Raw genomic sequence first — 110,126 nt, 5'->3', positions numbered from 1 at the left:
CGCCCCTTCCACCCCGACGCGAAAGCCTATCGCACGCGGCGATGATGCGTCTGGCATTTCCAGCGCGAGCGTGATCCGCTTGCGCGCCTTTTTGGAAAGTTTCAGCCGGGCACCAACATTTTCCGCTTTCCGGGGATCGGGGGGTAGAAGCGCGGCGAGCCTGCGGAGAGGGGATACCGCGACCCCCGCTGCCTGTTCGCGCGGGATCAACGCCTTCAACCGCTCCAGCCCGCTTTGGTCGATTTCGGGCAGGACCGCCGCCAATATGCCGCCGTCGATCATCAGTTTGACGGAAGCGAGCGGTTGTTCGACGGCCAGCAGCTTCAGCAGTTCGTCCGCGATCCGCTCCCGCGACAAAGCCATCAGGCTGTTGGCGGCGGCGCGGCATGCGGCATAGGCGTCGGCATCCGGCTCATCCCGTCCGAACCGCGCGAGGAAACGGAAATAACGCAGGATCCGCAGATGATCTTCCGCGATCCGCTCGTCAGGCGCCCCTATGAAGCGGACGCGGTGCGCCTGCAAATCGGCAACCCCATCGAAAAAGTCCGTGACTTCGCGGCTGACCGGGTCGGCGTAGAGCGCGTTGATGGTGAAATCCCGGCGAGAAGCGTCCTCGCGCCAGTCGTCCGTATAGGCAATGGTGGCGCGACGGCCATCGGTGCTGACATCGCGGCGCAATGTCGTGATCTCGACCGGCCAACCGGCTATCACGGCAGTGACGGTGCCATGATCTATGCCGGTGGGAACGGCCTTGATCCCCGCTGCCTTCAATCTGTCGACGACCGCGGTCGGCTCCAGCGTCGTTGCGATGTCCAGGTCGCTGACGGGCAGGCCCAGCAGCCCGTCGCGCACCGCCCCGCCGACAAAGCGCGCATGTCCCGCTTGCGCTTCCAGCGCGGTGAGCAGGCCGTCCAGCCCCGGACGATGACGCCACTCAGCGTCAGGCAACAAGGCGGGCATGGCTCAGCCTCCGCGAAAGATTGACAAGGATGGCTGCGGTGATGCCCCAGATGCGACGTCCTTCCCACATAATCTCGTAATAATGACGTTCATCCCCTTGAGGACCAATTTGTTTCCTGATGCGATTGATGGGGTCGAGCGCGAAGGACAGTGGTATTTCGAACCAGTCGGCAACCTCATCGGCCTGGGGCGTCAGGATCAGGTCGGGCGGCACGACGCCCAGCACCGGGACGATGTCGAACCCGGTAAAGGTGTGGTAGCGATCGGATGTGCCGATGATGTCGACTAGATGCGGAGGCAGGCCAATTTCTTCCTGCGCTTCCCGCAGCGCCGCGGCCGTTTCATCCATATCGCCTTCATCCACCCGACCGCCGGGGAATGCGACCTGACCGGCATGTTTGCGCAGGGATGCGGATCGTTCGGTCAGGATCAGCCCGGGTTGGGCGCGATTGGTGATGGCGACCAGCACGGCTGCGGGTGCCAGCAATATGTCTTCGCGGATGCGCGGGTCGCGCGTGTCCGACAGCTTGATTCCGATGTCACGCGCATGTCCTTCGGCAAGGGCGGCGCGCAGCCGATCCGCCAGCATCATTGCGAGCCGTCCAGCGCGAAAAATGCGCCCCCGCTCCAAAGACCGACTGGATCAGCGCCTTCATCCAGCGCAAGGTTCATCAATTCATAATAGACGCTGCGGGAAACCAGCGCCTCCAACCCGCCGCGAACATGCAGATAGGGGTGGGGGCCGTCCGCCGTTTCGCGGATGTGGATCGCATTGTCGGGACCGGCGGTGACCAGGTCGCCGATATTCAGGCGAAAGGCCAGCGCACGGTCGCGTCCTTCGCCCTCGCTTTTGAGCTCGACGGCGAGGAAAGGGGCATCCTCCACCTCGATCGACAGCTTTTCGACGGGCGTCACCAGCACGAAGGAGCCGTCCGCTTCCCGCCGCAGGATGGTGGAAAACAGCCGCACCATCGCCTCACGTCCTATCGGCGACCCCTGATGAAACCATGTGCCGTCGCGAGCGATGCGCATTTCGCTGTCGCCGCAATGGTCGGGATTCCATTTCTCGACCGGCGGCAGACGCTTTTCTGCGAGCAGGCGGGCGATGTCGGTCAGCGAAAGGCTGGAAAGGTCAGGTGGCGGATCCATCGGCATGGCGTCGAGATAGGATCGTGCGCGCCCGAAGGCAAAAGGGAAATCAGGCGAGGGGTGCGCGCCGCGGTCCCAACATGCCTTCGCCCGTGACGGGATCGCCATTGACCGTCAGCGCCAGCAGGCGGCGCGGCTCATAGGGACCGGGGCAGTTCCAGCCAGCGGTGCCTTCAGCACGAAAGCCCCAGAAGCGGCCATAATATTCCGGGTCGCCGATCATCATCAGCGGCTCTGTCATGCGTTCGCGGGCAGCAGCGACCACCGCGTCCATCATGGCGCGGCCAATCCCTGTGCCCTGGAAATCGGGTGCAACGGCCACCGGACCGACCATGATCAGCGGCGTCTGCGTTCCGTCATCATGGGTCAGCGCGACAGGCCAGCATTGCAGCGACCCGGCAAGCTGGCCCTCATCCGTCAAGGTGGCGACGGAAAGGTCGGTCAGCCAGGGCATGTCGCCCCGGATCAGATAGGCGGTGCGTTGACGCCGGTCGGGGCCGAAAGCCGCGTCCAGCAGATGTTCGACATCCTGCGGCGGCACGTTGTTCAAGGGCACAATGCGAGACACGTCTTGCCGATCCGCCGTCAATGGCGCATGGACCGCGCCGGGAGCGGCGGCCTTAACGCCTGCTTCGGAAATTTAAAGTGCAAACTGGCGATCGCCCGCCGCAGGAAGACTATGAACAGCGCATTTGACGATTTTCTGACGCTGGAAGTCAATCATCTGGATGTGAATGTCCTGACGGGCATCTATTCGGAAGAAACCCATCTGCCGCAACCGCTGCGCATCTCCATTCGCGCGCGGCTGAAGATGGCGGATCATTATGCGCCCGATACGCCGCTGTCCCGGTCGAAAAACTATATGGACCTGAAACATGCGGCGACGGCTGCCTTGCCCGAAGGCCAGCATTTCACCCTGATTGAAGCGGTCGCCGACCATATCATCGACACGATATTCATGCAGGACGACAAGGTGCTGCATGTAGAGGTGAAGATCATCAAGCTGGCGCTGAGTGAGAAGGGTGAGGAAATCGGCATCACCCTGGGCCGTCCCCGGCGCTGATCTAGGCCTTGACCAGGCCGATGTCGCGCAGCCGCTCCATCAGATAATCATGCGCGGTGATTGGCGGGTCCCGCCGGGGATGCGCTTCGTCGGTGCATTGCGGCAGCGGTTCGATCAGGAAATCAGGCCGCAGGTGCAGGAAAAACGGCATGGAATAGCGGGAAACGCCCCGCCGTTCGGGCGGCGGGTTGACGACCCGATGGCTGGTTGAGGGAAGCCGATGGTTGGTCAGCCGTTGAAGCATGTCGCCCACATTGATCGCCAGCGCGCCCGGCGGCGGCACCACGGGTAGCCAGTTTCCGTCGCGGTCCTTAAGCTCCAGTCCGCCTTCCTCCGCACCCAGTAGCAGGGTGATGAGGTTGATATCCTCATGCGCGGCGGCACGAACGCCGGATGCGGCGGGGGAAACGGGCGGATAATGCAGCAGCCTCAGGATCGAATTGCCCTTGTCCGTCGCCTGATCGAACCAATGTTCGTCCAGCCCCAGATACAGCGCGATGGCCGACAATAAAGCGGCCCCGGCGCGCTCGAACTCGGCATAGAGGCGGATGAAGGCGGGGCGGAACTCCGCGATCTCAAGGGGCCAGACATTGGGAGGCATGGCGGCGGCGAGCGGATCCCCCGTGGGAAGGTCACGCCCTATATGCCAGAATTCCTTGAGGTCATTTTCGTCCGCATCCTTGGCTATTTCCCTGCCAAACGCCGTATAACCGCGCTGCCCGCCATTGGCGGCGGCGTCGTGACGCTGTTTTGCATCCAGCGGCAGGTCGAAAAAGCGACGGGACAACGCCCAGCACTGGTCGATCAACGCTTCATCCATGCCATGATCCCTGACCATCGCGAAGCCGAACCGCTGAAAAGAACGTCCCAGCGCCTGGGCGAAATCCGCCTTCGCCATATCCGCCATCGACAGGATGGGGACCTGTGCCGGTTCCGGCTGGGGCATGTTGTTCACTCCGATTGCCTGCGGTCATCCTTGATCGGCTCCGCAGGCTGATGCAATGAGGCGCGATGAACTACTGGCTGATGAAATCGGAACCCGATGTCTTTTCCTATGACGACCTGGTCGAAAAGGGGAAAGCGGAATGGGACGGCGTGCGCAATCATGCCGCCCAGCTCAACATGAAGGCCATGCGCAAGGGCGATCTTTCGATCTTTTACCATAGTAACATCGGCGTCGAAGCCGTTGGCGTCATGGAAATTGTGGAAGAAGCTGCGCCGGACAGCACGGACGACAGCGGCAAGTGGATCGCCGTGCATGTCGCGCCGAAGGAAAAATTGCCCAAGCCCGTGACATTGAAAACGATGAAGGCCGACCCTGCGCTTTCCGGCATGGTCATATTGCGTCAGTCGCGCCTGTCCGTGTCGCCCCTTACCGAAGCTGAATTCCGGCACATAGTGGCCCTGTCAAAAGCATAAGCATCAAAAGCATAAGCGCTGGCGGGCAATGCTGGTGCGGTGCAGCGAAACGGACGAGCCATCAAAAAAACGGGCGGCTTCCAACGGGAAGCCGCCCTTGTTGCATCAGCGGCAACGGCGCTTGCTGTCGATTTCCTTGCCCAGCAACGCGCCGCCAGCAGCGCCCAGAATCGTTCCAGTCGCCCGATCGCCCTCAGTATCGATCGTCCGGCCCAGCAGCGCGCCGCCCACGCCGCCGATGATCAGGCCGGTCGTGCCATCCGATTTCCGGCAATAGGTCCGTCCGTCCCGGCCGCGCCATTCCTTGTAGCGATGATGTTTGCGCGCATGTGCGCCATCGGTAGGCAGGGCCATGGAAACGGGGATCGCCATCGAAACGGCGGCAAGGGCAAGAACGGCTTTACGCATATATTCCTCCTGAGGATGCTTTGTTGATTTGAACCCCTTGATATTGGTTGAGGTTGCATGAACCTGCGGCAACAGCCTGAATCCATGGGAATGCCCGTCGTTATGCCGGGCTGATTTTCGGCTGCGACGAGATATCGCGAAATGCTAAAGTCAATCGACGCCGCGCCTTCCCGCCGCTAAGGGAGTCGCGATGATAAGAGGACGGTCGCTTTTCGCTCATGCAACATAAGCCTAAGCGCAGCCGGGCCATCGCTCTGCCCAACAGTGAATTTCGCGCGCGCGCCACGGAATATCTCGATTTCCTGGCGGCCTGGGTGAAAAAGCCCCGGCAGACGGCGTCTGTCGTGCCCAGCAGCCGGTTTCTTGCCCGGCTGATGGTTGCCCATATCGACCCGGACGATGGCCGGGTGATGGAGTTGGGCGGAGGAACGGGCGTGTTTACCCGCGCCATCCTGAAAACCGGGTTGCCGCCCGAAAAGCTGGAGGTGGTGGAAATCAACCCTGCCTTTGCGCGCGGGCTGCGGCGGCATTTCCCCGCCGTGTCCGTGCTGGAAACCCCGGCGCAGATCGTGTCCACGGTCGCCGCGGGGGAGGCGGGGCAGTATCAAACCATCGTCAGTGGCCTTCCGCTGCTGGCCATGGACCGCCATATGCATCGCGACATCCTGTCCGAAGCGTTCCGCATGTTGCGACCGGGCGGCGGGTTCATCCAGTTTACCTATTCGCCCCGCCCGCCAGTCAGCCGGGACGTGCTGGACCTGCTGGGCCTGGACGTCGCGCGGGTCGGGCAGACTGTGCGAAATTTCCCGCCCGCAACCGTTTTTCGTTTTTTCCGCACGACTGAATAGCCTTTCGGTTGTGTCACGGCTTTGGGTCCCTATCTTCGCCAGCAAGTAAAGGGGCTTATTCACGCATGGCGTCCATCATCACGGTATCGGGCCTGACGAAAACTTACGCGTCAGGCTTTCAGGCGCTCAAAGGCGTCGATCTGGAGATTGAGGAAGGGGAAATCTTCGCATTGCTGGGGCCGAATGGCGCGGGCAAGACGACGATGATTTCCATCATCTGCGGCAATATGCGGGCCAGTGGCGGGTCGGTGACCGTTGCCGGGCATGACATCGTCAAAAGCTATCGCGCGTCGCGATCAGCGATCGGCCTGGTGCCCCAGGAACTGCATACCGACGCGTTTGAGCGGGTGATCGATACGGTTCGCTTTTCCCGTGGCCTGTTCGGCAAGCCGCGCAACGACGCCTATGTCGAAAAAGTGCTGCGCGATCTGTCCTTGTGGGACAAGCGGAACAACAAGATGCTGGAACTGTCCGGCGGCATGAAGCGGCGCGTCATGATCGCCAAGGCGTTGAGCCACGAGCCAAGGGTGCTGTTCCTGGACGAACCCACGGCGGGCGTCGATGTTGAGCTTCGTCGCGACATGTGGAAGCTGATCGGCGAGTTGCGGGCGACCGGGGTCACCATCATCCTGACCACTCATTATATCGAAGAAGCCGAGGAAATGGCCGATCGGGTCGGGGTAATCGACAAGGGAGAACTGATCCTGGTCGAGGAAAAAGCCACCCTCATGAAAAAGCTGGGCCGCAAGACGCTGACCGTGTCGCTGGGCGAGCCGCTGCACGCCTTGCCAGCGGAACTGGGCGAATGGAACCTGTCCCTGAACGGCGATGGTTGCGAGATTGAATATGTGTTCGATACGCAGGCCAGCCGGACGGGTGTGTCATCGCTGCTGCGGCGGCTGGGCGACCTGGGCATCGGCTACAAGGATCTGAATACGCAGCAGAGCAGCCTGGAGGATATTTTCGTCAGCCTGGTCCATCAGGAGAAGGCGGCATGAGCCAGTTCAATCATCGCGCCATATGGGCGATCTACCGGTTCGAACTGCACCGGTTCAGCCGCACGCTGTTGACCGGCCTGTTGGTCCCGGTCATCACCACCTCGCTCTACTTCGTCGTATTCGGCGGCGCGATCGGGTCACGCATGACGCAGATTGACGGCGTCCCCTATGCGGCCTTCATCGTGCCCGGCCTCATCATGATGTCGATGTTCACGGAAAGCATCTTCAACGCCAGCTTCGGCATCTACATGCCCAAATTCAGCGGCACCATTTACGAACTTCTGTCCGCGCCCGTTTCTGCCGTCGAAACGGTGATCGCCTATGTGGGCGCGGCGGCGACGAAATCACTGGCCGTCGGCGTCATCATCCTGATCACGGCCCATTTGTTCGTCGATGTCCAGGTCGATAACCCCGTCGCCATGGCGGGCTTCATGATCCTGATCGCCATCAGTTTCAGCCTATTCGGCTTCATAATGGGCGTCTGGGCGCAGAGTTTCGAACAGTTGCAGGTCATTCCCATGCTGCTGATCATGCCCATGACCTTTTTGGGCGGGGCCTTTTATTCGATTCATATGCTGGCCGAACCGTGGCGGACGATCACGCTGTTCAATCCGATCGTCTACCTGATTTCCGGCTTTCGCTGGACCTTCTTTGGCCATGGCGACGTGGGAATCGAATATAGCCTGCTGTTCATCGGCGTGATGCTGATGGTGTGCTTGGTGGTGATCGGATGGATTTTCAGGACCGGATATCGGCTGAAGAAATGAGGGGGCAGGGGCGATATCGCTACCCTGTCCCAAATCTCAGGCGGCGGCGCTTTCCGGTGCGACCGCGAACAGGGTGACGTCCTTATATTTGGCGTCGGTCTCATCATACAGGCCGTGCATCGCCTCGAACGTTTCGTCGAGGACGCTGACATCGTTCAGCCCGGCCAGCTTGAAAGTGCCAAGCTTCAATTCACGGGGGGGGCGGCCTTCCCGCTCGATCGTCACGGCGTCGATGAACATCTCATCATGGCGCGTGTAAAGGATGTGCGGGGCCAGCTTGACGACCAACTTATTGTAGGTCGCCATCAGGCATTTTTGCAGCGCGATCGCTTCGAAAATGGTCGTCGGGGCGGTCATAAAGTCATGTCATTACTGATTCGCATGGACTGATCAATTGCTTTGTGCGTCGCAGCATGTGCACCGAATGGTTTTCGGGACGAGTAGCTGCGGGTTTCAGTGCTTCTTGAACAGGTGAAGGATGGCGACGATCACGCCGCCGATGATCAGGCCGACAATGCCCGATCCGACGGCGTTGACCACCCAGTCCACGGCTGGTCCGACGGCGGGCAGGGCATGGGCCGTGCCTTCCGCAACGGCGTGGATCGCACCGGGGATCAGGTCCCAATGAAATTCATGCAGCCCATGGACGATCAGCCCGCCACCGACCCACAGCATCGCTGCGGTGCCTACGACGGACAGAATCTTCATCAGCACTGGCATGGCATGGACCAGGCCGCGCCCCACGGCGCGCGCCATGGCAGACGCCCGCTGGGCCAAATGCAGGCCGATATCGTCCATCTTCACGATCAGGCCAACGACGCCATACACGCCCGCCGTTATCAGGATAGCGACGACGACCAGGATCACCGCCTGTTCCCACAATGGTTCGGTGGCGACGGTCCCCAGCGCGATCGCCATGATCTCGCCCGACAGGATGAAGTCGGTGCGAATCGCGCCCGAAACCTTCTGCTGTTCCAGCTCCGCCGAACTGTGGGTGATCAGCGCTTCTTCAGCCACGTCATGCCCGCCCCGCAGCGCTTCCAACAGCTTTTCTGCGGCTTCGAAACAGAGAAAGGCTCCCCCGGCCATGAGCAGGGGCGGCAGAAGCCATGGCGCAAATGCGCTGAGCAAAAGGGCCGCGGGCAAAAGGAATAGCAGCTTGTTACGCAACGATCCGCGCGCAATCTGCCAGATGATGGGCAGTTCGCGGTCAGGGGTCAGGCCGATGACATAGCGCGGCGTCACCGCCGCATCGTCAATGACGACGCCTGCCGCCTTCGACCCTGCCTTGCCCGCTGCGGCAGCGACATCGTCAATCGATGTAGCCGCCAGCTTGGCTATCCCCGCCACGTCGTCGAGCAGCGCGATCAGACCCGAAGCCATTGATGATTTTCCCCTGTTCAAAAACGGACGATCGCCCGCTACGCAGCGGCCTCATAAGATGGCGGCGGGTGAGGGGCAATAAGAGCGCGCGATGGCGTCAGGCGACGCCGCGATAATTGCCCGGGGGATCGCTGGCGGGGAAGGATTCGTCCCCCTGTTCATCCACCATGTCCCAATCGCGGGCGGCGATATGCTGCTCCGCCGGTCCCGCATCCCGCATGATGCCCGAAGACCCGACCGGCGCGCGGTCATCTGGTTCTTGGGGCATCCGGCGCGTCTGCCAGCTTTTCCATGCGACGGTGCCAAGCCCGGTAAGAAATGCTAGCTTTAACAGCCCCTTCATGATGATTTCTCCTGCGGATGATGAATATGGACCCATTCGGCCCGGTTGCCGGTGACGCCATCGGGCGGCAGGTCGAATTCGCCTTCTTCATCGGTGCCGGGGCGGGCTTCGTCGCTGTTTCCTGCGCCCGCGATATCCCAGCGCTGGCGTAAAGCGGCATCGATCATGGCGCGCCAGACGGCGTCGTCTCCGACCGCGCGCATGGCGGCGTCAGGGTCTTTCAGGATTGCCAGAAGGCTCGCCGCATCCGCCACTCGTTCATGCCAATCGCCCGAAGCACCAGTGGCGAGATGCCGGGCGAGCCGTTCGATGAGAGAGCGCTGTTCCATGACCTTTGGAACGCCCGCCTGTTTGCTTCCGTTCCGTGCCTGCTCGTAACGGCGGCGTAGCGGATTGAACGCGAATCGACGCCGTTCGTTTCGTGGCGGGGGACGCATGCCTATGGGAGAATATCCATGCCTCAAGGCGACAAGAGCAGCTACACCGACAAGCAAAAGCGCAAGGCCGAACATATTGAGGAAGGCTATGAAAAGCGCGGCGTTTCCAAAAGCGAGGCAGAAAGTCGCGCCTGGGCGACGGTGAACAAGGAATCGGGTGGCGGCAATAAATCCGGTTCCGGGCGCGGCAAGCCCGATAGCCATACGTCGTCGCGCAAAGGCGGGCGAAAAGGCGGCGCTGCCTCTGCTGGGCGCACGGCAGCCGATCGGTCAGCTGCTGCGAAGAAGGGATGGGAAACGCGACGGAAAAAGGCGGGCTGACGGGGGAGTGGATGGGTTCTAGCCAGTCAGTGCTTCACTCTGATTTCGAACAATTTGGCCCAATTTTTACCGGTCACGAACAGCCGATCCGCCTTGGCGTCATAGGCGATGCCGTTGGCGACCGACTCGCCGTCGGTCGCGCCGCTGGCCGATAGCAGGGGTGCAATGTCGATCCAGTCGATGACGTCCCCGGTCGCAGGATCAATGCGCGCGATCCGGCTATCATACCAGATATTGGCCCAAATTTCGCCCTTCACATATTCCAGTTCATTGAGCCGCTCGACCGGCTGACCGTTGAAAGACACGGTGATGCGGCGCTGTTCGGAAAGATTGTCCGGGTCCAGAAAGCGCAGCTGGGCGCTGCCATCGCTCATGATGATGCTGTGGCCGTCCTGCGTCAGGCCCCAACCTTCCCCCTCATAACGAAATTGCGATATGGGAGAAAAGTCTTTGATATCCCATATAAAGCCCGTCCGGTGCCGCCAGGTCAGGCTGATCAGCCGGTCCTTCCAGTTGACGATGCCCTCGCCGAAATAAGGTGGCGGAATGACGCGGCGATCCAGCACCTTCCCGTTTTTCAGCGCGACCTTGCGGATTTCCGAGCGTCCCTCCAGCCCCGTGCTTTCATACAGGGCACCCTCGTGGAAAAAGAGGCCCTCTGTGAATGCGCCCGGATCATGTGGGTAGCTTTGAACCAGTTCCCACGCTGTCTCGGCCCGGAGCGGCGGTGACAGCGTGAATGCCAGCGACGCCAACGCTATCCGGCCAAACCTGTGCCAAAAGCGGTTGGGAAACGGGCGCGCCCTACTGGTCCGCCACACCGATGTCATTCATCCTCGCCATTATCCGCTTCCTTTGGCGGATGCAGGCGCAGGCGCGTGACCCTGCGTCCGTCGCTGCTGATGACTTCAAGTCGCCACCCGCTTTGTTCATGCTCCAATATTTCGCCAGCCTCTGGCACGCGTCCGGCTATGACGAAGGCGAGGCCACCCAGCGTGTCGACATCTTCCTCAATATCGGCAAGTCGGCTGTCGATCTCCTTGGCGACATCCTCCAGTTCCGCGCGGGCATCGGCGTCCCACAGCCCGTCTTCCAGCGGCACGAGCAGTGCTTCGGGAGCGTCGTCATGCTCATCCTCGACATCGCCGACGATTTCCTCGACCAGATCTTCGAAGGTCAGCAGCCCTTCGGTGCCCGAATATTCATCCAGCACGATGGCCAGATGCGTGCGTTTCGCGCGCATTTCCGCCAGCAGGTCGAGCGCACCCATGCTTTCGGGAACGTAAAGGGGTTGCCGGATTAGCGGAGTGATGCTGTCGGGAACAGGCGTCTTTCCGGCCAGGATCGCGAAAGCGTCGCGGATGTGGATCATGCCGACGATGGTGTCCAGCGTGTCGCGATATACCGGGATACGGCTATGTCCGGCTTCCGCGAACAGGGCGGCCAGATCGGCAAAGCTGGCCTTTTCTTCGATCGCGACGATGTCCGCGCGGGGAACCGCCACGTCATCCACCGTATGTTCGGAAAAATGCAGGAGGTTGCGGACCATCTGGCGTTCTATCGCCGACAGGTCGCCCTTTGCCGGGGGAGATGATTTCTCATCCTCCCCATCCTCATCATATTCGTCGAGCGCTTCTTCCAGTTCGCGGCGAAGGCTATGATTTCCATCCTCACCGAAAAGCAGTGATTTAAGGCCGCTCCATAAGCCACCTTCCTGGCTGCTACTGTCCGATTCCTTGGAACCGTTGCCGTCCTTGGGGCTGCCCTCAGCCATCTGACTTCCTATTCCCCTGTCCAATACATGTGTAACCGGCTGCTAAAGCGATAAGCGTTAAAAATCTAGCGGTCCCCGTAAGGATCGCTGACGCCCAGGCTGAGGAGCGACTGGGTTTCCAGCGCTTCCATCGCTTCGGCCTCCGCGTCTTCCATATGGTCATAGCCCAGCAAATGGAAAGTGCCATGGACGATGAGGTGTCTGGCATGGTCCGCGACGGATATGCCCTTTTCCGCCGCTTCGCTGGCGCACACGCCTTCGGCAAGGACGATGTCGCCCAGCAGCACCTCGCCATCATCGGTGTTTCCGGTGCCTTCCAGCAGGTCCGATTGCACCATGGGGAAGGACAGTACGTTGGTCGGCCGGTCCTTGTCCCGATAGGCGCGGTTCAGTTCATGGACCTCTTCGTCGCTGGTCAGCTTGACGGCGACCTCATACAGGGCTTCGTCGGTCGCGAAGGCGGCGTAGGGGCTGTGGACGATCGCCGCGACCACGGCGCGCTGGGCCAGCATTTCCCAGTCTTCATCCGGCCAGCCCTGATCGTGAAGCACGGCGACTTCAATCATTTGGACCGGCTCCGATGGTGGTGGTCAACATTGCGACGGGGGAGGCAGGTCGGTGCCTTGCTTTACGCATCCGGTCCCTCATAGGCTTGAACAATACGACCGACGACCGGGTGCCGCACGACGTCGCCAATGCCAAAGGGCACGATGGAGATGCCGTCCACCCCCTCCAGCCGGGCCACCGCATCGGCAAGGCCCGATATGCCGGGCTGCGGTAAATCGACCTGTCGTGGATCGCCGCATATGACCATGCGGCTGCCTTCGCCAAAGCGGGTGAGGAACATCTTCATCTGCGCGATCGTCGTATTTTGCGCCTCATCCAGCACGATGAAGGCGTTGGCCAGGGTGCGTCCCCGCATGAAGGCCAAAGGCGCGATCTCAATCTCACCCGATGCGATGCGCCGTTCGACCTGCTCTGCGGGCAGGGTGTCGTACAGCGCGTCGTAAATGGGGCGCAGATAGGGATCGACCTTTTCCTTCATATCGCCCGGCAGGAAGCCCAGCCGTTCACCGGCCTCCACCGCAGGCCGTGACAGGATCAGGCGGTCGACGCTGCCGGTGATCAACTGGCTGACCGCCTGCGCGACGGCAAGGTAGGTCTTGCCGGTGCCTGCCGGTCCCAGGGCAAAGATGATGTCGTTCCGGGACAGTGCCTCCATATAGGTGACCTGGGTCGATGAGCGGGGGACGATCGTTTTCTTGCGCGTCCTGATCATCACCGTGGGCGGTTCGGCGACGTCATGGCGGATGATGCCGTCCAGCGTCGGTTCGGCTGACATGGCGATGACAGCCTCCACCGCGCCGCTGTCGATTTCCTGGCCCGCGACGATGCGGTTGTAGAGGCCGGTCAGGACATCACGTGCGCGCGCGGCGGCTTCGGCATGGCCTTCAATCTGCAGCTTGTTGCCGCGCGCCGCGATATAGACGCCCAGCCGGTTTTCGATGGCCACCAGATTCTGGTCATATTGCCCGAACAGCGCCCCCAGTAGGTGGGGCTTTTCAAACATCACCTCCAGGCGGGCGCGCTCTGCGGTGTCGACGCGATGGTTTTGATTAGGTTTTTTGGACATGGGGTCAGCCTCTTCCTACTTCGGTCACAGCCGCGAGAGCAGCTATCCATCTCTCTCCCTTCCAGCCTGGCGGACAGGGTCGGAGATGGGCTCCCGTGATGCCGGGAACGACTGTGAGTAGGTTCAAGCGGCCTTCCTCCTACTAGGTTGACCGGCCAGACTATTCGGGCCGGCGCTGATGATATCTACTTCGACCATGTCGCCGATGAAAAGTTCCGGCGCGGTGACATGCACTGACTGAAGCCAAGGGGTCTTGCCGATCAACTGCCCTGGATGGCGGCCCTTGCGTTCCAGCAGAATCTGGGTGCGACGCCCAACAGTACTCGCGTTAAAATCCGCCTGATGCCGGTTGATCGCCGCCTGCAGCCGCGCTAGCCGCTCATCCATCACTTCGGCTGGTACCTGCCCGTCCATTCCCGCCGCCGGAGTGCCGGGGCGCGGGCTGTATTTGAACGAATAGCATTGGGCATAGCGCACCTGTTCGACGATCCTGATCGTATCTTCGAACTCGGCATCGGTTTCGCCGGGGAAGCCGACGATGAAATCTCCCGACAATGCAATGTCCGGGCGGACCGCGCGCACGCGATCGATGATGTGCAGATAGCTGTCGACGCTATGGCTGCGGTTCATCGCCTTCAGGATGCGGTCATTGCCCGATTGCACCGGCAGGTGGAGAAAAGGCATCAGCTTGTCCACATCGCCATGGGCGGCGATCAGGCCGTCGCTCATGTCATTGGGGTGGCTGGTGGTATAGCGGATGCGCTTGAGGTCATTCAGCCTGGCCAGTTCGCGCACCAGCCCATCCATGCCTTGGGCGCGGCCCTTGTCATCCTCTCCGGTCCAGGCGTTCACATTCTGGCCCAGCAGGGTGATTTCGCGCACCCCGCCATCGACCAGCGCCTTTGCTTCGTCGATGATGGCGGACCAGCTACGGCTGATTTCCGCGCCGCGCGTGTAGGGCACGACGCAATAGGTGCAGAATTTGTCGCAACCTTCCATGATGGTCAGGAAAGCGGTGGGGCGGGCCTGCTTCGTCCGCGCGGGCAGCGCGCCGAATTTGGAGGCGAGCGGCATGTCGGTGTCCACCGCTTCCTCGCCGCGACCGGCTTTTTCGATCAATTCCGGCAGGTGATGATAGGCTTGCGGGCCGACGACGATGTCCACGCTTTTGGCGCGGCGGCTGATTTCGCTGCCCTCTGCCTGGGCCACGCAACCGGCTACTGCGATCATCGGACGGGTCCCGTCCTCGCGCGTCAGGCGACCGATGTCGGAATAGACCTTGTCCACGGCCTTTTCGCGGATGTGACAGGTGTTCAGGATCACCAGATCCGCCTGCGCGCCTTCGCTGGCCGCCGTCATGCCGCGCTCGCCCAGCATCTCGGCCATGCGCTCGCCATCATAGACGTTCATCTGGCAGCCGAAGGATTTGACGTGGAAGGTAGCCGGAGTCTTGGGAGCGTCGTTACGATTCATGCGATCCAGCTATACAGGGCGCGTTGCACAAGTGAAAGGCGGCAGGTGGTGTCCGATGCTGACGGCGATCCTTTCGCTCACCACCGCCGCCAATTGCTTGCGATCGGGATGTTCCATGGGGTCGAAAGGCTCCAGAAAACGCAGCGTCACAATGAGCGGTCCCTTGCGTTCCAGGATTTTTTTGACATTCGCGCCCGCCGGCTCTTGGCTGTGCCAGGCGACAGCGTCGGTGGCGTCACCATAATCGATGTGGACGGGTTGAATCATGACGGCGCGGGGCGGCGGTATCAGCACGGCGAGCAGCGAAGGCTTGAAGGGAAGCAGCGCGCGTCCGTCGCTGGTCGTTCCTTCCGGGAACAACGCGACCGGCTGGTGACCCGCCAGGGCAGCGCGCAGTCCGTCGATCTGGCCTGCGATCGCGCCGCGCCGGTTGCGCGCCACGAACAGCGTGTTGTTCTGCGCTGCCAACCATCCGATCAGGGGCCAGCGGGCGATGCCGTCATGAGCGACAAAGGCTGCGCCGGTCGCCCCGCCCAGCGCCAATATATCGACCCAGCTGACATGGTTGGCGATGATGAAATTGTCGCCGTGAAACGCATGTCCATCAACGCGCACCCGCGCGCCGACCGCGCGCGCCGCCATCGCCAGGAAACGGCGCGGCCAGGGCGACCGCCTGCCAAAGGCGCGCCAGATCAGATGCGGGACAAGGCAGAGGACCAGGCTGCCTACCAGCGCCCCTATTCGCAGCAGACGGCGCAGCCTGCGCAAGCGGGTCAGTTCTTCCGGTCGAGCGAGACGCCGTAAAGCTCCATGCGGTGATCGACCAGGCGGAAGCCCAGCCTTTCCGCGATCAGCTTTTGCAGCTGCTCCAGTTCGGGGTCGACAAATTCGATGACATTGCCGGTTTCGACATCGATCAGATGGTCATGGTGCGATTCCGGCGCGGCTTCATAGCGGGCGCGGCCATCGCCAAAATCGTGGCGCTCCAGAATCCCGGCTTCCTCGAACAGGCGCACCGTGCGGTAGACTGTGGCGATCGATATGCCCGGATCGATGGTGGACGAGCGCTTGTGCAACTCCTCCACGTCCGGGTGATCGGACGCGTCGCTCAAGACCTGAGCGATGACGCGGCGCTGCTCGGTTATTCGCAGGCCCTTTTCATGGCAAAGCGCTTCCACGTCGATCTTGCGGTTCATGAAGATTGGCTCATTTCGTTAATTCGGCACTTGGGGAAAGCTAGCCGCTTTTCCCACGGCATGAAAGGGGCGCATGGTCGATGCGCCCCTTCGTCATGATAGATAAGGGCTGCAGCGCGCTTATTTCGCGCGGGTGCGGCGACGCTTGGTGCCCAGGCCGATCTTTTTTGCCAGCGTGCGACGCTGTTCTGCATAATTTGGTGCCACCATCGGATAATCGGCGGCCAAGCCCCATTTCGCCCGGTAATCGTCTGGCGTCATCTGGTAATGAGTCATCAGATGACGCTTGAGCATCTTCAGCTTCTTTCCGTCTTCAAGGCAGACGATGAAATCGGGCTTGATCGATGACCGGACGGAGACTGCAGGTTCCAGCTTTACTTCCGGCGCGGCGCTGGGCGTCGCGAGTCCTGAAAGAGCGGCGTGAACATTCTGAATGAGAGTGGCGACATCAGAGACCGCAACGCTGTTGTTGGAGACATGTGCTGCCACAATGTCGGACGTCAAAGTAATGAGCAGCTCGCTCTGCGCTGATTCGGTTTCCATTTTCTTTATCCTGAGAAGTCTGATTTTATGTGCGACCCGCCCAAGATAATCATTTCAGGAGCGGTATCATTGGATTATACCTTGGCCATTCCTTTAGCAAGGAATGATGCAGGCTATTCGATTATTTCTATACGAAAGCTCAACGCATCGTGAAGTTGCCCATCCTGGCCACGGTAATAACCGGGCCGACGATGTACATATTCAAACCCCATATTTTCATATAATTTTATCGCATTATTGGACGAACGCACTTCCAGGTTCATCGACCTGATCCCGCGTCGTCGCGCTGTCTTCAGGCTGTCGGCCAGCAGCGTGCGGCCTACGCCGCGCCCGCGCCAAAGCGGGTGAACGGCCAGCAGCAACAATTCGCATTCGTCCAGCACCGATCGGACCAGGGCAAAACCCAGCACCGCCGCGTCAACCCGCGCGATGGTCAGCCATGTTCCCGGCATCACCATGACGCCCGCCAGTTGGGACAATGTCCATGCTTCGCCATAGGCCGGATCGAACGCGTGGGACATCACGTCCATGGCGTCGGCCATGGCGTTACGCTCTGCATCCTCATGGATGTCGAGGGTGAGGCCGGGGATCATGAAGGCGCTTGGGCCGCCATGGGCCGGGCGTCGGCATCGCGACAGTAAATGGGAGAGGGGGACAGAGCGGCAAGGCCCGCGATCAAGGGATAGTCGACCGAGTCAGGGTAACGGTTGACCGCCAGGCCATGGCCGCGGGCCGTCACCAATGCCTCTGCCCCCGTGCCATAGATGATGGGTTGGTCCATCTGGGCTGCTAGCGTGGCGATGGGCGTGGAGGCGGGCGCGGTGAGTGCAGTCAGGCCGTCTTCTTCAAAACATTGCCAGAACAGTTCGCCATGCCCGCCGGTTATCGTGACGGCAATGGGACCGCCTTCATGGTCCAGCGCCGCTTTCGCCGCAATCAGCGACAATGCGCCATAGCCGCGCAAGGGCAGCGACCAGGCCAATGCCAGCGCGCGTGCCGCCGCGATGCCGATGCGAACGCCGGTGAAGCTGCCGGGGCCGACGTCCACGGCGATTGCATCCGCCCGCCCGCCATCGGGCAGCGCGGCAATGGCCGGTATCAATGCTTCGGCATGACCCCGTCCTACAATTTCATGGAAGCAACCCGCTGGCTGGTCATTTTCGAGCAGCGCCACGGACAGCGCCTGCGTAGCGGTGTCGATGACCAGAGTGCGCAAGAAAATCCCCTGTGAGAAGCCGGATGGTTAGGATTGGTCCAGCGGTTAGTCCATCCGCCTCTATTTGCCAATGCGGTCTGGCAGGACCTTTAAACAGCGCGCACTTCGGTGACTTCCGGCACATAATGTTTCAGCAACTGTTCAATGCCGTTTTTCAGGGTTGCGGATGAGGATGGGCATCCCGAACAGGCACCCTGCATCCGCAGGAAAACCGTGCCGCGATCAAAACCGCGATAGATGATGTCGCCGCCGTCATTGGCGACCGCTGGCCGCACGCGTGTGTCGATCAATTCCCTGATCTGGGCGACGATCTCCGCATCGGCGGGGTCGTCGGAAAATTCCTCTTCGGCTGGCACGACGATCGCGTCGGCGGATCCCGGCGTGAACAGGGGCATGTTCGCGGAAAAATGTTCCAGCAGGATCGAAAGCACGTCCGGCTTTACGTCGGCCCATTCCGCGCCGGGCGCGATGGTCACTGACAGGAAATCGCCGCCAAAGAACACACCCGTAACGTCACCCAGCCCGAACAGCGCCGACGCAAGGGGGGATGCCTCCGCTTCCTCCGGCGTCACGAAGTCGCGCGTTCCCATGCCCATGACGACGCGGCCGGGGATGAATTTGACGGTGGCCGGATTAGGCGTAAGTTCGGTTTCGATCAGCATGGCTGCTATGTGGAGACAAGACTGCGCCAGATCAAGCTTTCTGGTAAGCTGGAAGGGAACTTCGCGCCCCGTTCGTCGATTAAATCCCTTGTTCACCTACAGGAGAAAGAAAGATGAGCAACGAGGTCGACATCCGTCATCGTTTTTGGACGGAACTCGCGCAAAGCCCCTTTCTGATGGTCGGCCTTCAAGGCTCGCACGAACATAGCTTGCCGATGACCGCGCAACTGGACCCGGGCGCCAACCACTGTTTCTGGTTCTATACGACAAAGGACAATCGGCTGGCGGCGGGCGGCCCCGCCATGGCGCAATTTTCCGGCAAGGGGCATCATTTGTTCGCCTGCATCGACGGAACGCTGACGACGGAAAATGATCCTGCCGTCATCGACCGTTATTGGACCCATGATGTCGCCAGCTGGTATCCGGGCGGACGTCAGGACCCCAATTTGCAGATGCTGCGGTTTGACCTTGGCCATGCCGAAATCTGGCGCGCGGATATGTCGCTGGGCGGCATGTTCAAACAGATGTTCGGCGGCGACGTTCGCGCCGAAATGCGCGACAAGCATGTAGAAATCCCGCTGTAATAAGAGGCGGCGAACATCTGCAAATATATGAGCGGTTCCGGCTAAAATCCGGGACCGCTTGCTATTTATATGGATCAGGGGCATATGCCCGGCAGCGCAGCGGGGGCGTTTTCCGCCCGACAGCGATTGGCAGCGTGATCGTTCCGGCCCTTAGGGGTGACGGGGCCGGCCAATGAAAGTCTGCGCCAAGCTTGAGGCTTCCCTTTTCACGCGGGTCGTTTCGTAACCCGCCTTGCGCGCCGGTTGCATGTGCAGCCGCGTCGACGCATCGCTCGACTTGTGAGTTTACCCTATGCAATTTACTGACCTTGGCCTCGCCGAGCCGATCCTCCGGGCGCTCGCCGCCAAGAAATATGCGTCTCCCACGCCCATCCAGGCGCAGGCCATTCCTGTCCTGCTGGATGGCAAGGATCTGTGCGGCATCGCCCAGACCGGCACCGGCAAGACCGCAGCCTTCGCGCTGCCTAGCCTCGACCATTTCGCGCGCAATCCCAAGCCGACGCCGCTTCAGGGCTGCCGCATGCTGGTGCTGTCGCCGACCCGCGAACTGGCCGCGCAGATCGCGCAGAGCTTTCGCGACTATGGCCGCTTCCTCAAATTGTCGGTCGAAGTCGTGTTTGGCGGCGTCCCCATCAACCGTCAGATCCGGGCGCTGGGCCGGGGCGTCGATGTCGTCGTCGCAACCCCAGGGCGTCTGCTTGACCTGATCGATCAGCGCGCCTTCACCCTGAAGGACACGGAAATCTTCGTCCTGGATGAAGCCGACCAGATGATGGACATGGGCTTCATCCATCCGCTCAAGCGCATTGCCAAGCTGCTGCCCAAGGAACGGCAGAACCTGTTCTTTTCGGCCACCATGCCCGGAGAGATTGAGGCGCTGGCCGCGCAGTTCCTGAACAATCCGGTAAAGGTGAGCGTTGCGCCGCAATCCACCACCGCCGAACGGGTCCGCCAGCAGGCGACCTTCGTCAACCAGGTGGAAAAGCAGGCGTTGCTGACCCTCACCGTCAAGGATGAGGATATCGACCGGGCGTTGATCTTTACCCGTACCAAGCATGGCGCGGACCGGGTCGTGCGCTTTCTGGAAGGTGCGGGCATCCAGGCCGTGGCCATCCATGGCAACAAGAGCCAGGCCCAGCGCACCACCGCGCTCCAGGCATTTCGTCATGGCAATGTGAAGCTGCTGGTCGCCACCGACATTGCGGCGCGCGGCATCGACGTGTCGGGCGTCAGCCATGTCATCAATTTCGAACTGCCCAACGTTCCCGAACAATATGTCCACCGCATCGGCCGCACCGCGCGGGCAGGGGCGGACGGCGTGGCGATCAGCTTTGTGGCGGAGGATGAACGTCCCTATCTCAAGGCGATTGAACGGACGACCCGCGTAAAGCTGGACATCGTCCCGCTGCCGGAGAATTTCGTCGAGGTCGTGCGCAACCTGCCCAAGGCCGCGCCGCCCAAGAAGGGCCGGGAGCAGACGCCCGATCAGAAGGCAAGGCGTGCCGATGGTCAGCGCCGCTACCAGGATCAGCAGCAGAGGCAACCGCGCGGAACAGCCGAACGGGCGCATCGCCCCGATGGCGAAGCGCTGGCGAAAAAGCCGTCGCGTCGTCGCCGCACCGGCGTTGGCGCGCACAAGGGTGCGGTGCAGCGCACCGTTCGCTGATCGGTTTCGGGGCGGTGAAGCGCCGCGCTGGCAAGCTGTAGATCAGTTTCGTCAGTAGCTATTCAGAAATTTGGCTCTAGGCTGCACGCCATGAGCCATAATTTCCGGCGCTCCGCCGTTTCGCTAGTCGTCCTTGGTCTGCTGATTTCAGGATCGCCCGTCCCGCTCTCTGCGCGGACGGGGCCGGTCGCTGCATCTTCTCCTGCCGGTCCCAAGACGACCGCGCCGCAGTTGCGCCCGTGGCTGTATGAAAATAGCGATGTCCCCATCGACGCCGCATGGCGCTTTGGTCAACTGCCCAACGGCCTGCGCTACGCCATCCGCCGCAACGGCGTCCCGCCCGGCCAGGTGTCGGTCCGCCTGCGGATCGATGCCGGATCGCTGATGGAGCGGGCTGATGAGCTTGGCTACGCCCATTTCATGGAGCATCTGACCTTCCGGGGCTCGCGCCATGTGCCGGACGGCGAATCCAAGCGCATATGGCAGCGGCTGGGCGTGACGTTCGGCAGCGACAGCAACGCCCAGACGACGCCCACCGGCACCACCTATGCGCTCGACCTGCCGCAGGCGACCCAGGACACTCTGGGCGAAAGCCTGAAAATCCTGGCGGGGATGATGGCCGATCCGAACATCGTCGATCCCGCCGTCGATGCCGAACGCGCGGTCGTGCTGGCGGAACGGCGTGAGGGCGTAGGCCCGCAAATGCGCATTTCCGACGCCAGCCGCGAACATTTTTTCGCGGGCCAACCGCTCGCCAGCCGCAGCCCGATCGGATCGGTCGAAACTCTGAACGCCGTCACCGCCGCCCGGATGGAAGCGTTTCATGACCGCTGGTATCGCCCGGAAAATGCCGTGATCGCCATTGCAGGCGACATGGACCCGGCAGTCGCGGAACAGTTGATCAAGGATCAGTTTTCCGGCTGGTCGGTGCCGGGGCAGGGCGCGCCGCTGCCTGACTTCGGCGAACCCGACCCCAAGGCGCCAGCGACCAAAGTCACGGTGGAACCCGGCGCGCCCACTGGGCTGACCATGGCCTGGCTGCGTCCCTGGAAGCCGCGCGCCGACACGATCGTCTATAATCAGGACAAGCTGACCGACATGCTGGCGCTGCAGATCATCAGTCGGCGGCTGGAACAGGCTGCGCGCGCTGGCGGCAGCTTCCTGCAGGCAAGCGTCGATCAACAGGACGTCAGCCGGTCCGCCGACGGCACCTTCGTCACTATACTGCCCACCGGAGAAAATTGGGAAAAGTCGCTGCACGACGTGCGCGCGATCATCGAAGATGCAAAGGCCAGCCCGCCCAGCCAGCAGGAAATCGACCGCGAATATGCGCAGTTGGACACCGCGCTAGCCATCCAGGTCGAAAATGCCGACACGGAGGCCGGGGCGAAGCAGGCGACCGATCTTGTAAGCGCCGTCGACATTCGGGAAACGACGGTCAGCCCGCAGGCCGCGCTCGACATCTTCCGGTCGGGCAAGCCTGCGATGACGCCGCAAAAGATATTGGATTCGACCCGGCGGCTGTTTTCGGCTGGCGTATTCCGCGCCATGCTGGTCACCGGCAAGGTTCAACCTGGCGTGGACGCCCAGTTGGCGGCGGCTGTGGCTGCACCCGTGAAGGCCGCGACCAATGTGCGCCTGTCAGCGAAGCCGGTCACCATGGCTGACCTGCCCAAAATGGGGCCGCCCGGAAAGGTCGTGTCCCGCACGTCCGTAGGACTGCCGGGCATGGACAGCATCACCTTTGCCAATGGGGTCAAGCTGACCCTGTTCGCCAATGATGCCGAAACTGAAAAGGTGCGCATCAACGTCCGGTTCGGCCACGGCCAGCAGGCATTCTCTCCCACAAAGCCCGCGCCCGGCTGGGCAGCCAACTATGCGCTTGTGGCTGGCGGCATTGGCAAGCTGGGCCAGCGCGAGCTGGATGAACTGACCAATGGTCGCCGGATGGGCATGGACTTTTCCATCGACGACGACGCCTTTGAACTTCAGGCCGTCACCCGGCCCGCCGATTACAAGGATCAGTTGGCGCTGTTCGCTGCCAAATTATTCGCGCCCGGCTGGGACCCAGCGCCGATTGCCCGTGTGAAGACAGGGGCGGCGGTCGCCTATGATGCGATGGCCCGCGCGCCCGATTCGGTCCTGGCGCGTGACCTCAACTGGCTATTGCATGACAAGGATGTGCGGTTCCGCACGCCGTCACGCGCGGAAATAGAGGCGCTCACGCCGCAGGCATTCCGCCAGACCTGGGAACCGCTGCTCGCGTCTGGCCCTATCGAGGTGCAGATTTTCGGGCAGGTAAATCCCGACGATGCGATCCAGGCGGTGGCCGCGACCTTTGGCGCTCTTCCCGCCCGTCCCAACGCGCCGGTCCCGGCTGCGAACAAGGTGATGCGCTTCCCCGCTCCAGTGGCAACGCCGGTCGTCCTGCGTCATAAGGGCAGCAAGGATCAGGCGGCAGCCGTCATGGCCTGGCCGACCGCAGGCGGCTTTTCCCTTCAAACGGAGGCGCGCCAGCTGGAGATTTTGACGCAGATCTTCAACGATCGGCTTTTCGACAAGCTGCGCTCGACCGAAGGCGCGGCTTATTCGCCCAGCGTGCAGAATAACTGGCCTTTTTCCTATGAAAATGGCGGTTACATTCTCGTCACAAGCCAGGTGCGGCCAGATCGCGTCAAATATTTCTACGGCGTCGTGAAGGACACGGCCGCCGATCTGGCCCAGAACCCTGTCAGCGATGATGAATTGCAGCGCGCAGTCGCGCCGATGCGGCAATTGCTGATGCGGGCGGGGACGGGCAATGCCTTCTGGATGAACCAGATGGAGGGCGCAGCGCATGACGCTCGCTATGTCCAGGCGATGCAGACCATGGCGCGCGACATGCTGACCGTCACCCCGGCGCAGATTCAGGCGTTGGCCGCCCGCTATCTAAAGCCTGGGAAAAGCTGGTCCGCCGTCGTCCTGCCGGAAGGAGTCGAAGCGCGCTGAAGACGGCGCGATCCCGCCGGGGCGTGTCGGTCAGTCTATCCCGCGCAGCGCCGCGACGATCATGCGGGCCGCCCCCTTGGCGGTCGCCTCCGCGCTCAATTTCGGGCGCGCCAGGCTGCGATGGCCAAAGCCGAACATACAGGCCAGGATCAGCTCTTCGGCGTCCCCCAGACTGTCTTCACCCAGATCGGGATTGGCGGCGCAGGCAAAATCGCGCAGCCATGGCCGCAAATTGCCGCACAGTGCCGCTATGGTTTCGCCCACGGGTTCGCTACGAAATCCTTCGGCCAATATGTCGAACGACAAAGCTTCTTCATGATCGGCGAGAGCGCCCTGGAAAAGGTGCTCGAACGCCTCCTCGACCCCTATTTCGCCCGTGCATAATCTATTGCGCAGTGCGGCAATCTCGTTTCGCCGCTCGCCAGAGTCCACCTCGACGATGGCGCTGATAATGTCTTCCTTGCTTTTGAACAGCCGGTAGATTTGGCCCACGGAAACCTGAGCGCTGCTGGCCAGTTCGGCCATCGACGTCTGATGGAAGCCACGAAGGTTGAACAGGCCGCGTGCCGTCGCCAGGATGCGCTCCTTGCCTCCCTGCTCATGCTGCGCTGCAACCAAAATTCCGCTCCTTCGTCTCTTTTTGTCCTTGAACTCCCCTTGCCATCTTCCTACCTGATGGGCAAGCGGAATGAACGTTCACTCCGCAATCAGAAAAAGCGGAGCATCGGCTGGTGCCAAAGGGATTGATTGTCGGACTGTTCGCCTGTGCTTCCAGCCTTGCTCTTGGCGGGTGTGGCAAGGACGCGCCTGCCGCGCCACCGCCGCCATCGGTGGGCGTCGTGTCGCTCAAGGTGGAATCGGCCCCGCTGATCAGCGAGCTTCCGGGCCGCATCGCCGCAGCCGAAATCGCTGAAGTGCGCCCGCAGATCAGTGGCATCATCCGCAAGCGCCTGTTTGCGGAGGGTGCCTACGTCAAGGCCGGACAGATGTTGTACGAAATTGAGGACGCGCCCTATCAGGCTGCCTTGGCGCAGGCGCGCGGCAATCTGGCGCGCGCTCAGGCGTCGATCAACGCTACGTCCTTGCAGGCCAGGCGCTATCAGGATCTGGTCGGCATCAACGCGGTCAGCCGTCAGGAAGCGGACAATGCCCTTGCCACTGCCCAGCAGGCTCGTGCCGATGTCGCGGCCCAGCGTGCTGCCGTACAGGCGGCACAGGTCAACCAGAACTTCACCCGCATCCGCGCGCCCATTTCGGGCAGGATCGGCAGGTCGCTGTTCACCCCCGGCGCGCTGGTTCAGGCGGGGCAGGCGGACGCGCTCGCCACGATCCAGCGGATCGACAGCGTCTATGTCGATGTGACTCAGTCGGCGGCCGACATCATCAATTTCAGGCAGGCTCTGCGCGACGGCGGCGTCAGCGAAGCGGATGGCGCACGCGTCCAGCTGTTGCTGCCCAACGGCAGCACCTATGCGCTGGAAGGGCGGCTGCAATTTTCCGAGGTGACGGTCGATCCCAGTTCGGGTGCGGTCACGCTGCGCGCGACCTTCCCCAATCCTGACGGGCTGTTGATGCCGGGCATGTATGTTCGCGCGCGGGTCGTTGCGGGACAGCAGACCAACGCCATCCTCGCGCCGCAGCAGGGCATCAGCCGCGATGCGCGCGGGCGCGCCACAGCGATGGTCGTCAATGCCCAGAACAAGGCTGAAATCCGTCAGGTTGAAGCCAAACAGACGATGGGCGACAGGTGGATCGTGACCCAGGGGTTGAAGGCGGGTGATCGCCTGATCGTGGAAGGGCCGACCAACCTGAAACCGGGCACTGCCGTCACGCCGCGTGCGCCCGAACAGGTAAAGCCGGTATCGGGCGGGGCACAGTAAGATCATGGCGCGCTATTTCATCGACAGGCCCATCTTTGCATGGGTTCTGGCCGTCGTCCTCATGCTCGCCGGGCTTCTGGCGATCCGGCAGCTTCCGGTCGCGCAATTCCCTGAAATCGCGCCGCCTACGGTTACGATCAGCACGGCCTATCCCGGTGCGAATGCGCGAACGCTGGAAAGCACGACGACCCAGATCATTGAGCAGCAGCTCAAGGGCATCGACAATCTTCGCTATTTTTCGTCGAGCAGCGATTCAGCGGGCGTTCTGACCATCACCCTGACATTCGAACAGGGAACGGACGCCGACATCGCCCAGGTGCAGGTGCAGAACAAGCTGGCGCAGGCGACGCCGTTGCTGCCTCAGGAAGTGCAGCAGCAGGGGCTGCGGGTCACGAAATCGACATCGGCCTTCCTGATGGTCATGGCGGTCTACGCCGATGATGGCATCCATGATCAATATGACGCGGGTGACTTTGTCGCTTCCACGCTGCAGGACCCGATCAGTCGGTTGAACGGCGTTGGCGATACCCAGCTGCTGGGCGCGTCCTACGCGATGCGCATCTGGCTCGACCCCTATAAGATGGCGAACCTGCAGGTCACGACCGGCGACGTAAAGGCGGCAATCCGCGCGCAGAATGCCCAGGTTTCGGCCGGACAGATCGGCGGCACGCCGTCACCCGAAGGGCAGGCGCTCAACGCCACCGTCACGGCGCAGTCCCGCCTCAGCACCCCGGAACAGTTCCGCAAGATCATCCTGCGCAGCAATCAGGATGGCTCGACCGTGATGCTGGAAGATGTCGCCCGCGTCGAACTGGGCGCTGACAGCTACGGTTTCCGCGCGCGTTTCAACGGCCATCCTGCCGCCGGTTTCGGCATAAAGCTGGCACCGGGAGCCAACGCGCTCGACACCGTCGAAGGCGTGAAGAAGCGGGTCGATGAACTGTCCGGCAGCTTCCCGTCCTGGGTGAAATATGACTTTCCCGTCGATAATTCGACCTATGTCAAATTGTCGGTCGAACAGGTTTTTCACACCCTGATCGAAGCGGTGCTGCTGGTCTTCGTCGTGATGTTCCTGTTCCTCCAGAACTGGCGCGCCACCCTTATCCCCACAATCGCGGTTCCCGTCGTCCTGCTAGGGTCGCTGGCGATCCTGCATGCTGCGGGATTTACCATCAACACATTGACGCTGTTCGGCATGGTGCTGGCCATCGGGCTGCTGGTCGATGACGCGATCGTCGTCGTGGAAAATGTCGAACGCATCATTCAGGAGGAAGGACTGTCGCCCAAGGAAGCGGCCAAGAAATCGATGGATGAAATCAGCGGTGCGCTGATCGGCATCGGCCTTGTCCTGTCGGCGGTGTTCCTGCCCATGGCTTTCTTCGGCGGGTCAACGGGCGTCATCTTCCGCCAATTTTCCATCACCATCGTGTCCGCGATGATCCTGTCGGTGCTGGTGGCGTTGATCCTGACCCCGGCGCTGTGCGCAACCATCCTGAAACCGCAACGCGACGGTCATGGCCATCAAAAAGGCTTTTTCGGCTGGTTCAACCGCACGTTCGACCGAAATGTGGTGCGCTATGGCGTCGCCGTTAAAAAGCTGGAGAAAAGCCGGACCCGGACCATGCTGGTCTATGGGCTGATCGCGATCGGCATGGCGGTCATCTTCATGCGGCTGCCGGGCGGATTCCTGCCCAATGAGGATCAGGGCCGCTTGATCAACCAGGTGGCGCTGCCTTCTGGATCGGGCATCGATGAAACCGAACGGACGCTCGACCGGGTGCGTGACCATTATCTGAAGGATGAAAAGAAAAACGCCGCAGCCGTCTTCACCATCGCGGGCTTCGGTCTGGTGGGGCAGGGGCAGAATGTCGGCCTCGCTTTCGTCCGCATGAAGGATTGGGAAGAACGCAAGGGTGCGGACAACGGTGTGCAAGCCATTGCCCAGCGCGCCAATGCGGCCTTCAGCAAATTCCCCATGGGGCAGGCTATCGCCATCGTTCCGCCCGCAGTCTCTGAACTCGGCAATGCGTCCGGTTTCGACTTCCAGCTCGTCGACCGCGCCAATCTGGGCCATGATCAATTGCTGGCCGCGCGCAACCAGTTGCTGGGGATGGCGGGCGCGGATCAGCGGCTGGCGCAGGTGCGTCCCAATGGCCTGGAAGATACCGCCCAGCTGAAACTGAATGTGGATCATGCCGCGGCCGGCGCGTTCGGCGTGGCGCAGGCCGACGTCAACGATACGATCGCGACGGCCATGGGCGGCGCTTACGTCAACGACTTTATCGACCGTGACCGGGTGAAGCGGGTCTATGTTCAGGCGGACGCGCCGTTCCGGTCGACGCCTGACTCCATTGGTGCGCTGCATGTGCGTGGCGCGACCGGGGTCATGACGCCAATATCCTCCTTCGCCGGGACGGAATGGATAAAGGGCCCGGCCAAGTTGGAACGGTTCAATGGCGTCCCGTCCATGCAGATCATGGGTGCCCCCGCGCCCGGCGTGAGCACGGGCGAAGCGATGAAGGCGATGGAGGAGCATGCCGCAAAGCTGCCGCCGGGCCTTGGCTATGAATGGAACGGCATTTCCTATGAGGAAAGGACCTCAGGCGGTCAGGCACCTGCGCTTTACGCGCTGTCGATGCTGATCGTGTTCCTCTGCCTTGCCGCGCTCTACGAAAGCTGGTCGGTCCCTATCGCGGTGATGCTGGTGGTGCCATTGGGCGTGCTGGGCGCGGTTATCGCCGCTGCGCTGGTGGGCCTTAACAACGACATCTACCTCCAGGTCGGCCTGATCACGACAATCGGCGTGTCGGCCAAGAATGCGATCCTGATCGTCGAGTTCGCGGAAGAAAAAATGCGCGAAGGATTATCGCCAGCGCGCGCCGCTCTGGAAGCGGGCAAGCTGCGCCTGCGGCCCATCCTGATGACCAGCTTTGCCTTCATCTTCGGCGTTCTGCCGCTCGCGCTCGCCAAGGGCGCAGGGGCGGGGGGACAGCGCGCCATCGGCTCTGCGGTGGTGGGCGGCATGCTGTCGGCGACCGTGCTCGCCATCTTCTTCGTCCCGATATTCTTCACCGTCGTCAAACGTCTGTTCCGCCAGCATCATGGCGAAGAGCAGGCGTCCGACCGGCGCGCCCCTGCCGCCGCATTGCAGGAGGCATGAGGCAGATGCACAGGATCAGGATCTTCTCGGCAACCGCGCTGGCCCTCGCTCTGGGCGCTTGCGACATGGCACCCAAATATGTGCGGCCCGCGCTGCCCGTGCCGGTCGAAAGCCCGTCGGGGCCAGCCTACCCTGCCGGTGCGACCGGGCAGGCCGCCATTCAGCCAGCCGACACGGGCTGGAGAGACTTTTTCACCGACCAGCGGCTGGTGCGCGTGATTGAAAAGGCGCTCGTCCATAACCGGGACCTGCGCATCGCCGTCGCCAATGTGGAACAGGCGCGGGCGCAATATCGCGTTCAGCGATCCGATCTGTTTCCGACAATCGCGGCCAATGGCAGCGCGACCTATCAGGATTTCCCCTTCGCTCAGCAGGGTGCGGGCGGGGCAGCTGGTGCTGGCGCGGGCGCGACGGGCCGCACCGACATCTATTCCGCCTCGGTCGGCATTTCCGCGTGGGAGATCGACCTGTTCGGCCGCGTCCGCAACCTGAGCAAGGCAGCGCAGGAGCAATATTTCGCGCGCGTCGAAAGCCGCAACGCCGCGCAGGCCGCCTTGATCGCGGAAACGGCATCCGCATGGCTTTCCATGGCCGCGAACCAGGAACGGCTGCGCATCGCCCGCGATCTGGAGGCCGCGTTCGGCAAGACGCTGGAATTGACCCGCGCCCGCTTTGCCAAGGGGATCGCGTCGGAACTGGAGGTGCGGCAGGCACAGACCAGCTATGATCAGGCGCGCGCCGACATTGCGGAGGCGACAACGCTGGTCGCGCAGGACCAGAATGCCCTCAACCTGCTCGCGGGATCGACCGTGGCACCGGGCGATCTCCCGTCCGCCATGCCGCAGGAAGACGTCACGCTGGCAAACCTTCCCACGGACCTGCCCTCATCCATCCTGCTGCAACGGCCAGACATTTTGGCGGCGGAACATCAATTGCGCGCGGCCAATGCCGACATCGGCGCGGCCAGGGCGGCCTTCTTCCCCAATATCTCCCTGACTGCGGCCCTTGGGACCTTGAGCGCCGGGCTGTCCAACCTGTTCGCGTCCGGCAGCGACTATTGGTCGGCGGCACCTTCTGTCAGGCTGCCAATCTTCGACTTTGGCAAAAATCAGGGCAATTTGCGTTACAGCCGGGCGACCTATGACGCCATGCTCGCCACTTATGAAAAGAGCGTCCAGACAGGCTTCCGCGAAGTCGCCGACGCTCTTGCCCGTCGCGGCACGATGACCGCGCAACTCGAAGCGCAAAGCTCGCTAAGAGACGCCGCGCGCGTCGGCTATCGCCTGTCGGAAGCCCGCTTCCGCGCTGGCGTTGATCCGTTCCTGACAACGCTGGATGCCCAGCGCACCTTGTATAGTGCCGAACGGAGCATGCTCGCCACCCGGTTGGCCCGTGCCGCCAACATGATCGAACTCTATCGCGCGATGGGCGGCGGCCTGAAATAGCGTCCCGGCGTCAATGAACCGGGCAGCGACGGTAGGGCCGACCGTCGCATCCGGTGCAGGGCGGCGGGACTTCGCCTTAGCCACGCTTTGGCTTCACTCTTCAAATTCGGATATGCGGCAGACCCTCGAAATAGTGTCGGTTTAGCCGACATGGCACTGACCGCTCAAACCCGATCACGCGTATTTCTATCTCCCCCAATATCAGGCGGGAGGGGCTTTCGGTGGGAAACCTTGTCAGGCGCATGGTTGCGAGGTGGGATTTTCCGCGCGAAATCGGGGAAGCGGTAGCCATCATCTGGCACGCGCTCGGCACAAAGCTCGCGCTAGCCATTTTCTTGGCCGACCTGTTTTTCATTCTGCTGCATGTCGCGGCAGTAAATGGCGTAATCGGTGGAAATGAGCGTCTGTTTCGGGTCGATAAGGACAGGAGCCTGTCCGAATGGTTCGAATATGCGAAGCTGTTCGTATCATTTCTTCTGATATTCTATCTGTCGGTAAGTCGAAAATTCTACCAGATCATGCCCATGGCTCTGGTAATATTTTATCTATGCCTGGATGATTCCCTGCGTTTGCACGAATATATGGGCGATGTCCTTGTGCCTGCTCACGACAATGTCGGGCAGGCCCTGTTCACGATGATGGTCGGGGCGGCCACCGTGGTCATGGCTGCCATAGGATGCATGCTGTCCCAACGCCCAGGGCGAATTCAGATCATTTCCGTGCTGCTGCCCATCCTGCTGCTGGGAGGGTTTGGCAGCATCGTAGATGCATTTCACGAGGTCATGATGAGGTTCGTGCCAAGGGCGGATAATCTCATCGGGTTTATTGAAGATGGTGGAGAGCTGGTCAGCATGTCGGTCCTGCTGCTGACATGCGTTCGCCTGGCTGATCTGGGTGTGGGTCATAAGTCCGAACACCCGACTATCACGCGGGGTATCTTCAGTTCGCCCGCCATGCGGAAATGGCGCGCCTGAAAGGAAGCGAATTCGAACCCGACGGCGGTTCGCAAGGCCTAAAGTGGCCGCCCAAGCTGATACGAAGAACGCCAATATGACGGATGTCGCCGCCCGGTGCGTGAGGGCAAGCAAAAAATGGTGCACCCAAGTGGATTCGAACCACTGGCCTTTGCCTTCGGAGGGCAACGCTCTATCCAGCTGAGCTATGGGTGCATGTCGCTGGTGCGAAGCGCCGCTTAGCAAAGCATATCCTTTGGCGCCAGCACCAAATCGCGACACGCATCTTCTATTTCGGGGCCTTCACCATCGGCTGGAACATGCCCAGGCCGCAACTGGCACCGGGGCTCAGATTGGGCGCGTTGTATAGCACCGTGATGATGTCCACCGAACATAGCTGCGACAGGCTGGTCTTGTACAGGAATCGCCGTTCCGAACCCAGGCCGGGGCAGCTATGCTCCATCCTGTTCCGATAGACCTTGTTGCCGTTCATGATGAAATCGATGGTCCGGTCGTCGCGAACCTCCGTACTGCGGATGGACTGCAAACTCACGCAGCTTACGGCTTTGCCGGACGGGATGAGATTGTCGGCCCTGGGTTTGGCTGCGGCGGGCGCGGCGGCGCAGGCGATAGCCAAGGCGAGCGCAATGCCTGCAATGGGCGCGGAGACGGGGGCGGTCATGCGTATCTCTCCTCACATTTTCCAAGGCGCGACGTCAGTCAACGCCGTCACGACATCAGCGGTTTAGCATAGCCTGGCTGAACCGCACGATAATGGGAAAGCCTTCACCCGGCGGAAGCAGCCGCCGTGGCGCTGGCTTTTTGGGCAGGAGCAGGCGTCTTGGGCTTGTAGCGGCAAAGGTCCGCCACGACGCAGCGCCAGCATTCGGGGCGGCGCGCCTTGCAGACATAGCGGCCATGCAGGATCAGCCAGTGATGCGCGTCACGCCGGAACGGCCCCGGCACGCGCTTTTCCAGCTTCTGTTCGACGGCGAGCGGCGTTTTCCCCGGTGCCAGGCCGGTACGGTTGCCGATGCGAAAGATATGCGTATCGACCGCAAAGGTTTCATGCCCGAACGCGGTGTTCATCACGACATTGGCCGTCTTGCGCCCGACGCCGGGCAGGGTGGTCAGCAGATCGCGGTCCTCCGGCACTTGCCCGTCGAAATCGCTCACCAATATTTCCGACAAAGCGATCACATTTTTCGCCTTGGCGTTGAACAGGCCGATCGTCTTGATATGCGCCTTCAGCCCGTCTTCGCCCAGCGCAACCATCTGGGCCGGGGTTTCCACCTCACGAAACAGCGCGCGGGTGGCCTTGTTGACGCCGATGTCGGTCGACTGGGCGGACAGCACGACCGCCACCAGCAACTGATAGTCGTTGCCATATTCCAACTCCGTCCGGGGAGCTGGATTGGCTTCGGCCAGGCGGCTGAAAAAATCGAAGATATGGTCCCGGTTCATCTGACGGCTTAAAGGCCCAGCACGCCCTTCATGTCGTAACGCCCCGCCGGCTGGCCCAACAGCCAGCTCGCTCCCCTGACAGCGCCGCGCGCAAAGATGACCCGGCTTTCGGCCCGGTGGCCCAGTTCGATCCGCTCGCCTTCGCTGGCCAGGATCACCTGATGATCGCCCGCCACCGATCCCCCGCGCAGCGCCGCGAAACCTATGCTTCCCTGGACACGCGCGCCGGTGATGCCGTCGCGACCGCGATCACTATGGTCGGCAAGGGAAATCTGACGCCCGCGCGCCGCCGCCTCGCCCAACAGCAGCGCCGTGCCGGAAGGGGCATCCACCTTGTGCCGATGATGCATCTCGACAATTTCTATGTCCCAATCGTCGCCCAGGCGGGCCGCCGCCTGTTCCACCAGAGCGGCCAGAATATTGACGCCCAACGAAGTATTCCCCGTCTGCAAAACGGCGATCGATCCTGCTGCCGTGTCGATCAGGCTATGATGGTCAGCTTCCAGCCCGGTGGTGCCGACCAGCACCGGCTTGCCAGCCGCGACGCAGGCGTCCAGATGCCGGGACAGCGCGGCAGGCACGGAAAAGTCGATCAGCACGTCACTGCGCTTTGCCAGCTCCAGCGGATCGGACGTGATGGCGATGCCCGGCAACAGATCGCCGCTGTCGGGACGGTCCGTCCCGCCGCTAATCTCCAGCCCGGCTTCCAACGCCACCTGCGCGATCGCCCGGCCCATGCGGCCCGCCGCACCGAAAATGCCAATCTTCGTCATATATTCGTCGCCGCCCGTGATTATCGTGACTGCCCGATGCCAGAGCGGCCCTGCTTTGTCATCTGCAAGCTGCATCGGGCTGGCCAGGATTTGCCAGCACCTTGTGGAATGGCTTGGCAGTCGCCATCAGGGCCATGGAACTGCCCCGTCCACCGGTCGTTCGATCATCATGACTCCGCAACAAAGGATAATGTGATGATTCGCCTGGCCATTATTTCGCTCGTGATAGCCGCCGTTCTCGCCATTCTGGGATTTGGCGGCGCAGCGGGCACGTTTGTCGGGATCGCAAAGATCCTGTTCTTCATCGCCATCGCGCTCTTCGCTCTCTTCCTGGTGCTCGGCCTGCTGGCTGGCAAGGGGATCAAGAACGCGATAGACTAAGGACCATATGACACAGATTGGCGCTGGAGTAGATGAAACGGGCAGGTTGATCCGCGATGGATCGGGCTTCCTGCTCCAGCGCGATCTGGGCGGCACGTTCCGCTTGGTGCTGCTGCGCGTGCCCGTAGATCATGTCGAAAAACGGGTGCGCGTGCAGGGCTATTATGCCGGCGACGACATTGTCGAAGTGGAAGGCGTAGCCGCCGCCTGATCTCTCCGGGCGGCAGCTGAGCCGTTCAGGCAGTGATAGGCCGCATCTGATCTATCAACGGAACCGATGTATGGCTCCGAACGACGCGCGCGCATGCGCCCACGCCTCGGTTGTTCTCCAGGGGCAGGGCGGTGGCGCAATAGGCGCATTCAGCCATCAACCGACCGACCATCCACTGGCTCCGCCCGCAACTGGGGCAATGGTTGGCTTCTCCGGGATGATAATGAATAATATAACCTCTGGAGGCCGGGTCGAATGACTTTCCGGCGGCGAAGGTTGATACTGGGCGCATCGTCTTCCTCCTCAGACATTTATTTTCGGCACCATTTTGACGAGGATATTCACGTCAGCATTGATGCAACGACAAAAGCCAGAGCGTGCGACCATTTGTTTTCACTCAGCGGCTCCATGAAACAGAACGCGGCCAACTGCCAATGTATCCCCTGTGCAATTGGCGCGTCCACAGGAAAGATTCGCCATCCGTACCATTTCGCGCCTCTGCATTGACTTGCCGACGACAGGCGCTATGGCGACGCCCATCAAGGGACATACCCGCTTCGGCCATCGGTTGGGGCGCATCCCGCCATCTTCCCGGCCGTCTTTGACACGCGGGGCAAGCTTTTGGCGGAATGTCGTTATCCTCCTAGCCCCTTGGCCGGGCACTGCGAGGAGACGCACGACTCATGACCGCCATCGGACAGGACACACTCGGCACGCGCGACACATTGAAGGTCGGCGGCAAGGACATTGCCTATTATTCGCTGAAAAAGGCCGCCGCGAAGCTTGGCGACGTCAGCCGTCTGCCCTTCTCGATGAAGGTGCTGCTGGAAAACCTGCTCCGTTTCGAAGACGGCGTGACCGTCACGACCGAAGACGTAAAGGCGATTGTCGATTGGCAGAATGACCGGGGCAAGGCCGAGCGGGAAATCCAGTATCGCCCCGCGCGCGTGCTGCTTCAGGACTTCACCGGCGTTCCCTGCGTGGTCGACCTCGCCGCGATGCGCGACGCGATGAACGCGCTGGGTGCCGACGCTGCGAAGATCAATCCGCAGGTTCCCGTTCACCTCGTCATCGACCATTCGGTCATGGTTGACGAATTCGGCACGCCCAAGGCGTTCGAACAGAATGTGGAAATCGAATATCAGCGTAACATGGAACGCTACGACTTCCTGAAATGGGGCAGCAAGTCGCTGGCCAACTTCTACGCCGTGCCCCCCGGCACCGGCATCTGCCATCAGGTGAACCTGGAGAACATCGCGCAGGCGGTCTGGTCCAGCGAAGGCCCTGACGGCGTCACCGTCGCCTATCCCGACACCTGCGTTGGCACCGACAGCCACACCACGATGATCAACGGCCTGGGCGTGCTCGGCTGGGGCGTCGGCGGTATCGAGGCGGAAGCCGCGATGCTGGGTCAGCCCGTTTCCATGCTCATCCCCGAAGTCGTCGGTTTCAAGCTGATCGGCACGATGAAGGAAGGCGTCACCGCCACCGATCTGGTGCTCACCTGCACCCAGATGCTGCGCGCCAAGGGCGTGGTGGGCCGCTTCGTCGAATATTTCGGCCCCGGCCTCGCTTCGCTGAGCCTCGCCGACCGTGCGACGCTCGCCAACATGGCGCCGGAATATGGCGCTACCTGCGGCTTCTTCGGCATCGACGACAAGACGCTGGACTATATGCGCCTGACCGGCCGTACCGAAGACAATATCGCGTTGGTCGAAGCCTATGCCAAGGAACAGGGCTTCTGGATCGACCCCGCGCTCGACCCGGTCTTCACCGACACGCTGGAACTGGACCTCGCCACCGTCGTCCCCAGCCTTGCAGGACCCAAGCGCCCGCAGGACCGCGTCTCGCTGCCCGAAGTCGATGACGTGTTCAACACCGACCTGGCGAACGTCTACAAGAAGGCGCAGCAGCGCGTTCCTGTCGAGGGCAAGGATTTCGACATTGGCGACGGCGACGTCACCATCGCCGCGATCACCAGCTGCACTAACACGTCGAACCCCGGCGTCATGGTCGCCGCTGGCCTGGTGGCGAAGAAGGCGAACGAACTGGGCCTCAAGCCCAAGCCTTGGGTCAAGACATCGCTTGCACCCGGTAGCCAGGTGGTGACCGATTATTTCGCCAAGGCTGGCCTTCAGGAGCATCTGGATGCGGTCGGCTTCAACCTGGTCGGCTATGGCTGCACCACCTGCATCGGCAACTCCGGCCCGCTGGCCGAACCGATCAGCAAGGCGATCAACGAAAACGGCCTCGTCGCCGCCGCCGTGATCTCCGGCAACCGCAACTTCGAAGGCCGCGTGTCGCCCGACGTGCGCGCCAACTTCCTTGCCTCGCCGCCGCTGGTCGTCGCCTATGCGCTCAAGGGCACGGTGATTGAGGACTTCATCACCACCCCGATCGGCGTCAGCACGGCGGGTAACGATGTGTATCTCAAGGACATCTGGCCGACCAATGACGAAGTCGCCACCACCATGGCCGGCTGCATGGACCGCGCGATGTTCCAGGCACGCTACGCCAATGTCTACAAGGGCGACGCCCACTGGCAGGCGATCGACGTCACCGGTTCGGACACCTACAGCTGGCGCGCCGGTTCGACCTATGTCGCCAACCCGCCCTATTTCGAAGGGCTGAGCATGACCCCGGCACCGGTCCACGACATTGTCGAGGCCAAGCCGCTGGCGATCTTTGGCGATTCGATCACCACCGACCACATCTCGCCCGCCGGTTCGATCAAGGCCAGCAGCCCCGCAGGCAAGTGGCTGAGCGATCATCAGGTCGCCCAGGCCGACTTCAACAGCTATGGCGCGCGCCGTGGCCATCATGAAGTCATGATGCGCGGCACCTTCGCCAACATCCGCATCAAGAACCTGATGCTGGACGGCGTCGAAGGCGGCATGACCCGCTATGAAGGCGAAGTCATGCCGATCTATGATGCGGCGATGAAGCACAAGGCGGACGGCACCTTGCTGGTCGTCATCGGCGGCAAGGAATATGGCACCGGATCGTCGCGCGACTGGGCGGCGAAGGGCACCAACCTGCTGGGCGTCCGCTCGGTCATCGTCGAAAGCTTCGAACGTATTCACCGTTCGAACCTGGTCGGCATGGGCGTGCTGCCGCTGCAGTTCAAAAATGGCGAGAGCAAGGACACGCACGGCTTCACGGGCGATGAAACCTTCACCATCCAGAATGTTGCGGGCCTCAAGCCCCGTCAGGACGTCGACGTGATCGTGAAGCGGGCCGATGGTTCGACCTTCACCTTCACCGCGCTCTGCCGGATCGACACGATCAACGAGCTCGAATATTTCATGAACGGTGGCATTCTTCAGTACGTCCTGCGCAAGCTGGCCGCCTGATCGCCTGCCTCACCGGCTGAATTAAAAGGAGGGCTTCCCCGGTGGGGAGGCCCTCTTTTCTTTTATGCAGCGATCGGGCCGATCTTGTTTCAGCCCCGATCCTGCCTCACAATATCCTGAACCAAAGTTCGGGACGACGAAGCGGGGCAGGGGCAATTTGACAGTCACACTCTTTGTCGAAATCGTCGGCTGGCTCGGCGCTTCGCTGGTGCTGGGCGCGTATCTCCTCGTCACGACTGGTCGGCTGTCGGGCGGTTCGGCGCTGTTCCAGTGGATGAACGCCCTGGGTGCGACCTTTTTCGTGCTGAACACCTGGTGGCATGGGGCAATCCCATCGATGGTGCTGAACATCGTCTGGGGCGCGATCGGCTTTACGGCGCTGTGGCGCATATGGCGGCGCAGGACGGTAAAAGGTTGATAGGAGGAGTATCGTTGGCCCAAGAAAGGCACCTCTGGCGGCAGGACCGTCCCCTGGCTACCCAGGCCCCGCAATGAAAAAAGCACTCATCGTCCGTCACGTACCGCGAGAAGGAGCGGCAGGCTATCTCCAGCCGATCGAGGCCGCCGGCTATGAGATTGAGCGGGTTGACGTCGCCAGCCCCGATTTTGCCCATGTCGATCTTTGCACCCCCGACCTGTTGATCATGATGGGCGGCCCGATGGGCGTTTACGAACATGACATCCATCCCTGGATCCCGGTGCAGATCGACAAGCTCGCTGCCCGGCTCGATCAGGATCTGCCAACCCTGGGCGTGTGCCTGGGCAGCCAGATGATCGCAGCGGCGCTCGGTGGGCGTGTCTATCCGGGGCCAAGCATGGAGCTGGGCTTTGCGCCCATCACGCTGAACGGCGCAGCTGCCGATTCGCCTTTGCGACATCTAAAGGATGTGCCGGTCCTGCATTGGCATAGCGATACGTTCGATCTGCCGGGCGGTGTCGAATTGCTCGCATCGACGGATGCTTATGCCCATCAGGCCTTCCGCCGGGGCCACAACCTGCTGGCGCTGCAATTTCACGCCGAAATGGGTGATGACCCGCGCTTTGAGGACTGGCTGACCCATTTCTGGGCCGATCTCGACATCGCCAGGCAATGCGGCGTAGCGCTGCGGCGTGACCATGACGAACATGGGCCGGGCGCAGTCGCTGCGGGCCGTGCGATGATCGGCGACTGGCTGGCGCAACTGCGCGACTGACACCCTCCCAAGGCTTCAAAATTCCCCAGGCCTTAGAACTCGACGTCCAGCTCCTCCATTTCATCCGCTTCCCGGCGCGCGTCTTCGATCCATTCGCGCATCAGGCCCCAGCTATTGATCGTGTCGCAATAGGCGGCCGATTTTGCGGACAGAGGCACCGCATAGGTCAGGAAACGCTGGGCCACGGGCGCGAACATGGCATCGGCCACATTCGGCTTTTCCCCGAACAGCCAGGGGCCATCATAAGCATCCAGGCATTCGTTCCAGATCGTGTCCACCCGCTCGATATCGGGTTTCGCCCCGGAAAAGATCGGGAACCTGTCATGCCGCACCTTCAGGTTCATGGGCAGCGCCGACCGCAGATTCGCGAATCCCGAATGGATTTCCCCCGACACCGACCGGCAATGCGCCCGCGCGATTCGGTTTTTGGGATACATGCCCGCATCAGGATAAAGCTCATGCAGATATTCCGCGATCGCCAGAGTGTCCCACACACTCGCCCCTTCATGGGTCAGGCGCGGCACCAGGACGGACGGCGTCAGCAACAGCAGCTCTGCCCGTGCCTCCAAATTTTCCAGCGCCACCATCTTTTCCGCTACGTCAAGCCCGGCAAGGCGGCACAACAGCCAGCCGCGCAGCGACCATGATGAGTAGGTCTTGCTGGAAATAGTCAGTTCAGCAACCGGCATGGCGATCTTCCCCTTTGCAATTTCCTTGCATGATGATGCACTGCAATGTGGAAAAATAACATAAGCTTTGTACAAGAACTATCTGTCGGGAACATTGCGGGGCGTAATCGTTATTATGGTGATGTTATATAGCGGCTACCAAGCGCTGGAAGATATGCTCGCACCCGCTCGGCTGGGTGCCCGACTTGCCCTTTCCATGCGCGACAGCATGGGCCCGGTGGGGGAATGGCCGCTGCAGCGCCGCATGTTCGCCCTGATGGATATATTTCAGGGCGCGCGGTTGACCCACAAGCGACCCGCCTACGGCATTGATCAGGTGCGCACCGGCAATGCGGTTGTTTCCGTCCGTGAAGAGGTGCTGCTGGACCTGCCCTTCGGCAATTTGCTGCATTTCGCCAAGGATGATGTCGATACTGCGCAGCCCAGGGTTCTGCTGGTCGCCCCCATGTCGGGGCATTTTTCCACCCTGCTGCGCGCGACCGTCAGGACGCTGCTGTCCGACCATGACGTCTATATCACCGACTGGAAAAATGCGCGGGATGTGCCGCTGTCGGCGGGGCCATTCGGCTTCGACGATTACATCGATTATGTGATCACCTTCTTGCAGGAAATGGGGCCGGGCGCGCATCTCTTCTCCGTGTGCCAGCCCTGCGTCCCCGCCTTTGCCGCCGTCGCGCTGATGGCCGAAGATGGCGACGCCGCCACGCCGCGCTCCATGACGTTGATGGGCGGTCCCATCGATCCGCGCGCTGCACCGACGGCGGTCAACGACCTTTCCAATGAAAAGCCGATCGAATGGTTTGAAAAAAACCTCATCACCACCGTGCCCATGCGCTACGCTGGCGGCGGGCGACGGGTCTATCCCGGCTTTCTCCAGCTTTCCGCCTTCATGTCGATGAACCTGGAACGCCACGGCGCGCAGCATCGTGAACTTTACCAGCTTCTGGCCGACGGAAAGGATGTGGAGGCTGACAAGATCAAAAGCTTCTACCAGGAATATTTCGCGGTCCTCGACATGACGTCGGAATTTTACCTGGAAACCGTGGACCGGGTGTTTCAGCGCACTTTGCTGGCAAAGGGCGAACTCACGCATCGCGGTCGTCCGGTCAATCCCGGCGCGATCCGTTCAACCGCGCTGCTGACGGTGGAAGGTGAAAAGGACGATGTCTGCGCCGTGGGCCAGACCGCCGCTGCGCACGCGCTCTGCACCGGGCTGCGCCCTCATCTCAAACGGCACCATCTTCAGATCGGCGCAGGCCATTATGGTGTGTTTTCGGGTCGCAAGTGGGAAAAGGAAGTATTCCCCCAGGTGCGCAACATGATCCTGGCGATGAACTGACGTCGGAGAGCCGTTCGCTTCAACGGTTGGCCTACGCCTCCGGTCGGGTCCAAATCCAGCTTCCCCCGATCAGCGCGACGGCCATCGGGATCAGCGACCAGGGCAGGGGAGCCAGGATCAGGCCGATTGCCGCACTTGCGGCAAAGGCGACCAGCGCCGCCTGCTTCCCCCGCCGACTGATCGCCCCGCGTTCGCGCCACCGGCGAATATGCACCCCGAAATGCCGATGCTCTAACAGCCGCGCCTCCAGGGCCGGGCTGGACCGCGCAAAGCAGAAGGCGGCCAGGATCACAAACGGTACGGTCGGCAACAGCGGTAGGAGAACGCCGACCGCGCCCAAACCAAGCGCCAGGAATCCGCAGGCGAGATAAAGCGTCCGACGCATCAGGCTGCGGGCAGCCGCAGCCGCACGAGCAGCCCGCCCAGATCCTCGCTTTCCTCCATCGTCACCGATCCGCCATAGATTTCCGCGACGTCACGCACGATGGCCAGGCCCAGTCCCGTGCCGGGCTTACCCGAATCCAGCCGCACGCCTCGGTCGAAAATGCGCGTCCGCTCCGCTTCGGGAATGCCCGCGCCATCATCCTCGACCAATATCTCGACCATCGGGCCATTGCGCGACACGGTGGCGAACACGCTGCCGCCGCCATATTTGGCCGCGTTTTCCACCAGATTGCCCAGCATTTCGTCCAGGTCCTGCCGTTCGGCCCGCGCCTCGACTGTCTTGTCGCCATCCATGTCGATGCGGGCGTCGGGATAGAGCCGCCGAACCGCTCGCTCCACCGCCTGCAGGCTGGACCACACTTCCGCCCGGCTTTGCGCCGCGCCGCGCCTGCCAACTGCGCGGGCGCGGGCAAGGTGATGGTCCACCTGGCGCCGCATCGTCGTCGCTTCCCTAATGACTGTGTCGCCCAGGTCCGGGGCCTGCGCCGTGGCCGCATTCATGATGACCGTCAGCGGCGTTTTCAGCGCATGGGCCAGATTGCCGGCATGGGTGCGCGCTTCTTCGGCCTGGGTCTCATTATGGGCAAGCAGGGCGTTCAGCTCCTCGACCATGGGCAGCACTTCACTGGGCATCGGCTCGGTGACGCGGCTCTTCTCTCCCGCGCGCATCCGCACGATCTCCTTGCGCACCCGGCGCAGGGGACGCAGCCCGTAAAGCGTCTGCAGCGTCGTAAGGGCGATCAGCCCCAGCGCCAGCAGCGCAAAGCTCTGGAACAGGGTGGACCGCAATGTCTTGATCTGGTCGTCCAATCCCGCGCGGGCGGCGGCGACCATGAACATCCAGCGGGTGTTGGACCCCGGCAGGATGATGGTCCGTTCCATGACGCGCAGATCCTCGCCCGGAAACTGTTTGCTGTCATAGACGTGGAAATTGCGGTCCTGATGGTCGGCGGGGGATTTCAGCGCACGGTCCCACAATGACCGCGACCGCCAATCCTTATGGCCCTTGGCGCTGATCTGATAATAAAGGCCGCTATTGGGTTCCAGGAACCGCTGGTCGGCGAGCGGGCGGTTGAACAGAACTTCGCCGTCCGGCCCGATTTCCGCCGATGCGATCATCGCCGTCAGCACATAGTTCAGGCCATCGTCGAAATTGCGCGTCACCGCATCCGACAGCACCCGGTCGAGCGCCAGCCCGCCGCCCAGCAGCAGCAGGCTGATCCACAGCGCCGCGATGCCGATCATGCGGCGGCTGAGCGATCCGGTCGAAAGGACGGGGGGCTGATCAGTCAACTTGAATAGCCCCGGCGACTTTTCGGGCTGAGCGAATCGAAGGTTCGACGCGCCTCGCTTCGTTCGCTGAACCCTTCGACAAGCGCAGGGCGAACGGCGTCACCCCGATCAGCGCCCCGGCTCGTCCAGGCTGTAGCCAAGCCCCCGGATGGTCGTGATGACATCCGCGCCCAGCTTCTTGCGGATGCGCGTCACGAACACTTCGATCGTGTTGGAATCACGGTCGAAATCCTGATCGTAAATATGTTCGATCAACTCCGTGCGGCTCACCACCTTGCCTTTGTGATGCAACAGGTAGGACAATAGCTTATATTCCTGCGCCGTCAGCTTCACTGGCTCACCGTTCAACGTCACCCTGCCGCTGCGCGTGTCCAACCGGACATCGCCGGCGGTCAGTTCGCTCGACGCATTGCCCGAAGCGCGGCGGATCAGCGCGCGCAGGCGGGCGATCAGTTCCTCGCTCTGGAACGGCTTGGCCAGATAATCGTCCGCGCCCGCGTCCAGGCCCGCCACCTTGTCGGACCAGCTGTCGCGCGCGGTCAGCACCAGCACCGGAAAGCCGCGGCCTTCCTTGCGCCATCGGTCCAGCACCGTCAGCCCGTCGATCGTGGGCAGACCCAGGTCCAGCACCACCGCATCATAGCTTTCGGTCGTGCCAAGGAAATGGCCGTCCTCGCCATCGGTCGCCAGGTCGACGGCATAGCCGGCACCTTCCAGCGTGTTGCGAAGCTGTTGTCCCAGGCTGGGTTCATCTTCGACGATCAGCAGACGCATATGGCCCCGTTTCTTTCTGTTCTTGCCTGTGGCGCTTTATCGCGCCCAGCCGGTTATATCGCCTGTGCGCCCGTCCGCATCAACCCATACCACCTTGCCGTCCTTCACATATTTCAGGCGGTAATGGTTGGACGATGGATTGAACTCAGCGCCCAGATAGGTGGCGCCACCCATGGCGGCGTCCACGCGGCGTTTGATGAGGGAAAAGGGCATGGTGTGCCCGTCCAGCATCGCCCGCCGCGCGGCGTCCTGTTCCCCACGCTGACCGGCATGGGCAACCGGGGTCACCACCAGCATCGCGGCAATGGCCCCCAGGCCCGCAATCAGGCTGCTACGCGTCATCTTCATGAGGCATGCCATAGCGCAAGACCATTGAACAGGTGGTGAATAGTGCGGTCAGCGCCGCTTCAGCCGCCTTTTACCGTTCCAGCGCATATTGCACGGTCAGCGTCACTGACGATCCCACCTGGCCCGGCTCCACCGGAGTCGCGGCGGCGGCATCCTCCTTGAAGCTCCTTACCATCATCGGCATCGGCGGCTGGCCACCGCTGTTGCTCTCCGCCAGCGTGATCAGCCGGGCGGACCGATAGCCCGCCGCCTGCGCATAATAATCCGCCTGCATCTTCGCGGTCTTCAACGCCGCGCCACGCGCCTGCGTCAGCATCGGCGTGGGATCGCTGATGGAAAAGGTCGGGCCGCTCACATTGGTCGCCCCGGCTGCCACCATGGCGTCGAGCAGCGTGCCGACCTTCTTCACATCCTGCAATTTGACGCTCAGCTGGTTGGACGCCTCATATCCGATGAAGCGGGGCGGGGTCGGCTGCCCACCTCTGTCGCTATAATCATATTGCGCGCTCAGGTTGATGCCGCTGGTCTGGATGTCCTTCTTGGGAATGCCCGCCTTCGCCAGCGCCGCGATCAGCTTTTCCATCTTCGCCGCATTTTCGCGCATGGCCTCCACGGCGGTGGGGGCGCGAGTCTGCACCCCGGTGCCGACGGTCGCGCGGTCGGGTGCGGCCTCAACCGTTTCGGTGACGTTCAACGTCACGATCGGCGCCTTTTCCGCGACGGTGACACTCGTCTGCGCAATCGCTGCGGGGGCAATCGACGACGCGGCGATGGTCATCAGGGCAAATGCGGATTTCATGGGGTTATCTCCTTGGAAAGGCGTTGCGACTCTATTGTAACGGGTGCGATGAATGGATGCTGACATGCGCTGAAAGCCGTCAGTCAGCTTCCGGTTCCCTGGCGGCTCTTGCCCCGACGCCCGCAAGGCCCTAGCTGCACCGGCATGGCGGCTCCCATATTATCTTTCGAAGACCTTGGCCTCAGCCAGGGCACGCACTGGCTTTTCCGGCACCTCGACATATTTGTGGGGGATCGCGACCGGCTGGCGCTGATCGGCCGCAACGGCGCGGGCAAGACGACGCTGCTCAAACTGATCGCCGCCAGCGTCGAAGCGGATGAAGGCACGCGGTCGGTCCGTCCGGGCGCGCGCGTCATCATGCTGGAACAGGACCCGGACGTCAGCAGCTTTGCCACCTTGCGCGATTTCGCGCTGGCGGGCGACTATGCCCCGCCCGCGCATGAGGTAGAGGCGATTGCCAGCCAGCTAGGCACCGACCTTGATCGCGAAGCCGCCACGGCATCGGGGGGCGAACGCCGCCGCGCCGCCATCGCCCGCGCCTTGGCCAGCCAACCTGACCTGCTGCTGCTGGACGAACCGACCAACCATCTGGACATTGACGCGATCGACTGGCTGGAAGGCTGGCTGGCGCGCTATAACGGCGCGTTCATCGTCATCAGCCACGACCGCGCCTTCCTCACCCGCCTCACGCGCCAGACATTGTGGCTCGACCGTGGATCGATTCGCCGCAACGAAATCGGCTTCGGCGGCTTTGAAGAGTGGATGGAAGCCATCTATGCCGAAGAAGCCCGCGCCGCCGAAAAGCTCGACGCAAAACTGAAGCTTGAGGCGCACTGGCTCCAGCGCGGCGTTACCGCCCGGCGCAAGCGTAACCAGGGACGGCTGGCAAAGCTCTACGACATGCGCGCCCAGCGCGCCGCCATGGTCGGACCGCAGGGCGTCGCCCGGATTGCTGTGACCGCCGACGACAGCAAGACCAAGAGCGTCATTTCCGCCGAACATGTCACTAAACAGTTCGGCGACCGCACCGTCATCAACGACTTCACCCTTCGCATCCAGCGGGGCGACCGCATCGGCATCGTCGGTGGCAATGGCGCTGGCAAGACGACGCTGCTCAAGCTGCTGACCGGCCAGATGCAGCCGGACAGCGGCACGATCCGCCAGGCCAAGTCCCTGGACATGATCTTCATCGACCAGCAGCGCAGCCTGATGCAGCCCGAAAAGCGCGTCCGCGACGTGCTGGCGGAAGGCGGCGACTGGATCGACGTGCGCGGGGTGCGCAAGCATGTCCACGGCTATCTGAAGGAGTTTCTGTTCGACCCCTCGCTTGCCGAGGCAAAGGTCGGGACCCTTTCGGGCGGTGAACGCTCGCGCCTGTTGTTCGCGCGGGAATTTGCGCGCGAATCCAACCTGCTTGTCCTGGACGAGCCGACCAACGACCTCGACCTTGAAACGCTCGACCTGCTTCAGGAAGTTATCGCCGACTATGACGGCACCGTCCTGATCGTCAGCCACGACCGCGATTTTCTGGACCGCACCGTCACCGTCACCCTGGGGCTGGACGGGTCCGGCCATGTCGACGTGATCGTGGGCGGCTATGCCGACTGGGTCGCCAAGCGCCAGCCGCGATCCGCCCCCAAGGCTGAGAAAAAGGCCGCCGCCCCGCCGCCGCCCAAGCCAGCCTCCTCCAAACTGACCTACAAGGACCAGCGCGATCTGGACCTTCTGCCCCGCAGGATCGAGGAACTGGAAGCCGCAATCGCCCGCGACGAAGCAGCATTGGCCGACCCCAATCTCTACGTCCGCGATCCCAGCCGCTTCGCCGCCCTGACCCAGGCGATCGAACAGGCGCGGGCGGACAAGGACAGTGCGGAAGAACGCTGGCTGGAACTGGCCGAAAAGGCCGAGGGTATGAATAGCTGACGAAAGGTGGCGCATATGGCCGGGATCAATGCAGAAACAGCCGCGCATGCGCCGCCCCGGCCGCACCACGCCGTTCATTATGTCAATCGCGTCGGCTGGCTGCGCGCGGCGATATTGGGCGCGAATGACGGCATTGTATCGACCGCCAGCCTGCTGACCGGCGTCGCGGCGTCTGGGGCGTCGCGGGAAACCATCCTGCTGACAGGCATCGCCGCCCTGCTGGCGGGCGCTATGTCCATGGCCGCTGGTGAATATGTGTCGGTCAGCGCGCAATCGGATACCGAACGGGCCGATCTGGCCAAGGAAAAGGCGGCTTTGATCCATCAGCCGGACGAGGAATGGCGCGAACTGCGCGACATCTATGTCGAACGCGGCCTGTCGTCGGATCTGGCGGGCCAGGTGGCGCGGGAACTGATGAATGCCGATGCGCTGGGCGCCCATGCGCGGGATGAACTGGGCATTTCGGACATCAGCACCGCGCGTCCGGTGCAGGCGGCGCTGACGTCCGCCGCAACCTTTGCAGCGGGTGCGATCACCCCCGTCATCGGCACCGCGCTCAGCCCGCAACCTCTCGCTCCTGCCATCGTTGTCCTGACGTCGTTGCTGTGCCTTGCTCTGCTGGGCTATATCGGCGCGCGGCTGGGCGGCGGGCGGCAGCTGCGTTCGGTCATGCGCGTCCTGTTCTGGGGCGCGCTGGCGATGGGCGTGACGGCGGCGGCAGGCAGGCTTTTCGGCGCGGCGATATAATGGCAAGGTCCGCGCCAGACAGATTCCCCCTAAGGAGACGATCATGACCGCAATTCAGCAAATTCCCCTGAAAACCATCAAGGGCGCTGACGCCAGCCTCAGCGACTATGCCGGGAAAGTCGTGCTGGCCGTCAATGTCGCATCGAAATGCGGCCTCACCCCGCAATATGAGGGGCTGGAAAAGCTGTATAGCAGCTACAAGGACAAGGGGCTGGTGGTCGCTGGCTTCCCCGCCAACGACTTCGGGGCGCAGGAACCGGGCAGCAATGACGAAATCCAGACCTTCTGCACCACCAATTTCGGCGTCGATTTCCCGATGTTCGAAAAGATCGCGGTGACCGGCCCGGACAAGCATCCGCTCTATGCCGCGCTCACCAGCGAACAGCCCAAGGCGCAGGGCGATGGCGACACTTTCCGCGAAAAGCTCAAAGGCTATGGCATGACCCCGACGCAAGAGCCTGAAGTGTTGTGGAACTTCGAAAAATTCCTGATCGCCAAGGACGGCACCGTCGCCGCACGCTTCGCCCCGGCGACCACGCCCGACGACCCGGCGCTGGTGTCGGCGATCGAGGCTGAACTGGCCAAGTAATAGACCAAGCACCGCCCGCGCCGTCGGACATGATGCCGCCCCAGATCGGACCCGTGCTCGAAGCACTGGGTATCCTGGGCATCTTCGTGTTCGCGGCGTCGGGCGCGCTGGCCGCCGCCCGCCTGCGCGCGACGATGGTCACCTTCGCCTTCTTCGCGCTGGTGACTGGGGTAGGGGGCGGCACCGTGCGCGACCTGCTGATCGGCGCGCCGGTATTCTGGGTGCATGACGCGCTGCCAGCCGCCACCTGCATGATTGCCGCGCTGCTGGTCTGGTTCACGCCCCGCAGGCTATGGAGCGACCATGCGCTCGACTGGCTGGACGCGGTCGGCCTGGTCGCCTTTGCCGTGTTCGGCGCGGCCAAGGCGCTGGACTATGGCATTCCGCCCTTCGTGGCCGGCATGATGGGCGTGGTGACTGGCTGCGTCGGCGGCATCATGCGCGACCTGCTGGCGAATGAACCATCCATCCTGCTGCGGCCCGAACTTTATGTAACCGCCGCTGCGGTCGCGTCCGGCCTGTTCGTGCTGCTGCGCTGGTGGGGCCTGGACGTCCCCGTCGCCGGACTGATCGCCGCGCTGCTCGGCTTCCTGCTACGCGCCATAGCCATCCGTCGCGGCCTCGGCCTGCCGGGCTACAAGGATTAGGGCGCGGCGTTTTCGCTTCGTCCGCCGTCCTCCAAGGAACCACCCTAATCCGTTCGGGCTGAGCTTGTCGAAGCCCTTTCCTTACGCCGTTCGGCCCGAAAGGAGAGGGTGAGGCTCCCTAAAACTCACCCCCGCCACAACGCCGCCAGTAACCCCATCAACCCCCGCTCATCCGCCGCCGTCACCGGGCGCGGCGCGCCATAGCTGCGGCACTCCAGGCAGTCCGCCCGCACACCCGCGCCGCCGATCATCGCGCGCACATCGGCAATCGCCTGCATTGCCCATTGGCGCTGGACCATGGCCTGCCGACTCAGCATGTCGCGCGGCGCGTCGGCATCCTCATCCTCACGCTCGGTCATGGATTGCAGGAACTCGATGAACTTGTCCGGTTCCTTCTCAATCCGATAGGCGCGCGCCGTCTTCGGGTCGATCTTTGCCAGCTTCGCCGCTTCGGCAACCGCCTCGTCCAGCCCGCCAAAACGGTCGATCAGCCCGATCTGGCGCGCCGTCCCGCCGTCCCAAACCCGGCCCTGCGCAATGGCGTCAATCTGTTGCGGCGACTTGCCCCGCGCCTTTGCGACCAGCCCGACGAAGCGGCTATAAATATCCTCGACCCCCATCTGCATGATCCGGTCGAACTCTGGCGTCGTTCCGCCCGCCAGGTCGGGCTGGCCGGACAGCGGCGTCGTGCGCACCCCGTCGGTCGTGATCCCCATCTTGGCCAGCGTGCCTTCAAAACTTGGCAATATGCCGAACACGCCGATGGACCCCGTGATCGTGTCAGGCTCGGCAAAGATCACATTGGCGGGCGTCGATACCCAATATCCGCCGCTGGCCGCCACATTGCCCATCGAAACGACGACGGGCAGGCCCTTCGCCTTGGCCTGCAGAATCGCGGTGCGGATCTTTTCCGACGCCATCACCGACCCGCCGGGCGAATCGACGCGCACCACCAGCGCTTTCAGCTCTTTTTCGGCCAGCGCCTTGTAGAGCAGGTCGGAAATCGTGTCGCCCGCCGCGCTCCCTGGGCCGGCTTCGCCATCGACGATGCTGCCCGCGACGGTCAGGATGCCGATCTGGCCCTCATTGGGTGGCCGGTGCGCCTTGATATAGCTTTGCAGGTCGATGGTAGCGAAATCGCCTGTCCGCTCGTCGGAAGGCTCACCGGCGATCTTCGCCACCCGTTCGCCAAACGCCGCTTCGTCGCCCAGCTTGTCGACCAGCCCGGCGGTCAGCGCCGCCTTGGCCAGATTGCCGCCCGCCGCCGTGGCCGCCTCCACCGGATTGCGGGCATAGGCGGCCAGCTTGGCGCTTGGCCGCGCCTTCATGACGTCATCCTGCCATTGCTGCCACAGCGCGTCGGCCAGCGCCTGGTTGGCCTGCCGCGCTTCGGGCGACTGTTCCGAACGGGTGAACGGCTCGACAAAGCTCTTATAGGTGCCGACGCGATAGACATGGGTGTTGATGCCCAACTTGTCGATCAACCCCTTATAGTACAGGCCCGATCCGCCGCGTCCCATGATGGCGACGCCGCCCAGTGGATCGACCCAGCTTTCACTGGCATGCGCCGCCAGCTGATAACCCTCGTCACTGTAGAGCGTGGCGTAGGCGAACACCGGCTTCTTCGCGGCCTTCACCGCATCCAGCGCCTCGCCCACCCGGCTTAGCGCAACCTGGCCGCCACCCATGAAGCCGTCCAGGTTCAGCACCACCGCCTTGACCTTCGCATCATCCTTCGCCGCATCCAGCGCGGCGACGATGTCGGACAAGCGATATTCGCGCATCTGCGGTCCTGAACCCGACAGCAGCGCAAAGGGGTCAACCTCGGCAGGCTGCTCGACGATCGTGCCCTCCAGCTTCAACAGCAATGCGCCGCTGCTGACGGCGCGCGCGGGCTTGGGCGACCAGGACAAGGCGGCATAGAGCAGGCCAAAGAACAGGAGCAGCAACAACAGGACCAGCCCGTCCTTCACCGCCACCAAAATGCGCCACGCGGCCTTCACAAATGCCAACTCGCCGTCTCCCTTGCCATCCAGCCGCCTGTCGGCACTCCGCGCTATCGTATCGGCGGGCCGACTGCAATGTGGGGGCAGGGCGCGCTCGCACAAGCTTGCGCCATCGATTTCACTCGCTATGGGAAGGGCCGAAATGTCCGCTCTTAGTGCAGGAGACGCGCCGCATGCCCACTCTCGTCCTCATCCGTCATGGCCAGTCGACCTGGAATCTGGAAAATCGCTTCACCGGTTGGTGGGACGTGGATGTCACTGAAAAGGGGGCGCAGGAAGCCCGCGCCGCCGGCCAACTGCTCGCGGATAAGGGGCTGGATTTCGACCAGTGCTTCACCTCGGTCCAGACCCGCGCGATCAAGACGCTGAACCTCGCGCTGGAGGAAATGGGCCGTCTGTGGCTGCCGGTTGAAAAGGACTGGCGGCTCAATGAACGTCATTATGGCGGGCTGACCGGCCTGAACAAGGCGGAAACGGCGGCCAAGCATGGCGACGCACAGGTCAAGATCTGGCGCCGCAGCTTCGACGTGCCGCCGCCGCCGCTGGACGCGGGCAGCGAATTCGACCTGTCGAAGGACCGCCGCTATGACGGCATCGCCATCCCCGACACGGAATCGCTGAAGGACACGATCGCGCGCGTCCTGCCCTATTGGGAAAGCCGCATCGCCCCCGATCTGAAGGCGGGCAAGCGCGTCCTCATCTCCGCCCACGGCAATTCGCTCCGCGCGTTGGTCAAGCATCTGTCCAACATCCCCGACGACGAAATTACCGAGCTGGAAATCCCGACCGGCCAGCCGATCGTCTACGAACTGGCCGACGACCTGACCGCCAAGGACCGCTATTATCTGTCGGAACGGTAAACCGTCTGGAAGAGGAGTCTCTCCTCCGTTCGCCCTGAGCTTGTCGAAGGGCTTTACTTCTCTTCAAGAAGTAGGCTTCGACAAGCTCAGCCCGAACGGATCCTAATTGACAGTTATCCCATTGCCCCCCGGCACCCACACCGCTAAGGGGCTTTGCTTTCCGCGCCATCAGGGGAAATAAGGGCGTATGACCGGGCAAAGCGCCGCCACAGTCGGCATCATCATGGGATCGCGATCTGATTGGGAAACGATGCGCCATGCGTCCGAAACCCTGGATGCGCTGGGCGTCGCCCATGAATGCAAGGTCGTGTCCGCCCACCGCACGCCCCAGCGCCTCTATGACTACGCAACCGGCGCGGTCGGGCGGGGGCTTAAGGTGATCATCGCCGGGGCAGGGGGCGCTGCCCATCTGCCCGGCATGGCCGCTTCCATGACCCGCCTGCCGGTGCTGGGTGTCCCGGTCGAATCCAAATCCTTGAAGGGCATGGATTCGCTCCTGTCCATCGTCCAGATGCCGGGCGGCATTCCCGTCGGCACGCTCGCCATTGGCAAGCCCGGCGCGGTCAACGCCGCGCTGCTCGCCGCATCCATCCTCGCCATCACCGACGCTGCCCTGGCCCAACGCCTCGACGCCTGGCGCGAAAAGCAGACCAGCGACGTCGCGGAGACACCCGAATAAGATGACGACCGTCCCGCCCGGTTCCACCATCGGCATTCTCGGCGGCGGCCAGCTTGGCCGGATGATCGCCATCGCCGCCGCGCAGCTGGGCTATTGCACCCACATCTACGCCCCGGAAGAAAGCGGCCCCGCCGCCGATGTGTCGCCCCGCTGGACCTGCGGCGCTTATGAAGACGCCACAGCGCTCGCCGCCTTTGCCGACAGCGTCGATGTCGTCACCTACGAATTTGAGAATATCGACCCCGCCGCCGTCGATGTGCTCGCCACCCATGGCCTGGTCCGCCCCGCCGCCCATGCACTCCGCATCGCGCAGGACCGCCTGGCCGAAAAGCGTTTCGTCCAGAATCTGGGCGGCCTCACCGCGCCTTTCGCCTCGGTTGAAAGCCTGGATGACCTGGAACGGGCAATCGCCACTGTTGGCACCCGCGCCATCCTGAAAACCAACCGAATGGGCTATGATGGCAAGGGGCAGGCCCGCATCAACGCGCCCGCCGACGCAGCCGAAGCCTGGAACGCCATCGGACGGCAAAGCGCCATCCTCGAAGGCTTCGTCACCTTTGCGGAGGAATTTTCCGTCATCCTCGTGCGCGGGGCCGATGGTGAAATCCGCTTCTGGGACTGCGCCGCCAACGTCCATGTCGACGGCATTCTCGCTACCTCCACCGTTCCCGCCGGCGCCCGGATCGAAGCGCAGGTGGACGCCGCCCGCGCGCTGGCTGCGCAGGTTGCCGACGCGCTCGACTATGTCGGCGTCCTCACCCTGGAATTTTTCGCCAGTGCCGACGGCCCGGTCTTCAACGAAATGGCCCCGCGCGTCCACAATAGCGGCCACTGGACCATCGAAGGCGCGGTGACCAGCCAGTTCGAAAATCACGTCCGCGCCATTTGCGGCATCCCGCTGGGCGATACCCGCCTTGCCGCGAAGGGGGTGGAAATGCGCAACCTGATCGGCGCGCAGGTGAATGAGTGGCAGGCGATCCTGTCCGACCCCGCCAGTCACCTGCATCTCTATGGCAAGCATGAAGCCCGCGCCGGGCGCAAGATGGGCCATGTGACCCGCCTGATCCTGTGAAGGCAGGGCCGGACATCGTCCTGGTCCTCGCCCGCGCCACCAATGGCGTGATCGGCAAGGATGGCGGCTTGCCCTGGCGTCTGCCCGCCGACCTCAAACATTTCAAGGCGCTGACGCTGGGCCATCCCATGATCATGGGGCGCCGGACGTTCGACAGCCTGCCCGGTCTGCTTCCCGGTCGTCGCCACATCGTCCTGACCCGCGATCCGCAATGGGCGGGCGAGGGGGCCGAAACCGCCCCCGACATCGCCACCGCTATCCAGATCGCGAACGCATCGCCGGTCATGGTCATCGGCGGCGCGGAAATCTACCGGCTGTTCCTGCCCATCGCGACCCGCATCGAATTGACCGAAGTGCATATCGAAGCGCAGGGCGACGTCGCCATTCCCTATCCCGACCCCGCACAGTGGCAGGAAACCGCCCGCGCCGATCATCCGGCGCAGGGCGATGCTCCCGCCTGCAGCTTCGTCACCTTTCACCGCCGGGCCGTCCAGTGAAGGCACATTGCCAGCCACTGGGCCGCTGCCTATAGGCTGGCACGATGGAGCGGCTGGAAAGCGGCGCCCCGATCCCCGCACACTTGCGCGGGTGCATCATGGCGCTGGGCAATTTTGACGGTTTTCACCTCGGCCATCAGGCGGTCGTGGCCCGCGCCGTCGCGCGCGCGCGGGCGGATGGGCGTCCGGTCATCGTCGCGACGTTCGACCCGCACCCCATGCGCCTGTTCCATCCCGATACGCCCTGGTTCCGCCTGACCAGCCTTGAACAGCGGGCCGCGCTGTTTGATCGGGCCGGGGCGGACGCCATGCTGACCTTCTCCTTCACGCATGAACTGGCCGCGATGGAACCCGACCGGTTTATCCGCATCCTGGCACAGGACATGGGCGTGGCGGGCGTGGTCACCGGGGAAGACTTCACCTTTGGCAAGGGGCGCAGCGGCACAATTGACCTGCTCGCGCGGTCCGGTGCCGCCATCGGCATCAGCGCGCAAGCCGTCCCCGCCGTGACCAGCGACGCGGGCGAGGTAGTCTCCTCCAGCCGCATCCGAGCCGCGCTCCGTTCGGGGGATTGCGCGACCGCGACCCGGCTCCTGACCCGCCCCTTCGCCATTCAGGGCATGGTGCAGCATGGTGACAAGCTGGGACGTACCATCGGCTTTCCGACCGCGAACATCGACCTTGGTCATTATCTTCGCCCGGCTTACGGCATCTACGCGGTGCGCGGGCTGCTACCCGATGGCCGGGTGCTGGACGGCGCGGCGAATCTGGGCATCCGTCCCAGCTTCGACCCGCCCAAGGAATTGCTGGAACCGCATTTCTTCGACTTCTCCGAAAGCCTCTACGATCAATGTATCGAAGTGCAGCTGATCGAGTTCATTCGGCCCGAAGCAAAATATGAAGGGCTGGATGCTCTCACCGCGCAAATCGCGAAGGACTGCGACGCCGCACGGCAAATCCTTGCGAGAACGCCGCACCTCGCCTAATGCACCGGCACATTTTCTCACCCGTTCGGGCTGAGCCTGTTGAGCCCTTTCCTTGTTCTGAACGGGGCGCAGTCTCAGGTCGAAAGGCAAGACAAGCAGATACCGGACCCAGATGACCGACCAGCCCGACTATAAAAGCACCGTGTTCCTGCCCGTAACAGACTTCCCCATGAAAGCGGGTCTGGCGCAGAAGGAACCGGCGATCCTCGCGCGCTGGCAGGAAATGGACCTCTACGGAAAACTGCGCGAACGGCGGAAGGGCCGCGAACGCTTCATCCTCCATGACGGCCCGCCCTACGCCAATGGCGACATCCATATGGGCCACGCAATGAACAAGGTGCTCAAGGACATCATCGTCCGCAGCCAGTCATTGCTTGGCAAGGATGCGCCCTACGTCCCCGGCTGGGACTGCCACGGCCTTCCGATCGAATGGAAGATCGAGGAGGAATATCGCAAGAAGAAACAGAATAAGGACGAGGTTCCGGCCCAGGAATTCCGCGCTCAGTGCCGCACCTATGCCGACAAATGGGTCGGCGTTCAAAAGGACCAGTTCAAACGCCTTGGCATCATGGGTGATTGGGAAGATCCCTATCTGACCATGAAGTTCGACGCCGAAGCTACCATCGTGTCTGAACTTCTGAAATTCGCCCAAAGCGGCCAGCTCTATCGCGGCGCAAAGCCCGTCATGTGGTCACCGGTCGAAAAAACCGCGCTGGCCGAAGCGGAAGTCGAGTATGAAGACATCGTCTCGACCCAGGTCGACGTGGCGTTCCAGATTGTTGAAGCGCCAAACGCGCCGGAACTGGTCGGCGCTTATGCCGTAATATGGACGACGACGCCGTGGACGATCCCGGTCAATCAGGCTTTGGCCTATGGGCCGGACGTTGAGTATGTGCTGCTGGAAGGTGACGGGCGGAAGTTCGTCATTGCCGAAGCCCTGATCGGTGCCTTCAAGGAACGGTCTGGCCTCGTCCATGCCCAGCCGCACAAGCATTTCAAAGGCTCCCAACTCGCCGGAGCCATCGCCCGTCACCCGATGCACGCCCTCGGCGGCTTCTTCGCAAAGCCGCGCCCGTTCCTCGCCGGCGACTTCGTCACCACCGAAGCAGGCACCGGCCTCGTTCATCTCGCCCCGGACCATGGCGAGGACGACTTCGCCCTCTGCAAAGCCCATGGCATCAACCCCGTCTTCGCCGTTGAAAATGATGGAAAATATCGCGAAGATTGGGCCTGGCTCGGCGGCCAAGGCTCCGTCATCAATCCGAAGTTCGTCAGCAAGGACGGCCCGATCTGCTCCGACCTGCGCGAAGCAGGGGGCCTGCTCGCCGCTTCCGACGACTTCAAGCACAGCTATCCCCACAGCTGGCGCTCGAAAGCGAAGATCATCTTCCGCTGCACCCCGCAATGGTTCATCCCCATGGATCGTGCTGTTGGCGACGGCGTCATCCCCCGCTGCGCTGAGGAAGAATCCATCCTCGCGCGTCAGGGCAATGGCGCGACCCTGCGTGGCACCGCGCTCGACGCCATCGAAAACACCCGCTGGGTGCCGGAACGCTCGATCAACCGCATCCGCTCGATGGTGGAGGGCCGTCCTGACTGGGTGATCAGCCGCCAGCGCGCCTGGGGCGTTCCCATCGCCCTCTATGTTCATCGCAAGACTGGCGATTATCTTGTTGATATATCAGTCAATCAGCGGATCGTTGACGCCTTCAAGGCGGGTGGAGCCGACGCCTGGTTCGGCGCGGATCATCAGGCGCTGCTCGGCCCTGATTACGACCTCAACGACTATGAGGTGGTGAACGACATCCTCGACGTCTGGTTCGACAGCGGGTCGACCCACAGCTTCGTGGTGGAAAGCCGCTACGGAGAGGGTGCCCGGGCCGACCTCTATCTGGAAGGCTCCGACCAGCATCGCGGCTGGTTCCAATCCTCCCTGCTCGAAAGCTGCGGCACGCGCGGTCGCGCGCCCTATGACGCCGTCCTCACCCACGGCTTTGCGCTGGACGGGCAGGGCCGCAAAATGTCGAAGAGCCTCGGCAACGTCGTCGATCCGCTCAAGATCATCGCCGAAAGCGGCTCCGACATCCTGCGCGTCTGGGTCGCCAGCACCGACTATTTCGACGACGTCCGCATCGGCAAGGAAGTGCTGGCCGGTTCATCCGACGCCTATCGCAAACTTCGCAACACTTTCCGCTACTTGCTTGGTGCTCTTTCCGATTTCTCCGAAGAGGAAAATCTCCCCGTCGCGCAAATGCCGGAACTGGAGCGCTACATGCTCCACCGGCTCGCAAAGCTGGACGCCGAACTTCGGGGCGTCGTGGACAAGGTTGCGGGCAGCGAGAATTGGCTGGAGTTCAGCCGCTACACCCGCGCCCTGTTCGACTTCGCCAACAGCGACCTCTCGGCCTTCTTCTTCGACATCCGCAAGGACTGCCTCTACTGCGACGCAAAGGCCGACCTCAAGCGTCGCGCCTATCGCACGGTCCTCGACACGCTCTTCCACGCCCTCGTCCGCTACGCCGCGCCCATCATCCCCTTCACCGCTGAAGAAGTATGGCAAAGTCGCTTTCCAAACACGCAAGAAAGCGTCCATTTCCTAGAATGGCCCGAAGTCGATGCCGCTTGGCTTGACCAGAAGCTGGATGACAAATGGACCGAAATCCGCAACCTGCGCGATCAGGTCAACGAAGCCATCGAACCCCTCCGCCGGGAAAAGATCGTTCGCTCCAGCCTGGAAGCAGACGTGACCATGGGCATGGCGGTCCCCAGTGACGGTGTGAACTTCGCCGAAATCGCCATCGTCGCCCGCATCGAAACAGGCGTCGGAGACGGCATCATCGTGAAACCCAGCGACTGGCACAAATGCGGCCGCTGCTGGCGTCTCCTCCCGGAAGTCAAGGAAGACGGTACCCTCTGCCACCGCTGCGACGAGGTGTTGAGCGCTTGACCAACCGACCCGTGCTCCTGCGAAGGCAGGAGCCCAGTCCAAACGCCTGAATTGAGGCATGAACGAACGAAAAACTTTCCTGTCCTACAGGCGCTTCCATCGGCTATAGCCAGCAACCTGCCGCCTGAACCAAAGATATTAGGAAGAACATGGCGCTTTTCTGGGGTTCTATCGTGTCACCTTCGTCACCCAAATCCTGTTCGGCCCGCCGCTGATGGCTGCCGTCAATCATCGCCCCTTGGGCCTCACCGTCGCCATCGTCACGCTCGCGCTTGACCAGCTCATCAAATATACCGTCACCTATCCGCTCGCTCTTAAAAGCCGGATGGATGAAGGCATTGAGATATTGCCGATCTTCCGCCTGCGCTGGCTGGAAAATCGCGGCGTATCCATGGGCTTCTTCCACGCCGACACGGACATGATGCGGTGGGTCCTGGTCGGCATGACCATGCTCATCTCGACGTTTGTGGGCGTGTGGATGTGGCGGGAAAAGGCGCGGCAGGACGTTGCGGCGCTGGGCCTGGTGCTGGGCGGCGCGATCGGCAACATCGTCGACCGGGTGCGCCTGGGCTATGTGATCGACTATGCCGACCTGCACTTTGGCGAATGGCGGCCATTCCTGATATTCAACCTGGCGGACGCCGCCATCACGATTGGCGTGCTGATCCTGCTTGCGCGGGCGCTGCTGCTGCGCGAGAAGGGCGCAAAGACGGAGTCACTGAACTGATGCGTAAACTGATCCTCGCCGCTGGCCTTGTTGCCACCCTGTCCGCCTGCGGCTCTTCCGGGCTTTTCAACCGCGATCGTCCCGACGAATTCGCGGTTTCGCGTCAGGCTCCGCTGGTAATTCCGCCCGATTACGCGCTGGTTCCGCCCGCGCCGGGCACGCCTTCGGCTGCCGCCGTCGATTCCGGCCGCGCAGCGATGGAGGCCATGTTCGGCGGCCCCGCACCCCGCAGCGCGACCGAAGCTGCTGCGCTCGAAAAAGCAGGCCGCGCCAATGCCACGGCGGGCATCCGCTCTTCGGTTGGCGATCCGGCGACTGAAGTGGTCGATAAGGGCGCAACCACCCGCGACATCATCGCCGCGCCCGAAGGCGACGGCCAGGACGCCCGCGCGACTACTCAGCCCTAAACTTGAATCGCGACCCCCGGCAGCAATGCCAGGGGATCAGCCGCTGCTGAAAACACCGACGGTGCGGGTCAGGCCCGCGCCTCGCTCCCGATGCCAGCGCTGTTATGACGCAGCGCCGTCAGCACCGTATCCACGATTGCGGCTGCATCCAGCCGGGCGTCGGCATATTGCTTTTCCGGCTTGTCCTGATCCTGGAAAATGTCGGGCAGGCGCATGGTGCGCAGCTTCAGCCCATTGTCGATCAGCCCCAGATCGCTCGCCAGCGTCAGCACATGCGCGCCCAGCCCGCCAATCGCCCCTTCCTCGATCGTGACCGCAACCTCATGCGTGGTCAGCAAACGGCGGATCATCGCTTCATCCAATGGCTTGGCAAAGCGCAGGTCGGCAACAGTGGTCGAAAGCCCCTTGGCCTCCAGCGTATCGGCAGCCTTCAACGCTTCCTCCAGGCGGGTGCCCAGCGACAGGATGGCGACCTGCCGTCCCTCACGCACTATTCGCCCCTTGCCGATCTCCAGCCGCTCCGGCGTTTCCGGCAGGGCAATGCCGACACCATTCCCGCGCGGATAGCGCAGCGCAATCGGGCCAGCATCATGCATCGCGCAGGTGTGCACCATATGCACCAGTTCGGCCTCATCCGCCGCCGCCATCACCACCATATTGGGCAAGGTGGCGAGATAGGTGACGTCAAAGCTGCCCGCATGGGTAGAACCATCCGCACCCACCAATCCCGCGCGATCGATCGCGAAACGCACCGGCAAGTTCTGGATCGCCACGTCATGCACGACCTGATCATAGGCGCGCTGCAGGAATGTCGAATAAATCGCGCAAAACGGCCGCATTCCCTGCGCCGCCAGCCCCGCCGCAAAGGTTACGGCATGCTGTTCCGCGATGCCGACGTCAAAAGACCGGTTGGGAAAGGCCGCCGCAAATTTGTCCAGGCCCGTTCCTGAAGGCATCGCCGCCGTGATGGCGCAGACGGTCGGGTCCCGTTCCGCCTCGGCGATCAGCGCGCCTGCAAAGACGTTGGTATAGCTGGGCGGCCCCGGAGGCGCTTTCGCCTGTGCGCCGGTGATGACGTCGAATTTCTGGACGCCATGATATTTGTCCGCCGCTGCCTCTGCCGGAGCATAGCCCTTGCCCTTCTGCGTCACGACATGGATCAGGCAGGGGCCTTCAGCAGCATCGCGGACATTTTCAAGCACGGGGATCAACTGGTCGAGATTATGGCCATCGATCGGCCCGACATAGTAAAAGCCCAGCTCCTCGAACAGCGTGCCACCCATCGCCATGCCGCGCGCATATTCGTCCGTCTTGCGGGCAGCATTGTGAAGCGGGCGGGGCAGTTTCCGCGCGATCCGCTTGGCAATCCCGCGCAGGCCTAGAAACTCCCTGCTGGAAACCAGCCGCGCCAGATAGGCAGACAGGCCCCCAACCGGCGGCGCGATCGACATGTCATTGTCGTTCAGTATCACGACCAGGCGATTGCCCGCCTCTCGCGCATTGTTCATCGCCTCATAGGCCATGCCCGCCGACATGGCGCCGTCGCCGATTACCGCAATGCCCTTGCCCGGCTTGCCCGCCAGCTTGCTCGCAATGGCAAAGCCCAGGGCGGCGCTGATCGATGTCGAACTGTGCGCCGCGCCAAACGGGTCATATTCGCTTTCCGCGCGCTTGGTAAAGCCGGACAGTCCGCCGCCCTGCCTGATGGTGCGGATGCGGTCGCGGCGACCGGTCAGCACCTTGTGCGGATAGCATTGGTGGCCCACGTCCCACACCAGCTTGTCGTCGGGCGTGTTGAACACATAGTGGATCGCGGTGGTCAACTCGACAACGCCCAGGCCCGAACCCAAATGGCCGCCCGTCACGCCTACCGCAGAAATCACTTCCTGCCGCAGTTCGTCGGCCAATTGACGCAACTGTCCGGGTTCCAATGTGCGCAGATCGGCGGGCCAATTTACCTGGTCAAGCAGCGGCGTGGCAGGACGGTCATTCATGAAAGGCATATACTCCAAGCACGCTGGGCCTTAACGGCGCAATCGCATCAGTCCGGTCAGGCGGCGCACTTAGCGCAGGTGCCCAAAATCTCTATCACCGGTCGCTCTGCGCGAAAACCTTCCTGCTCCGCCACTGACCGTACTTCCTTGGTCACCACATCGTCATCGATATGCGTGGCTTCCTTGCAACTGCGGCATACCAGAAAGATGCAATCATGGTGACATCCAGGATGCGCATTGGCGATATAGGCGTTCGCGCTTTCCACGCGCATCGCGATGTTATTGGCCACGAACAGGTCTAGGATGCGGTAGACGCTGTTGGGCGCGACCCGCTTTCCCCGCGCCTTGGACACATTGTCGGCGATGTCATAGGCCGAAGCCGGTTTTTCTTCCGCGGCCAGCGCATCGAATATGGCGGCGCGCATCGGTGTCCACTGTTCGTTGCGCGCTTCCAGCGTGACGCGCGCTGCGTCAGACAGCTTCGTCCTGGTTGGCTCATGATGGTGATGATGATGCTCGGCCATGGTCCTAATCTAGGCTGGGGGGCGTTCTGGGGCAAGCGCGGCCTGTCAGGCTCGCCAGTAACTCACTGCGGTCCATATCCAGCCCGCGATCATCAACGACCCGCCAATCGGAGTCACCGCGCCCAGCCATCTTGGCCCGCCAAAGGCCATGGCATAAAGCGTCAGGGCAAAAATGGCCGCGCCGATCAACAGCAATATGGCCGGACCACGCGCGATATTCATCAGGCTGATGGCCGCGACGGCGTGGATTAATTGATAAAGGCCGCCTGTGCGCAACCATTCCGCCGCCTGGGGGCTGGATGCGCCATGCGCGCCAAATGCGCCAGCGCCGATGGCGACCGCCGCCGACAGTGCCGCCAGAACTCCGATCATGCCGATTCTTCTCCCTCGCCCCGCGCCAGCAACCGCATCCGCCGTCCGGGGCGAAACATCAACTCCTTGGCCGCCATCAGACTACCTTGCTCGTTCTGCGCTGCCAGCCTTTGCTCGTCATTCTCGCGATATTGGCGCTCGACCTCTTCGATTTCGCTCTGTGGCACCCCCAGTGCGTCCATTGCCTGAACGCCCATGCAGATGGCCGATTCAAACACTTCGCGCACGACGCCCGTCAGATCCATGTCGCGCAATTCCAGCAACTGGCGCCGGTCGAATGCACGTACCAGCAACGCGGCCTGGGGGAATGCTTCCGCGATCGGCTCCAGCGTCTGCTTGTTCAGCGTGGGGTCGTCGATGCAAAAGGCGATCAGCCGCGCATCGTCAGCGCCCGCCCTTCGCAACAGGTCCATGCGCGTGCCATCGCCATAATAAACCTTCATGTCGAACCGGCTGGACGTTTCGATCTGCGCCGACTTCTTGTCGATCAGCACGACGCTGAAGCCATGACCCATCAGCATCTGGGCGACCGTCTGTCCAAAACGACCGAATCCGACGATGATCGCCGTGCCACGGGTGGCGTCCTCCGGGCCTGCCAACCCCGACACGTCCTTGGGCCGGGCGAATTCCAACCTGCGCGCGAACAGCATGAGGAACGGCGTGGTTGCCATGGAAAGGGTGACGATCGCACTGAACAGGCTCGCTCCTTCCGGCGCGATCAGCAGCGCATTCTGTGCCTGCGCGAACAGGACGAAGCCGAACTCGCCACCTTGGGAAAGTAAAAGGCCCGCGCCGACGGCGGGTGCCCATTCCATGCCGAACAATCGGGCCAGGCCGGTGATCAGTAACGCCTTGGTAGCAACCAGCACCATGGCCATGCCAATGACAAAGACGGGATTGGCGGCGACCGCCTGCAGGTCCAGCACCATGCCGACTGCCAGAAAGAAAAGGCCCAGAAGGATGGATCGGAATGGCTCGACATCCGATTCAATTTCATGCCGATAGGGGGAATCGGCCAGCATCACGCCCGCGACAAAAGCGCCCAGCGCCGTCGACAAATGCAGCATATGCATCAGCGATGCCGCCGCCAGAACGGTGAAAAGGCCCACGACCACGAACAGCTCGCGTTCGCCCAGCCTGCCGACCAGTTGCAGCAGAGGGCGCAGGACAAATCGCCCGATCAGCACCAGTCCGGCAATGGCGGCGACAGTGTAGCCCGCCAGCATCCATCCGGGCGGCCCCGCGGCATCGGCGGGGTTGCGCGACAGGGCGGCGACGATAGTGATCAGCGGGACAATCGACAGGTCCTGAAACAGCAGGATCGAAAACACCTTCTCGCCAAAGGGCGAATTGATGCGCCCGCTGCTTTTCAGGCCGGGCAGCACCTGCGCCGTGGAGGACAGCGCCAGCGGCAGCCCAAGGGCAATGGCCGCCCCCAGGGTAAATCCGGTCAGGTAGAATATGATCGCGGTGAGGGCCAGGCCGCATAAAACGACCTGCGCCAGACCCAGCGCGAAAATGTCGCGCTTCAACCGCCACAGCCTGGCGGGATGCAATTCAAGCCCGACCAGAAACAGCAGCAGAACGATGCCGATTTCGGCAATGGCGAGCTTCGATTCCGCGCCGCCGACAAGGCCCAGTCCCTGCGGCCCCACCAAGGCGCCCGCCACCAGATAGCCAAGTACGGCCCCCAGGCCAAAACGGCGAAACAGCATGACGAACAACACCGCCGCGCCCAGCAAAATGACGCCTTCGGACAGCAGCAGGTCCGTTGCGGAAACCGGCGAAGGGCCAGCAGCCATGCTTTGCCCGGCCATCAGGCGTCGGCCATCCGTGCCGCCTCGGCAATCGCCTCAAACCCCAGCCGGATCGACGCATGCCGCGCCGGATAGCCGCGCGCCGGGGCCAGAACCGCCAGGCCGGGCCAGAAATCCAGATTGTCGCTGCGTCCCGACAGATAATCGGTCAGCTTGTCGCGCGCCTCGGTCAGCTCTTCTGCGGACATGCCAATCGCCTGTGCCGCCATCAATGCGGCTGAAGCCTGTCCCAGGGCGCATGCCTTCACGTCCAGGCCGAGGTCAGCGACCCTGCCAGCCTCCATGCGCACGTCAGCCGTGACCCGCGACCCACAGGTCGGCGACCGCTTTTCGACGGTCGCCTGCGGGTCGGCCAGCCGCTGATGATGCGGGATGCTGGCGGCCAGCCGCAATATATCCTTGTTGTAAAGGGGGGCGTTCATCTCGCCCATGTAGGATAGCTTGGCGGTTGGCGGAAGGCTGCTTCTGCCTTCCCCCGCCGATAATCCTTCGGGTGTCTATGGCGTGCCATTTTCCTCGATGGGTGGCGGGGCCATTATGCGCGGCGGTGGCGTCCCCTGCGCGGGAGCCTGACCGGATGCAACCGGCGCTCCCGGTGGCGAACCGATCGGCAGTCGCAATTGATTGGGGCCCAGATTCACCGACACGCCATCCGGGTCGATATCCAGCGTCATGTTGCCCAGACCCGCTTCGACCGTCACATTGGCGATGGCGTTGACCAGGTCGCTGTCCTGCTCCTCTTCAGTTGCTTCGACAGGTTCGTTGATCGCGCGGCCCATGAAGTCGCGCCAGATGCGCGCCGGGATTCCGCCGCCAGCCGCGCCGCCGGGCAGGGGGCTGTTGTCATCATTCCCGATCCACACCGCCGTCACCAGCCCGCCAGCATAGCCCACGAAAATGGCATCGCGGCTGTCCTGGGTCGTCCCGGTCTTGCCGAACGTGCTGGTGCGCAACGCCGCTGCGCTGCCGGTGCCCCGGTTCGCTGCGGAGGACAGAAGGTCGCGGATCATTTCCAGATGATCGTCGCTGAAATGGCGCTGGCGGGCCATCAGCCGGTCGAACCAGCCCCGTTCCTCCGGCGGCAGGCCATGGGCCAGCACCGGATAGGCCCCAGCCGCGACCGCCGCATAGGCTTCGGCCAGTTCAACCAGCGGAATTTCCGATGTCCCCAGCGCCAGGCTCAGATCCTCGGTCAGCGGCGCGGTGATGCCCAGATCCCGCGCCACCTGTATGACATTGTCCACGCCGACCTTCTGGGTCAGCCGCACCGCCGCGACATTGCTGGACGCGGCGAAAGCTTGCCGCAATGTTATCTTGCCACGATATTTGCCGCCGTGATTGGCGGGGCGATAGCTGCCGGTGGTGATCGGCGTGTCGTCGATCATGTCCTCCGGCGTCATGCCCGCGCGGAAGGCGGCGAGATAGACGAACAGCTTGAAGGTCGATCCGGGTTGTCGCTTCGCCTGCACCGCGCGGTTGAAGCTGCTCTTGCCGTAATTTTTCCCGCCGACCATCGCGACCACGCTGCCATCGGGCTTCATCGCGACCAGCGCCGCTTCCGCCTTGCCCAGCGGAGCGCGGCGGATGGCGGCTTCGGCCAGCCTTTGTATGCGCCAGTCCAGCGTCGTCCTGATCGTCTGCGCGCCATATACCGCCCCCGCACGATCCCGCGCGTCGGGCAGGACCCAGTCGGCGAAGTAGGTGCCGGTGGTCGGGTCAGCCGTTTCCCGCACGTCCAGCCGCGCCGGGCGCAGGCCGTTGCGTTGCGCCCTGGTGATATATCCCGCTTCCACCATCGCCTGCGTCACCAGCGCCGCCCGCGCGCGGGCACCGGCCAGATTGCTGGTCGGGGCGAGCCGCGAGGGTGCCTTCAACAACCCCGCCAACATCGCCGCCTGGGGGATCGTCAATCGTTCGGGCTGGCGGCTGAAATAATGCAGCGACGCCGCCCGCAGCCCATAGACATTATCCCCGAAATAGACGTTCGACAGATAGCGCTCAAATATCTGGTCCTTCGTCAGCCACGCCTCCAGCCAAAAGGCGATCAGGGCCTCGCGCGCCTTGCGGCCGAAGGTGCGGTCGCTGGAAAGAAACACCCCCTTCGCCAGCTGCTGCGTGATCGTGCTGCCCCCTTGCGAAGATCCGTCCGACCAGAGGTTATGCCAGGCCGCCCTGGCGATGCCGCGCGGATCGATGCCCCAATGGCTGTAGAATCGGCGATCCTCTATGGCCATGAACGCTTGCGGCACATGCTTGGGCAGGTCGGCCATCGCAACCGGCCTGTCGATCACCGCGCCTCGGCGAGCGATCAAATGGCCATCCGCCGACATCAAACTGATGCTGGGCGGCGCGATCGGCTTGAGCGACCGGGACAGCGGTGCCGTGACCGCCAGCCATGCCATCATGATCATCAACAGCGCCAGCAGGCCCGCGACGATCCACCCCGCGATATGCAGCCGCCTGCGCCACGGCGTGGCCGGCGCAAAGGCGCTGGGCGGTCCTGCGCCGAATTCGGGCGCTGGATCGGAGTCGGGCGGGGGAGCGGGCAGGGGATTTTTCATCGGTCCGGTCATGCTGTATTGTCAGATTGATACGGTCAAGAGTGTCCTGACGCGGCACGAAATTTGATTAACCACGATTGTGGATGGTCCAAAAGGTAAAGAAAGCGTTAACTGGGCTTATGAGAAACCGATCTCTGGCCCTGACGACGGAAACCGCGCGGCATCCTTTCCGCCAGCAACTGCCTGCCCATGTGCTGGAACCGGCGGATGCGAAGGGCAAGGACAGCGCGCCCGCGTCCGACGATGGGGACTGGAAGCTGTTCCTGCTCAGCTTCAGCGCGTTTTTCACGGCTTTCTACAGCTTCATTTACTGAAGGGGGCGATCAGTCGCACGCCTTGTGCAGCCGCCACGCCAGCCACGCGCAGGGCAGGCACAGCAGCGCCACCAGCAGCAACTGGTTCACCACCGAAATCCCCGCGATGCTCAGCCCGATCGCGATCAGCGATCCGGTCACCATCGCGCCGGAATTCACGATATTATTCGCTGCCACGGTGCGCGCCGCCTCGCATTTTTCCACCGTCGTGGTGAGGAAGGCGTAAAGCGGCACCACGAACATGCCGCCAAAAGTCGCCACGCCCAGCAGGCAAGCCGACAGAGCGAGCGCCAGCGGATGCGCCAGAAATCCGCCCAACGACAGCATCTCGCCACCCGATCCTGGCTCCCACATGGCGCACACGATGTGAAAGGCGACGATGCACAGGCCCATGCCGATGACGGACGCAGGCGCATAGCGGGCCGACACCTGGCCTTTCAGCAGCCGGTTTATGGCGATGGAGCCGATCGCGATGCCGATGGAAAAAATCGCCAGGAACAGGCTTGCGACCGGCTTGTCGGCGAACAGCACATTCTTGACCAGCGGAGGAAACTGGATGAACAGCACCGATCCCACCGACCAGAAAAAGCTGATGGCCATGATCGCCAGGAACAGGCGCGGGATGTGCATGGTGCCGCGGACCAGAGTCACTGCCGACCGGATGACATGAAAATCGATCGGCTGTTCTTCCAGCAGGGACGGGGCGGGCGGGACTTCGCGCCCGGCGACATAGCCGACCACCGCCGTGACGACGATGGCGATGGCCGCGACCTCGACCGGGATGATCCCCGCCAATATGGTGCCCGCAAGGATGGCTATATAGGTCCCCGCTTCCACCAGGCCGGTCCCACCCAGCACTTCGTCGTCGCGCAAATGCTGCGGCAGGATCGCATATTTGATCGGGCCGAAAAATGTGGAATGGACCCCCATCGCGAACAGCGCCACCAGCAACAGCGGAATCGCGACAATATGGACGGCGATGCCGCTCCAGATCAGGGCCAGCCCCACCGCACCGACCAGCATGATCGCGATTTCCGCCGCCTTGACGTAACGGATGATCTTCGCCTTGTCGCGCTGGTCCGCCAGCTGACCCGACAGCGCGGACAGCAGAAAAAATGGCAAAATGAACACGCCGGTGGCTAGTGCGCTGAACCAGGTTTCCGACCGTTCGTCATTATACACGCTGTAAACGACGAACAGCACCATCGCGTTCTTGAACAGATTGTCGTTGAAGGCACCCAAGAGCTGAGTGACAAAAAGCGGCAGAAAACGTCGCTTTCTGAGGAGCCTGAGAGAGGCTTGCATAGGCCAGGGGGTCTTCTTCGCTGTGGAGGAGCGGAGCGGGGTCTAGCCTCTGCCGTCGGGTCTGTCCAACCCATCATGCCGCTTTGGCGTATGCCGATGACAGCTTCGCTTGTGCGCGGGCGCGGACTGTGGCAGTTCGCGCCCATGCTGACGCTGCCCAATTTGCTGACGCTTTCGCGCATCCTGACAGTCCCCTTGCTGGTCGCCCTGCTGTGGCCCGCTGAACTGGGCGCGCGCTGGACCACGGGCTATGCCTTTGCCTTCGCGCTTTACTGCCTGATGGGCATCACCGATTATTTCGACGGATATCTGGCCCGCGCTCAGGGGGCGGTTTCCCGGTTGGGGATCTTCCTTGATCCCATCGCGGACAAGATCATGGTCGGCGCAGTCATCCTGATGCTGGCGGCGACACGGGACATTGCCGGCATCCATATCGCCGCGGCCATGATCATCCTGCTGCGGGAAATCGCGGTGTCGGGCCTGCGGGAATTTCTCGCCGGGTTGCAGGTGTCGGTGCCGGTGTCACGCCTGGCCAAATGGAAAACGGCGTTTCAGCTTATCGCATTGGGCGCTTTGATTTTGGCCGGAGCCGTGCCCCAATTCCCGTTCGTGCAGATGGTGGGGATTGCAACCCTATGGGCGGCGGCGATCCTGACACTGGTGACAGGATGGGATTATCTGCGCGTCGGCATCAAGCATATGGATTGACGATGGCACCGCTCAACATCCTCTATTTCGCCTGGGTGCGCGAAGCCATCGGTCGGGATGAGGAGCAGGTTGAGCGGCCATCGGCGGACATGCCGATAGCGGATTTGATCGCCATGCTCGCGGCGCGCGGGGGCGGCTATGCCCAGGCGCTCGGCGATCCCGACCGGCTCCGCGCCGCGCTGGATCAGCATTTCGTGCCGCTCGACACCCCCATCGGCACCGCGCGGGAACTGGCGATTTTTCCGCCAGTGACGGGCGGATGACACAGGTTTCCATCCAGACTGGGGATTTCGACACCGCGACCGAACTTGCGGCGCTGGAAAACTGCGGCGGCGGCGGCGTCGCCAGCTTCACCGGCGTCGTGCGGGGCGATGACGGCCTGATCGCGCTTGAGCTTCAACATTATCCCGCCATGACCCTCGCTCAGGTCGAACGGATCGTCGAAGACGCCATGACGCGCTGGCCACTGCTTGGCGTGCGGGTCATTCATCGCTTCGGGCGGCTGGAGCCGGGGGACCGCATCGTGTTTGTCGGCACCGCCTCCCGCCATCGCACCGCCGCGCTGGAAAGCTGCGCCTTCCTGATCGACTGGCTCAAATCGCATGCCCCCTTCTGGAAGAAGGAGCATTTCAGCGACGGTGAAGCACGATGGGTCGATGCCCGCGCCGAGGACGAGGCAAAGGCGCGGGACTGGCTCAGTTAAAGCAACGAGCGTTAAATCGAAATCACTGTCCCGTTCGCCCTGAGCCTGTCGAAGGGCTCTACTTCTTCCGGCACCATGGGGCAGAAGGAAGAGAAAGCCTTTCGACTGCCGGATTGCAGCAGGCGCTCAGCAACCGTTTTGGGCGTCAAGTGCTCCAAGGTCGATTTTGCTGTATGATGGCATTTGCGATGATGAGGAGTTTTCGCATTGCTGCGGTGATGGCGACCTTGAGTGCTTTTCCATCACGCCGCCTCAGCTTTCAGCGGCGGAAGCTCCGCTGCCTCCCGCAGCAACTCCGCCAGCAACTGAAACTCCTTTTCGCGCGGGCTGTTCTTCCGCCACACCAGCGCGATGTCCCGGTGGGATCGTTCCGACCGGAGCGGGCGCGCCGTGATCCGGGTATGTTCCAATATTCCGCCGGTTATCGCCATTTCGGGCATGATCGTCACGCCCAGGCCATTGTCGACCATCTGCACCAACGTATGCAGCGAAGTGCCCATCATCGTGGCGTTCGCGCGGATTTCGGGCCGACTACATGCCGCCAGCGCATGATCCTTCAGGCAATGCCCGTCTTCCAGCAGCAGCAGCTTGGTCTCGTCGATCATCTCCGGCGCTATCCATTCGGGCGGATCGCGCGGGTCGTCATGGGGAAATGCGACATAGAGCCGGTCCTGGAACAACATCTCGCTGTCCAGCTCTCCCGTGGGAAAGGGCAGTGCCAGCAACACGCAATCGACATTGCCGTGACGCAGCGATTCGATGGCGGTTTGCGACGTTTCCTCACGCAGATAAAGTTTCAATTCGGGCCGATCCGCCCGCAGTCGTGGCAACAGCCACGGCAGAAGGAAGGGGGCGATGGTCGGAATGACGCTCATCCGAAGCTCGCCAGTCAGCGGCTTGCCCGACGCTTCGGCAATGCCGGCCAATTCCTCGGCCTCCCGCAAAACCCGATGGGCCTTATCGACGATGCGATCGCCTAGCGCCGTGAAGCGCACAACCCGGCGGGTCCGCTCGACTAATGTCACGCCGATCAGCGATTCCAGCTCCCTGATGCCCGCCGACAGGGTGGATTGGGTCACGTAACAGCTTTCGGCTGCCTTGCCGAAATGCCCATGCTCTTTCAGCGCAACCAGATATTGCAGCTGTTTGAGTGTTGGCATGTAGTTCGACATTGATCGCCTTTCTCAATGAGAATGGCGGATATAAGAGTGTCAGCCGATATATCCAAGCCATTTGACCAGGCCGAACAGCGACGTCAGCATCAGGATGGTTCCGACACCGACGAACAGGACGCGGGGCGCGACATGGCGTGCCAGCATCGCTCCGAAAGGTGCCGCTATCACGCCGCCGATCAACAGGCCCGTCGTATAGGTGGTGAACGCTTCCCACCCCAGATGAAGCAGGAATGTGATGCTGATCGCCAATGTCAGAACAAATTCGACGGTGTTGACCGTGCCGATGGTGTGACGCGGGCTGGCCCCCTGGATCAACAGGTTCGACGTGACGATCGGCCCCCAGCCGCCGCCGCCCGTCGCATCCATGAACCCGCCCGCCAGGCCCAAAGGTGCGACCCATTTGGGATCGCGCGCATGCGGCGGAAAGTGAAAGCCCCGCCAGACCAGATAAATGCCAATTGCCGCCAGATAGGCCTGGACGAACGGCTTGATGACCGAACCATCTATGTTCGACAGTAGATATGCACCCGCTACACCGCCGATCACGCCGGGGATGATCAGGCGCGCGAACAACCGCCAATCGACGTTGCGATGCGCGATGTGGCTAAGCGCGGAAACGCCGGTCGTGAAGGTTTCCGCAGCGTGCACGCTGGCCGACGCCCTGCTGGGTGGCACCCCCAGCGCCAGCAGCAGCGTGCTCGAAATCACGCCATAGGCCATGCCCAATGCCCCGTCGATCATCTGCGCGCCAAAGCCGATCAGGATGAAAGGCAGGATTTCCCCAAAATGGGCAATGATAGTGTCGATCATCCGCGAACCTTTGGCATTTTATTTGTCTACCGCAATGATTGTTATATCGTCCGCGTCCAAGAAACATTCTGTTTTGTGGATGCAAGTCTAAATAGCCATCCCATCTGGAAAAATTATCCCTTTGCGCCTATGTACGGGCGAACAGGTTTTCAGGGGCGCTTGCATGCTTCGTAATCTTATCGCTTATCTGGACTCGGTAAAATCGCGTGATCCAGCGCCGCGTTCGCGCGCTGAAATCCTGATTTATCCGGGGGTTTGGTCGCTCGCCTTCCACAGGGTCGCGCACCCTCTTTTTCGTATGCGGCTGTATTTCCTTGCCAGAGCCGTCAACCATCTGTCCCGTTTTTTGACGGGCAATGACATTCACCCCGGCGCGCGCATCGGAAAACGCTTCTTCATAGATCATGGCTTTACCGTCATCGGAGAGACGGCGGAAATCGGCGACGATGTAACATTATACCAGAATGTGACGCTGGGCGGCACGGACCCGGCCAATGGCATTGCGGGTAAACGCCATCCGACCTTGGCGGACGGAGTCATCGTCGGATCAGGCGCGCAGGTCCTGGGACCGATCCAGGTTGGCGCCCGCGCCCGCGTGGGGGCGAACGCCGTGGTGACCAAGAATGTGCCCGAAGGCGCGACGATGGTCGGCATTCCCGCGCGGCAGATGCTGGTCGATGTGACCGCTTACCAGCGGGACTTTCTGCCCTACGGCACCCCCTGTTCGGACTGCTACGATCCCGAAAAGCAGAAGCTGGAACTTTTGCAGTGCGAGGTCCAGCAATTGCAGAAGCGTCTGGCGGAACTGATGGATGAACGGGCAAGCCAGCCCGCGGCCCCCGACGACGACATATCCGTGTTCAAGGAGCGTGGTCGCGCCTGATGAGCAATGTGACGCCGTTCCCTTCCCACGGCGCACGGGCTGCCCAGATCGGCTTCGACCGTCTTGAGCTACAGCGAATTTTGGACCTTTACGGTCGCATGGTGTCGGCGGGTCACTGGCGTGACTATGCCATCGACCTTGGTCGCGATGCCGCGATTTTTGCGGCTTTCCGCAGATCGGCTGAACGTCCCGAATATCGGATCGAAAAACGTCCGGCCCTGCGCCATCGCCAGGGCATGTGGGCGCTGATCAATGAAGCAGGCCATATCTTAAAGCGCGGCACCGAACTTCAGGGCGTCCTCGCCCCCGTGGAACGCCGCCTCCTGAAAGTCGTACGCGACTGATGTAAGTGTTTGCTTACTTGCTATCGTTGAGGCTGCGCAATTGTGTAGAACCTTCATGGTTTAGGAAAGTCCCCAGCTCTCCAACAAACCTTTCAAACTGATCATGATGCAACCAATGCCCAGCATCGGCAAACTCGACCAGCCGGGCATCCTTGAAATGCGCCATCCTCCCATCCCTCACCGGATTCGACGCCCAACTGTCAAGTCCCAGGCAAAGAAGGACAGGACAGGCAATGCGCGACCAGAATTGCGGCAGCTCGACCTCCGACACATTTTCCGGCGGCTGAATCCGCAAATCAGGATCGAACTTCCAACCATAGCTACCGTCCTCGTTCCGATTGACGCCATGCGAAGTCAGATGCAGCGCCTGTTCAGCGGACAGATGATTATTGCGTTCCTGCATCCGTCCTACAGCCGCTTCGATCGTGGCATAATGGCGGGCTGAGCGCCGGGCGCTGGCGCGACGGTCTGCGATCCACTCGCCCCACTGATCGGGCATGGGAAGGGCAGCTTTCTCCTTCAGTCTGTCCGGCGAAAGTCCCAGCCCTTCGATAGCCACCACTCGCTCAACACGATCAGGAAACAGCCCGGCATAACGCAGCGCAATCGCGCCGCCGAGCGAATGTCCGACCAGCGTTACCTTGTCGCGGCCGACCTGGTCCATCAGTTGCGCCAGATCATAGACGAAGTCCGCCGTCAAATAGGAACCCTGCCTCGACCACCCACTGTCGCCATGACCGCGCAGGTCGGGAGCGATGACATGATAGTTCTGCGCCAATAGCTTCGCGGTCCAGTCCCAACTGCGGGCATGATCCATAGCTCCATGCAGCAGAATGAGCGTCGGCGCGGACGGATTCCCCCAATCGACATAATGCAGCCTTGTCCGAAGGGATGTGTAGAAATGCGAGCTGGGGCAGAGCGGAGGCGATGAGGTCATGTGATTCCATGTGCCGAAAACGATGGGCCGCTTGATACTCATCTTCCTTCGACCAACTCCACAAGGCTGGCAAGCATCAGCCTGGCCCGACACATGAAATGTAGCAGGTTTTTTGCAGGCTGGACTGCCGATGCTCGGATTGCCGTCCAACAACCGTGCCAAAACGGGAGATAAATGCCTTTAGGGGATCGGTTTCAGCTCGGAAGGCCGGATAATCCAGCAGAGCGGCCAGTTGCACATCCTTTCCGTGCGATCGACACCATCCGCGCCAGTTCGGCTTGCTTGAACGGCTTGTCGAGCCTGAGCCGCCTCGTCGCATGAGGTGGGAGTTCGGCGAAACCTGTGATGATGACGATCGGCAGGCCTGGATGGATTTCTTCCAGAGCATCGGCCAGTTGCGTGCCAGTCATATGCGGCATGGCATGATCGGTGATCACCATGTCGACCTGGCCTTGATTCAATATGCGCAACGCGTCGGCCGCCGACCCCGCCTGAAATACGGTGTGGCCCAGTTCCTCCAGCATGCCAGCAGTATTGGTGAGGACCAACTCATCATCGTCCACCGCCAGGATGACGAGCGGCTGGTCTTCGGGAGCGAAGATGGCGTCAAGCGCATCGGAAGAAGCTTCTGTTGCCGGGATTTCGGGCGAGGCGACGGGCAACCACAAGGATACTGTCGTTCCCTGACCGGGATCGCTGGAGATGATCAATGAACCGCCGCATTGCTCCGCGAAACCATGAACCATCGACAAGCCAAGACCCGTGCCTTTACCGACCCCCTTGGTCGTAAAAAAAGGTTCGCGGGCACGGTTGAGCGTTGCTTCATCCATGCCTTCGCCTTCGTCAATCACTGACAACCGGACATAGCGGCCCGATGCGAGGTCCGGGCGCTGAAGGGCGTGCACATCCAACTCCATGCCTTCTATGACAAGGCAGCCGCCGTCCGGCATGGCGTCACGGGCATTAACCGCCAGGTTAAGTAGCGCCAACTCCAATTGCCCTGGATCAGCACGAGCGCAGCTGAGCGAAAGCGGAAAACGTGTTTCGATCGACACGGTGGAACCAAGCGTTGAATCCAGAAGGCTGGCCATGTTCCGCACCAGGGCGATACAATCCACGCTTTCCAGCCGCAATTCCTGCTTGCGAGCAAATGCGAGCATACGCTGGGTCAGGGTGGCACCGCGCTCAGCAGCGGTCATCGCATTATCGATATAACGCGAAATGTCCGCCCCGCTCGCCAGCCTCTGCCTTGCGAGGTCCAGGCTGCCCACAATTACGGCAAGCAGATTGTTAAAGTCGTGCGCCACTCCGCCGGTCAGCTTGCCGATGGCGTCCATTTTCTGTGACTGGAAAATGGCTTCGCGCGCTTCCTCCAGCGCCATCTGCGTTTCACGCCGTTCGGTAAGGTCGCGTGTGACCTTCGCAAAACCGATCAATTCACCCAACAGGTTTCGGATGGGATCGATGACGACATTGGCCCAGAAGCGGGAGCCATCCTTGCGGATGCGCCAGCCTTCCGCTTCAAACCGACCTTCTCGCACCGCCGTTTCCAGCGCGCGTGTCGGCACACCCGCCAACCGGTCTTCGTCAGAATAGAAGCGCGAAAAATTCTGACCCAGAATTTCCTCGGCCGTGTAGCCCTTGAACCGCTGAGCGCCCGCGTTCCAGCTGGTGATGGTGCCGACGGGGTCCAGCATATAGATGGCATAGTCGGTGACGCTTTGCACCAGCAGGCGAAACCGTTCCTCGCTCGCCTTCAACGCTTCTTCAGTGGCGCGTCGTTCGGTTAGGTCACGGGTAACCTTGGCGAACCCGATGAGTATGCCGTCTGAATCGCGAATTGGATCGATAATGACATTGGCCCAGAAGCGTGAGCCATCCTTGCGGATGCGCCAGCCTTCCGCCTCGAACCGACCCTCATGTTCAGCAGTCGCGAGCGCCAGGGCGGGGATACCCGCCGCCCGATCATCAGCCGTGTAGAATCGCGAAAAATGCTCGCCGATAATCTCGTCGGCGTCGTACCCCTTGAACTTGCGAGCGCCCGCATTCCAGCTGACGATGACCCCAGAAGGATCAAGCATGTAAATGGCGTAATCGGTGACGCTTTGGACGAGCAGTTCAAAGCGGTTTCCAGAGTTCTCCGGCGCCGCCGTGCTCATAATGCCCCCGTAAAAATCATTATATCTTCTTGAGACATTCAAACTTGCTGAGCGGTCGTTCGTTCCTCTTGGACGCGCACAGTGCCTCCGTCCGAGCCTAGCTCATTGGAAAGAAATACTTATTTGTTTCCGTCAGGTTTCATGCAATTTGCACCGCATCGGCGTCGTTGACGGCCCCTGGCACAGCCGCTAGGCGGATCCAGCATGCGGGTGTAGCTCAATGGCAGAGCAGAAGCTTCCCAAGCTTACGACGAGGGTTCGATTCCCTTCACCCGCTCCATCTGAAACTTCGGCTCTTCATTCCATCGGTCGCTGGTGCTGATAGCCCAATGCCATGGCATATCCATTCTGATGCCACGCCCCGAGCCGACATGCGGGATCAACCGACTGTCTGATGCCTTGGCTCTTGTGACGCAGCCTAGGTTTTTTGACGGACCTTTCCTCCTCGGTGACCGTTAGCGCTTCCCCACTTGCAGGAGCAGAGCATGAGCACCGATAGCACGATTTCTACTCTCAACGGTTTGATTAAGACGACGCTCGACAGCGTGAAGGGTTTTAGGGATGCGGCCAAGGATGCCGAAAGCACGCAGTTTTCTTCAATGTTCGCCGATTTCGCGCGCGAACGGAGTGAAGCTGCTACCGCCCTTCAGGCGGAGGTAAGGCGCTTGGGCGGTGATCCGGAAGACGACAGCAGCTTTCTGGCTGCGGCTCATCGAACCTTCATGGACCTCAAACAGGCGTTTACCGGCAAGGACGATAAGGCGGTCGTTCAGGAAGTTGAGCGTGGTGAGGACTATATCAAGGGCAAGTTCCAAGACGCACTGAGCAACGCCGACCTCGACCCAACATCGCGTGGCGTGGTCGAACGCGCCTACCAGTCTGTGCAAGCTGGACATGACCGCGTTAGCGCATTGAAGCATAGCATGGGCTGATCGGATGCGGGACGCCTAATCTGGGTGTCCCGCACATTCGCATGTGGCTGCTTATGGAAAAAGGGCCGCTCCAATGGGCGGCCCTTCATCTTTGCAGTCGAAAAAGTCAGCGCTGCTGGCCGCCTTGATCGTCCCGGCGCTCTTGCTGGCCGCCACCCTGCTGACGACGCTGTTCATCGCCCTGCTGGTTCTGCTGTCCGCCGCCCTGACCCGGCTGCCCGCCCTGCTGCGTGCGTCCACCATCTTCTTGATTCTGCTGTCCGGGATTCTGGGGCTGTCCGCCCTGCTGGTTGCCTTGGTTCTGATTAGCCATTTTTGGGATCCTCTCATGCGCCGGGGGTGACGCTAAGATAGAACCAGTTGGGGGAAAGTCGCGTTCCCTGGGACTTGCTGATCGAGATCAGTCTTAAATGTCTTTAGCCCGTTTTCCGCAGTTACCCCACCTGACGCTTGGCAAGCTTGCGGGCGAGTGTGCGGCGATGCATGCCCAAGCGCCGAGCGGTTTCGGAAATGTTGAAATCGCTGTCCTTGAGAACTTCATGAATATGTTCCCATTCCAGCGTCTTGATCGATGTCGGGCGGGGTGCGAGCGGGGTTGATGTGTCGCCTGCTGATCGTGCGAACGCGGCTTCGATGTCGTCAGTGTTGGACGGCTTGGCGAGGTAATGGGAGGCGCCCAATTTGATTGCTTCGACTGCGGTCGCGATGCTGGCGAAGCCAGTCAGCACTATGATCAGCATTCGGGCATCGTGGGCATGAAGCGCCTGCACGCACACCAGACCGGATTCGGCACCCAGTTTCAGGTCCACGACCGCATATTTGGGATGATGCTGTTCCAGGATGGTCAGTAGCGCTGCCTGGCTGTCCGCGGTCAGCACGCAATAGCCGCGCCGCTCGAACGATCGTTTTAACGTACGGGCGAAGGCTGCGTCATCCTCCACAATGACCAGCAGTTTTTCCTGCGGGTTCGGGCCCTCATCATCCATCCGCCTGCTCCTCCAACGCTACGGTCCCCAGCGGCACCCGCATCAGGACCAGCGCGCCGCCGTCCGCCCCGTTGCTGGCGCTGACGCTACCGCCCAGCTTGCGAACGACATTGACGACCAGGAAAAGACCTAGCCCGCTGCCCTGCTTGCCCTTGCTGGAACGGTAAGGCTTGCCAAAATCGGCCAGCATTGCTTCGGTGAACCCAGTGCCATTATCGCGCACTGCGATATTGAGCGAAAGATTGTCTCGTCCTGCAAACAGGTCGATATGGCTTGCTCCAGCCTCCCGCGCGTTGTCCAGAAGGTTGCCGATCGCTTGCCGGATTACTGGATCAGCAATGATGCGCGGATAGTCGTGCGGGCCATAGTCGCAGCGCAGCGGCATGCCGGGGTTGGCTGAGCGCCAGTCCTCCGCAATGCCTTCGATGAAATCCCTTACGTTAGTGACTTCGGGAGCTTCACCGCGTGCTTCTCCGGCCGACAGAAGAATGCCGGTCAGGATCGTCTTGCAGCGCTGCACCGCCGTTTGCATTTCCTCCACTTCCTCCTTCAACGCCGGATGGTCGCTGATCTCGGGCATGTGCTGCCAGTCGCCCAGTACGACCGCGAGTTGAGACAAGGGAGTCCCCAGTTCATGGGCCGCGCCTGAAGCAAGCAGGCCCATGCGAACGATATGCTCTTCTTCGACCGCCTGTTGCCGCAGCCGTGCCAGATACGTCTCGCGCGCTTGTAGGTTACGGGCCACTGGCATCACGAACAGCACCAGCAGCACCGCAATCATGGTAAGGCAGATCCAGGTTCCAACGATGTGCAGGTCGAACAGGCGACCTTCCATCGCGTCGGAAAGGCCGAGAGGCCGGTACATAATCGATAGCATTGCCGCGCAGACTGCGGACATGAGGACAATGCCCCATATGCTCCATCGATCGAGCAGCACCGCGCCCAGCGCCACCTGCAAGAGATAGAGTGAGATGAACGGGTTGGTCGCCCCGCCGCTGAGATATAGCTGTGCGGTTAGCATCAGCACGTCGAACAGCAGCGCGAAGAACAGTTCTGCGTGGGCAACGTCGGTGCGGCGGCGGAGTGTGGCGAAGGTGACGATATTCACCGCCGCGGCGATGGCGGCAATCAGCAGCATTGAAGTGACAGGAAGGCTGATGCCCATGGCCCGGTGCACGAACAGGATGGTCGCGACCTGTCCAGCGATGGCTATCCATCGCAGTTGCACCAGTAATGCCATATTCTTGCGCCCAGCGGCGTCGGCTGGCCACTGGCTGGGTAGCCAGCGACCACTGAAAAGTGGATGGAGCTTCACGCCCGGCGTACTTTCCATTCGTGGCGCATGACCACTATGTAAGCGCCCGCGACCATCGCCGCCAGCGCGAACCATGTGATCGCATAGGGTAGATGATTATTCGGAAAGCGGACGATGGTAAGGCCGCCGATCGGTAGCGTGCCGGAAGCGGTGCTGTACTCCTGGTCGAGGAAATAGTTTGCGACGGGAGAAGGCAAGTCGTGATTGCGGCTGATCGCGGCTACATCTCGTGAATACCATCGGCCTGCCTTGGGATCATTGGCGCGCAAGAATCCGCCACGCGGTTCCGTTTGGCGCAGCAGACCGACAATCCGTACAGTGCCGACAGGACGGGCATAGCTGGAACGGCGATCCGGCGGCACAAAGCCGCGATTGACGATCATCGTGAATCCGCGATCGGTGATCAGCGGCGTCATCACCCAATATCCGGGGCCGCGGATCGTGGAGGCCTGCACCAACGTCGCTTGATCATGCAGAAAATGGCCGCGCGCCGCTATGCGCAGATAGGTGTCGTTGGGACTGGCCAGAGGCGGGGCCGGGCGAGGGCGGTCATGGATGCGCGTTTCGACCTGATGGATCAGCGCGCGCTTCCACTCTAACCGATGGATTTGCCATATGCCCAAGCTCACCAAGCCCGCGAACAGGAGCGCGGCGATGATCGACAGGCCGATCAGAACCCCTGTCGGCCGCCGCTTTTCAATCACGGCATCTGGCTCATGTCATGCGGGGACATGCCCTGCATCTGGGGCATCATGTTGGTGTTCAAATGGTACATGACCCACATGGATCCTGACAGGGTGATGACGACCAGAACGATGGTGAAGATCAGCGCCATCATCGTCCAGCCGCTTTCCGACCGGGTGTTCATGTGCAGGAAGTAGATCATGTGAACGATGATCTGCACCACGGCAAAGGCCATGATGACGATTGCGGTGGTCTGCGGATTGGCGAAATATCCGGTCATCACCAGCCAGAAGGGGATGGCCGTCAGAATCACCGACAGGGCAAAGCCGATCATATAGCTGCCGAAGGTGCCGTGGCTCTGTCCCGCTTCATGATGGTCATGGGCGTCGTGCTGATCGTGCGCGCTCATCGCAGCATCCCCATCAGATATACAAAGGTGAAGACGCCGATCCAGACGACGTCGAGAAAGTGCCAGAACATCGACAGGCACATGAGACGGCGCTGATTGGCGGGGATCAGACCCTTTTTCGCGACCTGCGCCATCAGCGTCACCAGCCAGACGATGCCGAAAGTGACGTGCAGCCCGTGCGTGCCCACGAGCGCAAAGAAGGCCGACAAGAAGCCCGACCGCATCGGTGTCGCGCCTTCATGGATCAGGTGCGCAAACTCGTACAGTTCGATGCCAAGGAAGGCTAGGCCGAACAGGCCGGTGATCGCCAGCCAGGCCTGCGTTGCCGCGACGCGGTTCTTTTCCATCGCCAGCATGGCAAAGCCATAGGTGATCGACGAAAATAGTAGCATCGCCGTGTTCAGCGCCACTAGCGGCAGGTCGAAAAGGTCGTGGGGGCCAGGTCCTGCCGCATAATTCCCGCCCAGAACAGCGTAGGTCGCGAACAGGCAGGCGAAGATGAGGCAATCGCTCATCAAATACATCCAGAAGCCCAGCATAGTGCTGGACCCTTCAGGGTGATGCGGCTCTTCCGCCAGGTGAAAGAGGGGGCGGCCGTCCTTGTCCAGGAAGGCGGCGTCGACGGTAGCTGTGCTTGCCATATCGGTTCAGCCCTGCATCGCGAGCTGGCGTGTGCGCTCGCTCTCGGTGCGCTCGACCACATCCTGCGGGATATGAAAGTCGCGCTTATAGTTGAAAGTGTGGCCAATCGTGACGGCCAGGATACCCACGAAGCTGAGGCCTGCGAGCCACCATATATACCAGATCATGCCCACGGCGAATGCGACGGACAGTCCGCCAAGAATTACCCCGGTGCCGGTATTGCTGGGCATATGGATCGGACGATAGCCACTGGTGGGACGCTGATAGCCGCGCTTTTTCATGTCCGCCCACGCGTCGCCATCATGAATCACGGGCGTGAAGGCGAAATTATAGTCGGGCGGCGGTGAACTGGTCGACCATTCAAGCGTGCGACCATCCCACGGGTCTCCGGTCGTGTCGCGCAGCTTGTCGCGGTTGATGATGCTGACCGCGAACTGGATGAACATGCACGCAATGCCGCCGGCGATCATGAACGCGCCCAGCGCCGCGATCTGGAACCAGATTTGCAGGGACGGGTCGTCAAATACCCGCATGCGACGCGTGACGCCCATCAGGCCCAATATGTAGAGCGGCATGAAAGCGACCCAGAAGCCAACGACCCACAGCCAGAAGCTGCGCACGCCCCATGTCTTGTCGAGCTTGAAGCCGAACGCTTTGGGCCACCAATAGTTGATCGCAGCGAACAGGCCGAACAGCACGCCGCCGATGATCACGTTGTGGAAATGCGCGATCAGGAACAGTGAATTGTGCAGCACGAAGTCGGCTGGCGGCACCGCGAGCAGCACGCCGGTCATGCCACCGAGCACGAAGGTCAGCATGAACGCCACCGTCCACATCATCGGCAGCTCGAAACGGATGCGGCCGCGGTACATGGTGAAGAGCCAGTTGAAGAGTTTCGCCCCGGTCGGGATGGAGATGACCATCGTCGTGATGCCGAAGAAGCTGTTGACGCTGGCGCCCGATCCCATGGTGAAGAAGTGGTGCAGCCAGACGAGGTAGCTGAGGATTGCGATGACGACCGTGGCGTAAACCATGGATGAATAGCCGAATAGACGTTTGCTCGAAAAGGTCGAGGTCACTTCGCTGAAGACGCCGAACAGGGGGAGGATGAGGATGTAGACTTCGGGGTGGCCCCAGATCCAGATGAGGTTCACATACATCATCGGGTTGCCGCCCATGTCGTTCGTGAAGAACGCCGTGCCGACATAGCGGTCCAGGCTGAGCAGGGCGAGGACGGCGGTCAGGACCGGGAAGGCGGCCACGATCAGGACGTTGGAAAGGAGAGACGTCCACACGAAGATGGGCAGCTTCATCATCGTCATGCCGGGCGCGCGCATCTTGACGATGGTCGCGATAAGGTTGACGCCTGACAACAATGTTCCGACGCCTGCCACCTGCAGGCCCCAGATATAATAGTCGACCCCGACGCCAGGCGAATAGGCGATGCCCGACAGCGGTGGATAGGCGAGCCAGCCGGTGCGCGCGAATTCGCCCACGAACAGCGACATCATGGTGATGACGGCCCCTGCGGTGGTCATCCAGAAGCTGAAATTATTGAGGAAAGGGAAGCTGACGTCCCGCGCGCCGATCTGCAGCGGAACCATGTAGTTCATGATGCCGGTGATCATGGGCATCGCCACGAAGAAGATCATGATGACGCCGTGCGCCGTGAAGATCTGATCATAGTGATGCGCGTTCAGATAGCCTTCCGACCCGTTGAACGCCATCGCCTGCTGCAACCGCATCATGATGGCGTCGGCAAAGCCGCGCACGAACATGATGAGGCCCAGGATCATGTACATGATGCCGATGCGCTTGTGGTCGACGGTGGTGAACCAGTCGCGCCACAACATGCCCCACAGGCGATATTTGGTGATGAGGCCCAGAATGGCTATCCCGCCGACGATGACCGCGAGGAAGGTGCCGATCAGGATCGGTTCGTGGAACGGGATTGCGCTCCAGTCGAGCCGACCGAAGATCAGTTTCCAGATGCCGCTATTTTCGGATGCGGGATGGGGAGACATAAGGTTCAAGGCCTTGAAGAGGAATATGGATGTCGTGCGACGGCAGGAGTCCAGGTCAGGCGGCCGAACTGGGCTCCTGCCTTCGCAGGAGCACTGTGCGCCGGTTCGTTAATGCCCATGATGGCCGCCCATGTGATTGCCCATATGGCCATCGGCATCCTTCTGTCCGGGTGCCTCATTGCCTTGCGCCGCCGGGGTTCGGTCCGCCGCAGGGGTCATGCCGGAAGGCTGGGCGATTTCGCCCTTCTTGCCTGGCTCCACTGGGTGGAAGCCGCCGACGTCGATCGTGCCGTCATGGCGCAGCCCTTGCGTGTCATGGGCCGATTCCTTGCCGCCGCCACCATGCATGTCGGTCATCATGACGTCATCCATGCAGCGTTTGCCGGGTTGAGCGCACATGTTGAGGGCGGCATGGAACAGCCGGGGTTCGACGCTGGCGAAATATTTTGGCGGCACTTTTTCGCTCGGCTGTTCCAGCTTTACATAGGTGGCGCGATCAAGCGGCGTGCCGGTCGCTTTCACCTTTGCCACCCACTGGTCGAAGCCGCGCTGGTCCATGGCGTGAAAGCGGAAGCGCATGTTGGAAAAGCCCGCGCCTGAATAGTTGGCGGAAAAGCCTTCATAATTGCCCGGCTTGTTCGCGACGGCGTGCAGGACCGTCTGCATCCCCGGCATCGCGTAGATCTGCCCGGCAATTGCAGGAATGAAGAAGCTGTTCATCAGCGTCGACGACGTGATCTTGAATTCTATCGGCTGGTCTATGGGAGCAGCCAGTTCATTCACGGTGGCGATGCCCAGTTCCGGGTAGATGAACAGCCATTTCCAGTCGAGTGCGACCACTTCGACCTGAAGTCGTTTCGCTGTCGGATCAACCTTGCGCTCATGATCCAGCCGTTCGATCGGGCGATAGGGGTCCAGAAGATGCGTGCTGGTCCAGGTGATCGCGCCCAGCGCGATGATGATCAGCAGCGGCGCGGCCCAGATCAGCAGTTCAAGGCTGGTCGAATGATCCCAATCGGGGTCGTAATCCTTCGCCTTTGCCTTTTCCCGGTAACGCCAGGCGAACCACACGGTCATCGCCATCACCGGGAGGATGATGAGCAGCATCAGCAGCGTGGACACGAGAATGAGATCGCGCTGTTGCAGTGCAACATCGCCGGCAGGAGACATGACGACCCAGTTGCATGCCCCGAGCGGCAACAGCAGCAGCGGGACGAAATAACGGGCAACGGCGGGTGACAAGGCGAGTCGGCGAGCGGTCATGTTGGTCGCATAAGGGGGTGGCACAGGGTTCGACATTGGACCTTTTGTCCTATCCCCTCGCGGGTGCAAAATCAGGCATGACCATTTTGATCATCGGGATGATTCGCTATGCTGCAACAATGTGGGGCATAGATCGTCCTGCACCATGAAGGCCAGTGACAACCCATGACTTCAGCGACGACCACGCCATCCTCCACATCGATGGAGCGCGACGCGCGAAATGTCACCGCGCGTGACAAGCGTGTGGCACCGGGTGAAATCGCCATCGGGGTGATCATCGGGCGGACGTCGGAATTTTTCGACTTCTTCGTCTATGCCATTGCGTCGTGCATCGTCTTTCCTGCGCATGTCTTTCCCTATCTGAGCCCGCTTTCGGGCACGCTCTGGTCCTTTGCCATCTTTGCCCTGGCGTTCGTGACGCGTCCGATCGGCTCTTTCATCTTCATGGCGGTTGACCGGGCCTATGGTCGCGGCGTCAAGCTGACCATCGCGCTGTTCCTGCTGGGTGGATCGACCGCGTTCATCGCCTTCCTTCCCGGCTATGAGACGATCGGCATCTGGTCGGCGGTGCTGCTTGCGGCATTCCGGGCGGGGCAGGGGATCGCGCTGGGGGGCACCTGGGATGGCCTGGCCTCGCTCCTGTCGCTCAATGCCCCGTCGAACAAGCGTGGCTGGTATGCGATGATGCCGCAATTGGGCGCGCCCATCGCGCTGGTGGTGGCGAGCGGCCTTTTCGCCTTTTTCCTGTCGAACCTGTCGCAGGCCGATTTCCTGAGCTGGGGTTGGCGCTACCCGTTCTTCGTCGCGTTCGCGATCAATGTCGTCGCGCTGTTCGCCCGGTTGCGCATCGTCGTCACCCATGAGTTCGAGCGACTGTTCGAAGCGCGGGAACTGCAACCGTCACCCGTGATCGAAACCGTCCAGAAGGAAGGGCGCAACATCGTCATCGGTGCTTTCGCTCCGTTGGCCAGCTTTGCACTGTTCCACATGGTGACGGTGTTCCCGCTCAGCTGGATCGCGCTGTATACCGACCAGCCGCTGGAGCGATTCCTGGTGATCGAGGCCATCGGCGCATGCGTCGGCGTTCTGGCCATCATCGTGTCGGGATTTGTCGCGGACATGGTCGGTCGCCGTGCGCTGCTGGCCTGGTCGGCATTGGGCATCGGCATTTTCAGCATCGCCGCGCCGCTGCTGCTGAGCGGTGGCGAATTGGCCGAAATCGCCTTCATGATCCTGGGGTTCATCCTGCTGGGCCTTAGCTTTGGCCAGTCGTCGGGCATCGTCGCTTCCAACTTTTCCAGCGCGACACGCTACACCGCTTCGGCGCTGACGTCCGATCTGGCCTGGCTGGTGGGTGCGGGCTTCGCGCCGCTGGTCGCGCTGCTGCTGTCGAGCAATTTCGGGCTGGCGGCGTCGGGTGCCTATCTGTTGTCGGGCGCGATTGTCACCGGCCTGGCCCTGTTCATCAACAAGGAACTGGCGGGCAAGGATCGTTAGTCGCTGCCTTGCGACCGCATCCGTTTCAGGGCGAGGCGGTCGAACCACCAGTTGGTGTCGATGCGCGGCCTGAACCGTCCCAGCCACAGCGGGTAGAGGTCGGACAGCCGCGCGGGCAGGCCGTCCGGCCCTTCGCGTCCCATGATGTCGGACACAATCCGGTTCTGGAAGAAACGCACTGAGTAGTTGACCATCCGTCGATGCTGCATCCACCAGCTTGATGGACTGGCCAGCCGGACCGGGTCGCAGAAAAAGCCTGCTTCCGGGCAGGCGACGACACGGTCACGCTGCCACGCGGAATCGGATTGCAAATCGGTATGCGCCCAGGCCGCGATCAGCCCGTCGTCGCCGATCAAATCGTTGGGCAGGCGAAGGCCGCGCGCGCGAATGCGCTGAACGAAGTTTCCCGACAGCGCATAAAGGTCGCCGAACAGTCCGCCTTCTTCGCAGAGGAGGCCGCGATAACGGTCAGCCAGCCGTCCGTTCATGGGCAGGGCCGCTGCGGCGTTGGCTTGCGGATTGGCGGTCAGCGCGGACAACAGGGCATCGACCGACCCTTTGGCGATCCGCGCGTCTCCATCCATGCAGAGGACGGCGTCTTCGTCGCCATCGAGCAGGTCGTGCACGAAGCGATTCCATGTCCGCGCCTTTCCGCCCGTTGCGAGTTCATGCACGATGACGTTGGTGCGTCCTGCCGTCGCTGCCCGCGCCCGTGCGGCGGTAGCGTCGGTCGATCCGTTCACCAGCACATGATAGATGATGTCGGTGCGGTCCAGGGGGAGCGAAGCGAGGCAGGCGTCGATCCGCCGTTCTTCCTGATGCGCGAAAATGCCGACGGCGATGCGCATGATGTCAGCGGAAGTCCCAACCCTGCTGGCCGTGCTGGACGCTGTCCAGTCCGTCGGATTCATCCTGCACGCTGCCGCGCATGGGCAGGATGACGGAGAGGATCAGGGCGGCCATAGCCGATCCGATCATCGCCCACAAAGCGACGACGACGATACCGATGGCCTGCGATGTCAGCGCTCCGCCAAGGGTGATGGATGGTTCAAATCCTACGCCGCCCAGCGCGGGCAGCACCATCACGGGCATGAGCAGCATGCCGGTCAGGCCGCCCAGCCCGTGGACCACGAAAATGTCGGCCGCGTCGTCTACGCGGTTTGCGATCATAGCCTTGCCAGCGCGACATAGGATGACTGCCGCGATCCCGGTGAGGATCGCGCCGCCCATGCCGATCAGCGCTGCGGATGCCGATACGGCTACCAGCCCGGCCAGTGCGCCGGACATCACTCCGGTCGCGGTCGATCGGCCTCCCGCGATACGATCGATCGCCATCCATGTAAGGGCGGCTGCGCAGGCACCGAAATGGGAATTGAGAATGGCGGTGGCTGCATCGTCGGTAGCGCCCAGTGCCCAGCCGCCGACCACGCCCGCCCATCCCACCCAGGTCAGCGCGCCGCCCGCCATGCCGAGCAGCGGCGCATGGCCGCCGCCGGGCGAGGAGCGCCGCCGTCCGATGATCAGGGCGAGTGCGAGTGCGGAGAAGCCAGCGCTCACATGAATGACCAGCGCGCCTGCAAAGTCCATGACGCCAAGGCTGGCGAGCCAGCCGCCGCCCCAGACCCAGTGCACGACCGGCGCATAGACGAGGATCAGCCACAGGGGCGCGAGGGCCGTTATCCAGCCAAGGCGCGCCCGTTCCGCCAGTGCGCCGGGCAAGAGGCAGGCGGCGAAGATTGCGAGGCTCATCTGAAACAGGACGAATGCGGATTCGGGCACCGTCAGCCCTTCGCGCAGGGTGCCGAGCTGTGCCAGCAGGAGGTTGGCTCCGCCGCCCAGCCAATCGTTTCCGGGGGCATAGGCCAGGCTGTAGCCCGCTATCCCCCATGCCAGCGATACGCCTGCGGCGACGGCGGCGGTTTGGGCCGCGACCGCCAGACCGTTGCGGACATTGACCATCCCCATGTGGCGCAGCATCAGCCCCGGCAGGGCGACCAGCAGGACGAGGATGGCGCAGAGCATCATCCATCCCGTATCGCCGCTGTCCGCCGTCGCAACGACTTGCGCCCCGGCAGGTTGGGGAGCGGCGGAAAACAGGAAGAGGAGGAGCAGGCGAGCGAACATCATATATCCGGCGATCAGTTGACCTGCATGATTAGCCGCCGCCGGGTAAAGACTTTGATAAGCACAAGGGTGCGCGCTAATAGGCCTTTCCGCCGCACGATATCCGCCCGGTGCCGCGATTGCTGACCTGGCAGGCGGCTTTGCCGACAACGGTGATGTCGCCCGATCCCGATGCGGTGACCTTTGCCGTGACGTCGGCGGTGAGGGCGATGTTGCCGGGGCCGTCATTGCCGACCGTCGCCTGGCGCACATGCAGGTCTTCCGCCGCGACGGCGCCGGGGCCGTTTACCCGCACGACCGCCGTGCCCGCGCGTCCCGCCAGCGTTGCTCGACCTGCCCCGGCGAGGCCCAGATTGAGTTGATCGACATCGATGGCCGCCACGGTGATGTCGCCATTGCCGCCCAGGATGATGTCGCCGCGCTGCCCCTTGATCCGGCTTACCGAGACCGACCCGCCGCCGGTCAGCACGATGCGGCTGAGGTCGCCGGTCGACAGGCGCAGGGTCGCACGTCCGCCGCCCTTGTCGCCCGACGGGCTGCGTTCCAGCGATACCGTCAGCAAGCGGCCCGACACGTCGATGCGCAGGCGGTCGATCAGGCTCTGGTCGCCCTCTATCCTGGCCGATGCGCCTGCTCCGGTGGTGACGATGACCTCCAGCGGGGCGTCGACCCGGATCGCGCTGAAGCTGGTGATGGTGTAGCCGCGCGTCGCCGCAGACGCCGGTGGGGCGAGCAGCGCCGTGCCGAATGCGAGCCAGCTCGCCAGTCGCCTTGCCTTCATCATCGCCATTCGCTCCGCCAGATAAGCGCCTTGGCCCAGAGTGATAGCGTCCCGGTGGGGTGTCGCAAAGAGCGTTCGCGGCCATCGCAACCTTGATCGGTCCCCCATGGCGGCCTAAACCCCCGCGGATGAGCTATGCCCCTTATCCTGCGCTTCGTCTGCGGCGCACCCGCGCTGCGGCGTGGAGCCGCGCCATGTATGCCGAAAATCGCCTGCATCCCAGCGACCTGATCTGGCCGCTGTTCGTGACGGAAGGGGATGGGGTGCAAGAGCCGATCCTGTCGCTTCCCGGCGTATCGCGCTGGTCGGTGGATGGGATCGTCGCGCGGGCCAGGGAAGCACGGGACGCGGGGATTCCCTGCCTTGCGCTCTTTCCCAATACTCAGCCGGATCGGCGCAGCGATGATGGGGCGGAGGCGCTGAACCCCGACAACCTCATGTGCCGGGCCATTCGCGCGATCAAGGATGCGGTGCCGGACATCGGTATCCTGACCGACGTGGCGCTGGACCCCTATACGGCGCATGGGCAGGATGGGCTGTTGGATGAGGCGGGCTATGTCGTCAACGATGCGACGATCGATGTCCTGATCGGCCAGTCGCTGAACCAGGCGGCTGCTGGCGCTGACATCATCGCGCCCAGCGACATGATGGACGGCCGCGTCGGCGCGATCCGCGAGGCGTTGGAGGAGGAAGGCCATGCCAATGTGCAGATCATGGCCTATGCCGCCAAATATGCGAGCGCCTTTTATGGCCCGTTCCGTGACGCGGTGGGATCGGGCGGGCTGCTGAAGGGCGACAAGAAAAGCTATCAGATGGACCCGGCCAACAGCGAGGAGGCTCTGCGCGAGGTCGCCCTGGACCTGGCCGAAGGCGCGGACAGCGTCATGGTGAAGCCGGGGCTGCCCTATCTGGACATCATCGCGCGGGTGAAGGACGCGTTTTCCGTGCCTGTCTTTGCCTACCAAGTGTCGGGCGAATATGCGATGATCGAAGCTGCTGTCGCCGCTGGGGCAGGGGACCGTGACGCGTTGGTGCTTGAAACCTTGATGGCGTTCAAGCGCGCCGGTTGTTCGGGCGTCCTGACCTATCACGCGCTCCACGCCGCGCGCCTGCTGGGAGCCTGAGGCCATGACCGATCATTTGTCCGCCGATCATCCGGGCGCTACCATCCTGCCGTTCAACGGCAAGACGCCGGTCATCGACCCCAGCGCCTTCATCGCGCCGGGATGCCGCATCATCGGCGATGTGGAGATCGGGGCTGATGTCAGCATATGGTATAATTGCGTGATCCGCGCCGACGTGAACATCATCCGCATCGGTGCGCGGACCAATATTCAGGATGGCACAGTCGTTCATTGCGACAGCGCGACGCCCGGTAGCCCACCCGATGGATGGCCGACCATCATCGGCGAAGATGTGCTGATCGGCCATTTGGCGATGGTGCATGGTTGCATTTTGAAGGATCGCGCTTTCGTCGGGCTGGGCAGCATCGTCATGAGCGGGTGCACGGTCGAAAGCGATGCGATGCTGGCGGCCGGGGCGTTGCTGTCGCCCGGAAAGACTGTTCCACATCGTCAGCTATGGACCGGACGTCCCGCCAAATATGCGCGCGACCTGACCGACGAAACGCTGATTGCGATGCGGGAAAGCGTTGACCATTATGTCCATAATGGGAAGGCGCATAAGGGCGCGGTCAAGGCGGACGGGTGAGGGGTCGGTTTTTTCACCAGAGCGGAGAGTGGTTAACTGGGATCACGCCGTTCGGGCTGGCTGAAGAAGTAGAACCCTTCGACAGGCTCAGGGTGAACGGGGGGAGTGGTTTCGATTTGATGCCCGTTGATTCAGGCAATTAGGGCTGCGCCAGCGTGCTCTTCAACGCGTCGATGCGGTCATTTTGCGAATCCACCATCGCCAGGGCGGTTCTGCGCGCGGTGTCGATCTGTTCTGTGCCGCCGCTCGCTTTGCCATCGGCGATGGCGTTGGCGCGTTCGACATAGAGGACGTCCAGGCTGGCCAGCGCCGATACGCTGTCATTGCGCGCTGACTCCAGCGTACTGAGCGACGTTTGTGCCGCCACCCACGCCTCAGTGGAAACAGCAGACCCTGCCGCCGCCCGCACCATTCTTTCCGCCGTCGGATAGGCCTGGTCAAAGGCGGCAGCGCCCGCCTGCGCCTGACCAGCGAGCCGATTGACCTGTGTCTGCAAGGCTGGATCGGCTTGCGCCGGGATGGGCGCGGCGGCAGCTTCGCCCATTGGCGCATTTTCAATCGAGCGTTTGGCGAGCGAGGGATAGCCCGTCAGGGTTCCCGCGCAGCCGGACAGGAAAAGGGCAATGGAGGGCAGCAGCCGACGCAGCATCATAGGACAATCATCTAGGGAAGCTAAGTGCCGCGTGCAATGGCATCAACGCGCCAATGATGCCGCCGCCCGCGCCAGCGCTTCGATCTGGTCGGGATCGACCGGCCCCTTGGGCACGACCCAGCTGCCGCCGACGCATTTGATGAAGGGTTCTGCCAGCCATTTGGGTGCGCTGTCGGCGGTGATGCCGCCTGTCGGACAGAAGCGGGCTTCATGGAGAGGCGCGGCCAGCGCCTTGAGCGCAGGCAGTCCGCCCGATGTTTCCGCCGGGAAAAATTTGAAATGGGACAGGCCCATATCCATGCCGCGCATGATGTCACCCGCCGTCGCGGTGCCGGGCAGGAAGGGGATGCCAGCCGCAATCGCGGCCTTGCCCAGCGGTTCCGTAAGCCCAGGGCTGACGATGAAACGCGCGCCCGCTTCCATCGCGGCGTCCAATTGCGCGGGGTTCAACACGGTGCCCGCACCAACCACGGCGCCTTCCACCTGCGCCATTTCGCGGATCACATCCAGCGCGGCGGGGGTGCGCAGCGTCACTTCGAGCGCGGGCAGGCCGCCCTTTACCAGCGCCCGTGCGATTGGCAGCGCGTCTTCGACCCGGTCCACGACCAGCACGGGGATGACGGGTGCCAGTTCCATCACTTGCGCAACGGTCAAATTCATCACTTCGTCTCCCGAAAGGCGGCGGCTGCGCCATAAAGTCCAATTTCGTCATGCAAGGCGAGGCGGATCGGCACCGACGCCATCAGGCTTTCGAAGCGGCCCTTCGCGGTAAAGCGCCGGTGGAAGCCGCTTTGCGGCAGTAGCTCCCGCATCCGCTGGGTCAGGCCGCCCGCCAGGACGACCGTGTGGGGCCCGTGCGCCAGCGCCAGGTCGCCTACGACCGACCCGTAGCAAAGGCAGAAGCGTTCGAACGCTGCTCGCGCAAATTCATCCGTGCCGTCGATGGCGGCCTGCCACAGTTCGGCATCCTCCATCAAGACGACCCGGTCATGACCGATGGTCGCCATCGCCTTATAGATATTGTTGAGGCCCGGACCCGATACCATCCGTTCGGTCGATACCCGCAGGAACTTGTCGCGCAGATATTCCAGAATCTTGTCGTCAAGCGGATCGACCGGCGGGAAGTCCAGATGCCCGCCTTCTGTCGCGACGATATGGGGGATGCCATCGTCAAAGGCGATCATGGCAACGCCAAGGCCAGTGCCTGGGCCGACCACCGTGACGCCACCGTCACGCGGGAAGGGGCGATCCTGGCCGAACAATAGGGGCAGATTATCCTGCGGCAGACGCGCGACGGCGTGGGCGACGGCTTCGAAATCATTGACCAGCCTGAGCTGATTCAGGCCCAGTTCCTCATCCAGCGTGTCGGGTCGGATCATCCAGCTGCTGTTGGTGAGTTTGATGACGTCGCGCCCGATTGCCGTGGCGAAAGCAATGGACGCGGATTTTGGCAGGTCGTCGCCTTCCTCCTTCGCGAAGGCTGCCCAACAGGCTTGCAGACTGGAAAAGTCCGCCACCTTATATTTGCGCACCTTGCCCAGCGTCGGCACGTTGCGATCATCCAGCCGGGCGCGGGCGAAGCGAGCGTTTGTGCCGCCAATGTCGGCGGCGATAATGTCGGTCACGAGACCTCTCCATTTAGTTCGCCAGCATTCGCTGGCATGACAGGTGGGGTTAAAGTTCGGCTTCCATCGCCGCCAGCATCGCCGACGCGCCCTGTTCGGCAAGATCGCTGTGATGCCGGAAGAGCGCGAACAATTCCCGGCCCGTGTCGTAGGGCGGGGGTGGCGGCGTGGGTATTTCCCGTGCGTTCCATTCATCGGCGTCCACCAGCGCCTGGATCACGCCACTTTGGGCGCAGACCCGCACCATGTCGCCGTCCTTCAGCCGGGCAATGGGGCCACCGCCCAGAGCTTCGGGCGACAGGTGGATGGCAGCGGGGACTTTGCCCGACGCGCCGGACATGCGCCCGTCCGTCACCAGCGCGACGCGGAACCCCCGGTCCTGCAGGACGCCTAGAGCCGGGGTCAGCTTGTGCAATTCGGGCATGCCGTTGGCGCGCGGCCCCTGGAAGCGCATGACCACCACGACGTCCCGTTCCAGTTCCCCCGCCTTGAATGCGCGTAGAACATCGTCCTGGTCGTGGAAGATCGCGGCTGGCGCTTCGATGGTCCAGCGGTCCTGTTCAACCGCGCTGACTTTCATCACGCAGCGGCCCAGATTGCCGGCCAGCAGGCGCATGCCGCCGTCGGGGCTGAATGGATCGGATACCGGACGGACGATCGACAGGTCGCGCGAAGCCGGGACGTCGCGCCATTGCAGCGCTTCATCCTCGATCACCGGTTCCTTGCCATAATCGGTCAGGCCGTCACGCGCGACGGTCAGGATGTCGCGATGCAGCAATCCGTTATCCAGCAGTTCGCGAATGACGACCGACATGCCACCGGCTGCGTGGAAATTATTCACGTCGCCCGCGCCGTTTGGATAGACCCGCGCCAGCAACGGCACTGCGTTGGAAATTTCGGCGAAGTCGGTCCAGTCGATCATGATCCCGGCAGCGCGAGCGATGGCCGGTACGTGGATGGCGTGGTTGGTCGATCCGCCCGTCGCCATCAGCCCGACAATGGCGTTGACGATGGCCTTTTCATCGATGCAGTGGCCCAGCGGGCGATAGTCGTCGCCGTCCCACCCAATCGCCGCCAGCCGGTGGACCGCCGCCCGCGTCAGTTCGCTACGCAGCTTTGTGCCGGGATTGACGAAGGACGCGCAGGGCATGTGCAGCCCCATCACTTCCATCATCATCTGATTGCTGTTGGCCGTGCCGAAGAAGGTGCAGGTGCCTGCGCCATGATAGCTGGCGCTTTCGGATTCCAGCAATTCTTCCTTGCCGACCTTACCCTCCGCATAGAGCTGGCGAATCCGCACCTTTTCCTTGTTCGCGAGGCCTGAGGGCATCGGGCCAGCCGGGACCAGGATTGTCGGCAGATGGCCAAAGCGCAAGGCACCGATCAGCAGGCCGGGAACGATCTTGTCGCAGATACCCAGCAGCAACGCGCCTTCGAACATGGCGTGGGACAGCGACACCGCCGTCGCCAGCGCAATCGTGTCGCGGGAAAAGAGCGACAGGTCCATGCCTGCCTGACCCTGAGTCACGCCGTCGCACATGGCTGGCACGCCGCCTGCGACCTGTGCCGTCGCGCCGATTTCACGGGCGGCGATTTTGATCGCTTCGGGATAGCGGCCATAGGGCTGATGCGCGGACAGCATGTCGTTATAGGCGGTGACGATGCCAATGTTCATGGCCGATCCCGCGCGGATCGCCGGTTTATCTTCCCCACTGGCGGCAAAGCCATGGGCCAGGTTGCCGCAGGACAATTGCGTGCGGTTGGTGCCCGCGTCGCGCCCGCGTTCTATCAGGTCCAGATATTTCAGGCGTTGCCGCGCGCTGCGTTCGACAATGCGGTCGGTGACCTTGGCGATCACTGGATGAAGATCAGTCATGCCAGCTGGCTCCGTCTCGTTCGATAAGGGCAATGGCCGAAGACGGCCCCCAGTTCCCCGCCGCATAGGGCGAAGGTTTAATTCCTGCTTCCTTCCAGCCGTCGATGATCGAATCGATCCATGTCCACTGCGCCTCCACTTCATCGCGGCGGACGAACAGCGTCTGGTCTCCGGCAAGCAGGTCCAGGATCAACCGTTCATAGGCAATGCGGCGGCGCTGTCCGGCGAAGGCGGCGGTCAGCGACACGTCCAGCGTCACTTCCTCCAGATGCACGTCACGTTCCAGTCCGGGCCGCTTGCTCATGATGAGCAGTCGGATGAACTCTTCGGGTTGCAGGCGAATTATGAGCGTGTTCGGCTCAAGGCCCGACCCTTGCCCATCGCGGCCGAAGATCGAATGGCGAACGGGCTTGAACTGGATCTGGATTTCGGATTGGCGCGCCGGCATCCGCTTACCGGTGCGCAGGTAGAAGGGCACGCCCTGCCAGCGCCAATTGTCGATATAAGCCTTAAGCGCGACGAAGGTTTCCGTATCCGATGGGGTACCCAGTTCGTCGATATAGCCCGCGACAATCTCTCCCCCCACAGCGCCCGGCGCATATTGGCCGCGCACGCTGTGCGATTTGGCCGTGTCGCCGTTCATCGGGCGCAGCGAACGCAGCACCTTTACCTTTTCGTCCCGGACGGCGGTCGAATCCATGCGGGCAGGGGGTTCCATGGCGATGATCGACAGGATTTGCAGCACATGGTTCTGCACCATGTCGCGCAGTGCGCCGACGCCGTCATAATAGGATACGCGGCCTTCCAGGCCCACGGTTTCCCCGACGGTGATCTGCACATGATCGATGGCGGTGGCGTTCCACAAGGGTTCGAACATGACGTTGCCAAAGCGCAGCGCCAGCAGGTTTTGCACCGTTTCCTTGCCCAGATAATGGTCGACGCGGAAAATCTGGCATTCGTCCACCAGCGCGCCGATCCCGTTATTGACCACTTTGGAAGAGGCCAGGTCCTTGCCGATCGGTTTTTCCATCGCGACGCGGGTGGTGGGGGTGATGAGGCCGGCATCGGCCAATCCTTGCGCAGTGGGCGCGAACAGCGAGGGCGGCGTGGACAGGTAGACCGTCAGTCCCCGGTCGGCGCGTCCATCCAGCCTATCTGCGAGCTTTGCGAAATGGGCGGCGTTGCCCGATTCCACAGGCTGGTACAGGATGATCGCGCATAGCCGTGCCGCCACGTCCGCATCATAGCGGTCAGGGGCGATGAACTTTTGAAGCGCCTTGTCGATGTCCCGACGGAATGCGGCATCGTCCATCTCTGTCCGGCCAGACGCCATGATCAGAAAGTCATCGGGCAGGAGCCCGTCCGCCAGAAGATTGTAGAGCGACGGGAAGATCATGCGGTGCGCCAGGTCACCCGTGGCACCGAATAGCAGGAACGTGGCAGACGGATCGGTCAAAGGAAGCCCTTTTCCGTTGGAGTTTCAGGTCTGCACGAAACCGCCCATATACCGGCGAAGTTTCATGACGCAAGGACGCTATAAGCCATGTCGCAGCCGCGCAACGACCGAAGGTGAAATGATCTTGAGCAGGATCGGATTTTAGGCTGGACGCTGCCGCCCGATTTTGCCATTTGCGTGCAGCCATGACGCGGGCGTGGTGAAACTGGTAGACGCGCCGGACTCAAAATCCGGTTCCGAAAGGAGTGTCGGTTCGATTCCGACCGCCCGCACCATCTTCCTGATGGGAGGATGATAATTGACCGTAAAGCGGCGTTAATCGGCTGCTCTTTGCCTCTGCGCCTTGAACCAGGGGATCATCCGCGCGATTGCGTCTTCTACCTGGGTTGTGGCGATGGCGAAGCTGAACCGGATATGCCGCTGTCCGTCCTGGGGATCGAAATCGATGCCGGGCGCGGTCGCTACGCCTGTGTCGCGCAGCAGGCGCTGGCAGAAGGACAGGCTGTCATGGGTGAGGTGCCCCACATCGGCGTAGATGTAGAAGGCCCCATCGGGCGGCGCGATTTCTTGCAGGCCAAGGGTGGGCAGGGCCGCCAGCAGCAGTTCCCGGTTGCGCCGGTAGGTGGTGACATGGCCGTCCAGTTCTTCGTGGCAATCAAATGCTTTCAGCCCGGCATGCTGGGCGAGGGATGGGGGCATGAGGAACAGGTTGCCCATGCGCGCCCGCGCTGCTTCGACCAGGTCATGGGGAAACAGGACCCAGCCGAGCCGCCATCCTGCCATGGAGAAATATTTGGAAAAGCTGTTCACTACGACCGCGTCCGGCGCATATTCCAGCATGCTGTGGGCGGGAGCCCCATAGGACAGGCCGTGATAGATTTCGTCCGAGATGATCCTGATCCCCCGCGCCGCGCAAATGTCCGCGATGCGCGCCAGTTCTTCGGGCGGGATGATGGTCCCGGTGGGGTTCGCCGGGCTGGCCAGGATCAGCCCCTGCGGCGGCGGGTCGATGGCGGCCACCGCCGCTGCGCTGATCTGGTAGCGTTCCGCTGGTCCGCAGGCGACCTCCACCGGCTCCAGATAGAGGGTTTTGAGCGTGTTGCGGTAAGCGACGTAGCCGGGGCGGGCGATCACGACGCGGTCGCCCGGCGTGAACAGGCTGGTCAGCGCTAGGACAAGGCCGGGGGATGCGCCGCAGGTGAGCAGGATCTGTTCCGCATCGACCGCCACGCCATGACGCTCCCGATAATGGAGGGCGATGCGTTCTTTGAGCGCGGGGCTTTCCCAATAGCCCATCGGATCGCTTTCCAGCACCCGATGCGCTTCCGCGATGGCCGCTGCCGGAGCGCCGGTTGATGGTTGACCAAACTCCATGTGCAGGATCGATCGTCCCTCTGCCTCCAGCCTGTGGGCTTCACGGCTGATGGCGATGGCGTGGAAGGGATCAATCTGGGCGACCATGGGCGCTATTCGCTGATCCAGGCTTCCACCGACACGGCGTTCTGGTTCAATGCGAGTCGGATCGGCAATTCTTCGACCGGCCCGCCCGCCAAAGCGCGATCATAGACGGATTTTTTCGCCGGGCCGCCAATTTGCAGGAAGATGTGTCGGCTGGACAGGATCGCCTTTGCGGTCATCGACATGCGCTGGTGCGGCGCGGCGGGAGGTGTTGCCGCCAGTGTCAGGGCGCTGGTGGAAAGGCCGTCGGCCAGTTCGTCCCCTTGGGGGAATAAAGATGCGGTATGCCCATCTTCGCCCATGCCCAGCAGCACGATATCGAGCGGCCAGGGCAGGCGGCTGAATGCAGCTTCGCATTCGGCCTGACCGGCATAGGCGTCGGCAGCGTCATTCTTCATGCCAACGAAGCGGGCCTTGGCTGCTTTGCCCTGGAGCAGCGTTTCGCGGATCAGCCGTTCATTGCTGTCGGCGTGGTCAGGCGCGACCCAGCGTTCGTCCACGAGGGTGACGATGACCTTTTCCCAATCAAGCTCTGCCTGCGACAGCGCTTCCAGCACCGGGCGAGGCGACCGGCCCCCGGACAAGGCGATCGTCGCCACGCCGCGCGTTTCAATTGCGTCGCCAAGGACCACCGCTATCCGGCGCGCCATGTCCGATGCAGCCAGTGCGGCGTCGATGAAAAGATGTTCGGTAGGCATGGGTCAATTCTCTTCAGGAAGGGTGCAGATGTCGATCCAGCGGGCGCTGGTCAGCTCCGCCAGTCGCTCTGGCATCAACTCGACAGACGCGGTTCGCGATCCGGCGGCGGGAAATACCGTATCGAAATCCCGCAGGGATACATCGCAATATATGGGGAGGGGCGTGACGAGGCCAAAGGGGCAGACGCCGCCGACGGGATGGCCGGTCAGCGCTTCCACCTCTTCACGTCCCAGCATGCGCGGCTTTGCGCCCAACGCGGCCTTTGCCTTGCCGTTGTTCAGCCGGGCATCCCCCCTTGCGACGACCAAAGCGACTTCCTGGCCGATCCGCAGCGACAAAGTCTTGGCAATGCGACCGGGTGTGACGCCGAGTGCATCGGCAGCCTCCGCAACCGTGGCGGTGCTGGCACCCTGGTCGATGATCGCCACATCGGGGGCATGAGCGGAAAAGAAGGCGCGGACCGACTCCTCGCTCATTCGCCGCGAATTTCGCTCAGCTTGCGTTCCCATGCCAGGGCGTGAGTCACGATCTGGTCGAGATCGGCATAGCGCGGCTGCCAGGGAAATTCGGCCATGATCGCGCGATTGTCGGAAATCAGCGCGTCCGGGTCGCCTGCGCGCCGCCCTTCCATCCGCCGGTCGATTTTCAGGTTTGTCACCCGATCGACCGCGTCCAGCACTTCCAGCACGGAAAATCCCCGGCCATATCCGCAGTTGAGCAGATAATTCTTGTCCGGCGCAGCCATCAGGGCGTCCAGCGCGAGCACATGAGCCGCCGCCAGATCGGTCACGTGAATATAATCCCGCACGCCGGTGCCGTCGGGCGTGTCGAAGTCCGTACCGAATACGGAAACGGCCTCACGCTTGCCCAGCGCTGCTTCGACAGCGACCTTGATCAGATGCGTCGCGCCTGCGGTCGATTGCCCGGATCGCCCTGCGGGATCTGCCCCGGCTACGTTGAAATAGCGAAGCGCGCAGAAATTCATGGGATGCGCCGCCGCGACGTCCCGCAGCATATATTCGGTCATCAGTTTCGACATGCCATAAGGATTGATCGGCCGTTGCGGCGTTGTTTCCTTGACCGGGCTTTCTTCCGGGATGCCGTAGGTGGCGGCGGTGGAGGAAAAGATGAAATGCGGGACGCCGACCGTCACGACGCTGTCGATAAGGTCGCGAGTCTTGGCGCTGTTGTTATGATAATATTTGAGCGGATTTTCGACCGATTCCGGCACAACGACCGATCCGGCGAAGTGCATCACGGCCTTCACCGCATGTTCGCGCAGAGTCTGCTGCATCAGCGAATGGTCGGCGATGTCGCCTTCGACGAAGGTCACATCTTCAGGCACGGCCCAGCGAAAACCCGTCACCAGATTATCGACCACCACCACGCCATAGCCCGCGTCGCGCAACGCCAGAACCGCGTGGCTGCCGATGTAACCGGCGCCACCTGTGACCAGAACCGTCGGCTTTCCGTTCATATATGTCTCGCTTTGTCTTGGTCCCTATGCCCCTATAATGGCAGGAGACCGCCTCCGTGGAATATTGGAAGGACGGCCTAACCGACGAACGCGATGAATAACAGCCTCTTCATGCCGCAGCGCGGGATGAACCGGGATTGTAGAAAGTCACGCCGGTGGCCGCCATGTCCTGCAACTGGACGGTGGGGGCGAAGCGGTCGCCATGTCGATCCTTCAATCGTTCAAGAACCGCCATGACTTGGCCGATGCCGACCGTGTCCATATGGCTGAATGGCCCGCCGGTCCAAGGCGCAAAGCCCCAGCCGAAGATCGCGCCTATGTCGCCATCCTCCGGCGTTTCCAGCACGCCTTCCTCATAGCAGCGGGCGCATTCCACCAGTTGGCGGTAAAGCAGCCGCTCCTTCACTTCATCGACATCGGGCTGGACAGGGGCGCGGGGGAACATGTCCGCCAATCCCGGCCACAGATGCTTCTTTCCAGCCTCGGGATAGTCGTACCAGCCCTTGCCGCTTTTACGCCCCAGCCGACCCAGATCAACCATGCGCGCCATGACCGCATCGGAAGGTTGCGCGACATAGGCGTCGCCCAGTTCCTTCTGCGCGGCGACCATGATTTTGTGGCCCAGTTCGATCGACACTTCATCGCCGACCGCCAGTGGGCCGACCGGCATGCCGAGTTGCCGTCCGGCATTTTCGATGAGCGCGGGATTGATGCCTTCGGCCACCATTTCGACACCTTCCTGCACATAGGTGCTGAAACAGCGGGAGGTATAGAAGCCGCGCGAGTCATTGACGACGATGGGTGTTTTTTTGATCTGCGCCACAAAGTCCAGAGCCTTGGCGATAGCCGCAGGGCCGGTTTCCTGACCCAATATGATTTCGACCAGAGGCATTTTTTCGACGGGCGAGAAGAAGTGAATGCCGATGAAGTTGGCCGGTTTGCTCCATGCCCTGGCCAGTTTGGTGATCGGCAGGGTGGACGTGTTCGACCCGAAGATCACGTCCGCGCCCAGCACCTGTTCGACCTCTTTCGTGACCTCTGCCTTGATGGCGGCATCTTCGAACACGGCTTCGATCACGAAGTCCGCCCCGGCAAGCGCCGCATAGTCGGTCGTCGGCGTCACACGAGCGAGGGTTTGCGCCATTTTTTCAGGCGTCATGCCCTTGCCCAGTCGCTTTTTCAGCTGGTCCTCGACATGCGCCTTGCCCTTTTGCGCATAGCTGAGGTCGCGGTCGAACAGGACGACCTCCATTCCTGCCTGCGCCGCGACGGTGGCGATGCCCGCGCCCATCATGCCCGCGCCCAGCATGGCGAGCTTCTTTGTAGGGGCTTTGGGCTGGTCCTTAGGCCGCCTTGCACCACGCTCAGCCGCCTGTTTGTTCACGAACAGGCTGCGGATCATGTTCGCTGCCTGCGGATCGGCGGCGACCTTCGCGAAATATTTGCTCTCTACCCGGATCGCACGGTCGAAGGGCAGGATCGCGCCTTCATATACTGCTGATAGCAGGGCGATGGGTGCGTTCATGTTCCGCTGGGTCTGTTTCAGGGTCATGGGCAGCGCACCGGCCATGGTCTGCACGAAGGCGGGGTTGAAACCGCCCGCGCCGCCGGGGAATTTGAAGCCTTTCTGATCCCATGGCTGGGTGCTGGCGGATGGGTTCGTCTTTACCCATTGCCTGGCCGTGGCGACGGCGGTGCCTTGCGGGACGACCTCGTCCACCACCTTCATCATCGCGGCTTCGGCGGGACGGAGCAGCTTGCCTTGGAGCATGTAGAGGAGCGCTGCCTGAACCCCGACGATGCGTGGCAGGCGTTGCGACCCGCCGCCTCCGGGGAACAGGCCGATCAGGATTTCGGGCAGCCCGAGCTGTGTTTTGGGACTGTCCCCCATAACGCGATGATGACAGGCCAGTGCCAGTTCAAACCCGCCGCCGACGCAGGTTCCTTCGATGGCGCAGGCGACCGGCTTGCCGCAGGTTTCCAGACGTCGGAAGAGCTGGTTGAGGACGAATACCTTGTCGAAAATCTCTGCCGGGGCGGGGCGCTTGCCGCTCTCGCTCGCCAGCATCGATCCGAAATATTTGAGGTCCATGCCGGCCATGAAGCCGCTATCCTTGCCAGAGGCGATGACGGCACCCTTGACCGCTTCCTCCGACGCGATGCGGGTTATGGCAGCGTCAAGGTCGGCCAGGAAATCGGGGCCGATGACGTTCATCGATTGGCCCGGCACATCGATGGTCAGAGTGGCGATGCCGTCGGCGTCGATGTCGAATGCGATGGTTTGCATGAACTCTCTCCCAACCTCTCCTTCCGTTATCGAGCGGAGGAGGGGTGATATTTCAAATACGTTCGATGATGATGCCGGTGCCCATGCCCGCGCCCACGCACAGGTTGACGAGCGCGGTGCCCTTGCCCGATCGTTCAAGCTCGTCGAGCGCGGTGCCCAGCACCATCGCGCCGGTCGCGCCCAGCGGATGTCCCATCGCGATTGCGCCGCCATTCACGTTGATGCGGTCATGATCCAGGTCCAGCGCCTGCATGTAGCGCAGCACCACGCTGGCGAACGCTTCGTTGAGTTCCCAAAGGTCGATGTCGTTCTTGCTCATGCCAGCGCGGGCGAGCAGCTTGCCCGCCACAAATTCGGGGCCGGTCAGCATGATCAGCGGTTCCGACCCGATGGACGCCATGGCCCTGATCCGCGCGCGTGGTTTCAGATCATATTTCTCACCCATATCCTTGTTGCCCACGAGCACCGCCGCCGCGCCGTCGACGATGCCGGAACTGTTGCCGGCATGATGGATGTGGTTGACCCGCTCAAGCTCTGGATAGCGCAGCAGCGCAACCGCGTCGAAGCCGGGCATGTCTTCGCCAAGGGCGGCGAAGCTGGGTTTGAGGGCGCCAAGCGACTGCATGGTGGCGTCGGGCCGCATATGTTCGTCATGGTCCAGCACCACCTGGCCGATGACATCCCGCACCGGCACGATCGAGCGGGCGAAACGTCCTTCATCCCATGCAGCCTTGGCGCGCCGCTGGCTTTCCACCGCAAAGGCATCGGCATCGTCCCTGCTGATCCCGAACTTGGTCGCGATGACATCTGCGCCGATGCCTTGCGGGGCGAAATAGCTTTTATAGGCGACGGCGGGGTCCATCGCCCATGCGCCGCCGTCGGATGCCATCGGCACCCGGCTCATGGATTCCACGCCGCCGCCGATGGCGAAATTCGCTTCTCCCGAATAGACTTTGGCCGCCGCCATGTTCACCGCCTCCAGCCCGGACGCGCAGAAGCGGTTGACCTGTACGCCGGGGACGGTCTGGGCATAATCGGCGTTGAGGACCGCCAGTCGCGCAATGTCCGCGCCCTGTTCGCCGACGGGGCTGACGCAGCCCAGAATTACGTCGTCGACATCGCCAGTGTCTATTTCCGTACGGTCGCGCACTGCTTGCAGCACTTGGGTCGCGAGCTGAATCGGGGTGATTTCATGGAGCGACCCGTCAGGCTTGCCCTTTCCACGGGGGGTGCGGACGGCATCGTAGATAAAGGCTTCCATCGCTTCCATTCCTCTCCAGCGGCGTCGGCAGGGGCACAGATGTATTTACGTTTACGTAAAGTGCAAGCGGCAATTGCGCTGGAGTTGAAGTCAGGCGCTGGTCAAATCTTCGGGTGTGTCGATGTCGCGCAGGTAATGGCCCCGCGTTTCAATCTGCTCTCCCCGGCTGAGTAGCGCACGGGCGCCCTGGTCTCCGCGCAAGCCCAACAGTTCGGGAAAATGGCTGCGGCCGATGAAGGCGGGGGGCGAAGGGGAAAAGCCGTCCGTGCTGGCGACGACGGATTTGGCATCCTGTGCAGCGATGCATAGTCGATTATAGTGCGATTGCGGCACCAGCGGCATGTCCGCAAGGCAGATCAATATGCCACGGCAGTTGCGCAGTGTTTGGACATGTTGAACCGCCTGGATGATGCTGGCGGACAGGCCGTCTTCGGGACGGTCATTGACGAGGATAGTGAAGCCGCGCCGTTCGAGTTTGCGATGAACGACGGGAGCTTGCTCCTGCGGACGAGTGACGGCGATCAAATGGCCGAACGCCAGCGAGGCGATGGTTCCAAGCGTATGGGCGATCACCGGCTTGCCGCGAAGGTCGGCCATCAGCTTGTCATCTTCGCCAAAACGGGACGATGCGCCGGCGGCGAGCAATATGGCGGCTATCTGTTCCGTGCGCATTTAATCGCCCGCCCAGAAGGGCAAGGTAGGAACTGTCTTGTGCAACGCGTGGCCTTCCTTGATGGGCGTTGATGTGCCATCCGGCCGATAGCGTGTCCAGAGCGGGAAAAAGGGTGGTCATCGCACTGTGCAGTCGCCATATGCAGGCGCGAAGAACAGGAGTGGCAGCTTTGATGGAATATGATCCCGACGCGGAAACGGTGGGCGAAGCGATCAAGGAACCAGTTCCGGCCCATGTAGCGGAGGCCGTTCGGACATTGATCCGATGGTCCGGCGATCAACCTGACCGCGAAGGGCTGTTGGAAACGCCCGAACGCGTGGCGCGCGCCTGGCGGGAATATTGCCGGGGCTATACCGACGACCCGGCCTACCATCTTTCCCGGATATTTCACGAAGTGGGCGGCTATGACGATGTCGTGCTGTTGAAGGACATTCCGTTCCAGTCGCATTGCGAACATCATATGGCGCCGATCATTGGCCGTGCGCACATCGCCTATCTGCCGGGCCAATATGTGGTCGGCATTTCCAAACTCGCCCGTGTTCTGCATGCCTTTGCCAACCGGCTGCAGGTGCAGGAGCGGCTGACTTCGGAAGTCGCGAACTGCATATGGGAAAATCTGAAACCCCAGGGCGTGGCCGTCGTCATCGAGGCGACCCATGGCTGCATGACGGGGCGCGGCGTGCGCACCCCCAATGTGATCATGAAAACCAGCCGCATGCTGGGCGTGTTTCGCGACGATGAAAAAAGCCGCGAGGAAGTGTTGAAGCTCATCAGCGCGTGACCAGCGAAGAAACGCCCCCTTACCGGCCATTGAGCAGCGGCCGCGATCACCCCGCTACGTCGGGGTCATTGCCCCTGGCCAACAAGCGGCTGGCTCTGGTCACGGGCGGCCACCGACGGCTGGGCGGTGTCATCGCCGCTGGCTTTGCGCGGGCGGGTTACTCGCTGGCGATTCATGGCAGCCATGATACCCGGCTCGATTCGGCGCTGGCGCTCGCGTTGGATGAAAATGGCACCGAATGGGACGGGTTTACGGCGGACTTTGCTGACCTGGAAAGCGCCGAGGAGCTGGTCGTCAAGGTGGCGGAGCGTTTTGGTCGCCCGCCGGACATATTGGTGAATAGCGCGGCGCTGTTTGGGCAGGATCGGTTGGACGATGTCACCGCCGATGACTTGATGCGCCATTATGCCGTCAATTGCGCTGCGCCCGCTTTGCTGACGAAAGCCTTTGCGACTGTCCCCGCAGGCGCGGGCGATCGGTGCATCATCAATGTGCTGGACCAGCGGATTGATCATCCCCATGGCGATCAACTGTCCTACACGTTGTCGAAGATGGCATTGTCAGGGCTGACCCGGCTTGCGGCTTCTACGCTGGCACCGCAGGTCCGGGTGAATGGCGTCGCGCCGGGCCTGACCATCGCCACGCCGGACTATGATGAAGGGCAGGTGGAACGGCTGGAGTCGATGATGCCGCTTCATAGCCTGCCCACGGCGGAGCAGATTATGGAGGCTGTGCTCTACCTTGCGCAGGCGAGGAATGTGACCGGCCAGACCCTGTATGTCGATGGGGGCGCGCATTTGCGCAGCTATGACCGGGATTTCATGCATATGTGCCGCTGAACCCGGATCTGCGGGACGGGCGGCACAAAATAATTATCCACATTTATCCACAGATTTACGGGCGCATTGTCTTCGGCACGTCAGATTCCGCTTGGACCGACTCGGTTTTGGTGAGACCATCGCTTTATCGGAACGAACGAGGAAACGGAGAAATCCTGATCTGCAGATCGATGAGAGATCAACGGTCGAAGGAACGTCCCGATCATCTGGAAAATGTTGGATTGTCAAAGGTCTGACATGAAACAGATGGTCCTTGACCAGAAGATGCCGGGTACGCGCGAAAGTGAACGTCGGGCATCGGATGAAGAGGGCAGGCTGAGGCAATAAGATTCTATGGATCGGACGTGCCAGGCCACAAGCATGTGGAAGCCGATAAGGTGGAAGCATCGCACGCCGAGTCAGATGATCGCATCCTGAAAGGGAAGCGGATCGATAGACACGACGGAAGTGGGGACCGACAGAGATGTCGGCCCCCATTTTGCGTTTCGGAGGTGCGGATTCGCCGTTAGTCTGGCTCGTCAGCGGGTGGGCTGTCGCACTGCCGCCCTATCGCAAGCAGCCAGTGAAAATCGCGACCCAGTGGCTGGTTTCCACCACCCGGCAGCCCTTTGCGCGAATCGCCGCAATCCTGGCAATGGACGGGTTGATCCTGTGCGGGGGCGGCATGCTGTGCCGATATTTTTTCGGCAAGATGCCCGTGGCGAGGAAGGTCCGGTCAAACACCAGCAGGTCGATGCGGTGACGATAAAGCTCCCGCAAGAAGGCCGGGCTGCGATCCAGCGTGGCCATCTGCAGGGACGCGCGCAGACCGGTCTGGTTCAGTCGATGATAGCGGCGATGATAGGGAATGTCGTGTTCCGGGCTTGCCAGCAAAGCGCGGCCAGCCAGCGCGGGCACGAAGTCCAGATCCTCTTCCACACCCGCGACATGCGTGCTGCGCGGCGTTGCGGACACCAGCGCGATCAGATCATCATGCTGGGGTGAGACCATCGTGGTCTTGGGAGTGGCGAAGGCGGCTGTAAGGCCAGCGACCAGGCCGATGCCAAGAATGGCGGCAGGCAGTCGAAACGATCTTGCGAGCGCCCATCGGAATGATTTTGCCAGGCACAGGGCGAGGGCCAGGATGCCCATGATCGCCAGGACGGGCTGGCTGTAGCGGGACGGCAGGTGAACCGTGAAGGCAATGGATGCCGCCAGAAGGTAACAGATCGCGGCCGCCGTCAGTGCGTAGAGGAAAAGACGCCCCGCGCCTTTGTCAGCCATGGGCTGCCCCCGCCGCACGCGCCGCCAATGAAGGAAGGCGAGAGCCAACATGGGGGCGATGGTCAGGGCGAAGTTCAGCAGCAATCTGGGATCGTCATTCCCCCTGCAGTTTACGATAGCGGGCAGGAAACCGATGCGGCGGGAGCAGAGCCAGGCCACGCTGCCATCGGCACCGACGATTGTGCTGCGGCCATCAAAATCGGTCATGCTGTATATGTGTAGCGCGTCTTTCAGGCGCAGGGTCGGCCCCCAGTCGGCCAGCCCTTCCTTGAACATCAGCCCAGCCGCGACGACGGCCAGGGCCACCAACATCACTTCGGTCAGTCGCCGCAAATCCCATTCAAGGGTGAAAGGCGGTTTCCATCGCAACCTGTCGAGCGTGTAGATGCCAAGGCAGGTAATGGCCGGGGCAGGATAGATCATAGCCTGAAGCAGCAATCCCGATACCGCCATGCTGCGCCGTTCGGACGCTATGCCGGTCAATGTCATCAGGATCAGCGGCACCGCGATCGCTCGCGGTGTTCCAGAAAAGATCGCGTCTATATGTAACGCCGCCGCAATGATGGATGCTGCGCCCAGAAACCGGCCATAGGGGTCGGCGGTGAACGAACTGGCCAGCCGCCATGCGAAATAGGCGCTGGCGGGCAGGACGATCAGGCCGAGCGATTTCATCATGGTGACCGGATCGACCCCGGCCCCGTGGGACGCGTAGAGCAAGGCGCGGTAGAATAAGGGTGCGGTCTGTTGCCAATAGTCGGCCAGGACATTGCCCTGCATCGCGGTCGGGTCAGCGATGCGCGCGGTCCAGCTTAAAAATTGCCGGGCATCATTGGGTATGGCCCATTGCGAGCCGACGCCGAAGGCCGCGCGCCAGTAGAAGAACATGGCAAGGGCGTTGAGGGCGCAGAACAGAGCAACTGGCGAAGTGAGCCACCGTTGGTTGGCCGACGTTGGGATAAGGTAGGGAGGAGCCGTCCGCTCGAAACATTCGTCGGTCAAAAAACGCCTTTCCCCGGCCGACGAATGATGTTTTCGTCATTGCTGATCGACATGTCTGTCATTGTTTGGCGGCAAAACCAACGTTGCGGAGAATAGTGTCTGAAAATGGTGCCGGCTGAGGGATTTGAACCCCCGACCTTCGGTTTACAAAACCGCTGCACTACCACTGTGCTAAGCCGGCATGTCCATCGCGGACGGGAGCGCCTTACTATCAGATGACGCCGAACGTCCAGCCCTCCGTTTCAGCAATTTGCCGTGTGAGGGCAGGGGGGGTCCACAGGCTGGGGCGGGGAGCAGCGTTGCGCAGCCAGGCGGCGGTGACCAGCGCGTCCGCTCCATGGTCATCCGGGGGCGATTCTTCATGCGGAGCTGAACCCAGGGCCAGGAGGGCGTCGTTGAGTGCAGCAAGGTCGCGCATCTTCGTTCGCCCCTTTGGCCTCCCCGCCGCCCTGGCCGCGATGCTGGTGTAGATTTCGACGATCAGCGACCCGGACATGGGCGGAGGATCGAAGGGCCAGACGGGGACATGGGGCCGGACATGGTGAAGAAGTCGCATGCCTGCAAAGCTCGCCTTGGCAACCTGAGCCGCGCCGATAGCATCATAGACCGTGGAAGGCTTTCCGCCGCCGTCCGCGTTATAATGCGCTTCACAGGCGCGATTATGCATGAAGTCGGCCTTTATGCCGTCCGCCTTGCCGAAATAGAAATGACGCCTGTGGGTCTGTTCCAGCAGGCTGGCCGCGCCAAGGTCTGCATCGTCGCAAATGCCGTCCACATAGGCCCAGAATAAGGGAGCCTTCACAGGGACATCGTCGCCGGGCATGTAAGATCCGCGCGCCAGGAAGGGGGGCGCGAAGCTGAAATCGAAGCCGAAGAGCGTAGGCGCTTCGGCAGCGGCCTTGAGCAGCCATCGGGCGACCCCGGAGCGTGACCAGACGCCTTCGCCGGGAGGGTGGATGAGTTGCGGCACGGCATTGCCCTTTTCGCAAAGGGCGACTGCTATCCCTTTATGTCGCGACCCTTTGGCACCTGACCAGTCGATCGCGGCATATCGGGTGAAAGGGGGCGTCATGGACGGTCGGATTCGCCGGTCATGATCCTGTCGCCTTCGCGCGAAGGGCGGCGCAAAAGCGGACGAGGGAGGGGCTACCTTCTACCCGCGTGGCCGTTGCGGGGTGGACCAATGTGCCGATTGTCCGGCGCTGTTCGAACCCTGCGAGCGCGGGCATGGCGACCCCGGCCTGTGCGAAGCAGCGCGGCATGACGGTGATACCCAGCCCGGCGCGGATGAAGGCAATGGCGCGATCGTCATTGACGGTCCGGGCCGCGAAGAAGGGCCGGACGCCGCGTTGGGTGAAAAAACGGCTCACTGCGGGCAGCGCTTCGCAGTTCCGGCGGACGATCATGTCCATCCCGGCGACCTCCTCCGCTTCCAGTTGCGCGCGATGGGCCAGTGGATGGGTGTCGGACATGGCCAGGGCGTAGCCTTCCTCAAACAAGGCTTCGCGCCCGTGTGCCTCATTGTCGATCACGCCGATAACCACGTCGATCCGGCCCCGTTCCAGGCGGGGCAGCAATTCGCGCATGCGTCCTTCGACGATTTCCAGCTTTTCACCTTGCGCCCCACAAGCCTGCCGCGTGGCGTGCTCGATCCAGCTTGATGGCAATGTCGAAACGACGCCGAGGCGGATCAGCTTGCTGCTGTCGCTTTCGGCCATGGCTTGTTGAGCGCGGGCGAATTCCGCCTCTATGCGGCGGGCATGGGTGGCGAAGCGGGAGCCCGCCGTCGTCAGTTCCACCCGGCGGTTGGTGCGGTGGAACAATATGTGGCCGATCTGCGCCTCTAGCTTGGCGATGCCGACCGACAAAGTGGGCTGGGACACGCCGCATTGCTGTGCGGCGCGAGAGAAATTGCCATGATCGACCACTGCCAGGAAATAGTGGATCAGATAGCGTTCAATCATAGATAGCATCTATGATATGTTTAGGGGCTGGTCAATTTTCCGGCGATCCAGAGCCGTGGTAGAAATAGGGAAATTATTTCAGGAGAGGCCATGACGCCGGATTTCGATTTCGCCTTGGGCGACAATGCCGGGATGATCGCGGAGACGACCCGCCGCTTTGCGACGGATCGGATTGCGCCGCTTGCGACCCGTATCGATGCGGAGGACTGGTTTCCGCGCGACGAGCTTTGGCCTGCGATGGGCGCGCTTGGGCTGCACGGCATCACCGTTGCGGAAGAGGATGGCGGCCTGGGACTGGGCTATCTGGAGCATGTGGTCGCGCAGGAGGAAGTGGCGCGGGCGTCGGCATCCATCGGTCTTAGCTATGGCGCGCATTCGAACCTGTGCGTCAACCAGATCCGGCGCTGGGGCAATGCGGAGCAGAGGGCGCGCTATCTGCCCAAGCTGATTTCCGGCGAGCATGTCGGCAGCCTTGCCATGTCCGAAGCGGGGGCGGGGTCCGATGTCATTTCCATGAAGCTGAAGGCGGAGAAGAGGGGCGACCGCTATATCCTGAACGGCACCAAATATTGGATCACCAATGCGCCCTATGCCGATACGCTGGTCGTCTATGCCAGGACCGGCGAAGGATCGAAGGGGATCACGACTTTCCTTATCGAAAAGGGGTTCAAGGGCTTTTCCATCGGGCAAAAGATCGACAAGGTCGGCATGCGGGGATCGCCGACCGCCGAGTTGGTGTTCGACGATTGCGAGGTGCCTGAAGAGAATGTCATGGGTCCGCTGAACGGCGGCGCAGGCGTGTTGATGTCGGGCCTGGATTATGAGCGGACCGTGCTTGCCGGTATCCAACTGGGCATCATGCAGGCATGCCTCGACACGGTGCTGCCCTATGTCCGCGAGCGCCGCCAGTTCGGCAAGCCGATCGGTGCGTTCCAGTTGATGCAGGCGAAGGTGGCGGACATGTATGTCGCGCTCAATTCGGCGCGGGCTTATGTGTACGCAGTGGCGCGCGCCTGTGACGCGGGCAGGACGACGCGTTTTGATGCGGCGGGCGCGATATTGCTGGCGAGCGAGAATGCGGTGCGGGTGTCGTTGGAGGCGGTGCAGGCGCTGGGCGGGGCGGGCTATACCAAGGACTGGCCAGTGGAGCGATATATGCGCGACGCCAAGCTGCTGGACATCGGCGCTGGCACCAATGAAGTCCGCCGCATGCTGATCGGTCGGGAGCTGATCGGCGCATGAGCGGGCCGGTCCTCGACACGAAATTGTCGACGGGGGCGGAAGATGTCCGCGCCAATGCCGCGCATAATCGCGCGCTGGTGGAGGAGTTGCGGGAGAAGGTGGCCACAGCGGCCATGGGGGGGGCGGCCAAGGCGCGAGACAAGCATGTGGCGCGCGGCAAGCTGCTGCCCCGCGAGCGGGTCGA

General features: G+C 62.2%; 114 protein-coding genes and 4 tRNA genes (2 of these 118 cut by a window edge). 48 read left to right on the top strand and 70 right to left on the bottom strand.

From position 1 onward, the window contains the following. The 4 genes in view from FHS54_RS09290 to FHS54_RS09275 are tightly spaced (at most 43 nt apart) and all read right to left on the bottom strand, a layout consistent with a single transcriptional unit that may run on beyond the window. Positions 1–960 carry the 5' portion of a CCA tRNA nucleotidyltransferase gene (locus FHS54_RS09290; RefSeq protein WP_167303491.1) on the bottom strand. The gene continues 249 nt to the left of window position 1, outside the view, so the window shows 960 of its 1,209 coding nt (coding positions 1–960); it begins with the start codon at positions 958–960; the stop codon falls past the left edge of the window. Continuing rightward, positions 941–1,552, bottom strand: coding sequence for a CoA pyrophosphatase (locus FHS54_RS09285; protein ID WP_167303490.1), 612 nt, complete (start codon positions 1,550–1,552; stop codon positions 941–943). Before FHS54_RS09285 ends, FHS54_RS09290 begins: the two co-directional genes overlap by 20 nt. Next, complete coding sequence (locus FHS54_RS09280; protein WP_167303627.1) at positions 1,549–2,115, bottom strand: DUF1285 domain-containing protein; 567 nt, start codon at positions 2,113–2,115, stop codon at positions 1,549–1,551. The genes FHS54_RS09285 and FHS54_RS09280 overlap by 4 nt, the downstream gene beginning before the upstream one ends. A 43-nt stretch (positions 2,116–2,158) precedes the next feature. Beyond that, the gene (locus tag FHS54_RS09275) at positions 2,159–2,677 is read right to left on the bottom strand and encodes a GNAT family N-acetyltransferase (protein ID WP_167303489.1); all 519 of its coding nucleotides are present in this window, start codon (positions 2,675–2,677) and stop codon (positions 2,159–2,161) included. 111 nt (positions 2,678–2,788) lie between these two features. Here FHS54_RS09275 and FHS54_RS09270 point away from each other — a divergent pair, with 111 nt between their 5' ends. Continuing rightward, positions 2,789–3,172, top strand: coding sequence for a dihydroneopterin aldolase (locus FHS54_RS09270; RefSeq protein WP_167303488.1), 384 nt, complete (start codon positions 2,789–2,791; stop codon positions 3,170–3,172). A 1-nt stretch (position 3,173) separates the two neighbouring features. On the opposite strand, the gene FHS54_RS09265 is transcribed toward FHS54_RS09270, so the two are convergent. Further along, positions 3,174–4,118 carry an isopenicillin N synthase family dioxygenase gene (locus FHS54_RS09265; RefSeq protein WP_167303626.1) on the bottom strand — a complete coding sequence of 315 codons (945 nt, stop codon included), beginning with the start codon at positions 4,116–4,118 and terminating at the stop codon, positions 3,174–3,176. Between the two features lie 65 nt (positions 4,119–4,183). Here FHS54_RS09265 and FHS54_RS09260 point away from each other — a divergent pair, with 65 nt between their 5' ends. Further along, positions 4,184–4,591 carry an EVE domain-containing protein gene (locus tag FHS54_RS09260; protein ID WP_167303487.1) on the top strand — a complete coding sequence of 136 codons (408 nt, stop codon included), beginning with the start codon at positions 4,184–4,186 and terminating at the stop codon, positions 4,589–4,591. 105 nt (positions 4,592–4,696) lie between these two features. On the opposite strand, the gene FHS54_RS09255 is transcribed toward FHS54_RS09260, so the two are convergent. Continuing rightward, positions 4,697–4,999: a glycine zipper 2TM domain-containing protein gene (locus FHS54_RS09255; RefSeq protein WP_167303486.1), complete on the bottom strand. Its 303-nt coding sequence runs from the start codon at positions 4,997–4,999 to the stop codon at positions 4,697–4,699. A 218-nt stretch (positions 5,000–5,217) separates the two neighbouring features. On the opposite strand from FHS54_RS09255, the gene FHS54_RS09250 reads away from it, so the two are divergent. The 3 genes from FHS54_RS09250 (at position 5,218) to FHS54_RS09240 (ending at position 7,612) form a co-directional block, all read left to right on the top strand. Further along, on the top strand, positions 5,218–5,847 hold the full coding sequence (locus tag FHS54_RS09250) for a class I SAM-dependent methyltransferase (protein WP_167303485.1): 630 nt from the start codon (positions 5,218–5,220) through the stop codon (positions 5,845–5,847). Positions 5,848–5,912: 65 nt separating this feature from the next. Beyond that, positions 5,913–6,845 carry an ABC transporter ATP-binding protein gene (locus FHS54_RS09245; RefSeq protein WP_167303484.1) on the top strand — a complete coding sequence of 311 codons (933 nt, stop codon included), beginning with the start codon at positions 5,913–5,915 and terminating at the stop codon, positions 6,843–6,845. Then, a complete protein-coding gene (locus tag FHS54_RS09240; RefSeq protein ID WP_167303483.1) occupies positions 6,842–7,612 on the top strand; it encodes an ABC transporter permease in 771 nt (256 codons plus the stop codon). Before FHS54_RS09245 ends, FHS54_RS09240 begins: the two co-directional genes overlap by 4 nt. Positions 7,613–7,648: 36 nt before the next feature. Here the strand turns inward: FHS54_RS09240 and FHS54_RS09235 are convergent, their stop codons facing one another. The 4 genes from FHS54_RS09235 to FHS54_RS09220 all read right to left on the bottom strand — a co-directional run bounded on the left by FHS54_RS09235 (position 7,649) and on the right by FHS54_RS09220 (position 9,667). Continuing rightward, positions 7,649–7,969, bottom strand: coding sequence for a hypothetical protein (locus tag FHS54_RS09235; RefSeq protein ID WP_167303482.1), 321 nt, complete (start codon positions 7,967–7,969; stop codon positions 7,649–7,651). Between the two features lie 96 nt (positions 7,970–8,065). Further along, the gene (locus tag FHS54_RS09230) at positions 8,066–8,995 is read right to left on the bottom strand and encodes a DUF808 domain-containing protein (protein ID WP_167303481.1); all 930 of its coding nucleotides are present in this window, start codon (positions 8,993–8,995) and stop codon (positions 8,066–8,068) included. A 97-nt stretch (positions 8,996–9,092) separates the two neighbouring features. Continuing rightward, positions 9,093–9,338, bottom strand: coding sequence for a hypothetical protein (locus tag FHS54_RS09225; RefSeq protein WP_167303480.1), 246 nt, complete (start codon positions 9,336–9,338; stop codon positions 9,093–9,095). Continuing rightward, the gene (locus FHS54_RS09220) at positions 9,335–9,667 is read right to left on the bottom strand and encodes a hypothetical protein (protein ID WP_167303479.1); all 333 of its coding nucleotides are present in this window, start codon (positions 9,665–9,667) and stop codon (positions 9,335–9,337) included. Before FHS54_RS09220 ends, FHS54_RS09225 begins: the two co-directional genes overlap by 4 nt. A 126-nt stretch (positions 9,668–9,793) precedes the next feature. Between FHS54_RS09220 and FHS54_RS09215 the strand changes: the two genes are divergently transcribed. Then, the gene (locus FHS54_RS09215) at positions 9,794–10,096 is read left to right on the top strand and encodes a plasmid stabilization protein (protein ID WP_167303478.1); all 303 of its coding nucleotides are present in this window, start codon (positions 9,794–9,796) and stop codon (positions 10,094–10,096) included. A 26-nt stretch (positions 10,097–10,122) separates the two neighbouring features. Here FHS54_RS09215 and FHS54_RS09210 read toward each other — a convergent pair whose 3' ends face one another. From FHS54_RS09210 to FHS54_RS09160, 11 genes are all read right to left on the bottom strand, one after another. Beyond that, positions 10,123–10,926, bottom strand: a complete 804-nt coding sequence (locus FHS54_RS09210) for a glutaminyl-peptide cyclotransferase (RefSeq protein WP_167303477.1) — start codon at positions 10,924–10,926, stop codon at positions 10,123–10,125. Next, complete coding sequence (locus FHS54_RS09205; protein ID WP_167303476.1) at positions 10,923–11,870, bottom strand: hemolysin family protein; 948 nt, start codon at positions 11,868–11,870, stop codon at positions 10,923–10,925. The genes FHS54_RS09210 and FHS54_RS09205 overlap by 4 nt, the downstream gene beginning before the upstream one ends. 65 nt (positions 11,871–11,935) lie before the next feature. Next, entirely contained in the window at positions 11,936–12,436 is a 501-nt protein-coding gene (ybeY, locus tag FHS54_RS09200) for an rRNA maturation RNase YbeY (RefSeq protein WP_167303475.1), read from the bottom strand. A gap of 62 nt (positions 12,437–12,498) precedes the next feature. Continuing rightward, positions 12,499–13,503, bottom strand: a complete 1,005-nt coding sequence (locus tag FHS54_RS09195) for a PhoH family protein (RefSeq protein ID WP_167303474.1) — start codon at positions 13,501–13,503, stop codon at positions 12,499–12,501. A gap of 123 nt (positions 13,504–13,626) precedes the next feature. Next, positions 13,627–14,976: a tRNA (N6-isopentenyl adenosine(37)-C2)-methylthiotransferase MiaB gene (gene miaB, locus FHS54_RS09190; protein WP_167303473.1), complete on the bottom strand. Its 1,350-nt coding sequence runs from the start codon at positions 14,974–14,976 to the stop codon at positions 13,627–13,629. A 9-nt stretch (positions 14,977–14,985) separates the two neighbouring features. After that, positions 14,986–15,744 carry a lysophospholipid acyltransferase family protein gene (locus FHS54_RS09185; protein ID WP_167303472.1) on the bottom strand — a complete coding sequence of 253 codons (759 nt, stop codon included), beginning with the start codon at positions 15,742–15,744 and terminating at the stop codon, positions 14,986–14,988. Positions 15,745–15,749: 5 nt separating this feature from the next. After that, entirely contained in the window at positions 15,750–16,172 is a 423-nt protein-coding gene (locus FHS54_RS09180; protein ID WP_167303471.1) for a Fur family transcriptional regulator, read from the bottom strand. Positions 16,173–16,292: 120 nt separating this feature from the next. Next, positions 16,293–16,715, bottom strand: coding sequence for a Ros/MucR family transcriptional regulator (locus FHS54_RS09175; RefSeq protein ID WP_167303470.1), 423 nt, complete (start codon positions 16,713–16,715; stop codon positions 16,293–16,295). A gap of 113 nt (positions 16,716–16,828) precedes the next feature. Next, complete coding sequence (gene rimI / locus FHS54_RS09170; protein WP_167303469.1) at positions 16,829–17,308, bottom strand: ribosomal protein S18-alanine N-acetyltransferase; 480 nt, start codon at positions 17,306–17,308, stop codon at positions 16,829–16,831. Next, positions 17,305–17,931: a tRNA (adenosine(37)-N6)-threonylcarbamoyltransferase complex dimerization subunit type 1 TsaB gene (gene tsaB, locus FHS54_RS09165; RefSeq protein ID WP_167303468.1), complete on the bottom strand. Its 627-nt coding sequence runs from the start codon at positions 17,929–17,931 to the stop codon at positions 17,305–17,307. The genes rimI and tsaB overlap by 4 nt, the downstream gene beginning before the upstream one ends. Before the next feature lie 89 nt (positions 17,932–18,020). After that, the gene (locus tag FHS54_RS09160) at positions 18,021–18,593 is read right to left on the bottom strand and encodes a NifU family protein (protein WP_167303467.1); all 573 of its coding nucleotides are present in this window, start codon (positions 18,591–18,593) and stop codon (positions 18,021–18,023) included. Between the two features lie 113 nt (positions 18,594–18,706). On the opposite strand from FHS54_RS09160, the gene FHS54_RS09155 reads away from it, so the two are divergent. The 3 genes from FHS54_RS09155 to FHS54_RS09145 all read left to right on the top strand — a co-directional run bounded on the left by FHS54_RS09155 (position 18,707) and on the right by FHS54_RS09145 (position 23,831). Beyond that, complete coding sequence (locus FHS54_RS09155; RefSeq protein ID WP_167303466.1) at positions 18,707–19,177, top strand: pyridoxamine 5'-phosphate oxidase family protein; 471 nt, start codon at positions 18,707–18,709, stop codon at positions 19,175–19,177. A 292-nt stretch (positions 19,178–19,469) separates the two neighbouring features. Next, entirely contained in the window at positions 19,470–20,843 is a 1,374-nt protein-coding gene (locus tag FHS54_RS09150; RefSeq protein WP_167303465.1) for a DEAD/DEAH box helicase, read from the top strand. A 90-nt stretch (positions 20,844–20,933) separates the two neighbouring features. After that, on the top strand, positions 20,934–23,831 hold the full coding sequence (locus tag FHS54_RS09145; RefSeq protein WP_167303464.1) for a M16 family metallopeptidase: 2,898 nt from the start codon (positions 20,934–20,936) through the stop codon (positions 23,829–23,831). Positions 23,832–23,861: 30 nt separating this feature from the next. Here the strand turns inward: FHS54_RS09145 and FHS54_RS09140 are convergent, their stop codons facing one another. After that, a complete protein-coding gene (locus FHS54_RS09140) occupies positions 23,862–24,449 on the bottom strand; it encodes a TetR/AcrR family transcriptional regulator (protein WP_167303463.1) in 588 nt (195 codons plus the stop codon). A 113-nt stretch (positions 24,450–24,562) separates the two neighbouring features. Here FHS54_RS09140 and FHS54_RS09135 point away from each other — a divergent pair, with 113 nt between their 5' ends. From FHS54_RS09135 to FHS54_RS09120, 4 genes are all read left to right on the top strand, one after another. Continuing rightward, positions 24,563–25,711 carry an efflux RND transporter periplasmic adaptor subunit gene (locus FHS54_RS09135; protein WP_167303462.1) on the top strand — a complete coding sequence of 383 codons (1,149 nt, stop codon included), beginning with the start codon at positions 24,563–24,565 and terminating at the stop codon, positions 25,709–25,711. 4 nt (positions 25,712–25,715) lie between these two features. After that, positions 25,716–28,871 (top strand): efflux RND transporter permease subunit, encoded by a 3,156-nt coding sequence (locus tag FHS54_RS09130; protein WP_167303461.1) that lies wholly within the window; start codon positions 25,716–25,718, stop codon positions 28,869–28,871. A 5-nt stretch (positions 28,872–28,876) separates the two neighbouring features. Next, on the top strand, positions 28,877–30,316 hold the full coding sequence (locus FHS54_RS09125) for an efflux transporter outer membrane subunit (RefSeq protein ID WP_167303460.1): 1,440 nt from the start codon (positions 28,877–28,879) through the stop codon (positions 30,314–30,316). Positions 30,317–30,558: 242 nt separating this feature from the next. Next, on the top strand, positions 30,559–31,290 hold the full coding sequence (locus FHS54_RS09120; RefSeq protein ID WP_167303459.1) for a hypothetical protein: 732 nt from the start codon (positions 30,559–30,561) through the stop codon (positions 31,288–31,290). Between the two features lie 118 nt (positions 31,291–31,408). Here FHS54_RS09120 and FHS54_RS09115 read toward each other — a convergent pair. The 4 genes from FHS54_RS09115 to dapB all read right to left on the bottom strand — a co-directional run bounded on the left by FHS54_RS09115 (position 31,409) and on the right by dapB (position 33,506). Continuing rightward, positions 31,409–31,485, bottom strand: a tRNA-Arg gene (locus FHS54_RS09115). Between the two features lie 73 nt (positions 31,486–31,558). Beyond that, positions 31,559–31,951, bottom strand: coding sequence for a hypothetical protein (locus FHS54_RS09110; RefSeq protein ID WP_167303458.1), 393 nt, complete (start codon positions 31,949–31,951; stop codon positions 31,559–31,561). Positions 31,952–32,055: 104 nt separating this feature from the next. Continuing rightward, on the bottom strand, positions 32,056–32,733 hold the full coding sequence (nth, locus tag FHS54_RS09105; RefSeq protein WP_167303457.1) for an endonuclease III: 678 nt from the start codon (positions 32,731–32,733) through the stop codon (positions 32,056–32,058). An 8-nt stretch (positions 32,734–32,741) separates the two neighbouring features. Beyond that, positions 32,742–33,506, bottom strand: a complete 765-nt coding sequence (dapB, locus tag FHS54_RS09100; protein ID WP_167303456.1) for a 4-hydroxy-tetrahydrodipicolinate reductase — start codon at positions 33,504–33,506, stop codon at positions 32,742–32,744. 195 nt (positions 33,507–33,701) lie between these two features. Between dapB and FHS54_RS09095 the strand changes: the two genes are divergently transcribed. From FHS54_RS09095 to FHS54_RS09070, 5 genes are all read left to right on the top strand, one after another. Further along, positions 33,702–33,887, top strand: coding sequence for a DUF1328 domain-containing protein (locus FHS54_RS09095; RefSeq protein ID WP_167303455.1), 186 nt, complete (start codon positions 33,702–33,704; stop codon positions 33,885–33,887). A 7-nt stretch (positions 33,888–33,894) separates the two neighbouring features. Further along, positions 33,895–34,098, top strand: coding sequence for a DUF5818 domain-containing protein (locus tag FHS54_RS09090; protein WP_167303454.1), 204 nt, complete (start codon positions 33,895–33,897; stop codon positions 34,096–34,098). A gap of 683 nt (positions 34,099–34,781) precedes the next feature. Next, complete coding sequence (gene acnA, locus FHS54_RS09080) at positions 34,782–37,451, top strand: aconitate hydratase AcnA (RefSeq protein WP_167303452.1); 2,670 nt, start codon at positions 34,782–34,784, stop codon at positions 37,449–37,451. A 157-nt stretch (positions 37,452–37,608) separates the two neighbouring features. After that, positions 37,609–37,869, top strand: a complete 261-nt coding sequence (locus FHS54_RS09075) for a CBU_0592 family membrane protein (protein WP_167303451.1) — start codon at positions 37,609–37,611, stop codon at positions 37,867–37,869. Positions 37,870–37,942: 73 nt separating this feature from the next. Continuing rightward, on the top strand, positions 37,943–38,644 hold the full coding sequence (locus FHS54_RS09070; RefSeq protein ID WP_167303450.1) for a glutamine amidotransferase: 702 nt from the start codon (positions 37,943–37,945) through the stop codon (positions 38,642–38,644). A 32-nt stretch (positions 38,645–38,676) separates the two neighbouring features. Here FHS54_RS09070 and FHS54_RS09065 read toward each other — a convergent pair whose 3' ends face one another. Further along, positions 38,677–39,333, bottom strand: coding sequence for a glutathione S-transferase (locus tag FHS54_RS09065; RefSeq protein WP_167303449.1), 657 nt, complete (start codon positions 39,331–39,333; stop codon positions 38,677–38,679). 115 nt (positions 39,334–39,448) lie between these two features. On the opposite strand from FHS54_RS09065, the gene FHS54_RS09060 reads away from it, so the two are divergent. Further along, a complete protein-coding gene (locus FHS54_RS09060; RefSeq protein WP_167303448.1) occupies positions 39,449–40,672 on the top strand; it encodes a polyhydroxyalkanoate depolymerase in 1,224 nt (407 codons plus the stop codon). A gap of 31 nt (positions 40,673–40,703) precedes the next feature. On the opposite strand, the gene FHS54_RS09055 is transcribed toward FHS54_RS09060, so the two are convergent. The 5 genes from FHS54_RS09055 to FHS54_RS09035 all read right to left on the bottom strand — a co-directional run bounded on the left by FHS54_RS09055 (position 40,704) and on the right by FHS54_RS09035 (position 44,330). Then, the gene (locus FHS54_RS09055) at positions 40,704–41,057 is read right to left on the bottom strand and encodes a YbaN family protein (protein WP_167303447.1); all 354 of its coding nucleotides are present in this window, start codon (positions 41,055–41,057) and stop codon (positions 40,704–40,706) included. Beyond that, positions 41,057–42,361, bottom strand: coding sequence for a sensor histidine kinase (locus FHS54_RS09050; protein ID WP_167303625.1), 1,305 nt, complete (start codon positions 42,359–42,361; stop codon positions 41,057–41,059). The genes FHS54_RS09055 and FHS54_RS09050 overlap by 1 nt, the downstream gene beginning before the upstream one ends. A gap of 156 nt (positions 42,362–42,517) precedes the next feature. Next, positions 42,518–43,183 (bottom strand): response regulator transcription factor, encoded by a 666-nt coding sequence (locus tag FHS54_RS09045; RefSeq protein ID WP_167303446.1) that lies wholly within the window; start codon positions 43,181–43,183, stop codon positions 42,518–42,520. A 36-nt stretch (positions 43,184–43,219) separates the two neighbouring features. Beyond that, entirely contained in the window at positions 43,220–43,525 is a 306-nt protein-coding gene (locus FHS54_RS09040; protein WP_208404877.1) for a hypothetical protein, read from the bottom strand. A 76-nt stretch (positions 43,526–43,601) separates the two neighbouring features. After that, a complete protein-coding gene (locus FHS54_RS09035; RefSeq protein ID WP_167303444.1) occupies positions 43,602–44,330 on the bottom strand; it encodes an SIMPL domain-containing protein in 729 nt (242 codons plus the stop codon). Positions 44,331–44,474: 144 nt separating this feature from the next. Between FHS54_RS09035 and FHS54_RS09030 the strand changes: the two genes are divergently transcribed. From FHS54_RS09030 to FHS54_RS09015, 4 genes are read left to right on the top strand one after another with little or no spacing between them, the layout of a single operon-like run. Continuing rightward, positions 44,475–46,253 carry an ABC-F family ATP-binding cassette domain-containing protein gene (locus tag FHS54_RS09030; protein WP_167303443.1) on the top strand — a complete coding sequence of 593 codons (1,779 nt, stop codon included), beginning with the start codon at positions 44,475–44,477 and terminating at the stop codon, positions 46,251–46,253. 15 nt (positions 46,254–46,268) lie between these two features. Then, on the top strand, positions 46,269–47,000 hold the full coding sequence (locus tag FHS54_RS09025) for a VIT1/CCC1 transporter family protein (RefSeq protein WP_167303442.1): 732 nt from the start codon (positions 46,269–46,271) through the stop codon (positions 46,998–47,000). Positions 47,001–47,043: 43 nt separating this feature from the next. Beyond that, positions 47,044–47,589, top strand: a complete 546-nt coding sequence (locus tag FHS54_RS09020; RefSeq protein WP_167303441.1) for a glutathione peroxidase — start codon at positions 47,044–47,046, stop codon at positions 47,587–47,589. A 29-nt stretch (positions 47,590–47,618) separates the two neighbouring features. Beyond that, a complete protein-coding gene (locus FHS54_RS09015; RefSeq protein WP_167303440.1) occupies positions 47,619–48,236 on the top strand; it encodes a trimeric intracellular cation channel family protein in 618 nt (205 codons plus the stop codon). Between the two features lie 125 nt (positions 48,237–48,361). Here the strand turns inward: FHS54_RS09015 and sppA are convergent, their stop codons facing one another. After that, a complete protein-coding gene (gene sppA / locus FHS54_RS09010) occupies positions 48,362–50,248 on the bottom strand; it encodes a signal peptide peptidase SppA (protein ID WP_167303439.1) in 1,887 nt (628 codons plus the stop codon). A 167-nt stretch (positions 50,249–50,415) separates the two neighbouring features. Between sppA and gpmA the strand changes: the two genes are divergently transcribed. The 8 genes from gpmA to FHS54_RS08970 all read left to right on the top strand — a co-directional run bounded on the left by gpmA (position 50,416) and on the right by FHS54_RS08970 (position 58,417). Then, positions 50,416–51,102, top strand: coding sequence for a 2,3-diphosphoglycerate-dependent phosphoglycerate mutase (gene gpmA, locus FHS54_RS09005; protein ID WP_167303438.1), 687 nt, complete (start codon positions 50,416–50,418; stop codon positions 51,100–51,102). A 187-nt stretch (positions 51,103–51,289) separates the two neighbouring features. Then, on the top strand, positions 51,290–51,781 hold the full coding sequence (gene purE / locus FHS54_RS09000) for a 5-(carboxyamino)imidazole ribonucleotide mutase (RefSeq protein WP_167303437.1): 492 nt from the start codon (positions 51,290–51,292) through the stop codon (positions 51,779–51,781). A gap of 1 nt (position 51,782) precedes the next feature. Beyond that, positions 51,783–52,853, top strand: a complete 1,071-nt coding sequence (locus FHS54_RS08995) for a 5-(carboxyamino)imidazole ribonucleotide synthase (protein ID WP_167303436.1) — start codon at positions 51,783–51,785, stop codon at positions 52,851–52,853. Beyond that, positions 52,850–53,350, top strand: a complete 501-nt coding sequence (locus FHS54_RS08990) for a dihydrofolate reductase (protein WP_167303435.1) — start codon at positions 52,850–52,852, stop codon at positions 53,348–53,350. Before FHS54_RS08995 ends, FHS54_RS08990 begins: the two co-directional genes overlap by 4 nt. A 44-nt stretch (positions 53,351–53,394) precedes the next feature. After that, on the top strand, positions 53,395–54,336 hold the full coding sequence (locus tag FHS54_RS08985; RefSeq protein ID WP_167303434.1) for a bifunctional riboflavin kinase/FAD synthetase: 942 nt from the start codon (positions 53,395–53,397) through the stop codon (positions 54,334–54,336). Positions 54,337–54,448: 112 nt separating this feature from the next. Beyond that, entirely contained in the window at positions 54,449–57,283 is a 2,835-nt protein-coding gene (ileS, locus tag FHS54_RS08980; protein ID WP_167303433.1) for an isoleucine--tRNA ligase, read from the top strand. Positions 57,284–57,497: 214 nt separating this feature from the next. Next, on the top strand, positions 57,498–58,010 hold the full coding sequence (lspA, locus tag FHS54_RS08975; RefSeq protein WP_208404827.1) for a signal peptidase II: 513 nt from the start codon (positions 57,498–57,500) through the stop codon (positions 58,008–58,010). Then, entirely contained in the window at positions 58,010–58,417 is a 408-nt protein-coding gene (locus tag FHS54_RS08970) for a DUF3035 domain-containing protein (protein WP_167303432.1), read from the top strand. The genes lspA and FHS54_RS08970 overlap by 1 nt, the downstream gene beginning before the upstream one ends. A 68-nt stretch (positions 58,418–58,485) precedes the next feature. On the opposite strand, the gene dxs is transcribed toward FHS54_RS08970, so the two are convergent. The 6 genes from dxs to FHS54_RS08940 form a co-directional block, all read right to left on the bottom strand. Further along, a complete protein-coding gene (gene dxs, locus FHS54_RS08965) occupies positions 58,486–60,420 on the bottom strand; it encodes a 1-deoxy-D-xylulose-5-phosphate synthase (protein WP_208404826.1) in 1,935 nt (644 codons plus the stop codon). A 47-nt stretch (positions 60,421–60,467) separates the two neighbouring features. Beyond that, a complete protein-coding gene (locus FHS54_RS08960; protein WP_167303430.1) occupies positions 60,468–60,935 on the bottom strand; it encodes a Fur family transcriptional regulator in 468 nt (155 codons plus the stop codon). Between the two features lie 45 nt (positions 60,936–60,980). Next, complete coding sequence (locus FHS54_RS08955; protein WP_167303429.1) at positions 60,981–61,307, bottom strand: DUF423 domain-containing protein; 327 nt, start codon at positions 61,305–61,307, stop codon at positions 60,981–60,983. Then, positions 61,304–63,124, bottom strand: coding sequence for a cation:proton antiporter domain-containing protein (locus tag FHS54_RS08950; RefSeq protein ID WP_425057304.1), 1,821 nt, complete (start codon positions 63,122–63,124; stop codon positions 61,304–61,306). Before FHS54_RS08950 ends, FHS54_RS08955 begins: the two co-directional genes overlap by 4 nt. Continuing rightward, positions 63,124–63,546 (bottom strand): iron-sulfur cluster assembly scaffold protein, encoded by a 423-nt coding sequence (locus tag FHS54_RS08945; RefSeq protein ID WP_167303428.1) that lies wholly within the window; start codon positions 63,544–63,546, stop codon positions 63,124–63,126. The genes FHS54_RS08950 and FHS54_RS08945 overlap by 1 nt, the downstream gene beginning before the upstream one ends. 75 nt (positions 63,547–63,621) lie before the next feature. Beyond that, complete coding sequence (locus FHS54_RS08940) at positions 63,622–65,697, bottom strand: transglycosylase domain-containing protein (RefSeq protein WP_167303427.1); 2,076 nt, start codon at positions 65,695–65,697, stop codon at positions 63,622–63,624. 107 nt (positions 65,698–65,804) lie between these two features. On the opposite strand from FHS54_RS08940, the gene FHS54_RS08935 reads away from it, so the two are divergent. Next, positions 65,805–65,999: a hypothetical protein gene (locus FHS54_RS08935; RefSeq protein WP_167303426.1), complete on the top strand. Its 195-nt coding sequence runs from the start codon at positions 65,805–65,807 to the stop codon at positions 65,997–65,999. Positions 66,000–66,008: 9 nt separating this feature from the next. Here the strand turns inward: FHS54_RS08935 and FHS54_RS08930 are convergent, their stop codons facing one another. Then, positions 66,009–67,304, bottom strand: a complete 1,296-nt coding sequence (locus FHS54_RS08930; RefSeq protein WP_167303425.1) for an MFS transporter — start codon at positions 67,302–67,304, stop codon at positions 66,009–66,011. Between the two features lie 144 nt (positions 67,305–67,448). Here FHS54_RS08930 and pgsA point away from each other — a divergent pair, with 144 nt between their 5' ends. The 3 genes from pgsA to FHS54_RS08915 are packed head-to-tail and all read left to right on the top strand — an operon-like array spanning position 67,449 to position 68,715. Further along, positions 67,449–68,012: a CDP-diacylglycerol--glycerol-3-phosphate 3-phosphatidyltransferase gene (gene pgsA / locus FHS54_RS08925; RefSeq protein ID WP_167303622.1), complete on the top strand. Its 564-nt coding sequence runs from the start codon at positions 67,449–67,451 to the stop codon at positions 68,010–68,012. 2 nt (positions 68,013–68,014) lie between these two features. After that, a complete protein-coding gene (moaD, locus tag FHS54_RS08920; RefSeq protein ID WP_167303424.1) occupies positions 68,015–68,275 on the top strand; it encodes a molybdopterin converting factor subunit 1 in 261 nt (86 codons plus the stop codon). Continuing rightward, positions 68,272–68,715: a molybdenum cofactor biosynthesis protein MoaE gene (locus FHS54_RS08915; protein WP_167303423.1), complete on the top strand. Its 444-nt coding sequence runs from the start codon at positions 68,272–68,274 to the stop codon at positions 68,713–68,715. The genes moaD and FHS54_RS08915 overlap by 4 nt, the downstream gene beginning before the upstream one ends. Before the next feature lie 242 nt (positions 68,716–68,957). On the opposite strand, the gene FHS54_RS08910 is transcribed toward FHS54_RS08915, so the two are convergent. Both FHS54_RS08910 and FHS54_RS08905 read right to left on the bottom strand, forming a co-directional pair. After that, positions 68,958–69,887, bottom strand: coding sequence for a hydrogen peroxide-inducible genes activator (locus FHS54_RS08910; RefSeq protein ID WP_167303422.1), 930 nt, complete (start codon positions 69,885–69,887; stop codon positions 68,958–68,960). A gap of 39 nt (positions 69,888–69,926) precedes the next feature. Then, on the bottom strand, positions 69,927–70,700 hold the full coding sequence (locus FHS54_RS08905; RefSeq protein WP_167303421.1) for a sulfite exporter TauE/SafE family protein: 774 nt from the start codon (positions 70,698–70,700) through the stop codon (positions 69,927–69,929). 163 nt (positions 70,701–70,863) lie between these two features. Here FHS54_RS08905 and epsC point away from each other — a divergent pair, with 163 nt between their 5' ends. After that, positions 70,864–71,583: a serine O-acetyltransferase EpsC gene (epsC, locus tag FHS54_RS08900; RefSeq protein WP_167303420.1), complete on the top strand. Its 720-nt coding sequence runs from the start codon at positions 70,864–70,866 to the stop codon at positions 71,581–71,583. Continuing rightward, complete coding sequence (locus tag FHS54_RS08895) at positions 71,583–71,927, top strand: DUF2794 domain-containing protein (protein ID WP_167303419.1); 345 nt, start codon at positions 71,583–71,585, stop codon at positions 71,925–71,927. The genes epsC and FHS54_RS08895 overlap by 1 nt, the downstream gene beginning before the upstream one ends. Positions 71,928–71,940: 13 nt before the next feature. On the opposite strand, the gene FHS54_RS08890 is transcribed toward FHS54_RS08895, so the two are convergent. Continuing rightward, the gene (locus FHS54_RS08890) at positions 71,941–72,864 is read right to left on the bottom strand and encodes an alpha/beta fold hydrolase (protein WP_167303418.1); all 924 of its coding nucleotides are present in this window, start codon (positions 72,862–72,864) and stop codon (positions 71,941–71,943) included. Between the two features lie 194 nt (positions 72,865–73,058). Then, on the bottom strand, positions 73,059–75,023 hold the full coding sequence (locus FHS54_RS08885; RefSeq protein ID WP_167303417.1) for a hybrid sensor histidine kinase/response regulator: 1,965 nt from the start codon (positions 75,021–75,023) through the stop codon (positions 73,059–73,061). A 206-nt stretch (positions 75,024–75,229) separates the two neighbouring features. Between FHS54_RS08885 and FHS54_RS08880 the strand changes: the two genes are divergently transcribed. From FHS54_RS08880 to FHS54_RS08870, 3 genes are all read left to right on the top strand, one after another. Beyond that, positions 75,230–75,303: transfer RNA gene (locus tag FHS54_RS08880), tRNA-Gly, on the top strand. A gap of 205 nt (positions 75,304–75,508) precedes the next feature. Further along, a complete protein-coding gene (locus FHS54_RS08875; RefSeq protein WP_167303416.1) occupies positions 75,509–75,955 on the top strand; it encodes a ferritin-like domain-containing protein in 447 nt (148 codons plus the stop codon). Positions 75,956–76,028: 73 nt separating this feature from the next. Then, the gene (locus tag FHS54_RS08870) at positions 76,029–76,298 is read left to right on the top strand and encodes a hypothetical protein (protein ID WP_167303415.1); all 270 of its coding nucleotides are present in this window, start codon (positions 76,029–76,031) and stop codon (positions 76,296–76,298) included. A gap of 91 nt (positions 76,299–76,389) precedes the next feature. Here FHS54_RS08870 and FHS54_RS08865 read toward each other — a convergent pair whose 3' ends face one another. The 7 genes from FHS54_RS08865 to cyoA all read right to left on the bottom strand — a co-directional run bounded on the left by FHS54_RS08865 (position 76,390) and on the right by cyoA (position 83,278). Further along, positions 76,390–76,941, bottom strand: coding sequence for a response regulator transcription factor (locus tag FHS54_RS08865; protein WP_167303414.1), 552 nt, complete (start codon positions 76,939–76,941; stop codon positions 76,390–76,392). Beyond that, on the bottom strand, positions 76,934–78,274 hold the full coding sequence (locus tag FHS54_RS08860) for an ATP-binding protein (protein ID WP_167303413.1): 1,341 nt from the start codon (positions 78,272–78,274) through the stop codon (positions 76,934–76,936). The genes FHS54_RS08865 and FHS54_RS08860 overlap by 8 nt, the downstream gene beginning before the upstream one ends. Beyond that, positions 78,253–78,960 carry an SURF1 family cytochrome oxidase biogenesis protein gene (locus tag FHS54_RS08855; RefSeq protein WP_167303412.1) on the bottom strand — a complete coding sequence of 236 codons (708 nt, stop codon included), beginning with the start codon at positions 78,958–78,960 and terminating at the stop codon, positions 78,253–78,255. The genes FHS54_RS08860 and FHS54_RS08855 overlap by 22 nt, the downstream gene beginning before the upstream one ends. Further along, on the bottom strand, positions 78,957–79,349 hold the full coding sequence (gene cyoD / locus FHS54_RS08850) for a cytochrome o ubiquinol oxidase subunit IV (protein ID WP_167303411.1): 393 nt from the start codon (positions 79,347–79,349) through the stop codon (positions 78,957–78,959). The genes FHS54_RS08855 and cyoD overlap by 4 nt, the downstream gene beginning before the upstream one ends. Then, positions 79,346–79,990 carry a cytochrome o ubiquinol oxidase subunit III gene (gene cyoC, locus FHS54_RS08845; RefSeq protein WP_167303410.1) on the bottom strand — a complete coding sequence of 215 codons (645 nt, stop codon included), beginning with the start codon at positions 79,988–79,990 and terminating at the stop codon, positions 79,346–79,348. The genes cyoD and cyoC overlap by 4 nt, the downstream gene beginning before the upstream one ends. Positions 79,991–79,996: 6 nt before the next feature. Next, positions 79,997–82,015 (bottom strand): cytochrome o ubiquinol oxidase subunit I, encoded by a 2,019-nt coding sequence (gene cyoB / locus FHS54_RS08840; RefSeq protein WP_167303409.1) that lies wholly within the window; start codon positions 82,013–82,015, stop codon positions 79,997–79,999. A 108-nt stretch (positions 82,016–82,123) separates the two neighbouring features. Next, positions 82,124–83,278 carry a ubiquinol oxidase subunit II gene (cyoA, locus tag FHS54_RS08835; protein WP_167303408.1) on the bottom strand — a complete coding sequence of 385 codons (1,155 nt, stop codon included), beginning with the start codon at positions 83,276–83,278 and terminating at the stop codon, positions 82,124–82,126. Between the two features lie 165 nt (positions 83,279–83,443). Here cyoA and FHS54_RS08830 point away from each other — a divergent pair, with 165 nt between their 5' ends. Next, on the top strand, positions 83,444–84,775 hold the full coding sequence (locus tag FHS54_RS08830) for an MFS transporter (RefSeq protein WP_167303407.1): 1,332 nt from the start codon (positions 83,444–83,446) through the stop codon (positions 84,773–84,775). On the opposite strand, the gene FHS54_RS08825 is transcribed toward FHS54_RS08830, so the two are convergent. From FHS54_RS08825 to FHS54_RS08815, 3 genes are all read right to left on the bottom strand, one after another. Further along, on the bottom strand, positions 84,772–85,623 hold the full coding sequence (locus FHS54_RS08825; RefSeq protein ID WP_167303406.1) for a glycosyltransferase: 852 nt from the start codon (positions 85,621–85,623) through the stop codon (positions 84,772–84,774). The two genes, FHS54_RS08830 and FHS54_RS08825, sit on opposite strands and share 4 nt — an antisense overlap. A gap of 4 nt (positions 85,624–85,627) precedes the next feature. Further along, positions 85,628–86,902, bottom strand: a complete 1,275-nt coding sequence (locus FHS54_RS08820; RefSeq protein WP_167303405.1) for an ammonium transporter — start codon at positions 86,900–86,902, stop codon at positions 85,628–85,630. 73 nt (positions 86,903–86,975) lie between these two features. Continuing rightward, entirely contained in the window at positions 86,976–87,683 is a 708-nt protein-coding gene (locus FHS54_RS08815) for a head GIN domain-containing protein (protein WP_243855687.1), read from the bottom strand. 125 nt (positions 87,684–87,808) lie between these two features. Between FHS54_RS08815 and hemB the strand changes: the two genes are divergently transcribed. Beyond that, positions 87,809–88,804: a porphobilinogen synthase gene (gene hemB, locus FHS54_RS08810; protein WP_167303403.1), complete on the top strand. Its 996-nt coding sequence runs from the start codon at positions 87,809–87,811 to the stop codon at positions 88,802–88,804. Positions 88,805–88,808: 4 nt separating this feature from the next. Further along, positions 88,809–89,390, top strand: coding sequence for a gamma carbonic anhydrase family protein (locus FHS54_RS08805; protein ID WP_167303402.1), 582 nt, complete (start codon positions 88,809–88,811; stop codon positions 89,388–89,390). 139 nt (positions 89,391–89,529) lie between these two features. On the opposite strand, the gene FHS54_RS08800 is transcribed toward FHS54_RS08805, so the two are convergent. The 5 genes from FHS54_RS08800 to zwf are packed head-to-tail and all read right to left on the bottom strand — an operon-like array spanning position 89,530 to position 94,999. Further along, positions 89,530–90,042 carry a hypothetical protein gene (locus FHS54_RS08800; RefSeq protein WP_167303401.1) on the bottom strand — a complete coding sequence of 171 codons (513 nt, stop codon included), beginning with the start codon at positions 90,040–90,042 and terminating at the stop codon, positions 89,530–89,532. 42 nt (positions 90,043–90,084) lie between these two features. Then, entirely contained in the window at positions 90,085–90,702 is a 618-nt protein-coding gene (eda, locus tag FHS54_RS08795) for a bifunctional 4-hydroxy-2-oxoglutarate aldolase/2-dehydro-3-deoxy-phosphogluconate aldolase (protein WP_167303400.1), read from the bottom strand. Next, the gene (glk, locus tag FHS54_RS08790) at positions 90,702–91,667 is read right to left on the bottom strand and encodes a glucokinase (RefSeq protein ID WP_167303399.1); all 966 of its coding nucleotides are present in this window, start codon (positions 91,665–91,667) and stop codon (positions 90,702–90,704) included. The genes eda and glk overlap by 1 nt, the downstream gene beginning before the upstream one ends. Before the next feature lie 49 nt (positions 91,668–91,716). Next, the gene (gene edd / locus FHS54_RS08785) at positions 91,717–93,543 is read right to left on the bottom strand and encodes a phosphogluconate dehydratase (RefSeq protein WP_167303398.1); all 1,827 of its coding nucleotides are present in this window, start codon (positions 93,541–93,543) and stop codon (positions 91,717–91,719) included. Next, positions 93,536–94,999, bottom strand: a complete 1,464-nt coding sequence (gene zwf, locus FHS54_RS08780; RefSeq protein WP_167303397.1) for a glucose-6-phosphate dehydrogenase — start codon at positions 94,997–94,999, stop codon at positions 93,536–93,538. Before zwf ends, edd begins: the two co-directional genes overlap by 8 nt. A gap of 190 nt (positions 95,000–95,189) precedes the next feature. Between zwf and FHS54_RS08775 the strand changes: the two genes are divergently transcribed. Further along, a tRNA-Leu gene (locus FHS54_RS08775) sits at positions 95,190–95,274 on the top strand. A 40-nt stretch (positions 95,275–95,314) separates the two neighbouring features. Here the strand turns inward: FHS54_RS08775 and FHS54_RS08770 are convergent. The 7 genes from FHS54_RS08770 to FHS54_RS08740 all read right to left on the bottom strand — a co-directional run bounded on the left by FHS54_RS08770 (position 95,315) and on the right by FHS54_RS08740 (position 102,853). After that, on the bottom strand, positions 95,315–96,460 hold the full coding sequence (locus FHS54_RS08770; RefSeq protein ID WP_167303396.1) for a pyridoxal phosphate-dependent aminotransferase: 1,146 nt from the start codon (positions 96,458–96,460) through the stop codon (positions 95,315–95,317). Positions 96,461–96,465: 5 nt separating this feature from the next. Next, the gene (pgl, locus tag FHS54_RS08765) at positions 96,466–97,155 is read right to left on the bottom strand and encodes a 6-phosphogluconolactonase (RefSeq protein ID WP_167303395.1); all 690 of its coding nucleotides are present in this window, start codon (positions 97,153–97,155) and stop codon (positions 96,466–96,468) included. Between the two features lie 3 nt (positions 97,156–97,158). Then, positions 97,159–97,632: a YbaK/EbsC family protein gene (locus FHS54_RS08760; protein ID WP_167303394.1), complete on the bottom strand. Its 474-nt coding sequence runs from the start codon at positions 97,630–97,632 to the stop codon at positions 97,159–97,161. Further along, positions 97,629–98,633 carry a UDP-glucose 4-epimerase GalE gene (galE, locus tag FHS54_RS08755; RefSeq protein WP_167303393.1) on the bottom strand — a complete coding sequence of 335 codons (1,005 nt, stop codon included), beginning with the start codon at positions 98,631–98,633 and terminating at the stop codon, positions 97,629–97,631. Before galE ends, FHS54_RS08760 begins: the two co-directional genes overlap by 4 nt. A gap of 109 nt (positions 98,634–98,742) precedes the next feature. Next, positions 98,743–100,920 (bottom strand): 3-hydroxyacyl-CoA dehydrogenase NAD-binding domain-containing protein, encoded by a 2,178-nt coding sequence (locus FHS54_RS08750; protein WP_167303392.1) that lies wholly within the window; start codon positions 100,918–100,920, stop codon positions 98,743–98,745. A gap of 52 nt (positions 100,921–100,972) precedes the next feature. Next, positions 100,973–102,181 carry an acetyl-CoA C-acetyltransferase gene (locus FHS54_RS08745; protein WP_167303391.1) on the bottom strand — a complete coding sequence of 403 codons (1,209 nt, stop codon included), beginning with the start codon at positions 102,179–102,181 and terminating at the stop codon, positions 100,973–100,975. A 90-nt stretch (positions 102,182–102,271) separates the two neighbouring features. Further along, the gene (locus FHS54_RS08740; protein WP_167303390.1) at positions 102,272–102,853 is read right to left on the bottom strand and encodes a nucleotidyltransferase family protein; all 582 of its coding nucleotides are present in this window, start codon (positions 102,851–102,853) and stop codon (positions 102,272–102,274) included. 173 nt (positions 102,854–103,026) lie between these two features. On the opposite strand from FHS54_RS08740, the gene folE reads away from it, so the two are divergent. Together folE and FHS54_RS08730 are read left to right on the top strand one after the other, a co-directional pair. After that, positions 103,027–103,635 carry a GTP cyclohydrolase I FolE gene (gene folE, locus FHS54_RS08735; RefSeq protein WP_167303389.1) on the top strand — a complete coding sequence of 203 codons (609 nt, stop codon included), beginning with the start codon at positions 103,027–103,029 and terminating at the stop codon, positions 103,633–103,635. Beyond that, a complete protein-coding gene (locus FHS54_RS08730) occupies positions 103,632–104,474 on the top strand; it encodes an SDR family oxidoreductase (protein WP_167303388.1) in 843 nt (280 codons plus the stop codon). Before folE ends, FHS54_RS08730 begins: the two co-directional genes overlap by 4 nt. Positions 104,475–105,020: 546 nt before the next feature. Here the strand turns inward: FHS54_RS08730 and FHS54_RS08725 are convergent. From FHS54_RS08725 to FHS54_RS08710, 4 genes are all read right to left on the bottom strand, one after another. Continuing rightward, entirely contained in the window at positions 105,021–106,736 is a 1,716-nt protein-coding gene (locus FHS54_RS08725) for a hypothetical protein (protein ID WP_167303387.1), read from the bottom strand. Positions 106,737–106,842: 106 nt separating this feature from the next. Further along, positions 106,843–106,917: transfer RNA gene (locus FHS54_RS08720), tRNA-Thr, on the bottom strand. Positions 106,918–106,947: 30 nt separating this feature from the next. Then, positions 106,948–107,808: a hypothetical protein gene (locus FHS54_RS08715; protein WP_167303386.1), complete on the bottom strand. Its 861-nt coding sequence runs from the start codon at positions 107,806–107,808 to the stop codon at positions 106,948–106,950. A 19-nt stretch (positions 107,809–107,827) separates the two neighbouring features. After that, the gene (locus FHS54_RS08710) at positions 107,828–108,700 is read right to left on the bottom strand and encodes a LysR family transcriptional regulator (RefSeq protein WP_167303385.1); all 873 of its coding nucleotides are present in this window, start codon (positions 108,698–108,700) and stop codon (positions 107,828–107,830) included. A gap of 90 nt (positions 108,701–108,790) precedes the next feature. Between FHS54_RS08710 and FHS54_RS08705 the strand changes: the two genes are divergently transcribed. After that, positions 108,791–109,942 (top strand): acyl-CoA dehydrogenase family protein, encoded by a 1,152-nt coding sequence (locus FHS54_RS08705; RefSeq protein ID WP_167303384.1) that lies wholly within the window; start codon positions 108,791–108,793, stop codon positions 109,940–109,942. After that, positions 109,939–110,126, top strand: the 5' portion of a protein-coding gene (locus FHS54_RS08700; RefSeq protein WP_167303383.1) for a carboxyl transferase domain-containing protein. It continues 1,414 nt past the right edge of the window; only the first 188 of its 1,602 coding nucleotides appear in the window; the start codon lies at positions 109,939–109,941; its stop codon lies beyond the right edge, outside the window. The genes FHS54_RS08705 and FHS54_RS08700 overlap by 4 nt, the downstream gene beginning before the upstream one ends.

Source organism: Sphingobium vermicomposti, assembly GCF_011762025.1.
Lineage (GTDB): Bacteria > Pseudomonadota > Alphaproteobacteria > Sphingomonadales > Sphingomonadaceae > Sphingobium > Sphingobium vermicomposti.
The sequence above is the reverse complement of the archived record's forward strand: the minus strand, read 5'-3'. Positions and strand labels throughout refer to the sequence as shown.

What these genes read in the sequence shown, in the direction of transcription:
- FHS54_RS08885 (WP_167303417.1), bottom strand. Translation starts at nt 75,023, where the DNA reads ATGAGCACGGCGGCGCCGGAGAACTCTGGAAACCGCTTTGAACTGCTC.
- cyoC (WP_167303410.1), bottom strand. Translation starts at nt 79,990, where the DNA reads ATGGCAAGCACAGCTACCGTCGACGCCGCCTTCCTGGACAAGGACGGC.
- FHS54_RS09150 (WP_167303465.1), top strand. Translation starts at nt 19,470, where the DNA reads ATGCAATTTACTGACCTTGGCCTCGCCGAGCCGATCCTCCGGGCGCTC.
- ileS (WP_167303433.1), top strand. Translation starts at nt 54,449, where the DNA reads ATGACCGACCAGCCCGACTATAAAAGCACCGTGTTCCTGCCCGTAACA.
- FHS54_RS08895 (WP_167303419.1), top strand. Translation starts at nt 71,583, where the DNA reads ATGAGCAATGTGACGCCGTTCCCTTCCCACGGCGCACGGGCTGCCCAG.
- FHS54_RS08870 (WP_167303415.1), top strand. Translation starts at nt 76,029, where the DNA reads ATGGGCGGCCCTTCATCTTTGCAGTCGAAAAAGTCAGCGCTGCTGGCC.
- FHS54_RS09110 (WP_167303458.1), bottom strand. Translation starts at nt 31,951, where the DNA reads ATGACCGCCCCCGTCTCCGCGCCCATTGCAGGCATTGCGCTCGCCTTG.
- FHS54_RS09235 (WP_167303482.1), bottom strand. Translation starts at nt 7,969, where the DNA reads ATGACCGCCCCGACGACCATTTTCGAAGCGATCGCGCTGCAAAAATGC.
- FHS54_RS09255 (WP_167303486.1), bottom strand. Translation starts at nt 4,999, where the DNA reads ATGCGTAAAGCCGTTCTTGCCCTTGCCGCCGTTTCGATGGCGATCCCC.
- FHS54_RS09125 (WP_167303460.1), top strand. Translation starts at nt 28,877, where the DNA reads ATGCACAGGATCAGGATCTTCTCGGCAACCGCGCTGGCCCTCGCTCTG.
- FHS54_RS09070 (WP_167303450.1), top strand. Translation starts at nt 37,943, where the DNA reads ATGAAAAAAGCACTCATCGTCCGTCACGTACCGCGAGAAGGAGCGGCA.
- FHS54_RS08940 (WP_167303427.1), bottom strand. Translation starts at nt 65,697, where the DNA reads ATGACCGGACCGATGAAAAATCCCCTGCCCGCTCCCCCGCCCGACTCC.
- FHS54_RS09035 (WP_167303444.1), bottom strand. Translation starts at nt 44,330, where the DNA reads ATGAAATCCGCATTTGCCCTGATGACCATCGCCGCGTCGTCGATTGCC.
- FHS54_RS08930 (WP_167303425.1), bottom strand. Translation starts at nt 67,304, where the DNA reads ATGCAAGCCTCTCTCAGGCTCCTCAGAAAGCGACGTTTTCTGCCGCTT.
- FHS54_RS09210 (WP_167303477.1), bottom strand. Translation starts at nt 10,926, where the DNA reads ATGACATCGGTGTGGCGGACCAGTAGGGCGCGCCCGTTTCCCAACCGC.
- FHS54_RS08710 (WP_167303385.1), bottom strand. Translation starts at nt 108,700, where the DNA reads ATGATTGAACGCTATCTGATCCACTATTTCCTGGCAGTGGTCGATCAT.
- FHS54_RS09230 (WP_167303481.1), bottom strand. Translation starts at nt 8,995, where the DNA reads ATGGCTTCGGGTCTGATCGCGCTGCTCGACGACGTGGCGGGGATAGCC.
- cyoB (WP_167303409.1), bottom strand. Translation starts at nt 82,015, where the DNA reads ATGTCTCCCCATCCCGCATCCGAAAATAGCGGCATCTGGAAACTGATC.
- FHS54_RS09205 (WP_167303476.1), bottom strand. Translation starts at nt 11,870, where the DNA reads ATGGCTGAGGGCAGCCCCAAGGACGGCAACGGTTCCAAGGAATCGGAC.
- FHS54_RS08715 (WP_167303386.1), bottom strand. Translation starts at nt 107,808, where the DNA reads ATGACGCCCCCTTTCACCCGATATGCCGCGATCGACTGGTCAGGTGCC.
- dapB (WP_167303456.1), bottom strand. Translation starts at nt 33,506, where the DNA reads ATGACGAAGATTGGCATTTTCGGTGCGGCGGGCCGCATGGGCCGGGCG.
- edd (WP_167303398.1), bottom strand. Translation starts at nt 93,543, where the DNA reads ATGACTGATCTTCATCCAGTGATCGCCAAGGTCACCGACCGCATTGTC.
- FHS54_RS08890 (WP_167303418.1), bottom strand. Translation starts at nt 72,864, where the DNA reads ATGACCTCATCGCCTCCGCTCTGCCCCAGCTCGCATTTCTACACATCC.
- FHS54_RS09120 (WP_167303459.1), top strand. Translation starts at nt 30,559, where the DNA reads ATGGTTGCGAGGTGGGATTTTCCGCGCGAAATCGGGGAAGCGGTAGCC.
- FHS54_RS09265 (WP_167303626.1), bottom strand. Translation starts at nt 4,118, where the DNA reads ATGCCCCAGCCGGAACCGGCACAGGTCCCCATCCTGTCGATGGCGGAT.
- nth (WP_167303457.1), bottom strand. Translation starts at nt 32,733, where the DNA reads ATGAACCGGGACCATATCTTCGATTTTTTCAGCCGCCTGGCCGAAGCC.
- FHS54_RS08745 (WP_167303391.1), bottom strand. Translation starts at nt 102,181, where the DNA reads ATGGAAGCCTTTATCTACGATGCCGTCCGCACCCCCCGTGGAAAGGGC.
- FHS54_RS09285 (WP_167303490.1), bottom strand. Translation starts at nt 1,552, where the DNA reads ATGATGCTGGCGGATCGGCTGCGCGCCGCCCTTGCCGAAGGACATGCG.
- FHS54_RS08960 (WP_167303430.1), bottom strand. Translation starts at nt 60,935, where the DNA reads ATGGCCGAGCATCATCATCACCATCATGAGCCAACCAGGACGAAGCTG.
- FHS54_RS09145 (WP_167303464.1), top strand. Translation starts at nt 20,934, where the DNA reads ATGAGCCATAATTTCCGGCGCTCCGCCGTTTCGCTAGTCGTCCTTGGT.
- FHS54_RS08970 (WP_167303432.1), top strand. Translation starts at nt 58,010, where the DNA reads ATGCGTAAACTGATCCTCGCCGCTGGCCTTGTTGCCACCCTGTCCGCC.
- FHS54_RS09040 (WP_208404877.1), bottom strand. Translation starts at nt 43,525, where the DNA reads ATGACGCGTAGCAGCCTGATTGCGGGCCTGGGGGCCATTGCCGCGATG.
- FHS54_RS08800 (WP_167303401.1), bottom strand. Translation starts at nt 90,042, where the DNA reads ATGATGCTGCGTCGGCTGCTGCCCTCCATTGCCCTTTTCCTGTCCGGC.
- epsC (WP_167303420.1), top strand. Translation starts at nt 70,864, where the DNA reads ATGCTTCGTAATCTTATCGCTTATCTGGACTCGGTAAAATCGCGTGAT.
- FHS54_RS08875 (WP_167303416.1), top strand. Translation starts at nt 75,509, where the DNA reads ATGAGCACCGATAGCACGATTTCTACTCTCAACGGTTTGATTAAGACG.
- FHS54_RS08825 (WP_167303406.1), bottom strand. Translation starts at nt 85,623, where the DNA reads ATGCGCATCGCCGTCGGCATTTTCGCGCATCAGGAAGAACGGCGGATC.
- FHS54_RS09225 (WP_167303480.1), bottom strand. Translation starts at nt 9,338, where the DNA reads ATGAAGGGGCTGTTAAAGCTAGCATTTCTTACCGGGCTTGGCACCGTC.
- FHS54_RS08820 (WP_167303405.1), bottom strand. Translation starts at nt 86,902, where the DNA reads ATGATGTTCGCTCGCCTGCTCCTCCTCTTCCTGTTTTCCGCCGCTCCC.
- FHS54_RS08860 (WP_167303413.1), bottom strand. Translation starts at nt 78,274, where the DNA reads ATGGAAAGTACGCCGGGCGTGAAGCTCCATCCACTTTTCAGTGGTCGC.
- FHS54_RS09175 (WP_167303470.1), bottom strand. Translation starts at nt 16,715, where the DNA reads ATGGAAACCGAATCAGCGCAGAGCGAGCTGCTCATTACTTTGACGTCC.
- FHS54_RS09055 (WP_167303447.1), bottom strand. Translation starts at nt 41,057, where the DNA reads ATGCGTCGGACGCTTTATCTCGCCTGCGGATTCCTGGCGCTTGGTTTG.
- cyoA (WP_167303408.1), bottom strand. Translation starts at nt 83,278, where the DNA reads ATGACCGCTCGCCGACTCGCCTTGTCACCCGCCGTTGCCCGTTATTTC.
- FHS54_RS09215 (WP_167303478.1), top strand. Translation starts at nt 9,794, where the DNA reads ATGCCTCAAGGCGACAAGAGCAGCTACACCGACAAGCAAAAGCGCAAG.
- eda (WP_167303400.1), bottom strand. Translation starts at nt 90,702, where the DNA reads ATGAATTTGACCGTTGCGCAAGTGATGGAACTGGCACCCGTCATCCCC.
- FHS54_RS08985 (WP_167303434.1), top strand. Translation starts at nt 53,395, where the DNA reads ATGGAGCGGCTGGAAAGCGGCGCCCCGATCCCCGCACACTTGCGCGGG.
- FHS54_RS09180 (WP_167303471.1), bottom strand. Translation starts at nt 16,172, where the DNA reads ATGAACCGCAAGATCGACGTGGAAGCGCTTTGCCATGAAAAGGGCCTG.
- FHS54_RS08995 (WP_167303436.1), top strand. Translation starts at nt 51,783, where the DNA reads ATGACGACCGTCCCGCCCGGTTCCACCATCGGCATTCTCGGCGGCGGC.
- moaD (WP_167303424.1), top strand. Translation starts at nt 68,015, where the DNA reads ATGGCACCGCTCAACATCCTCTATTTCGCCTGGGTGCGCGAAGCCATC.
- FHS54_RS08915 (WP_167303423.1), top strand. Translation starts at nt 68,272, where the DNA reads ATGACACAGGTTTCCATCCAGACTGGGGATTTCGACACCGCGACCGAA.
- FHS54_RS09015 (WP_167303440.1), top strand. Translation starts at nt 47,619, where the DNA reads ATGATGCCGCCCCAGATCGGACCCGTGCTCGAAGCACTGGGTATCCTG.
- FHS54_RS08910 (WP_167303422.1), bottom strand. Translation starts at nt 69,887, where the DNA reads ATGTCGAACTACATGCCAACACTCAAACAGCTGCAATATCTGGTTGCG.
- FHS54_RS08950 (WP_425057304.1), bottom strand. Translation starts at nt 63,124, where the DNA reads ATGGCCGGGCAAAGCATGGCTGCTGGCCCTTCGCCGGTTTCCGCAACG.
- FHS54_RS09050 (WP_167303625.1), bottom strand. Translation starts at nt 42,361, where the DNA reads ATGATCGGCATCGCGGCGCTGTGGATCAGCCTGCTGCTGCTGGGCGGC.
- hemB (WP_167303403.1), top strand. Translation starts at nt 87,809, where the DNA reads ATGAGCTATGCCCCTTATCCTGCGCTTCGTCTGCGGCGCACCCGCGCT.
- FHS54_RS08760 (WP_167303394.1), bottom strand. Translation starts at nt 97,632, where the DNA reads ATGAGCGAGGAGTCGGTCCGCGCCTTCTTTTCCGCTCATGCCCCCGAT.
- FHS54_RS08705 (WP_167303384.1), top strand. Translation starts at nt 108,791, where the DNA reads ATGACGCCGGATTTCGATTTCGCCTTGGGCGACAATGCCGGGATGATC.
- FHS54_RS08955 (WP_167303429.1), bottom strand. Translation starts at nt 61,307, where the DNA reads ATGATCGGAGTTCTGGCGGCACTGTCGGCGGCGGTCGCCATCGGCGCT.
- FHS54_RS09130 (WP_167303461.1), top strand. Translation starts at nt 25,716, where the DNA reads ATGGCGCGCTATTTCATCGACAGGCCCATCTTTGCATGGGTTCTGGCC.
- FHS54_RS09280 (WP_167303627.1), bottom strand. Translation starts at nt 2,115, where the DNA reads ATGCCGATGGATCCGCCACCTGACCTTTCCAGCCTTTCGCTGACCGAC.
- FHS54_RS09220 (WP_167303479.1), bottom strand. Translation starts at nt 9,667, where the DNA reads ATGGAACAGCGCTCTCTCATCGAACGGCTCGCCCGGCATCTCGCCACT.
- FHS54_RS09020 (WP_167303441.1), top strand. Translation starts at nt 47,044, where the DNA reads ATGACCGCAATTCAGCAAATTCCCCTGAAAACCATCAAGGGCGCTGAC.
- ybeY (WP_167303475.1), bottom strand. Translation starts at nt 12,436, where the DNA reads ATGATTGAAGTCGCCGTGCTTCACGATCAGGGCTGGCCGGATGAAGAC.
- purE (WP_167303437.1), top strand. Translation starts at nt 51,290, where the DNA reads ATGACCGGGCAAAGCGCCGCCACAGTCGGCATCATCATGGGATCGCGA.
- FHS54_RS09250 (WP_167303485.1), top strand. Translation starts at nt 5,218, where the DNA reads ATGCAACATAAGCCTAAGCGCAGCCGGGCCATCGCTCTGCCCAACAGT.
- FHS54_RS08750 (WP_167303392.1), bottom strand. Translation starts at nt 100,920, where the DNA reads ATGCAAACCATCGCATTCGACATCGACGCCGACGGCATCGCCACTCTG.
- FHS54_RS08815 (WP_243855687.1), bottom strand. Translation starts at nt 87,683, where the DNA reads ATGATGAAGGCAAGGCGACTGGCGAGCTGGCTCGCATTCGGCACGGCG.
- folE (WP_167303389.1), top strand. Translation starts at nt 103,027, where the DNA reads ATGGAATATGATCCCGACGCGGAAACGGTGGGCGAAGCGATCAAGGAA.
- FHS54_RS09245 (WP_167303484.1), top strand. Translation starts at nt 5,913, where the DNA reads ATGGCGTCCATCATCACGGTATCGGGCCTGACGAAAACTTACGCGTCA.
- lspA (WP_208404827.1), top strand. Translation starts at nt 57,498, where the DNA reads ATGGCTGCCGTCAATCATCGCCCCTTGGGCCTCACCGTCGCCATCGTC.
- FHS54_RS09045 (WP_167303446.1), bottom strand. Translation starts at nt 43,183, where the DNA reads ATGCGTCTGCTGATCGTCGAAGATGAACCCAGCCTGGGACAACAGCTT.
- FHS54_RS09160 (WP_167303467.1), bottom strand. Translation starts at nt 18,593, where the DNA reads ATGCTGATCGAAACCGAACTTACGCCTAATCCGGCCACCGTCAAATTC.
- gpmA (WP_167303438.1), top strand. Translation starts at nt 50,416, where the DNA reads ATGCCCACTCTCGTCCTCATCCGTCATGGCCAGTCGACCTGGAATCTG.
- FHS54_RS09025 (WP_167303442.1), top strand. Translation starts at nt 46,269, where the DNA reads ATGGCCGGGATCAATGCAGAAACAGCCGCGCATGCGCCGCCCCGGCCG.
- FHS54_RS09090 (WP_167303454.1), top strand. Translation starts at nt 33,895, where the DNA reads ATGACACAGATTGGCGCTGGAGTAGATGAAACGGGCAGGTTGATCCGC.
- pgl (WP_167303395.1), bottom strand. Translation starts at nt 97,155, where the DNA reads ATGCCTACCGAACATCTTTTCATCGACGCCGCACTGGCTGCATCGGAC.
- FHS54_RS09240 (WP_167303483.1), top strand. Translation starts at nt 6,842, where the DNA reads ATGAGCCAGTTCAATCATCGCGCCATATGGGCGATCTACCGGTTCGAA.
- FHS54_RS08805 (WP_167303402.1), top strand. Translation starts at nt 88,809, where the DNA reads ATGACCGATCATTTGTCCGCCGATCATCCGGGCGCTACCATCCTGCCG.
- miaB (WP_167303473.1), bottom strand. Translation starts at nt 14,976, where the DNA reads ATGAATCGTAACGACGCTCCCAAGACTCCGGCTACCTTCCACGTCAAA.
- FHS54_RS09065 (WP_167303449.1), bottom strand. Translation starts at nt 39,333, where the DNA reads ATGCCGGTTGCTGAACTGACTATTTCCAGCAAGACCTACTCATCATGG.
- FHS54_RS09060 (WP_167303448.1), top strand. Translation starts at nt 39,449, where the DNA reads ATGGTGATGTTATATAGCGGCTACCAAGCGCTGGAAGATATGCTCGCA.
- FHS54_RS09195 (WP_167303474.1), bottom strand. Translation starts at nt 13,503, where the DNA reads ATGTCCAAAAAACCTAATCAAAACCATCGCGTCGACACCGCAGAGCGC.
- FHS54_RS09030 (WP_167303443.1), top strand. Translation starts at nt 44,475, where the DNA reads ATGGCGGCTCCCATATTATCTTTCGAAGACCTTGGCCTCAGCCAGGGC.
- FHS54_RS08830 (WP_167303407.1), top strand. Translation starts at nt 83,444, where the DNA reads ATGACTTCAGCGACGACCACGCCATCCTCCACATCGATGGAGCGCGAC.
- FHS54_RS09260 (WP_167303487.1), top strand. Translation starts at nt 4,184, where the DNA reads ATGAACTACTGGCTGATGAAATCGGAACCCGATGTCTTTTCCTATGAC.
- acnA (WP_167303452.1), top strand. Translation starts at nt 34,782, where the DNA reads ATGACCGCCATCGGACAGGACACACTCGGCACGCGCGACACATTGAAG.
- dxs (WP_208404826.1), bottom strand. Translation starts at nt 60,420, where the DNA reads ATGCCTTTCATGAATGACCGTCCTGCCACGCCGCTGCTTGACCAGGTA.
- FHS54_RS09095 (WP_167303455.1), top strand. Translation starts at nt 33,702, where the DNA reads ATGATTCGCCTGGCCATTATTTCGCTCGTGATAGCCGCCGTTCTCGCC.
- FHS54_RS08905 (WP_167303421.1), bottom strand. Translation starts at nt 70,700, where the DNA reads ATGATCGACACTATCATTGCCCATTTTGGGGAAATCCTGCCTTTCATC.
- pgsA (WP_167303622.1), top strand. Translation starts at nt 67,449, where the DNA reads ATGCTGACGCTGCCCAATTTGCTGACGCTTTCGCGCATCCTGACAGTC.
- FHS54_RS08865 (WP_167303414.1), bottom strand. Translation starts at nt 76,941, where the DNA reads ATGGATGATGAGGGCCCGAACCCGCAGGAAAAACTGCTGGTCATTGTG.
- FHS54_RS08770 (WP_167303396.1), bottom strand. Translation starts at nt 96,460, where the DNA reads ATGGTCGCCCAGATTGATCCCTTCCACGCCATCGCCATCAGCCGTGAA.
- FHS54_RS08945 (WP_167303428.1), bottom strand. Translation starts at nt 63,546, where the DNA reads ATGAACGCCCCCCTTTACAACAAGGATATATTGCGGCTGGCCGCCAGC.
- galE (WP_167303393.1), bottom strand. Translation starts at nt 98,633, where the DNA reads ATGAACGGAAAGCCGACGGTTCTGGTCACAGGTGGCGCCGGTTACATC.
- cyoD (WP_167303411.1), bottom strand. Translation starts at nt 79,349, where the DNA reads ATGAGCGCGCACGATCAGCACGACGCCCATGACCATCATGAAGCGGGA.
- FHS54_RS09155 (WP_167303466.1), top strand. Translation starts at nt 18,707, where the DNA reads ATGAGCAACGAGGTCGACATCCGTCATCGTTTTTGGACGGAACTCGCG.
- FHS54_RS09270 (WP_167303488.1), top strand. Translation starts at nt 2,789, where the DNA reads ATGAACAGCGCATTTGACGATTTTCTGACGCTGGAAGTCAATCATCTG.
- FHS54_RS08740 (WP_167303390.1), bottom strand. Translation starts at nt 102,853, where the DNA reads ATGCGCACGGAACAGATAGCCGCCATATTGCTCGCCGCCGGCGCATCG.
- rimI (WP_167303469.1), bottom strand. Translation starts at nt 17,308, where the DNA reads ATGATCCCCGGCCTCACCCTCGACATCCATGAGGATGCAGAGCGTAAC.
- FHS54_RS08935 (WP_167303426.1), top strand. Translation starts at nt 65,805, where the DNA reads ATGAGAAACCGATCTCTGGCCCTGACGACGGAAACCGCGCGGCATCCT.